This window comes from Leucobacter sp. L43, from assembly GCF_016597785.1.
Classification (GTDB): domain Bacteria; phylum Actinomycetota; class Actinomycetes; order Actinomycetales; family Microbacteriaceae; genus Leucobacter; species Leucobacter alluvii.
Genome location: NZ_JAENJG010000001.1, coordinates 1 through 114129, shown reverse-complemented (window position 1 = coordinate 114129; position 114129 = coordinate 1). Strand labels below are relative to the sequence as shown.

Sequence of the window (114129 nt, the reverse complement as noted above, 5' to 3'; positions counted from 1 at the left end):
CGCACCACGGCGGCGGCGGGAGTCGGATCCTCGCTCTCGCGCAGCAGCCCGGCCCGCCAGGCCTCCAGCCGGCGCTGCGCCACCGCGAGGTCGCTGTCGTGCCATTCCCACTCGGAGCGGTAGTGGTGGGCGAGAAGCCCCAACCGGATCGCCGAGGGGTCGGCTCCTCCGTCGAGCAGCCGCGAGACGAAGACGAGATTGCCCCTCGATTTCGACATCTTGTGCCCGTGGTACGAGACGAGCCCTGCGTGGCAGTAGGCGTGCGCCAGGGGCGTGCCCGAGAGGGCGGTCGCGTGCGCGGCGGTGAATTCGTGATGCGGGAACACCAGATCGGAGCCCCCGCCCTGCACGGTGAACGCTCCACCGAGCGCACCGCGTGCAATCACGGAGCACTCGATATGCCACCCTGGGCGCCCCGACCCCACCGGGGTCTCCCAACTCGGCTCCCCGGCGCGCTCCGCCCTCCAGAGCAGCGGGTCGAGCGGGCCCCGCTTGCCCGGACGCTCGGGGTCTCCCCCGCGCTCGGCGCTCAACCGGAGCATCGTCTCGCGGTCGTACGGCGCGACGTCGCCGAGCCGCCACTGCGAGTCCCGCTCGGCGGCGGCCGTATCGAAGTAGATGTCGTCGCCGGCAGCGTCTGCGGTGGGCACCGTGTAGGCGAATCCGCGGTCGAGCAGCTCGCGCACCGCGGCGGCGATCTCATCGATCTGCTCGGTCACCGCGATGTAGTGCTCGGGCGGCAGCATGCCCATGCGATGCATGTCGGAGCGGAAGAGTCCGATCTGCTCGTCCGCGAGCGCGCGCCAATCGGCTCCGGTGGCGTTCGCGCGCTCGAGCAGGGGGTCGTCGACGTCAGTGATGTTCTGCGCGTAGACCGTTTCGATCCCGGCGTCGCGCCACGCGCGCTGCATGATGTCGAACGCGAGGTAGGTGAACGCGTGCCCGAGGTGCGTCGCGTCGTACGGCGTGATGCCGCAGACGTAGAGGTGCGCGCGTCCCTCGGGAATGGCCGGGTACTCGAGGCGTTCGGTGGCGGTGTTGAAGAGTTTCGGCGCGACGCCGGTTCCCGGCAGCGCGGGGAGCTCGGGCGGGGTCCAGGTTCTCATCGAACACCCCCCGCCGTCACCGCGTGCACGCCTGCAGCGCCTTCGGCGACGGATGCCCCGCCATCGGCTGAGAGTACGCCGGTCGCGAGGAGCACGATGATGATCCCGCCGATCAGCACGCGGTAGACGACGAACGGCATGAAGCTGCGCTTCGAGATGTACTTCATGAAGAGACCGATGACGAAGAGCGCGATGACGAATGCGACCACCGTGGCCACCGCCGTGAGTCCCATGGGGGTTTCGCCTGCGGGAGCGCGCAGCGCTTTGAACACCTGGTAGAAGCCGGATCCCAGCACAGCTGGAATCGCGAGCAGGAAGGAGTAGCGGGCCGCGGCTTCGCGCGTGTACCCCATGAGGAGCCCAGCGGTGATCGTGCCGCCCGAGCGCGAGACGCCCGGGATCAGGGCGAGGGCCTGAGCGAATCCGTAGACGAGGCCGTGCTTCCAGGTGAGCGCTTCGATGGGGCGCACCTTCTGGCCGACGCGGTCGGCCACGCCGAGCAGCAGGCCGAAGACGATGAGGCTGATGGCGACGAACCAGAGGGAGCGGAGCGTCGTCTCGATCTGATCCTGGAACAGCAGCCCCAGCACGACGATCGGAACGGTGCCGATGATGATCCACCACCCCATGAGCGCGTCCGGATCGTTCCGAGGCACGCGCTTCCCGCCCAGCGACTGCGCCCAGCGTCCGATGATGCGCACGATGTCGCGCCAGAAGAACACGATGACGGCGGCTTCCGTCCCGATCTGAGTGATCGCGGTGAACGCCGCACCCGCGTCGCCGATGCCGAGCAGTTCGCTCGCGATGCGCAGATGTGCACTCGACGAGATGGGCAGAAACTCGGTGAGTCCCTGAATGATTCCCAGGAGGATCGCCTCGAAGATTCCCATGATTCCTTTCCTGGCTGCACCACGCGCGCGAACCGACCGCGCCGGGCTTGGACCGCCGTCCAGACTAGCTCACAGCGCACTGAGAACCCGTGAGGGCGGGCCCGGGCGCCGATGATTCAGTAGCTGCGGAGCAGGTCCACGAGCACGCCGTGGCCGAAGTCGAGCGCTTCGAGCGGAACACGTTCATCGACGCCGTGGAACATGCCGGGAAAGTCGAGATCCGCGGGAAGCCGCAGCGGAGCGAACCCGTAGCCCGTGATGCCCAACCGTGCCAGCGACTTGTTGTCGGTGCCGCCGGAGAGCAGATACGGCAGCACGCGGGCTTCTGGGTCGGCGCGCTTCAGACACGCCGTCATGGCGTCCACCAGCTCCCCGGCGAACGGCACCTCGAGACCGATATCGGAGTGCACCTGCTCCAGCTCGATGTCGTCGCCGACGATCGCACGGATCTGGTCGAGGATCGACTCCTGATCGGCCGGCAGCGCGCGCACGTCGACGAGCGCCTCCGCCGTGTCGGGAATGACGTTGTGCTTGTATCCCGCCTGCAGCACGGTCGGGTTGCTGGTGCTGCGCAGGCTGGCCTGGATGAATCCGCCGCCCTTGCCCAAGCGGAGCACGAGATCTTCCGGGGACACGACGTGCGGGTCCTCCCCCAGGATCTCGGCGATGGCGTCGACCAGGTCTCTGGTGGTGTCGGTGAGCGTCACCGGCCACTCGTGCCGTCCGAGTGCGGCGATCGCTTCGGCGAGGCGGGTCACGGCGTTGTCGTGCCAGACGCGGGAGCCGTGGGCGGCCGTGCCGCGCGCCCGCAGCCGAATCCACTCGAGCGACTTCTCACCCGTCTGCACGAGGTAGGCCCGCGTGCCCGCGATATCGATCGAATACCCGCCGACTTCGCTGATCGCCGTCTCCGCTCCCGCGAACAGCTCCGGGTGGTTCCGCACGAGATGCTGGGCGCCGTACACGCCGCCGTTCTCCTCATCGGCGAAGAAGGCGAGAATCACGTCGCGTCGCGGCCGCTCGCCGCCCCGCAGCAGTTCGGCGACGGCGGTGAGGATCATGGCGTCCATGTCCTTCATGTCGACCGCGCCGCGCCCCCACAGCATGCCGTCCTTGATCACGCCGGCGAACGGGTCGACGGACCAGTTCGCGGGATCCGCCGGCACGACGTCGAGGTGTCCGTGGAGCACCAGTGCCGGCATCGATGCGTCGGCTCCCGCAACCCGCGCGATGACGCTCGCGCGACCGGGGTCGCTCTCGAAGATCTCCGGTTCGAGACCGAGCTCGCGCAGGTACGCCGCGACGTAATCGGCCGCCGGCCGCTCGGGCTCGGCATCCCCGCCCCCGCGGTTGGACGTGTCGATGCGGATCAGATCGCGCGCAACGCGGGCCGTTTCAGACAGCGCGTGCTCGGAGGTCTCGAGGCTCATGCTTCCAGCGTAGCCCGGTGGACGCTCAGCTGCCCTGGATCACGAGGCAGAGCAGCAATCCGAGCACTCCGACGACAGCGGAGGCGATCATCGAGGCGGCCATGACCCGCAGCCGACGGGGTCCCCGCTGCACGGCGAAGCGGGCGATGAACAGGACGCAGGTGCAGGCGAGCATGAGCGCTCCCGTCGCCACCGCGACCGGGACCATCGGTCCGGGTCGGAGCGCGATGATCGCGACGACCGGAACCGCACCCGCGACGAGCAGGAGGCTCCCCATGACCACCCAGATGGTCCCGGACGCCGTGGTGAGGGCGGGTTGCTGCGTCACCCTCGTCGGATCGGCGCTCGAAGCCCCACTCCGGCTGTGTTCTCCGCGCGAATCGTTCATCGTCCACTCCTCCCCTCACGGTAACGCAAAAGAGGCCCTCCTCTCGGAGAGCCTCTTTCGTTCACGTGCGCGGAGGGGGACTTGAACCCCCACGCCCTAATACGGGCACTAGCACCTCAAGCTAGCGCGTCTGCCATTCCGCCACCCGCGCGAACGATTCGGAACCTTCATCGGCCGAACAGAAGATAACTTAGCACGGATCTCGAGGGCTGATCGAATCGGCCCGGGATCTCGCGCGCGTCGGCTCCCAGCGCCCCGCACCAGCGGGCGAACGAGCCGCTCACGGCCGGAGCCGTCGGCGCAGCAACTCGATCCGCTTCTGCAGCTGCGTGACCGATGCCTGCGCCACCGCAGGCCCACCGCAGACCCGACGGAGCTCGGTGTGGATGTCTTTGTGCGCTTCGCCAGAGACCTTCGCGTACATGCCCACGAGCGAGCTCAGCAGCTTCCGCTGCTCCCCGAGCGTACGATGCAACGCCTCCGGCGATTCGGCTCGGTCGGGGGCGTGTTCGAGAATGCCCTGCTTCCCCGCGCTCCGGCGTGCTTGCCTGGCCTGCCGCTGCTGCAGCAGCGCCTTCACCTCTTGCGGCTCGAGCAGCCCGGGGAACCCGAGGAAATCGAGTTCCTCCTCGGTCTCCACCTCGGCGTATCCGCCGAATTCAGCACCGTCGAAGACCGCGCGGTCGAAGTGGGCGTCGGAGGCGAGGGCCTGATAGACGAACGTCTCCCCCTCGACCAGCTCCGACGATGCCTGGTCGCCTCGCTCGGCCTCCGCCATCAGTGCGGCCTCGGCGTCCCACATCTCCTCGGCGCTCTTCGGGCCCTCGAGCACATGGTTCCGCTCTTTCTCGAGCTCAGCCGCGAGCTGCATGAGGGCCGGCACGTTGGGGATGAACACCGAGGCGACCTCCCCGCGGCGGCGCGAGCGCACGAAGCGTCCGATCGCCTGCGCGAAGAAGAGCGGCGTCGAGGAGCTCGTCGCGTAGACGCCCACGGAGAGCCGCGGCACGTCGACACCCTCCGAGACCATGCGCACGGCGACCATCCAGCGCTGCTCCCCGCTCGAGAAGGCATCGATCTTCTCCGACGCTCCGGCGTCGTCGGAGAGGATCAGCGCCACGTCCTCCCCCGTGATGTCCTTGAGCTGCGCGGCGTACGACCGCGCCGAGGCGTGGTCGGTCGCGATCACGAGCCCTCCGGCATCGTGCACGTGCTGCCGCACCTCGGTGAGCCGGCGATCGGCCGCGCGCAGCACCTTGCCGATCCAGTCTCCCGCTGGGTCGAGCGCAGTCCGCCACGCCTGCGAGGTCACGTCCTTCGTGTTGCCCTCGCCGAGCGCCGCCTCCATCTCCTCGCCCGCCGATGTCTGCCACCGCATCTTGCCGGCGTACACCATGAAGATGACCGGGCGCACGATGCCGTCCGCGAGCGCACGCCCGTATCCGTAGTCGTAGTCGGTCAGGGAGAGGCGCGACCCGTCCCCCTGCGGCGCGTACTGCACGAAGGGAATCGGCGCTTCATCTGACCGGAAGGGGGTTCCTGTGAGGGACAGCCGCCGTCGCGCGTTTCCGTAGGCTTCACGGATCGCGTCGCCCCAGCTCAGCGCGTCGCCGCCGTGATGCACCTCGTCCATGATCACGAGCGTGTCCTCGTGCTCGGTCAGCAGCCGGTGCTGCACCGGCTTCATCGCCACCTGCGCGTACGTCACTGCGACGCCGTGAAAGTGGCGCCCGTAGGCGAGCCCGTCGCTGTTCGAGTAATTCGGGTTCAACCGAATACCCGCGCGTGCGGCCGCGTCCGCCCACTGCGTCTTGAGATGCTCGGTGGGGGCGACGACGATGATCTGCCGAACGGTGTGATTGGAGCGCAGGATCGCCGCGAGTCTGAGCGCGAACGTCGTCTTGCCGGCTCCCGGCGTCGCAGAGGCGAGGAAGTCGCGCGGGGCCGCGTCGAGGTAGCGTTTGATCGCTTCCTCCTGCCAGGCGCGCAGCGTACCCGCCGTCCCGTGCGCTGCGCGCTCGGGATAGGCGGGAGGCAGGTGCTCGGCTGCACTCGTCCCAGGAAGGTGGAGGCCCGGATCCGAATCTGTCACGACGTTCTAGACTATCGCTGTAAGCCGACCGCTGCGTCCTCGCCGACGCCCGCGAGCGGCTCCCCCCACCGCCCCAGACACTCAGAGGTAAGCAATGGCACAGGATGACGGCGCTCCGCAGACCCGAGTCGAACTTCCGTGGTCGCGTTTCGTGGCCCTCGGTGACTCGTTCACCGAGGGCGTGGGAGATCCCGATCCTGACAGCCCGGGCGGGCTCCGCGGGTGGGCCGATCGCGTCGCGGAGGTGCTGAGCCTCTTCGATGAGGACTTCGCGTACGCGAACCTCGCCGTGCGCGGCAAGCTGATCCAGCAGATCGCCGACACGCAGGTGGACGCCGCCCTCGATCTCCGCCCCGACCTCATCAGCATCTGCGCCGGCGGCAACGATGTGATCCGTCCTGGGACGGATCCAGACGAGGTCGCAGCGAAGCTGGAGCGCATCGTCGAGCGGCTGAGCGTCGGCGGCGCGACCATCATGCTCTTCACCGGAGTGGATACCGCGTTCCAGCCCGTCTTCCGCTCGATCCGGGGCAAGGTGGCCATCTTCAACGAGAACGTGCGGAAGGTCGCGCAACGCCATGATTGCATCGTCGTCGACCAGTGGGCGCTCGACGAACTGCACGACAGCCGCTACTGGGCCGGCGATCGACTGCACCTGAACGCGCTCGGGCACCACACCATCGCCCGGGCGGCGCTCGCGGCGCTCAGCGTGCCTCACGATCTCGCTCCGCTCGAGGTGCCGGATCTCCCCGAGCGGAGCTGGCGGGCCGCACGTCGCGAGGACGTCGTCTGGGCTCGCGAGCACTTCGTCCCGTGGGTGATCAGGCGGATCAAGCACGTGTCATCGGGCGACCACATCGAAGCGAAACGGCCCATTGCAGCGGCGCTGCGCCCGTCGAGACACGGGGCTGCCGAAGACTAGCGCGAGCGAGTAGTGTGGGGCGCATGACTCACCTGACGAAGCAGATCGCAGATACCCTGGTCGAGGTCGGCGTGCACTCCGCGTACGGCGATCCCGTCGAGGTCGACGGTTCGACACTGATCCCGGTGGCGTACACGGCCTACGGCTTCGGAGCCGGGGAAGGCGCCGGTGCCGGTGAGGGCGTCGCCCAGGGAGAAGGATCAGGCGGTGGCGGCGGCGGGTTCTCCATTCCCGTCGGCTCCTACATCACCCGCGAAGGCACCACCCGATTCGAGCCGAACCTCATCGCTCTGCTCGCCGTCGGCACCCCGTTCCTCTGGGTCGCCGGCCGAGCGCTCGCTCGCATCATCAAAGCGCTCAAGAAGTAGCGGCGTTCTCCAGGCCGGGCCACACCCAGGCCGATCGCGGCAGGGCGCCGGGATCGAACCGCTCGACGAGCAGCTGCGGATGCACGCGTTCGCCAGGCGCAGCGAGATCGAGCGACTGCGCGAGCACCGCGAGCACCTCCTCGGCGCTCGCGCCGGCACTCCGCAGGTCGGCGAGCGTGACGGCGCCGTCGCGCTTGGCCAATCTGGCACCCGACGACCCGAGCACGAGCGGCACGTGCGCGAACTCGACATCGGGCGGTGACGGGAGCCCGAGCAGACGCTGCAGCACGATGTGCCTCGGCGTCGATGTCACGAGATCGTCTCCGCGCACCACCTGGTCGATGCCCATCGCGGCATCGTCCACCACCACGGCGAGGTTGTAGGCGACCGTCCCGTCGCCGCGACGCAGCACGAAGTCATCGATCTCTCCGACAACGCGGCCCCGAATCCGATCGTCGAACTCCGGGGCAGCCATACCGGTCGGCACGCGCAGCCTCAGGGCGGGCCGACGCGGCGCGATGCGCTCGCGCTCTCGAGCCCGCTCAGCCTCGCTGCGGTCCCGGCAGGTGCCGGGATACGCGCCGGGCGGGGCGTGCGGCGCACTCGGGGCCGCGAGAATGTCGGCGCGGGTGCACGTGCACTCGTACACGAGGCCCGCCTCGGCGAGCCGGTCGATCGCGGCGTCGTGCCCGCGACCCAACTCCGACTGGAGCACCGCCTCCCCGTCCCAGTCGAGGCCGATCCGGGACAGGTCGTCCAGCTGCCGTGCGGCCGCGCCGGCGTCTCTGGCGCGATCCAGATCCTCCACGCGCATGAGAAATCTCCGCCCGCTCGCTCGGGCGAAGCACCAGGCGAGCAGCGCGGTGCGCAGGTTCCCGACGTGCAGATCCCCCGAAGGACTCGGAGCGTAGCGTCCGGCCCCGTTCGCTCCCGTCATGCCGTTCATCCTCTCATGAGCCCGTTGCAGCAAGGAGCGTGGAGCGCCTGCGCCATGCGGGACTACGCTTGAGTTCGACCGCAAGGAGGCGCACGTGTCAGAATCCCACCCCGAACCGCACTTCGACCTCGACGAGCTGCACACCCTGCTGGGGCCGCGTCTCGTCCGCGACCCGGAGTTGATCGCTCCGTACGCCGTCGATACGTCGCGCGCGGTGGCCGAGGGCGCACCGCTCGCCGTAGTGCTCGCCGAATCGACAGCTGACGTGGCGGCGGCACTCGGCTGGGCGAACCGTGCAGGCGTGAAGGTGAGCGTGCGCGGCGCCGGGACCGGCCTCGCGGGGGGCGCGATGGCCTACGCCGACGGCCTCGTCGTCTCGCTCGAGCGGATGCGCACCATTATCGACATCGACGTGCCGAATCGGCTCGCAACCGTGCAGCCGGGGGTCGTGACGGCCGACCTCGACGCCGCAGCTCGTGACCACGGGCTGTTCTTCCCACCCGACCCCGCGAGCGCGCGGATCAGTACGGTGGGCGGAAATATCGCTACGAACGCCGGCGGCCTGCGCTGCGTGTCGCACGGCGTCACGAGCGATGCGGTCGCGGCGCTCGAAGTCGTGCTCGCAGACGGCCGGGTCATGCGGTCCGGCGCGCGCACCCGCAAGAACGTCGTGGGATACGACCTGACGCGGCTGTTCGTCGGGTCAGAGGGAACGCTCGGCGTCATCACCGAGGCGACCGTCAGGCTGAAGCCCGTTCCGCCCGGCTCTCCCCGCACCTTCCGCGCGAGTTTCGGGACGCTCGAGGACGCCGGGCGGGCGGTGACCGCGATCGTGAACAGCGCGGCGCGCCCCGAGGTGCTCGAGTTGATGGACGCCCTCAGCGTCGAGATCATCGAGTCGTTCCACCCCAGTGGCCTCACGGTGCCGGCGGGCGCCATGCTCGTCGGGCAGACCGTCGGGTGGGACGCCCAGGAGCAGGCGGAGGCCATCACCGCCATCTGCCGGGACGTCGGGGCCGACGATACCGAGATCTCCGAAACCGACGCGCTGCTCGAGGCCCGTCGCCTCTCGAATCCAGCGCTGAATGCGCGCGGACTCAAGATCTCCTGCGATGTCGGCGTTCCCGTCGCCGCCCTGGCGGAGGTATTCCACGGCATCGCCGAGATATCCGCGAAGCACGGCAAGCGGGTGTCGACGGTCGCGCACGCCGGCGACGGCAATCTCCACAGCACCGTCGAGTCTCCCGACACACCCGTCGGCATTCGCGAAGCCGACGCGGTCATCGACGACATCACGCGGCTCGCACTCGCGCTCGGCGGCACCATATCCGGCGAGCACGGCATCGGCTCGGTCAAACGGCACGAGCTCGGATGGCAGCTCGATACGGTCGCGCTGAGCGTGCAGGTGGCGATCAAGCGGGCACTCGATCCGCTCGGAACGCTGACACCGGAGCGAGGCATCTGACGCGCTGTCAACGGGCTTGCCGCTCGGTCCGCGGCAGCGGAAGACTGGCGCCAATCGTCTTTCGACGACCCGCACCACCGACTGGAGGCTGACATGAGCACACCGCGCGAACTGACCCCCGAGACCGTGATCGACGTGATGCGCGAGGAGCGCTTCGTCATGCTGTCGACGGCGACCCCGGACGGGAAAATCGTCTCGCACCCGATGACTCCTCAGGAGGTGACCGATGCGGGCGACGTGTGGTTCTTCATCGGCCTCCAGGGAGACCAGGCCGATGCGATCCGCGCGAACCCTCAGGTGAATCTCGCCTTCGCTGAGACGGGCAGCTGGCTCTCCGTCTCAGGACTCGCCGAATTCGTGACCGATGAGGCGAAGGCGCGGGAGCTCTGGGACGGCGAGGTGGACGCGTACTTCGACGGCGGGCTCGACGACCCGAACCTCGGGCTGCTCCGGGTGACCGGCGAGTCGGCCCAGTACTGGGGTGTACCGGGCGGAAAAGTCGCCGCAGCCGTGAAGATCGCCGCTGCCAAGATCACCGGAAGCGAAGGCCCGGGCCGGTCGGGCACGACGGAGCTCTGAGCGGGCGCGAGCCTTCGCTGCGCCCGGCTTGATCGGGCGCAGCGAACTGGTCCGCCGCGGGCCTTGCAGACTGGTCCATTGCTCGGACCACTGGCAAGATCGAAGCCATGCGCATCCTCTCGATCCAGTCCTCGGTTTCGTACGGCCATGTGGGCAACTCCGCAGCAGTGTTCCCGCTGCAGCGCATCGGCGTCGATGTCATGCCGATATACACGGTCATGTTCTCGAATCACACGGGATACGGATCTTGGCGCGGCCCGATGATGTCCGGAGACGACGTCCGCGAAATCGTCGTCGGCATCGGAGAGCGGGGCGGACTCTCCGACGTCGACGCCGTACTGTCCGGCTATCAGGGCGGCGACAGCATCGGAGACGCGATCCTCGACGCGGTAGCTCGCGTCAAGGAGGCGAATCCCGACGCGATCTACGCCTGCGATCCGGTGCTCGGCAATGCGCGATCGGGATGCCACGTCTCGCCCGAGGTGCAGAACCTCATCCGCGACCGCGTCGTTCCGCGCGCAGACCTCATCACGCCGAACCAGTTCGAGCTCGGGTTCCTCACAGGCACCTCACCCGATACGTTGGATTCGACGCTCGCCGCCGTGGATCTCGTTCGGGCCGCCGGCCCGAGCACCGTGCTGGTGACGAGCGTCGACCGCCCCGATCGGCCCGATGATGCGATCGAGATGCTCGCGGTGACCGATGCAGGCGCGTGGCTCATCGAGACGCCGCGCATCCCGTTCAAGGTCAACGGCTCGGGAGACGTCACCGCAGCGCTCTTCACCGCCCACTTCGGCCGCTCGGGCGATGGCGCCGACGCGCTCGAGCGCACGACGGCGAGTGTCTTCGCGTTGCTCGAGCGCACGTACGCTGCTGGTTCCCGCGAGCTGCAGCTCATCGAGGCCCAAGAGGCATACGCGCATCCCGACATGCGATTCAGCGCACAGCGCGTCCGCTGACCACCGCCGGGCGAGGCAGCGAGCGGGCTCCGATCCTCCTGCCCCGACCAACCCCGTGCGTCACGCGAGCGCCGCCCCGAGCAGCACACCGCAGATCGCGAGCCCCGTCGCCGCTCCGAGCGCGCCGATGCCGTTCGCGATCGCGGCGCCGTAGCGACGACGCGCGAGGAGCTGCACGGTGTCGACGCTCGCGGTACTGAATGTCGTATAGCCCCCGAGGAATCCGACCGAGACAACCATGGCCGCCGGATGCTCCAGCGCGAGACCGGTCACCACCCCGATTGCGAACGATCCAGTGAGATTCACCGTCAGGATTCCCCAGGGGAAGCTCGCGCGGCGGTCGGCAGGGACAGCGCTGTCCACCAGATAGCGGATGACGGCTCCGGCACCGCCCCCGGCTGCGATGCTCAGGGCCGACCACAGGTCGCTCACCGGGTCGCCTCCGATGCGACGGGGCGTGTATGCGCCCTCGCGATCCGTTGCCCGAGCAGTACTCCCAGCCCGCTCGCAATCGCACCGCCGGTCACCGTGGCGAAGGCGTATCCCATCGCCATTCCGAATCGCTCGTCCAGGAGCGAGGCCGCGAGGTCTGCGGCGAGCAGACTGTACGTCGTGAAGCCGCCGAGCAGACCCGTGCCGAGCAGCAGGCGCAGCCGCCGCCAACGCACCTCGTCCCGCGCCGTCGTGCCCGCGATCAGCGCGCCGAGCGCGAACGATCCGAAGACGTTCACGACGAGCGTCGCGAGCGGAAAACCGCCCGTGGCGTCGACCGGGCCGATGGCCGTCGAGACGCCGACCCGCGCGATCGAGCCGAGAGCACCGCCGAGTGCGACCAGGCCGAGATCGGGAAGTCGGGAACGAAGGGTCACCCGGATCAGTGTACGCGCCCGGATGCGCTGACGCGGGAGCGAGCGGCCGGCATCCGCGACCCCGCCGCCGCCCCCGCCGGAGCGGGAGGGAGCCTCGCGAAACACGTCGAATTCCGCTAGCATCGCAACAAAGTTCGCCATGCCGAACTTTCAGATTCGACTACACGAGAGGTGGCGGTACGTGCATCCGAGACCAAGACGACGAAGCGCTCGGGCAATCTGCTCACTGGTCGGCGTCGTGCTCCTCGCGACGGGATGCGCGACGGCGGCTGCCGACCCCTCGAGCACGGATGCCGCGGGAGAACGACCGGTCGTGCTCACGACCTTCACCGTGCTCGCCGACATCGCCCGCAACGTGGGAGGCGAACACGTGGAGGTGCGCTCCATCACCAAGGTCGGCGCCGAGATCCACGGCTATGAGCCCACCCCGCTCGACATCGCCAAGGCATCGGAGGCCGACCTCATTCTCGACAACGGACTCGGTCTCGAGGCCTGGTTCAAGCGCTTCGTCGAGCAGGCCGACGCACCGCACGTCGTGGTATCCGAGGGCATCGATCCCATCGACATCGCCGGCGACGCGTACGCAGGGAAACCGAATCCGCACGCGTGGATGAGTCCGCGCAATGCGCAGATCTACGTCGATCGCATGGTGGCCGCCTTCAGCGAGCTCGACCCCGAGCACGCCGAAGACTTCGCGGCGCAGGGCGCAGCCTACCGCTCCGAGCTCCAGGCGGTCGAAGACCGGCTCACCGAGGCCGTCGACGCGCTTCCCGAGTCGCATCGCGCGCTCGTCACCTGCGAAGGGGCGTTCTCATATCTGGCGCGCGATGCGGGACTCACCGAGCGGTACATCTGGCCGGTGAATGCCGAGCAGCAGGCGACGCCTCGACAGATCGCCGACACGATCGAGTTCGTCCGCGAGCACCAGGTTCCCGCAGTGTTCTGCGAGTCCACGGTATCGGACCGCCCGATGCGGCAGGTCGCAGCGTCCTCTGGGGCCGCCTTCGGAGGCACGCTCTACGTCGACTCGCTCTCCGCCCCCGACGGACCGGTCCCGACCTACCTCGACTTGCTCGCGCACGACACCGACGTGATCGTCTCCGCGCTCGGCGGGAAATCGGAGGAAGCGTCATGAAGACGTCCATCTCGGTAGAGCATGTGACCGTGCGCTACGGCGATGTCGTGGCGCTCGACGACGCTTCGCTGGAAGTCGCGGCGGGCCGCGTGACCGGGCTGATCGGGATGAACGGCTCTGGGAAATCCACGCTCTTCAAGTCCATCATGGGCGCGGTCCGCCCAGAGCTCGGCAGCGTCCTCATCGACGGCATGGCCCCCGCCGCCGCACGGTCCAGCGGTCGCGTCGCATACGTGCCGCAGAGCGAAGACGTCGACTGGGCATTCCCCATCTCCGTTCGCGACGTCGTGATGATGGGGCGTTACGGCAGGCTCGGGGTGACCCGTCGCCCGCGCGCCGCGGACCGCGCTGCCGTCGAGCAGGCGCTCGCGCGCGTGGAGCTGGCCGAACTCGGCGATCGCCAGATCGGGGCGCTTTCCGGAGGCCAGAAGAAGCGAGCGTTCGTCGCGAGATGCATCGCGCAGGATTCCGAATTGCTCCTCCTCGACGAACCGTTCGCCGGCGTGGATCAGCGCAGTGAGGCGATGATCGTGCGCCTCCTCCGCGAACTCGCAGCCGCAGGCCGCACCGTACTCGTCTCGACGCACGACCTCCACGCCCTGCCCGACCTCGCCGACGAGGCAGCCCTGCTGCTGCGACGCGTCCTGTTCCACGGTTCCGTCGAGGAGGCTCTGATGCCGGAGCGCTTGGCGCACGCCTTCGGGCTGGACGCTCGTGACGCGAGAGAGACGGGAGAGACGCTGTGACCCCGATCGATTTCATCCTCGAACCGCTGCAGTACGAGTTCATGGTGCGCGCCATCATGACGACCACGATCGCCGCGGTTGTCTGCGCGCTCCTCTCGTGCTGGCTCGTGCTCACCGGCTGGTCCCTCATGGGCGACGCGGTATCGCACGCCGTTCTGCCGGGCGTCGTCCTCGCCTACCTGGTCGGCGCGCCGTTCGCTCTCGGAGCCCTCATCTTCGGATTCCTCGCCGTCGCACTCATCGGAGCGATTCGCGATACGAGCCGGGTGAAAGAGGACGCCGCAATCGGCATCGTGTTCACCACCCTGTTCGCTCTCGGCCTCGTGCTCATCTCCGTGACCCCGAGTCAGACCGATCTCACTCACATCGTCTTCGGGAACATCCTCGGCGTGTCCGATGCCGACCTCCTGCAGATCGCCGCCCTCGCCGCCATCGCATTCGCCGTGCTCATGGTGAAGCGCCGCGACCTGACCCTGTACGCCTTCGATCCGACGCATGCCCACGCCATCGGGCTCAGCCCGCGCTTCCTCGGAGCGCTCCTGCTCGGACTGCTCGCGCTGACCTCCGTGGTCGCGCTCCAGGTGGTCGGCGTGATCCTCGTCGTCGCAATGCTCATCATTCCGGGAGCGACCGCGTACTTGCTGACCAACCGATTCCACCGTATGCTGATCATCGCGCCGGTGCTGTCGGCCGTCTGCTCCGTGACGGGCATCCTGCTGAGCTACTGGATGGATGCCGCCTCCGGAGGCCTGGTGATCCTCGTCCAGGGCAGCGCGTTCGCCCTCGCCTACCTGTTCAGTCCGACGCACGGCCTGCTCGTGCGCGGTGCGGGGCGACGACGCCGGCCCGCGCGGCGCTCCCCAGCCTCGGCGACCGCCTCAGGGTCGGCTGCCGGGCTATGACCGATGGGGCGTCGGAACCGGCCACGACTCGGGGACGTGCCCATCGCCCATGTCCGGTTCGGGCAGGAGCCCGTCGGGATCGTGGAGCGCAACACGGTGTCCGTCGAGACGCAGCCGACGCATGCCTTCGAGCGTCATCCGACGGCCGACGTCGAGAAACCGGTCGACCCGGCTCACATCGAACAGGACGAGCGTCGAGCCCGGTTCGATCGACTGCAGGCGATCGAGCACGGCCTCAGCCCCGGCGAATTGGATGGCTCCCTGCAGCACCACGGTGATGCGGTCATCGCTCCGTTCGATCGTGCGGATCGGGGCTGACCCGACCGGGCCGGCTGTCATGAGATGCAGGTTCATGTCCGAGGAAAGCCGGCGAAAGGCCTCAACCCCTCGCGCACTGTTCCCGTGCCCGTCCAGGCGTGGAGAGAAGAGCCCGATGCCGAGCTGTCCGGGCAACACGCCGAGCATGCCTCCCGAGACCCCGCTCTTCGCCGGAATCCCGACCTCCGAGAACCACGTGCCAGCAGCGTCGTACATTCCCGCCGCCGCCATCACCGAGAGCGTCTGGCGCGCGACATCACTGGGCACCACCCGGTTGCCGGTGTGCGGCTGCACGCCGTCATTCGCGAGACACGCGCCCATCACGGCGAGATCGCGCGCCGTCACCATGATGGAGCACTGCGCCGTGTATCCCGCCACGGCTTCATGGGCGGACGTCGAGAAGATGCCGTAGTTGCGGAGCAGGTGCGCGAGTGCCAGGTTGCGGTCGGCCGTTTCGAGCTCGGACTGCATGACCGCCTCGTCGATGCGCAATTCGCGATCGGCCAGGACGGAGAGGAACGCCCGCGCACGGTCCGTGCGCTGCGCGCTCGTGGCACCCTCGCCGACCAGAAGCTGGTGGGCGGTGATCGCACCGGCGTTGATCATGGGGTTCCGGGGCCGATGCGACCCCTGCTCGAGGGAGAGTTCGTCGAACGCCTCTCCCGAGGGCTCGACACCCACCGAGCGCAGTACCCGCGGCAGGCCGCGATCCATGATCGCTGCAGCGTAGATGAACGGCTTCGATACGGACTGGATGGAGAACTCCGCATCCGCGTCCCCGGCGGCGTGGATTCGACCGCTCGTCGTCATCAGCGCAATGCCGAAGCGATCCGGATCAGCCGCTGCGAGTTCGGGGATGTAATCGGCCACCGCCCCGTCGACATGCCAGCTCAGGCCGTCGAGTATTTCCTGCAGGTATTCGGGAACGGGCGTATGCATGCGGTCTCCTCGGTGCGCGGCTCGCCGAGCGCACAGCACCCACTGTAGTTGCCCGCACCGACAGCAGAACGGCCCCGCCGAAGCGGGGCCGTTCTCTCCTGTGGTGGATCTAAGGGGACTCGAACCCCTGACCCCCTGCATGCCATGCAGGTGCGCTACCAGCTGCGCCATAGACCCAGGGAAGTCGAGCGAATGCTCGCCCGACAACTCTTCTACTGTACATCACCCGGACACGTGAGAGCCAAATCGAGGGATCTCGGGCGCGTCATTCTCAGCTGTCGGCGTGCCCCTGCGGAACCGCAGGAATGAACTCCGTCGTATCGATCGTGGGGCAGTCCTGCCAGAGCTTTTCGAGCTGGTAGAAGTCGCGCTCCTCCTGGTGGAAGACATGCACGATCAGGTCGCCGAAGTCGAGCAGGATCCACCGGCCGCTCTCACGGCCCTCCCGGCGAACCGTGCGCACGCCTGCTCCGTTCAGCGCATCCTCGATACCGTCGGAGATGGCCTGCACGTTGCGCTCGACGGAGCCGGTCACGATGAGGAACACATCGGCGAGGCCGAACTGCTCCGTCACTTCGAGAGCGACCTGCGCCGTGGCTCCCTTCTCGTCGGCCGCCACTACGGCGAGCTTCAGGTCGGATCGCACATCTCGTGTCTCAGTTGCAGCGTTCAGTTCGTGTCCTTCGTTCAACATGTTCGAGCTTCGGTCGGTCAACCGAAGAATCCGTTGCTCGCGCCCCAGGCGCCCAGTCCGACCACCACGATGAGCAGCCCTCCGCCCGTCAGTGAGAGCACGAGCGGCAGTTTGCTCTTCTCCCGGGTCGGCTTCGCCACGACCGGAATACTGGAATCGACCCGAGCGCTCACAGCGTGACGCGCAGACACCGGGGCCGGCCCCTCGTTCGCCTCGTCGCGGGGCGGCACCTGGTCGCCGGTGATCGGGTCCATCTCGATCGAATCGTGCAGCGCCGAATGCCCACCGGTTTCGCCCAGTGACTTCGGGAGCTTCAGAGAACCGGTGACGTAGAGATCGCCAGTCGCACCGAGCGGCCCAGTCAACCCACCCGTGTCTTCCGGCATCGTCGGCAGGATCAGCGCGGACGTCCCCGTCCCGCCAGTCGACCCCTCCTGGGCGACTGCACGCGAGATCAGATCGTCGAAGTCTCCGCTCTCGGGATTCTGCTCCGACTCGTTCTGGAACTTCCGCCCTGACGGGTCATCGAACACCGAGCGCCACTCCTCCGGAGGGGCGATGTCGGGGAACGAATAGCTCTCACGCTCCTGCGGATTCGCGCCGTTACTGCGATCGGACCCGTCCGTCGCGGCAGCGCTCGCACTTGCGGCGCCGGCGAGCGGCGCCTCATCGCTCTGCTGCGCCGGAAACGCGACCGTCTGCGGCGACGCAGAAGGAAGATCTTCTGGGACTTCAGCGGGAGGCGTCGGGCGCGCGGCATCGAGAACCGTCGTCTCGGGCTCGGCCTCTGCCGCCGGCTCCTCTTCGGCGATGATCTCAGCCACAACGGGCTCGGCATCGGAGGCCGAGGCCGACGGCGCGTCCTCCGGGCGCTCACTCGTCGGCTGGTCAACGCTCTCGTCAGCCGCTGCTTCTGCTTCGCGCGCAGCGGCGGTGTCGGACTCCGTCTCCTCTGTCGCCTCGGTGGCCTTCTGATCCGGGTCCTCGGCGGGCTGACTAGCCTGCTTCGAGCGCTGCCACGGGAACCGCCGCTTCGACTTCGCGGGAGCCGCATCGGCCGAGTCCTCAGCAGCCGGTGCGTCGACCGGGGCGTCCGACGCACCAGCGACCGCTGCCGCGTCGACCACGGGCGCGCCAGCATCGAAGGACTGGCCCTCCGTCGCCGCTTCCTCGGCGTCGATCTTCTCCGCCGACTCCGCCTCGCGCAGCTCTTCGACAGTGAAGGGCTCCGTCGGTGGCGACATCAGTGTGTCGAAGTCGGGCTCTCCAACTGCCGGTTCCGCCACGACGACCTCGAGGTCGCCCGATTCGCTTGCAGCGCCGCTCTCGTCGGCAGGCTCGACCACGCTCTCGTCTTCCACCACGGAGGCGATCACAGCTGGCTCGTCCGATTCCGCTGCCTGGTCGACGATCTGAGCCTCGTCCACGACGACGGCTTGCTCGACGACGGGGGCATCATCCGCGACCGGGACTTCATCGGCGACGGGGGCATCATCCGCGACGAGAGCGTCATCAGCAACGGGTGCAGCAACAGCTGCGTCTTCTGCAGTCGGAACCTCTCCAGCAACCGGAGCCCCGCCAGCAGACGGATCGTCCTCACCAGCAGTCGGCGCTTCGGCGCCAGACGCATCCTCGCCGACGGGGTGACCGAGGGCCGCGAGCGCCTCCTCGCGCAACTGACGCATCTCGCGCCGGCTCCGTGGGGTCCCATCCGGATGGAAGGGTGAGATCTCGATGTCCGCTCCCGCGGTCGGTCGCGCAGCACTGACCGGAGGGCTCGGAGCGTCGCTGCTCCCGGCGCCGATCTCCGAGAGATCCATGGCGCCGGTCTCCTCAAGGTCGCGCATGCGCCGCTCACGCCGGGTCAGCGGTCGTTGTTCGTCCTGCTCGCTCATCACTCTGTCGCTTCCTCGGTGTATAGCCCGTGCTTCGCAATGTACTGCACCACACCGTCAGGGACGAGGTACCACACCGGATAACCTCGGGCGACTCGTGCCCGGCAGTCCGTCGACGAGATCGCCAGCGCGGGAACTTCCAACAAGCTTACGTGTTCCTCCGATAATCCCGAAAGCGAGAGGTCGTGACCGGGGCGCGAGACGGCGATGAAATGAGCGTAATCCCAGAGGTGCTCGACATCCTTCCAGCCGAGGATCTGCTCGACGGCGTCCGCGCCCGAGATGAAGAACAGTTCGGCATCGGGATGCTGCTCGTGCAGATCTCTCAGGGTATCGACCGTGTAGGTCGGTCCCGCGCGATCCACATCGACCCGGCTGACGGTGAATCGCGGATTCGACGCCGTCGCGATCACCGTCATCAAGTACCGGTGTTCGCTCGCTGAGACGTTCTGCTTCTGCCAGGGCTGGCCCGTCGGCACGAAGAGCACTTCGTCGAGGTCGAAGCTCTGAGCTACCTCACTGGCAGCCACGAGGTGACCGTGATGAATGGGATCGAACGTGCCGCCCATCACCCCGATCCGACGTGTGTGTGGCACGGTCGGTGCGCTCTTCTAGTGGTGCGTTGCCGAGCCGTGCTCGCGAGCGTACGCCTCTGCCTTCGCCGCGTGACGGTTGGCGACATCGCGGAACGAGAAGGTGACGGCCGCGATCGCGACGAACGCAGCGAAGACGATGACGCCGAAGACGACAGCCGGGAACGGCAGCTCATTGACGATGTGGTGCCCCTCTTCGGCGGCAGCTGCGATCGTGGCAAGAAGTGACATTGGTGGTCCCCTGCATTCGTTACGGTGGGTGGTACCGAACCAGTCTAGCGGGTGGCGTCAGCGGATCTGGCCAGCGCCGCGCACCAGCCATTTCGTGCTGGTGAGCTCCGGAAGGCCCATGGGTCCGCGCGCGTGCAGCTTCTGCGTCGAGATGCCCACCTCGGCGCCGAAGCCGAACTCGCCACCGTCCGTGAAACGCGTCGAAGCGTTGACCATGACGACGGCGGAATCGACCTCTGACAGGAATCGCTCGGCATTCGCGTAGTCGCGTGTGACGATCGCCTCCGTGTGGCGAGTCGAGTAGCGCTGGATGTGCAGCAGCGCCTCGTCCAGAGAATCGACCACCTTGATGCCCATCTCGAGCGCCAAGTGCTCCGTGCCCCAGGTCGAGTCGCTCGCCGGCGAGACGCCCGGCACGCGCTGCGTGACCGCCGTATCGCCGTACAGTGTCACATTCGCGGCGAGCAGTGACTCTGAGAGCCGCTCGAGCAGACGGTCGGCTGCGCCGCGGTGCACGAGGAGCGTCTCCGCCGCGTTGCAGACGCTCGGCCGGTGCGTCTTCGCGTTGAGCGCGATCTCGACCGCCATGTCGTCGTCGGCGGTCTCGTCCACGAAGACGTGCACGACGCCGGATCCGGTCTCGATCACGGGGACCGTCGATTCGTTCACCACGGTCGAGATGAGTGCTGCGCTCCCGCGCGGAATGAGCACGTCGACGTAGCCTCGCGCGCGCATCAGCTTCCCGGCGCCCTCGCGGCCGAACGGATCGATGGTCTGCACGGCTCGGCCGTCCAGCCCCGCGCTCGTCACAGCGCTCTGGATCAAGGCCACGAGCTCGGCATTCGTGTGCTCCGCGGCGCTGCCGCCGCGGAGCACGACGCCGTTTCCGCTCTTCACGGCCAGGGCGGCGATGTCGATCGTCACGTTGGGGCGGGCCTCGTAGATCGCACCGATCACGCCGAACGGCACCCGCACCTGGCTGATCGCGATTCCGTTCGCCAGCGTGCTGCCGCGCACCACCTGCCCGACGGGGTCCGGCAGTGAGATGAGTTCTCGAACCGCTGCGGCCAGCGCACGCACTCGTGCCTCGTCGAGCCGCAGACGGTCGAGCAGGCCGGCGCCGATGCCGTTCTCCTCGCCCCTGGCGAGATCCCGAGCATTCGCGGCGACGATCTCGGGAACCGCGTTCTCGAGCCCGACGGCGATCGCCTCGAGCGCAGCGTTCTTCGAATCAGTGGTCGCAGCGGCGAGCGTTCGAGCGCCGCTACGGGCGCGCTCGAGCCGTTCGACGAAGGCATCGGCAGCAGACATGGCACACAGCTTATCGCGCCGCTCAGGGCTGAGCAGCGCTGAGCAGCGCTGAGCAGCGCTGAGGCGAGCGAACTCAGGCGAGCCGGCTCAGGCGAGACGGCTCAGGGTCGAGCGGCGAAGCGAGTTCCGTGATCCGCCCCGTCGAGCACCGCGGCCAACAGCCGTGTCTCAGTGAGGAGGACGGTGGCGCCGGCGTCGGCCGCCAAACGGGCCGCCTGCACTTTCGTCGCGGCTCCCCCGGTGCCCCAACCCGACTGGCTCTCGCCGATCTCGATCCCCTCCAACGGGTCGCCGTAGGCCACCGCTGCGATGCGCTGAGCGCCGGCCATCATCGGGGGCGCCGTGTAGAGCGCATCGACGTCGGAGAGCAGCACAAGCCGGTCGGCGTCCACGAGGCGTGCGACGAGCGCGGCGAGACGATCGTTGTCGCCGAAACGGATCTCATGCGTCGCGACGGTGTCGTTCTCGTTGATGATCGGCAGAATGCCGAGCTGCAGCAACCGTTCGATGGCTCGTCGAGCGTTGTCGCGGTGCGTGGGATTCTCGATGTCCTGCGCCGTGAGCAGCACCTGCCCGGCGATGATCTCGTGCGTCGTCAGGGCCCGCTGGTAGCGGTTGACCAGAATGTTCTGCCCGACGGCCGCAGCCGCCTGCTGGGTTGCGAGGTCGTCAGGGCGCTCCTCGAGGCGCAGAAACGGCACTCCCGTCGCGATCGCGCCACTGGATACGAGGATCACCTGCGCGCCCGCTGCGTGCAGGCGTGCCAGCGAGGCGACGAGTTCGGGGATCTGAGCGGCGTTCGCCCCGCTCACCGAGGACGAGCCGACTTTCACGACGACTCTGCGGGCCGAGAGCAATTCGTCGCCGTGCGTCACGCCTGATCCTCCCAGAGCCCCGCTTTCCGCTCGCGCTCCAGCTCGGCGCGCGCTTCGGCCTTCGCATCCATGAGGCCGTGGTAGTCGACGCGACGCTCCTGGTTGGTGCGCCGTCCGTTCTGGTCGACGCGGAGGTCGGTGCCGCGAGCGCCCATCTGCACCTCTGCGGCGCTCGTCATCGTGGGCTCCCAGTCGAAGACGACTCCCGATCCGGGGCCGATCACCACAGTCGACCCAGCGACCGCCCCGGCCTTCACCAGCGCGTCTTCGATGCCGATCTTCTGCAACCGGTCAGCCAGATATCCCACGGCCTCGTCGTTCTTGAAGTCGGTCTGGGCCACCCAGCGCTCCGGCTTCGCGCCCAGAATGCGGTAGATCGTTCCGTAGCTGCCCCCCTCGGGCACGACGCGGAACCCGCCGTCGTCGACGGCCTTCGGCTGCAGGACGATGCGTTCCTGCACGGGTGCTTCGTCGATGCGCCGCTGCCGCTCGGTCTCGACGAGCTCGGCGAGCGCGAAGCCGAGCTCACGAAGCCCTTCGTGCGACACGGTGGAGATCTGGAAGACCCGGTAGCCTTGCGCCTCGAGCTCCGGTCGCACGAACTCGGCGAGCTCGCGCCCCTCTGGCACGTCGATCTTGTTGAGTGCGATGAGCTGCGGTCGATCGAGCAACGGGGTCTGTCCCTCGGGCACGGGGTATGCGGCGAGCTCGTTCTTGATGACCTCGAGATCCGAGAGCGGATCGCGCCCCGGCTCCAACGTCGCGCAGTCGAGCACGTGCAGCAGCGCACTGCACCGCTCGACGTGACGCAGGAAGTCGAGCCCGAGGCCCTTCCCCTCGCTCGCGCCCTCGATGAGACCCGGCACGTCGGCTACCGTGAAGCGGTGATCGGCGACCTGCACGACACCGAGATTCGGGTGCAGCGTCGTGAACGGGTAATCGGCGATCTTCGGCTTCGCAGCACTCATAGCGGCGATCAGGCTCGACTTGCCGGCCGACGGATAGCCGACCAGGGCGACGTCGGCGATCGTCTTGAGCTCGAGGGTGAGCGTGCCCGACCAGCCTTCGGTCCCCAACAGCGCGAACCCGGGGGCCTTGCGCTTCGTGCTGGAGAGCGCGAGGTTGCCCAGACCGCCGACACCGCCCTTCGCCGCGATGAACCGCGTGCCGGGCTCGGTGAGGTCGATGAGGGTCTCCCCCGCCTCGTCTTTCACCACGGTGCCGACCGGCACCGGGAGCACGAGGTCGGCGCCATTGGTGCCGGCTCGATAGTCGCCCGCGCCGTATCCGCCGTTCTCGGCGGTGCGGTGCGGTCGCCGATGGTAGTCGAGCAGGGTGGTCACCTGAGGATCGGCGACCAGCACGACGTCTCCGCCATGCCCGCCGGCTCCACCATCTGGACCCGCGAGCGGCTTGAACTTCTCGCGGCGGATCGACACGCAGCCGTTTCCGCCGCGACCTGACTGGACGTGCACTTGCACCTGATCGACAAAGGTGACCATTACTGTTTTCCTGCCCCTAGATACGGCAAAAGGCGAGCCGAAGCCCGCCTCGCCGTTGAATGCCTGAAGTTAGGCTGCGGCCACGATGTTGACGACCTTGCGGCCGCCCTTCGCACCGAACTCGACTGCGCCCGCCGCGAGGGCGAACAGCGTGTCGTCTCCGCCACGGCCGACGTTGGCGCCGGGGTGGAAGTGGGTTCCGCGCTGACGGACGATGATCTCGCCGGCGTTCACCTGCTGGCCGCCGAAGCGCTTGACGCCGAGGCGCTGCGCGTTCGAGTCGCGGCCGTTGCGGGTGGAGCTGGCGCCCTTCTTATGTGCCATGAGTCTCTACTCCTTGAATCGTAGTCGAAGCGATTACTTGATGCCGGTGACCTTGAGGCGCGTCAGATCCTGACGGTGCCCCTGGCGGCTCTTGTAACCGGTCTTGTTCTTGTATCGCTGAATCACGATCTTCGGGCCGCGGAGGTCGTTGAGCACCTCTGCGGTTACCGTGACCTTGGCCAGCTCGGCCGCGTCGGTCGTCACCTGGTCGCCGTCGACGAGGAGCACCGCGGGAAGCTGAAGCTTGCCCGTGGAGTCGCCCGAAACACGGTTGACGGTGATGATCGAGCCGACCTCGACCTTTTCCTGACGTCCGCTTGTGCGCACTACTGCGTAAACCACTTCATACCCTTTTCTCGAGGATCGCCTTGCGTGTCGAACCGCAGCGCCGCCGCGATCGAAGCTTGTGTTTGCCACCCCGAGGAGTGGCACCAACGGTCAATATTATCTCGAAGCACCGATTTTGGTCAAATAGGCGCCCCCGCGTGTCATGAGCGACCCGAATCCTTGCGCTTCGCCGTCGCGTCGAGCGCCTCGGCGAGGGCCATCTGGGCGGCCTGCTTCGGATCGACTGGCGCCGCCTCCGGAGTCTCCGCACCGGCATCTGAGGTTCCCTCGGTGCGACCAGCATCGACGCCGCCGCGCAGCTGCGCCGTTGACACTCGGCGATTGCGCGCTCGTCCGTTGCCGGCAGCCGGCGCCGCCGGAAGGGCTTCGAGCACCGAGTCGAGCAGTGCGTCGGCGACCGGCTCCGCTCGATCCCTGCGCGCTTCCGTCGAGCGCGGCGCCCGGTCAGAGCCCAGCTGAGCCCGACCCGTGGCCCGTGGCGTCTCCGGACCGTGCGACCGGGCCCCGTGCGGTCGATCCTCTGGCGATCGATCATCGCGGGCGGGCGCGCCGGTCTGCGCTGCACCCTGCAGGGCTCGCGCGAGATCCTCGTGCTCCGACTCCTTCGCCGCCTGCAGCGTCGAGGCGGCGACCTGAGCCAGCATGTTCTTCGCGCCATCGGTGATGGCGTGCGTGTGCGACTTCGCCTCGGCCTGCTGATGCTGCTGCTGTGGCTGCGGGTGCTGCTGCTGCCCTCGGCCGCGCTTCGATCCGCGCGCAGGCGCCTCGCTCCGGTGGTGCTTGCTCACCGGCTCGTGATGCACGATGACTCCGCGACCGGCGCAGACGTCGCAGGGCTCGCTGAACGACTCGAGCAGCCCGAGGCCGAGTTTCTTGCGGGTCATCTGCACGAGCCCGAGCGAGGTGACCTCGGCGACCTGATGCTTCGTCCGATCACGGCTGAGGCACTCCACCATGCGACGGAGCACGAGATCGCGATTCGACTCGAGCACCATGTCGATGAAGTCGACGACGATGATGCCGCCGATGTCGCGCAGTCGCAGCTGGCGCACGATCTCCTCGGCGGCCTCGAGGTTGTTCTTGGTCACGGTCTCTTCGAGGTTGCCGCCGGAGCCGACGAACTTTCCGGTGTTCACGTCGACGACCGTCATCGCCTCGGTGCGGTCGATCACGAGTGATCCGCCGGACGGAAGCCAGACCTTCCGGTCGAGCGCCTTCGCGATCTGCTCCGTGACACGGTACTCGTCGAAGATGTCGCGCTCTGCCTGGTACTGCTCGACGCGCTCGAGCAGATCCGGGGCGACCTGCGAGAGGTAGTTCTCGATCGTCGCGTACGTCTCGGCGCCCGAGATCGTCAGCCGGTGGAAGTCTTCGTTGAAGACATCGCGCACGATCTTGATGAGCATGTCCGGCTCGGAGTGCAGCAGCACCGGGCCGCCGCCCTTCTCGACGCGCTTCTGAATCGACTCCCACTGACGGGTGAGGCGCTGCACGTCATGCGTGAGCTGGTCCTCGCTCGCGCCCTCCGCGGCGGTGCGCACGATCACGCCGGCCCCGTCGGGCAGCACCGCTTTGAGAATCTTCTTGAGTCGAGCACGCTCGGTATCCGGAAGCTTCCGGGAGATTCCGTTCATGGCTCCACCGGGCACGTACACGAGGAACCGGCCTGGAAGGGAGATCTGACTCGTGAGCCTCGCGCCCTTGTGCCCCACCGGATCCTTCGTGACCTGCACGAGCACCTGATCGCCGGGCTTCAACGCGTTCTCGATTCGCCGGGCCGTATTTCCGCCCTCGAACTCTGACCAGTCGACCTCGCCCGAGTAGAGCACCGCGTTGCGGCCACGGCCGATGTCGACGAAGGCCGCTTCCATGCTCGGAAGCACGTTCTGCACCCGGCCGAGATACACGTTGCCGATGAGGGAGTTCTCGCTGGATCGCGCGACGTAGTGCTCAACGAGCACCTTGTCTTCGAGCACGCCGATCTGCACGCGATCGGAGGTCGTGCGAACGATCATCTCGCGATCGACCGATTCACGCCGCGCGAGGAACTCGGACTCGGTGATGACCACGCGGCGTCGACCGGCGTCGCGCCCGTCGCGCCGCCGCTGCTTCTTCGCTTCGAGGCGGGTCGAGCCCTTGACCTTCTGCGGCTCGGTGATGACCGGCGCCTGCCGAGGCTGGCGGCGCGGCGCGTCCTCTTCCGGCGCCGCCGGGGCATCGCTCGACGTGCGCCGACGATTGCGCCGCTGGGACGTGCCTGCTTCCCGCTCGTCCCCCGCCTCATCGCGTGAGAAGCGCTCGTCCAGCAGGTCGTCGAGCTGACGCAGTTCGGTCGGCCGGAACTCCACGCGCCTGGGGCGGGGGGCGATCGGCGGCACGTCCGGTGCGAGGAAGAGCAACCTGGTCGTCGCCCTGAACCGCTCCTCAGGCGTCATCTCTGCGAACGGCAGGATCAGGGGCGGCGACTCGGCGAGCGGCCGCTCCGCCTCCGCTGCCTCGGCGGAGCCTGCGTGCGCCTCCACGGTCGGGGGAAGCTCCTGCTCCTGCGAGGGCTCTTCGCCCGGGTTGTCGTGCTGTTCGGTTGCTGTGTTCTTCACCATTCCTGGTGTCTCCTCTGCCCCGGGAGAATGCGCATTCCCCAGAGGTTGCTCATCGTGCGGTATGACCCGCGAATCCTGTTCTCCGCGAGCGGGTTCGCTCGCGCTCGGTCGTTCATCGACCGGTGAAGGCCTTCGACCTTCAAAAGACTGTGCGTGAGATTCGCCGTGCGGCGCCTCTCACCGACACCATTATGTCACGACGGTGTCCGCAAGGGGCCTGAGGAAAGAACTCGCAGCTGGGCGCAGTAGGATCGCGCCATGAGTTCAGAGCTCCGCGCCCCGTCGCGCTCCGTCGCCTTCGCAATCTTCACGATCGTCGCCGGAGCCATCGGATGGTTCGCATCGTTCGAACTCCTCACGGAGTACATCAAGACGCTGCAGAACCCGGATTACGTTCCGAACTGCTCGGTGAGCATCCTGGTCACCTGCGGGCCGAACATGGCGTCCTGGCAAGGTGCGCTCCTCGGCTTCAGCAACACGATCATCGGTGTCGCAGCCTTCGTCGCACCGATCGCCGTCGGCGTGGCTCTCCTGGCGGGCGCTCGATTCGCGCCCTGGTTCTGGGTGACGTATCAGATCGGCTTGCTGGGCGGGTTCGCGCTCGTCAGCTGGCTCGTCGTGCAGAGCGTGTTCATGCTCGGAACGCTGTGCCCCTGGTGCATGGTCGTCTGGACCGCGACCATCCCGCTGTTCTGGATCACGCTGTTCCGCCCGTACGCGGTCGGAGACATACCGGTATCGCCGAACGCGCAGCGCGTGCTCGGGCGCTGCTACGCGTGGAGCTGGGTGGTCATCCTCGTCTGCTTCGCGACGATCGCGTTCGTCGCGCAGCTGCAGCTCGACTGGGTGTCGGAGTTCAGCCGAGGCTGAGCAGCTGGCGCCACAGCCGGTCTGCTTGCTCCAGCGTTTCGGCCTCAGTCCCAGAGGTATCGATCACCACGTCGGCCACGGCCCGGCGTTCCTCGTCGCTCGCCTGCTGCGATATGCGCTGGCGCGCCGCATCCTCGCTCATGCCGCGCAAGCTCATCATGCGCGCGATTCGGGTGTCGGCATCGGCTTCAGCGACGACGATGTGGTCCCACGGTTCGTCGCGCGCCGCCGTCTCGACGAGGAGCGGCACCTCGTACACGACGATCGCGTCGGGGTCCTCCGCGCGCGCGCGTTCGACGCGCTCGCGGAAGAGTCGCCGCACTTCGGGATGGACGATCGCATTGAGCTCGCCCAACGCCGCAGCATCGCCGAACACACGGGCTCCGAGCGCAGCGCGGTCCAGCGTTGCATCGGCACGCAGCACCCCCGAGCCGAATCGTTGCACGACGCGCGCGAGACCCGGCGACCCGGGGGCAACGGCGTCACGAGCGAGATCGTCGGCATCGATGCGAATCGCGCCGTGCTGGGCGAGCCGCCGTCCGATCGTTGATTTCCCTGCGGCGATCCCGCCCGTCAACCCGATCAATCGCATGCTGTCAGCTTATCCGCCGGCGACGTAGGCTGGCTCACGGGAGGGAACCATGCTCGAAATCATCACCGGGGTCGTGCTCGCGGCGTCGGCGGGCCTCAACGCGTACGTTCCGCTGCTGGGCTTGGGCCTGCTCTCCAGGTTCACGGAGTGGGTGAGCCTTCCGACCGGCTGGAGCTGGATCGAGAACGAATGGTCTTTGGGCATCCTCGGCGTCCTGCTCGTGATCGAGATGCTCGTCGACAAGGTTCCGGCTCTCGATTCGATCAATGACGTGCTCCACACCATCATCCGCCCGACTTCCGGAGGAATGGTCTTCGCCGCCGGGAGCGGCAGCGATACCGTCGCGGTGTCGGATCCCGCGGCATTCATCGCCTCCGCCGACGTCTGGCCCGTCGTCGTCGGGGCCTGCGTTGCGCTGATCCCCCATGCGCTCAAAGCCATCGCGCGCCCGGTCGTGAACGTGCTGACGGCTGGGGCAGGCGCTGCCGTCGCCAGCACGTTCGAAGACATCGGTGCGGTGGTGCTCACGGTGCTCGCCGTCGTCGCCCCGGTCGTCGCTCTCGTGGCACTCGGGTTCGTCATCGTCGCGCTCGTGCGCAGGCTCCAGCGCGCGCTGCGTGAGCGACGCGCGCGCGTGTGAGCGGATGCTCGCGCCTCCCCGAGCTGCGGCGCGCACGCCAGAAGGCCCGGCCCCCGAAGCGGGGACCGGGCCTTCTGGCGTGCGATGAGGGTTAGTTGCCCTCGAGCTGAGCCTTCAGTGCAGCCAGCGCAGCGTCGTCGGCGAGAGCGCCGGCCGAAGCCGCATCGCTCGAGAACGTCGACGAAGGCGCCTCGGCAGCGGGCGCAGCAGCGGCCTCCGCGAGCATGGAAGCGACCTGCTTCTTGTGCGCTTCCCAACGCTCCTGAGCGGCAGCGTACTCCTGCTCCCACTTCTCGCGCTGCGACTCGAAGCCTTCCTTCCACTCCTGGGTCTCAGGATCGAAGCCCTCGGGGTACTTGTACTCGCCGTTCTCGTCGTACTCCGTGGTCATGCCGTAGAGTGCGGGGTCGAACTCGGTGCCCTCGGGGTCGACGCCCTCGTTGGCCTGCTTGAGGCTGAGCGAGATGCGGCGACGATCGAGATCGATGTCGATGATCTTGACGAAGACCTCCTGGCCGGCCTGCACGACCTGCTCAGCGAGCTCGACGTGCTGACCCGAGAGCTCGGAGATGTGCACGAGGCCCTCGATGCCATCGGCGACGCGGACGAACGCGCCGAAGGGAACGAGCTTCGTGACGACGCCCGGGGCGATCTGACCGATCGCGTGGGTGCGTGCGAATACCTGCCACGGGTCTTCCTGCGTTGCCTTGAGCGACAGCGAGACGCGCTCGCGGTCGAGCTCGACGGAGAGCACCTCGACGGTGACTTCCTGTCCGACCTCGACGACGTCGGAGGCGTGCTCGATGTGCTTCCAGGAGAGCTCCGAGACGTGCACGAGGCCGTCCACGCCGCCGAGATCGACGAACGCGCCGAAGTTGACGATCGACGAGATGACGCCCTTGCGGACCTGGCCCGGCTTGAGTTCGGCGAGGAACGACGAGCGCGTGGCCGACTGGGTCTCTTCGAGCAGCGCACGACGCGAGAGCACGACGTTGTTGCGGTTCTTGTCGAGTTCGAGGATCTTCGCCTCGATCTCCTGGCCCAGGTAGGGGGTCAGGTCGCGTACACGGCGCAGCTCGATGAGCGAGGCCGGGAGGAAGCCGCGGAGCCCGATGTCGACGATGAGGCCGCCCTTGACGACCTCGATGACGGTGCCGGTGACGACGCCCTCGTTCTCCTTGATCTTCTCCACGTCGCCCCAAGCGCGCTCGTACTGAGCACGCTTCTTCGACAGGATGAGGCGACCTTCCTTGTCCTCCTTCTGGAGCACGAGTGCCTCGACGGAATCGCCGACCTCGACGACCTCACCGGGGTCGACGTCGTGCTTGATGGACAGCTCGCGCGAGGGGATGACGCCCTCGGTCTTGTACCCGACGTCGAGGAGCACCTCGTCGCGGTCGATCTTCACGACGGTGCCCTCGATGAGGTCGCCGTCGTTGAAGAACTTCAGGGTCGATTCGACCGCTGCAAGGAAGTCTTCGGCTGAGCCGATGTCGTTAACTGCGACCTGCTTGCGTTCGGTCGTTGCGTTCGTCATGTAATTGGTCTCCAGAATGGACAGGGTATCGAGGCGGAAGCACGCCGGTCTTGGCCGAATCTCGCAGATTCGCAAGTGCCCCCACGCGTGGACATGGTTGAGTCGCCACAGATGTGACAATTCATACTACCCCGGGGCGCGCCCGGGATCAATCGCGTGATTCACCGGCGCGTCCCAGCGGTTCAGGGGTCGTTCCGCTGGGAGCCGCGACCGCCGTTGCCGGTTCGGCGCGCACCTGCTCAGTGCGCGGCGGCGTTCCAATTCGCGCCGTGACCGACCTGCACCTCGAGCGGCACCGAGAGCTCTGCAGCTCCGGCCATCTCTTCGCGCACGATCGCTTCGAGCGTATCCCACTCCCCAGCGGCCACTTCGAACATGAGCTCGTCATGGATCTGCAGGAGCATGCGGGAAGCGAGTTGCGCCTCGCGCATCCGGAGTTCGACCCTGATCATCGCGCGCTTGATGATGTCGGCGGCCGAGCCCTGGATGGGTGCGTTGAGGGCTGCGCGCTCGGCGTTCTCGCGCAGGACGCGGTTGGGGCTCGCCAGATCGGGGAACGGCCGACGGCGGCCGTAGATCGTTTCGGTGAACATGTCGCGTTTCGCTTGATCGACCACCGACCGGAGGTAGTCGCGCACCCCGCCGAAGCGCTCGAAGTAGTCGGTCATGAGCTGTTTCGCCTCTGCCGAACTGATGTTCAGCTGCTTCGAGAGTCCGAACGCTGAGAGTCCGTAGGCCAATCCGTACGACATCGCCTTGACCTTCGAGCGCATCTCGCTGGTCACGTCTTGAGGATCGACGCCGAAGATGCGCGCGCCCACGAAGCGATGGAGGTCCTCGCCGGCGTTGAAGGCCTGAATGAGACCGGCGTCGCCCGAGAGGTGCGCCATGATGCGCATCTCGATCTGCGAGTAATCGGCCGTCATCAGGGTCTCGAACTCGCTGCTGTGGATGAACCCCTCGCGGATCCGTCGCCCCTCTTCCGAGCGCACCGGGATGTTCTGCAGGTTGGGGTCCGTCGACGCGAGACGACCCGTGCTCGATCCGGTCTGCACGAAGGTGGTGTGAATACGACCGTCCGGCTGCACCGATTTGATGAGCGTCTCGATCATCTGGCGCAGCTTGTTCGCGTCACGATGCCCGAGCAGGGCGTCCAGGAAGGGGTGCGGCTGCTTGGCCTGCAACTCAGCGAGAGCCGCCGCGTCGGTCGTGTACCCGCGCTGCGTCTTTCGCGTCTTCGGCATGTCGAGCTCGTCGAACAGCACTTCTTGCAGCTGCTTCGGCGATGACAGATTGACTTCGTGCCCGATGGCGTCGAATGCCTCCTGCTGCAGACGGGCGACGCGTTCCGTGAGCTCTGCGTGATGGGCCTCGAACAGCGGCTCGTCGACCTGCACGCCGCGGTACTCCAGGCCGTCGAGCACCGAGACGAGCGGCAGCTCGATCTCGCGGTAGATCTCCCCGGAGCGCGACTCGAAACGCTCCACCGCTGCGGCGTGCGTGCGCACCGTGTACCAGGCGAGTGTCGCGGTGTCCGCGACACTGCCTTCCTCGGGCACCAGCTGGTTCGGGTCGCCCTCCGGCACCTGCTCCCCCAGATACCGGAACACGGCGTCGGCGAGGCTCTTCTCCGCAGCCGACGGCCGAAGCACCCAGGTCGCAAGCAGCACGTCCCCGGCGATTCCGCCGATGCGCGCACCCGCTCGTCGCGCCAGGGCGAGCTGCTGCTTCGAATCGTAGAAGACCTTTGCGGCGTCGGACGCGAGCCATTGCTCGAAGAGCGCGTAATCGCGCCCCGCCGGCTGCCAGTCGAACTGCACCGATGAGTCTGCGGTAGCGATGCCGACGTCATAGCCGCCGTCGAGTTCTCGGATGAGGACCGCGGGAGACTCGTGCTTCGCGAGCCAGTCGGCGAGTTCCTCGTCGATGAGATTCTTCGGTACGGGCCGTTCGGGAGCGAGCGACGGCGACACCGTGGACGTCGCGCCGCCAGCCGGCACGGCGGCGCCGGCCAGTTTGCCGACGCGTTGCAGCAGGGTGCGGAACTCGAGCTTCGCGAAGATCTCCTGCACGGCGGCCATGTCGATCTCGCCCCGCTTCAATTCATCGAGCTCGACGTTGAGTTCGACGTCGCGCACCAGACGATTCAAGCGACGATTGCGCTCAGCCAGATGCGCATGCTCGCGAAGGCTCTCCCCCACTTTTCCGCCGACCTCGTCTTGACGCCGCAGAATCTCTTCGAGTGAGCCGAACTGATTGATCCATTTCACGGCCGTCTTCTCACCGACTCGCGGGATGCCCGGCAGATTGTCGCTCGTCTCCCCGACGAGCGCAGCGATCTCGGGGTACTGCTCGGGACGGATCCCGTAGCGTTCCATGACCTTCGCCGCGTCGTAGCGCGTCAGTTCGCTCACACCCTGCTTCGACGGGTACAGGAGCGTCACGCGGTCGTCGACCAGCTGAATCGTGTCGCGATCGCCGCTCACCACCAGCACCCGATATCCGTGCTCGGACGCCCGCGTCGCCAACGTCGCGAGAATGTCGTCGGCCTCGTAGTTCTCTTTCTCGATCGTGCGGATACCCATCGCGTGCAGCGCATCCTGCAGCAGCGGGATCTGCCCCTTGAACTCGGGCGGCGTCTCGCCGCGGGTCCCCTTGTACTCGGGATACTCCTCGGTGCGGAAGGAGTGCCGAGAGATGTCGAACGCCACCGCGAGCGCATCCGGTCGCTCGTTGCCGAGGAGGTTGATCAACATGGCGATGAAGCCGTGGATCGCGTTGGTGTGCTGCCCGGACTGGGTCTGGAAGCTATCGACCGGAAGCGCGTAGAACGCGCGGAAGGCAAGCGAGTGGCCATCGATGACCATGAGGGTAGGCTGAGTGTTCGACACGTGCCCAGCCTACAATCCGCCGCCGACATTCCGCAGGACGGACGCCGTCGCCCCCGGCTCGCGCGTGTCATCGACACGACGAAAGGCACCGATGTCCGCTCTTCCCAGCGCAGCAACTTCCTCCCCTGAAGACGCGATCGAGTACATTCGTCACCGCGGTCTCGGCGCACTCGCCGACCGCATGGGCATCGAGATGATCGAGTTCACGCCCGAACGGGCGGTCGCGACGATGCCCGTGGAGGGCAACACGCAGCCGGTGATGTTGCTGCACGGTGGTGCGTATGTGGTGCTGGGCGAGACTCTGGGCTCGATGCACGCGAACTTTCACGCCCCCGATGGCTGCGTCGCCGTGGGGCTGGACATCAACGCCACCCACACCGGCTCGGCCACGGAGGGAGTCGTGACCGGCGTGTGCAGTCCGATCAAGCTCGGACGGAGTGTTGCGGTGCATGAGATCGTAGTCTCCGATGCGCGCGGGATCCGGTGCTCGACCATTCGCATCACCAACTTCTACAAGCGGATCACCCAGGACTCCGAAGCCTGAGAACGACGAACGCCCCGGACCGCATCAGCGGGTCCGGGGCGTTCGCCTCGACAGGGGGCGTTAGTCCTTCTTCGGCCCGAGCTGGTCGATGATGGTCTTCGCGACGTCCTGCATCGTCAGTCGGCGATCCATCGATGCCTTCTGAATCCAGCGGAACGCCTCGGGCTCACTCAATCCCATCTTGTCGTTCAAGATTCCCTTGGCCCGATCGACGAGCTTGCGCGTCTCGAATCGTTCTGCGAGATCGGCGACCTCGCTCTCGAGCGCCACGATCTGCTGGAAGCGCGACAGCGCGATCTCGATGGCCGGGATCAGGTCGGCCGGAGTGAAGGGCTTCACGACGTAGGCAAGCGCCCCGGCCTCGCTCGCGCGCTCGACCAGCTCGCGCTGGCTGAACGCAGTGAGCAGCACCACGGGAGCGAGATGCGTCTTGTTGATCCGCTCGGCTGCCGAGATGCCGTCGAGCTGCGGCATCTTCACGTCCATCACCACGAGGTCAGGACGCAGTTCTTCGACGAGCTTCACCGCCGTCTCGCCGTCTCCCGCCTCACCGACCACTTCGAAACCGTTATCGCGCAGCGTCTCGACGATATCGAGGCGGATCAGGGATTCGTCTTCCGCGACGACAACGCGTCGCGGAGCGCTCGGTGCAGTGCTCTGGTCATTCACTCCACCAGCTTACGTCATTCTCGCTGTGGATTTCCGACCCTACTCGAGATTCGCGACAGGCTCCGGTTCTTCCGTGTCGTCCTCCCCGAACTCAGGCGCCTCAGGGTGCCCGTGCTGCACCAGGAGATCATCCTCTCCGCTCGGCTGCGAGATCGGTGCACGCCCCTCTTCGCCGTCGGGATGCGCGCTGGTGTTGTTCATCGACATGGTGTCCTCCTCAGGTGGTTGGGGACCCAGTCTGCGCGGAGCAGGGCTCTGCCACCAGGGGCTAGCCCTCATCCCCGGCGCACCCGTACCCTACGGCGCAGCGCACACCCGCTCCGTGCAAGGGCGGCGAGCCCGCCCCCAGGAGCAATCACCTGAATAGGTCGCTCTGCGTCCGATGAGCTGCGATGCTTGAGAGTAGCTCCAGCGACCAAAGACGGTTGCGAACGAAAGGACCACATCATGGGATCCATCCGGTACGACGGTCTGACCACGCACTTCGACGATCGACTGCTCACCCACCTCCAGATCATCATCGTCCAGAAGCTCATGCGAGAAGAGTCGTTTCTCATGTCGTGGAAAGACAGCCTGAGCACCGGCGATGGGCGCACTGCCATCTGGCTGTCTCCGGAGACGACGCTCACCTTCAAGTTCGTCGGCAGTCGAGTGCCTGAGATCAACAAGAAGTGGCTTCTGCGCCTCGGAGAATCGGCAAGCTCCACGACCGGCCTCATCGTCACCGGAGAAGATGGGGAACTCGCGGCGGCGGAGGCCACCGGCAGCAGGTATCCGGGCAACCTTCGCCCGGGAAACTGACTGCGGCGTCATCGCGATCACGCTGGCGGCTTCCGCCTGGTCGCCCCTCGATGTCCGAACGCCGGGAGCGCTCCGCGCCTCCTGAACCACGACACCCCCGGCTTCCGCGAAGTATCGCGCGAAGCCGGGGGTGTGTCGTTCGTGCCGAATGCGGGACTTGAACCCGCACGCCTTTCGGCAACGCATTTTGAGTGCGCCGTGTCTGCCAATTCCACCAATTCGGCGAACTCCCCAAGCTTATCGCATGGGGAGCCGTGTCTCACGTCGGGCGGCGACCCACGGGCGCGTCGCCGCCACAGCCCGAGGATCAGGCCTGCGGGTCCTCCGCGGTCTTCGTGAACTTACGCGGACCGGCCTCGGGCAGCAGACCGGTGGCCTCACCGATGCGATGGATCCGCAGCGTATTCGTCGTTCCCACGACTCCGGGAGGCGACCCGGCGATGATGACGACCTTCTCCCCGACCTCGATGCGCGAGTGCTCGAGCAGCACTTTGTCCACCTGCACGAACATCTCGTCCGTGCTGTCGACGCGCGGCACCTCGTAGCTGCGTGCGCCCCACGTCAGTTCCATGCGTCGACGAGTGTCGGGATCTGGAGTGAACCCGATGATCGGCATCGGCCGTCGCAGGCGCGACATCCGTCGCACGGTGTCGCCCGACTCCGTGAAGACGCAGATGTAACGCGCGCCGACGAAGTCGGCCACGTCAGAAGCTGCGAGCGTCAGCACGCCTCCCTGCGTACGGGGAGCCGCCCCGAGGGGCTCGATGCGGTCGAGCGCGTGATCCTCAGTCGCCTCGATGATCTTCGCCATCGTGGCCACCGCTTCGATCGGGTAGGCGCCCACGCTCGTCTCTCCGGAGAGCATGACGGCGTCGGCGCCATCCAGCACGGCGTTCGCGCAGTCAGAGGCCTCCGCGCGCGTGGGGCGCGGGTTCTCGATCATCGACTCCAGCACCTGGGTCGCCACGATCACCGGCTTCGCATTCCGACGCGCGATCGTCACCGCCTCTGCCTGCACCAGCGGCACGCGCTCGAGCGGCAGTTCGACGCCGAGATCACCGCGGGCGACCATGATCCCGTCGAACGCAGCGACGATGCCTTCGAGGTGCTCGACTGCCTGCGGCTTCTCGATCTTCGCGATCACCGGCAGACGCACTCCGACCTCATCCATGATCTCGTGCACGCGGGTGATGTCGGCGGCGTCGCGCACGAAGGAGAGTGCGATGTAGTCGACGCCGAGCGCGAGCGCCCATCGCAGATCTTCCTCGTCCTTGTCGGAAAGCGCGGGAACGTTCACGGCAACGCCGGGGAGGTTGATCCCCTTGTTGTTGGAGATCGAACCGGGCACCTCGACCACGGTGTGCACCGTGTCCTCGGTCACGCGCACGGCGCGAAGGGTGACCTTGCCGTCATCGATCAGCAACGGATCACCGGCGCTGACGTCACCCGGCAGTCCCTTGTGCGTGGTTCCGCCGATGGTGCGATTCCCGACCACATCGCGAGTCGTGATCGCGAATTCGTCGCCGACAGCGAGCGCATACGGGCCGTCCTCGAACACGCCAAGACGAATCTTCGGACCCTGCAGATCCGCGAGCACCGCGATCGGGCGACCGACCTCGGCCTCGGCGCGACGAATATTCCTGTAGATGCCCTCATGCACGTTGTAGGTGCCGTGGGACATGTTGAGCCGCGCGACGTTCACGCCGGCCTGGATCAGCGCGAGCGTGTGGTCGTAGCTGGAAACAGCGGGTCCCCAAGTGGCGACGATCTTGGCGTGACGCATGCAGCGTGCTCCTTCGTTAGTGGGTCTTGCTGGGCTCGACGCCGCTCGCGGGCTCGAGCGACGCATCGGGCAGCGCTTCCGTCTCGGATGCCGAGACTGACGTACCGTCGCCGCGATCGATCACGTGGTAGTACTCGTTCGTGTCGGCGGTATCGGCGAGCACGGTGTCTCCCGGATGGCGTCGGCCGGGCAGGTACACGGTGTTCTCGAGCCCGACGTGGCGATGACGGCGCAGAATGAACAGCGCGATGCCGACCACGATCGCCAGGATCGCAGCGAGCACGTTGGTGCGCACGCCGAGGAAGAGCAGGCTGGGATCGACGCGCAGCGACTCGGTGAACGCGCGGCCGACGCCGTACCAGATGAGGTAGAGGGCGAAGAAGGTGCCCCACCGCGGACGCCACTTCCGCTCGATGGCGAGCAGCACGACGATTCCGAGGATGTTCCACAGCGCCTCGTAGAGGAAGGTCGGGTGGAAGAGGGTGCCCTCGGGCAGTCCGATGGGGAATGCCGCGTTCGTCGACTCGATCTCGAGCCCCCACGGGAGCGTCGTGGGACCGCCGAAGAGCTCATGGTTGAACCAGTTGCCGAGACGACCGACCGCCTGCGCGATCAGCAGTCCGGGCACGAGCGCGTCCGCGAAGGACCAGAACCGGATGCCGGTGATCCGCGACGCGATGAGCACGCCGATCGCTCCCCCGATGAGCGCTCCGAAGATCGCGATGCCGCCGTTCCAGAATGCGAAGATCTCAAGCGGGTTCTTGCCCTCGCCGAAGTAGTCTCCCCAGTGCGTGACGACGTGGTAGAGCCGGGCTCCCAGGATCCCGAGCACGAGCGACCACACGAGGAAGTCGAAGACCGCTCCCCGCTCGCCACCGCGCTGTCCCAGCCGTCGCGCCGTCCAGATGCCGGCGATGATGATGCCGACGATGATGCAGAGCGCGTAGAAGTAGATCCGGAACGGACCGAGCTGCAGGTACTGCAGCTCGGGGCTCGGAATGCTCAACGGGAGAATCATTCACTCCTCTTTCGCCGGCGGCCTCGCGCCGCAGGACTCGGGTGGATGCCGCGCGATCGTGCCGCGCGGCGGACGGGTCAATCTTAGCGCGCGGTGCCTCGGGCGATGCCCGCGACGGTTTCGGCGAGCTGCGGCACGCCGCCGTCGCGTAGCGCACGCACGAATGCGGTGCCGACGATGGCACCGTCCGCGTATTCGAGCGCACCGGCGACCTGCTCAGCCGTCGAGATTCCGATGCCGACGCAGGCGAGCGCTGCGCCCTGCTCGCGGAGCCGCGCCGTGAGCCCCCGGGCTGCCGCGTCGAGCTCGGCGCGTTCGCCCGTGATCCCCATCGTCGAGACCGTGTAGACGAACCCGGTACTCGCGCGACTCACGAGCGCGAGCCGCGCATCCGTCGAACTCGGAGCTGCGAGGAACACGCGATCGAGTCCATGAGCCTCGCTCGCCGCTATCCAATCGTCTGCGGAGTCCGGCGTGATGTCTGGTGTGATCAGCCCGGCGCCGCCAGCAGCCGCGAGGTCGCGAGCGAACGCGTCCACCCCGTACTGCATCACGGGGTTCCAGTACGTCATCACGAGTACCGGCACGTCTACGGCATCCCGCACGCGACGCACTGCCTCGAAGACGTCGGCGAGACGGAAGCCCGCCGCGAGAGCCGTCTGCGTGGCCTCCTGGATCACCGCGCCGTCCATGACGGGGTCGGAGTACGGCACGCCGAACTCCAACACGTCGGCTCCGCTTCGTGCCATCGCGATCGCGGCTTCCACACTGGTGTCCAGGTCGGGGAAGCCCACTGGCAGGTACCCCACGAGCGCTCCCCGGCGCTCCTGGTTCGCAGCGAGGATCGCTTTCGCGACGCTGGATCCGTGCTCGGTCATCCGTCGATCTCCGATCCGTCTTCCGGGAGCAGCCCGAAGTAGCGGCCTGCGGTCGCCATGTCTTTGTCGCCGCGGCCCGACAGGCTCACGAGCACGACGCCGTCCGGCCCCAGATCGGTGCCGATCCGCTGCGCCCCCGCAAGGGCGTGCGCCGATTCGATAGCGGGAATGATGCCCTCGGTCCGGCTCAGCAGCCGAAGCGCCTGCATCGCCTCGTCGTCGGTGGCGGGGATGTACTCCGCGCGCCCGATGTCGGCGAGCCACGCGTGCTCCGGCCCGACGCCCGGATAGTCGAGGCCGGCGGAGATCGAATGAGATTCGATGGTCTGCCCGTCGTCGTCCTGCAGCACGTACGTCCTCGCTCCGTGCAGCACGCCGGGGCGCCCGCGCTCGATCGACGCCGCGTGCTGGTCGGTGTCGACGCCGTCGCCTGCGGCTTCCACGCCGTAGAGGCGCACATCGGCGTCGTCGAGGAACGCGTCGAACATGCCGATCGCATTGGAACCGCCCCCGACGCACGCGACGACGGCATCGGGAAGACGGCCGATGCGCTCGAGCAGCTGAGCACGGGCTTCTTCGGAGATGATCTTCTGGAAGTCGCGCACCATCGCCGGGAACGGATGCGGCCCAGCGGCGGTCCCGAAGATGTAGTTGGTGCGATCGACGCTCGCGACCCAATCGCGATACGCCTCGTTGATCGCATCCTTGAGCGTGCGAGAACCGGTCCTGACGGGAACGACTTCAGCGCCGAGCAGACGCATCCGCGCGACGTTCAATGCCTGACGCTCGGTATCGACTTCGCCCATGTACACGGTGCATTCGAGGCCGAAGAGCGCTGCAGCCGTCGCGGTGGCCACGCCGTGCTGGCCGGCTCCGGTCTCGGCGATCACGCGAGTCTTGCCCAACCGTCGAGTGAGCAGCGCCTGCCCGAGCACATTGTTGATCTTGTGCGAGCCGGTGTGGTTCAAGTCTTCGCGCTTCAGGAACACGCGTGCCCCACCTGCGTGCTCGGCGAAGCGCGGCACCTCGGTGATGGGTGATGGGCGCCCGGCGTACGAGAGCAGCAACTCCGCCAGTTCAGAGCGGAAGGCGGGGTCGGCCTGCGCCTCTGCGTACGCGTCGGTCAGCTCGTCGATCGCCGCGATCAGCGATTCCGGCATGAACCTCCCGCCGAACTCTCCGAAGAACGGACCATGCTGGTCGCGCAGGCTGGTGACGCCGGTCGTCGATTCGGTCACTGGTGTCCTTTTCAGCTTGAGACGCTTCAGACGCTCACGTAGGTCTGCAGCGTCGCGATGGGGTCGTTCGTCACGAGCGCCTCGCCGACGAGCACCGCGTCGGCTCCCGCTTCGCGGTAGTGCTCCACATCCGCGACGTTGAGCACGGCCGATTCCGCCACGCGGATCACGCCGGCCGGAATCTGGTCCGCGACTCGTCCGAACAGGTCGCGATCGAGTTCGAAGGTGCGCAGATCGCGCGCGTTGACTCCGACGAGCTGAGCGCCGAGGTCCACGGCTCGCGCGACCTCCTCAGCGCTGTGCGCCTCGACGAGCGGCGTCATTCCGAGCTCGCGGATCACATCGTGGAGGCGGACGAGGCGGTCCTGCGGGAGCGCGGCGACGATGAGGAGCACGAGATCGGCTCCGGAAGCACGGGCCTCGAGCACCTGGTACTCATCTCCGATGAAGTCCTTGCGCAGCACGGGAATGCTGATCGCTTTGCGCACGGCTTCCAGGTCGGCGAGGGATCCCTTGAACTTCCGCTCTTCGGTGAGCACGCTCACCGCGCTCGCACCGCCGGCCTCGTACTGAGCCGCGAGGTCCTGTGGAAGCGGGATCTCGGCGAGATCGCCGCGCGATGGGCTGGCACGCTTCACCTCGGCGATCACCTTCATGTGCTCGGCGGGCGCGAGCGCAGCGAGTGCGTCGAGCGCCGGGCGAGCGGCGAGGGCATCGGATTCGACTACCGAGTACGACCGGAGCTCGCGGCGCGAGGCCGCGTCCTCGAGCGAGCCGGCGAGCAGATCTTCGAGCACGTCAGTCGTGTGCTGGAGGGGTGAACTTCGGGCCGTTCACGCCGTATCCGGCCTTCGAGAGGATCCACCCGAGCAGCGCACCGACGACGACGACTCCGACACACGCCCATACGAGTACGGGCATATGAAGGAAGAAGAAGACGGTTCCGGCGGCGATGCCGATCAGCATCACCACGACCGCTGTCCATGCGGCCGGCGAATCACCGTGGCCGGGGTCTCCGTGCTGGGTACTCATGAATCTCCTCTGAACAGATTTCGACGTTCCCAGACTAGCGGAAATCCGGGATGGGTTCTGGCACCGCCGCAAGCGCCCGGCGAGCCGGCCGCCCACGACGTCACCGTTTCCGACCCGCGTCGTCGGCCTCGCCGTCGCTGGGATCGTCTCCGCCCGAGAGCGCGTCCCAGTCCGAGATGCGGTCCGGCGTGTTCGTGGAGACATCGGCCGGCCGCGGGGCGGCGTCGTACTTCCGCCCGCCTGCCGCCCAGGTGCCGCTGAAGACGGCGACGACCAGGCCGAGGATCGCGGCGAGCACGCCAGCGACGACGCACACCCAGATCCAGGCCGAGAGGCGGCTCCAGACGACGAGATCCGTGGTCGCTTCACCCGAGATCCCGGTGAGCGACGTGATCGTTCCCGTGATCGCCGTGAGCGGCGCAGCCAGCACGCTGATCGTGAGCGCCGTCAGCCCGGCGCCGAGCAGCGCGACCAGGACGCCGAGGGCGCGGCGGAAGACGGGGCCGGCGATCGTCAGCGCGAGGGCCGCGGCGACGATGGCGATCGAGATCGGGGACACCGCTGCGTTGACCTCGTGGCCGGCGACCGTTTCGACGCTGTGCGTCCCGTCGACCATGAACGAGACCCAGGTCTGAGATCCGGCGAGCAGTCCGAGCGCTCCCACGAGGGCGATCGCGGAGATGGTGAGGAGCTTAGGACGCATCAGCGGCCTCCCCGAGTGCGTGGAGCGTGTTCGCGATGGCGACGGCGCGCAACGGCGCAGCCGCCTTGCTTCGGCACTCCGCGTCCTCGGTCTCCGGCACCGAGTCCGCGACGACGCCGGCACCTGCCTGCACCATCGCGATCCCGTTCTTGATCGTCGCCGTGCGGATCGCGATGGCGAGATCGGCAGCCCCACCGAGGCCGAAGTATCCGACGACGCCGCCGTAGACGCCGCGCTGCACCGGCTCGAGTTCGTCGATGATCTGCAGCGCGCGCGGTTTGGGAGCCCCCGACAGCGTGCCAGCGGGGAAGGTCGCGCGGAAGACGTCCACCGGATTCGCCTCTGGCCGCTTCTGCCCCTCGACGCTCGAGACGATGTGCATGATGTGGCTGAAGCGCTCGATCCGCATGAATTCCGTGACCTCGACCGACCCCGGTTCGCACACCCGCAGCAGATCGTTGCGCGCCAGGTCCACGAGCATGAGGTGCTCGGCGCGCTCCTTCTCATCGGCGAGGAGGTCGCGCTCGTACTGCTGGTCTTCCTCAATGCTGACGCCGCGCGGGCGCGAGCCCGCGATCGGATGAGTGAGCACATGGCCGCCCTCCTGGACCGTGACCAACGCCTCCGGGCTCGACCCGACGACCGAGAACGGCTCGCCAGCTGCGTCTTCGAGCTGCAGCAGGTACAGGTACGGGCTCGGGTTGAGATGGCGGAGCACTCGGTACACATCGAGAGGGTCCGCAGTGCATGTCTGGTCGAAGCGCTGCGACGGCACCACCTGGAAGATGTCGCCGTCGACGATGTAGCGCTTCGCCGCCTCGACCGAAGCGACGTACTCTGGCGTGCTCGTCAATCGTGTCGGCTCAGCGGTCGCTTCGCGATCCACGGTGTTCAGCGGTGAGCGCTCGGGGGCCGCGAGCGCCGCCTGCAGGGCGTCGAGTCGGGCCTGCGCGTCGGCCCACTGGGCATCGGCCGACCCGGCGGCGCCGTGGGGTGCTGGATCGCCGAGCGCCTCATCGTTGAGCACATTCGCGAGCAGCACGACACTGCCCTCGCGGTGGTCGATGACGACGAGTTCGGAGACGAAGCTGAGGCCCTGCGTCGGCAAGCCGGAACCCGTGGAGGGCCCGTGCTCGAGCTTCTCGAACTGTCGCACGGTCTCCCAACCGAGGTATCCGACGAACCCGCTCGCGAGTGGAGGAAGGCCAGCGACCTGCGGCGACCGCCAGCGCTCATAGAGCGCGCTGAGCGCCTCGACCGGCGCCAGCGCGTCGACTCCCCCGGGAAGCAGCCGCTCGGCAGAGACGTCGAACGCCCGGTCCTGCGCCCAGTGCGCTCTTCCCTCGCGCTCCCCGAGCACGCCGAAGCTTCCGGCTCCAACGAAACTGAAGCGCGTCCAGACCCCTCCCTGCTCCGCCGATTCCAGCAGGAAGGTGCCGGGGCGGGAGGCAGCGACCTTGCGATAGATGCCGACCGGCGTGTCGGCATCGGCGAAGATCTCGCGGCAGACGGGAATGACGGCATGGGAGTCGCGCGCGGCGTCGAACGCGGCGCGCGTGGTGGTCAGGCTCACCGCTTCAGCCTACCGCGGACGCCCGGGGCGCCCGTGCGTCAGGCATCTCCTGAGGGATCGCCGACGAGCGCGGTCACGTCGCGATCGGTGAAGCAGGTGCGCGTCCCCGTATGGCACGCGGCGCCGATCTGAACGACACGCACGAGCAGCGTGTCTCCGTCGCAGTCCATGGCCACCCCGCGCACGTACTGGCGATGCCCGGAGGTGTCGCCCTTCCTCCAGTACTCGCGACGCGAACGGGACCAGAACGTCACGCGCCCGGTCGTCAGCGTGCGACGCACCGCTTCGTGATCCATCCACGCCAGCATGAGCACATCGCCCGACTCGTCGTCCTGGATGATCGCGGGCAGCAGGCCGTCGTGAGCGAAGACGAGATCGTTGGGTACGGGATCGATGTCGCTCATCATTCAGCCCCTGAGATCGCGGTGCGTACGGTGTGGCCCTCAGCCGCCAGCGCTGCCTTCACCTGACCGATGGTGAAGGTCCCGTCGTGGAAGACCGAAGCGGCGAGCACCGCGTCGGCGCCCGCGTCGACCGCGGGTGCGAAGTGCTCGAGCCGCCCCGCGCCGCCCGACGCGACGATCGGCACCTCGGAGATCTCGCGCACGAGCGCCGTGAGCTCGAGGTCGAAGCCGGCGAGGGTGCCGTCGGCGTCCATCGAGTTCACGAGCAGCTCGCCAGCGCCCCGATCCACTGCTTCGCGGCACCACTCGAGCGCGTCGAGGTCGGTCTCGCGCTTTCCGCCATGCGTGGTCACGACGAAGCCCGACGACGTGCGCGGACTGCGCTTCACATCGAGCGAGAGCACCAGCACCTGAGCGCCGAAGCGGTCGGCGATCTCGCCGATCACGTCGGGACGGGCGATCGCGCCGCTGTTGATCCCGATCTTGTCGGCGCCGACGCCCAGGAGCCTCGCGACGTCCTCGGGGCCCCGCACTCCCCCGCCGACGGTCAACGGGATGAACACTTGCTCCGCGGTGCGACGCACGACGTCGTAGGTGGTCGACCGATCGTCCACTGTTGCCGTGACATCGAGGAACGTGAGTTCGTCCGCGCCCTGCGCGGCGTACCTGGCGGCGAGCTCGACGGGATCACCCGCATCGCGCAGGTTGAGGAAGTTGACGCCTTTGACGACGCGCCCGCCGGAGACGTCGAGGCAGGGAATGACGCGTGTCGCGATCGACATTTCGCAGCCTCTCAGAGGCGCGCCGCGTGAATCGCGGTCACGAGAATGGCACGGGCGCCGAGATCGTACAGCCGATCCATGATCTGGTTGGCATCATCGGAGGGGACCATCACCCTGACGGCGACCCAGCGGTCGTCTTGCAGCGGCGAGACGGTCGGGGACTCCATGCCGCCTGCAACCCGAGACGCTTCATCGAGCTGCTCGACGGGCAAGTCGTAGTCCATGAGCACGTACTTGCGCGCCACGAGCACGCCCTGCAGTCGACGCAGGAGTCGATCGATGTCGGGGTGGGCGTTCGGCCCCCCGATGAGCACCGCGGTCGATTCGAGAATGACCGGCCCGAAGATCTCCAGACCAGCTGCGCGCAGGGTCGCTCCCGTCGAGACGACGTCGGCGACGGCGTCGGCGACGCCGAGCTGCACGGCGGATTCGACAGCTCCGTCGAGCTTCACGTGCTCGGCCTCCACGCCCCGCGCGCGCAGAAAGTCATCGACGAGCTTCGGGTAGCTGGTCGCGATGCGCTTGCCGGCGAGGTCGGAGAGATCAGAGATCTCGCTCGTCGCCGGTGCAGCGAAGCGGAAGGTCGAATCGCCGAACTCGAGTGCGGCGATCTCGCGCGATTCCGATCCGGAGTCGAGCAGCAGGTCGCGGCCGGTGATGCCGACATCCAAGGCTCCTGAGCCGACGTAGGTCGCGATGTCCTTCGGGCGCAGGTAGAAGAACTCCACCTGGTTGCGGGCATCGGTGTGCACGAGCTTGCGGCTGTCGCGGCGACCCGAGTAGCCGGCTTCGGCCAGCATCTCGGCTGCGGTTTCAGAGAGGGACCCCTTATTGGGGACGGCGATGCGGAGCATGATGCGTGAAAGTCCTTCCGTGCGGCCGAGGAGCCGGCCAGTGAGTGCGGTCAGCGGCGAGCATCGACGTGCGGAGCGACCCGCTCGTCGATGCTACAGATGCGCGTAGACGTCTTCGAGACGCATGCCCTTCGAGAGCATGAGCACCTGCAGGTGGTAGAGCAGCTGACTGATCTCCTCCGCGCACGCCTCGTCGGATTCGTACTCCGCGGCCATCCAGACCTCAGCGGCTTCCTCGACGATCTTCTTCCCGATCGCATGCACCCCGGCGTCCAGGCGGGCGACAGTGTCGCTCCCCTCAGGGCGGGCGGCCGCCTTTTCGCTGAGTTCGGCGAAGAGCGCCTCGAACGATTTCACGTGAACAGCCTAGCGGGTTTCGCGTCGACGGCGGATCGCGCCGACCGTCGCCCGGTCAGTGCGCGTGCGCCGCTGCTGCCGTGCGCAGTTCGGCGATCCGCTCCTCCGGCACCCCCGAATACACGGCCGAACCGGCCACGAAGGTGTCGGCACCCGCTTCGGCCGCGATCCCGATCGTATCGACTGTGATCCCCCCGTCGACCTGCAACCAGAGGTCGAGACCGAAGCGCGCCCTCGCCTCGGCGACGCGACGGAGCTTCGGCATCATGTCGTGCATGAACGACTGCCCGCCGAAGCCGGGCTCCACGGTCATCACGAGCACCTGATCGAACTCGGGCAGCAGTTCGAGGTAGGGCTCGGGATCGGTGCCCGGCTTCAGCGCGATGCCGGCGCGCGCTCCCCGTGCCCGGAGCGCCCGCGCGAGTGCCACGGGATCCTCCGCGGCCTCCGCGTGGAACGTCACCGAGTAGGCGCCGAGGTCCGCGTATCCGGGCGCCCAGCGATCCGCGTCGGAGATCATCAGGTGCACGTCGAGCGGTACCGGAGAGACTCCCTGGATGCGCTCGACGATGGGCGGTCCCATCGTGAGATTCGGCACGAAGTGATTGTCCATCACGTCGACGTGCACGAGGTCGGCGGTGCTGATCGCCTCCAGTTCGCTCTGCAGGTTCACGAAGTCGGCGGACAGAATACTCGGGTTGATGCGCTGCGCGGTCACGACCCCAGCCTAGGGCGTCTTGCGCACGGGCTCGTCCCCGTCGCCCGTAACAGTCGGCCCCGCCGGGGCGGGTGGGGGCGCGGCAGCAGCGGATGGCGCGGGGGCAGCGGCAGCAGGAGCGACGGGAGCGGCAGCGTAGCTCTGCGAAAGCACGCGATAGGCGCGAGTGAAGCACGCACCGACTGCGACGAGCACCATGGCGGCGCCGGTCCACACGAAGATGAGCGCGATACCCCGGCTCTCGCCCGATCCGAGCAGCCAGCCCCAGCTGGCGGCTCCCGCGGGCTCCTCCATGTACGGCACGATCCAGAACTCCGCGATCGGGGCGATGAGCAGTGACGTGATCGGTGCTGCCGCGGCTTCGAATGTCATAGCGAGACCGAATACGCGGCCCTGCTTCTCGTAGGGGACCACGCGTTGGATGACCGTCTGCTCTGCAGCTTCGACCGCCGGCATCAGCGCCATGAACAGCCAAATCCCCGAGATGAAGAGCCAGGGCCAGTCGCGCAGGGTGAACACCATGCCGAGCACGCCCAGCAGCCCGGCGAGCATCAGAATCGTGCGGATCGGGTTCTTCCCCAGCCCCCATTTCGCGACGACGGCGCCGCCGACGATGAATCCCGTCGAGGCGACTCCGAACACGATGCCCCACACTTCGACGGGGAAGAGTTCGAGCCCGTACGGGTCGAGCAGCGCCATGAACACGCCGCCGGAGAGATTGTTGAGCGTCGAGAAGAACACGAGTGCGATCAGGCCGGGAACGGCGAGCATGGCCGCCAGGCCGCCGCGGAAATCGACAGCGCTGCGCGTCGGGTCCTGCACGATCTCAGGCTCGGGAATGCGGAGCGCGAGCAGATGGACGATGGGCGCGCCGACGAGCACCGTCGCGATGAGGATCGTGCCGCCCATGCCGAGGAACCCGACCGACAATCCGCTGAAGACGCTCGTCGCGATGAACGCGAGCCCCTGCACCGTGCCGACCAGGCCGTTCGCATTCGCGTGCCGCTCCGTCGGCACCAGGAGCGTCACGGTCGTGGACAGGGCGAGGTTGCGCAGCAACTCGACGACGCAGCCGGCGAGCACGATGAGCGTGAACAGCCAGAACCAGGGGCGGTCGAGACGCAGGAGCTCGGTCTCGGGAACGACGAAGAAGATCACGCACCCCGTGACGAACGCGACGAGCGACGACACCGCAGAGACGAGCATCACCCGCTGCTTGCGCATCCGGTCGACGAGAGAGCCGAACCACATCGAGCACAGCGCGATCAGAATCATGTAGACCGCCCCGAGCACCCCGGTCGCGAGAATGCTGCGCGTCTCGAGGTAGACCCAGAAGACCACGGCGAACCAGAGGAAGTTGGTCGTGAGATTGGCGACCGCGGTGTTCACGAGCACGTGCAGGAACGTGCGCATGCCTCCCTCGGGAGGCGTCGGCGCGGTCGAAGGCGGCGGTGCCTCCGGCTCCGGATGCGGGGTCATGCTCACAGGGTAAGCCCGACCTCCGACATCCACCAGATCAGGAGTCGATCGCGCGGCGCTCGATGAGCGAGATGAACATCGCGTCCGTACCGTGTCGATGCGGCCAGAGTTGGACGCTCAACCCGTCTCCCGGCAGATCGAGGGGCTCCCGGGCCACCTCCCCGACCACCGCGCGCGCATCGATCTCCACCAGATCCGCTCGACTGCGCAGCAGACGATCCACAGTGACCCGCGTCTCCGCGAGGTGAGGCGAGCACGTCACGTAGGCGAGGATTCCTCCTGGAGCGAGGTGGGCGCACGCCTCCTGCAGCAACTCCGCCTGCAACCGCGTGAGCCCTGGGAGGTCGGATGGCTGCTTCCGCCAGCGGGCTTCGGGCCGGCGCCGCAATGCGCCGAGCCCTGAGCATGGCGCATCGACCAGGATGCGGTCGAACCGTTCGCCGCCGTACGCCTCGTCATCCCGGCCGTCGAACGAGACCACGTCGACCGCGCCCGCGACTCCCGCGACCGAGTTCCGCACGAGCTGCGCGCGATGCGCTGCAACCTCGTTCGCACGCACGCTCGCGCCCCCGATGAGCGCCTCCGCTCCCAGAACGGCCGTCTTTCCGCCGGGCCCGGCGCACAGATCGAGCCAACGCTCCCCGGGCCGCACCGGCCGCGCGCGGGTGAGCGCGAGCGCGGCGAGTTGCGAACCCTGATCCTGCACACGCGCGAATCCACGCCGCGCTCCACTGGCCGCGATGGCGCGTGCGGGGTCACCGCCCCCGATCTCGACGCCGAGCGGCGATGGTCCCGAAACGACGACCTCGGCCTCCGCAGCGCGCTCGGCAGCTTCGATCGGAGTGACCCCGGCGCCCGGCAGGATCGCGACGTTGACGCGCGGAGCCGCGTTGTCGGCGACCAGCAGTGCGTCGAGCTCGTCTTCACGCCCTTCGATCCGCAACGCGTCCTGCATGGCGCGAATCACCCACGCCGGGTGCGAGGCGAGCGCGGCGCGGGCATCGTCGACCCCGGCGGCGGACTCCGCGATCCGCGCATCCCATTCCTCATTCGATGCACGCCCGATACTCCTGAGCACGCCGTTCACGAAGCCGGCCGCTGCGCGGTTGCCCACGCGCCGCTGCAGCTCGACGCTCTCGTTCACCGCTGCGTGCGGCGCGGTACGCATGCCGAGCAGCTGATGAACGCCCAACCGCAGGACGTTGCGCGTTCTGGCATCGATGCGCTCGATCTCGCGATCTGCCGCGAGCTCGATGATCCGGTCGTACCTGCCGCGCCACCGCAATGCGCCGGAGGCGAGCTCCGTTGCGAGGCCAGCGTCGCGCGTATCGAGCCCCGCCTCTCGGATACGCCCCGGGAGGGCGAGATTCGCATAGGCCTCGCGATCCTCGACATCGCGCAGCACATCGTAAGCGACGAGCCGAGCGGGCGAGATGGCCGCTCCGCTCCGCTCGGCGCTCTCGCGCCGGTCCGGCCTTCCGCCCCGTGCGCCGCCGCTGCGGCCCCGGCCGCGCGCGCCGTGCTGCGTTCCGCTCATGCGAGTTCCGCCCGTCCATCGCGTCCGCGCAACCACGCGGCGCCGTCCATCGCCGGTTTTCCCGCCGGCTGCACCCGCACCAGCTCGAGCATCCCGTCGTGGAGGGCGAGCATCGCCCTTCCCTCCAGCAGGCCGACCGCGCCGGCCTGCATCGCATCGACGCCCGGTGGTGAGTCGGAGCCCGACGGGGCGCGCAGTTCCCTGACCTTCAACGGCACCCCGTCATGCATCGCGTAGGCCCCGGGCTCCGGCGTCATCGCGGCCCACTGCGCGAGAACGTCACGGGCCCCGCGCCCGAGATCGAGGCGACCGTCTTCGCGCGTGAGCTTCTCGGCGTAGCTCGCCTCTCCGACCTGAGGCGCGCCCGCCGCGGGGTCCGCCCCGAGCAGTTCCACGGCTTCGACGAGCGCGCCGGTGCCGAACGAAGCGAGATCTGAGAGCGCAGCGCCCGCAGACGTTCCTTCCGGATACTGCCGCGAATCCGTCGTCAGAATGTCGCCGGCGTCGAGCGCTGCGACCAGGCGGAACACGGTCACGCCGAGGCGCTGCTCCCCCGCCTCCAATGCGCGCTGGACGGGAGCCGCACCGCGCCACTTCGGCAGCGCGGAGAAATGCAGGTTGATCCACCCGAGCTCCGGCGTGCTGAGCAGCGGCTCTCGAACGAGGCCGCCGTACGCGACGATCACCCCGAGCTCGGGAGCGAGCTGACGCACCCAGGCAGTGGCCTCGTCATCGAGACGGTTCGTCCGGTGCACCGGAATTCCCAGAGCTTCGGACGCCACCGCGACCGGCGACGGGGTGAGCACGCGCTTCCGCCCGAGCGGAGCATCCTCGCGGGTGACCACTCCCACGACTTCGTGCCCGGCGGCGCGAAGCGCGTGGAGACTGGGTACGGCGAACTCAGGGGTTCCGGCAAAGACGATCCGCATCCGGCCATTCTCCCACGCCCGCACCGCTCCCGCCGCGCGCACCAGATCCACCCGTCATCCGTCGAAGACTCCGCGATCGTCGAACCGGAGCCTGAGCGCCTCTGGCCGCGCTCGACCGGGGGCGCGGCCCCGCGTGCGGGACGCGGACCCGGCCGCGTCTGAGACCAGCGCACCGCGCAATCGCCTCGCGACCTCCGCACCGTGGCCGTAATCGAAGCGGACGATCGCGCGGACGAGTCCCTGCGGGGTCTTCGCGATGCCGCCGGGGGGAAGCGGAGTCGGGCCGAGATGATCGACGCCCGGCAACGACTCGAGCTGCTGCAGCGCGCGCTGGACCTCCTCGGGCCCGCCGCTCACGCTGGCCACGCGCACGGCAGGGGGGTAGCGGAGGGCATGCCGATCGCGCAGCTCCCCGTGCAACCATTCATCCGCGCGTCCGGTGACGAATGCGCGCACCACCGGCCCGCCGCCCGAGGCCATCAGGCAGACGCCGTCTGGGGCGGTGAGCGCAGCCGCGTTCTCCCACCAGCGCAGGCAGTCCTCACCCGCACGCAGCGTCTCGATGCTGAGCAGGCGCTCGGCGTCGAGCAGCACGACGGCGCGATATCCCCCCGCCGCCAGCGGCTCGGCCCCGCGGGTGGCGACCACGATAGCCGGGCGAGCGTCCACGCGCTCGCGGGGATGCTCGCCGTCGCTGAGCAGGACTCTGGCGCCCTCGAACTGGCGCTCGAACTGCTCGACGGTGCGCCCCGACCCCATGCCCCGCTCCACGAGTCGTCTGCCGTCGCAGGTGCGGCAGTGCCAGTCGCTCGCGTACTCGCCGCACCACCGGCATGAGGCGCGCCCGATCACCCGGAAGCCGATCGGCCCGTTGCAGACACCGCAGCGCGCGAGGTCGCCGCAGTCTTCACACACCGCAACCGGGGCGTAGCCGGGCGTCGCGACCTGCACGAGTACGGGGCCGGTGCGCAGTCCCTCGCGAATCGTCCTCGCCGCGAACTCGGGAACGCGCCCCGCGAAGGCGTCGGGCGCGAGCGATGCGTCCGCGTGCACCACGCGGGCGCGCTTCGGCGGGTTGCGCTGCGCGTGCACGTACCCAAGGTCGACGAGCCGCTGCACCTCGGCACTGCGGGCGTGCGCGGCGAAGAACAGGCCGGCCGATTCCTGCTCGGCTCTGACGAGCGCGGCGTCGCGGGCATGCACGTACGGAGCGAGCGGCTCGGCGAGCACGGGGTCGCCGTCGTCCCACATGATGATGGCCCCGAGCGCGTGGGCCGGGGCGTAGACGGCGGACCGATTGCCGAGGATGACGCGGGGCTCCGGGTCGCGAGCGCGCAGGAAGCCGGCGTAGCGCTCCGCGTTCGACTGCCGGGAATCGACGCGAACGACGTCCTCGTGCCCGAGCGCTGCGAGGGCGTCGCGCAATTGGTCCAGGTCGCGGTAATCGGGCGCGATGAGGATCGCGCTGCGTCCGAGCGCGTGCACGGCGAGCGCCGTGCGGGCGAGTTGCACCGCCCAGCCGCCGACCCATTCGCCGGTGTGCAGCCGATCGGGCCCGTGCGAAGCGGTGAGTGCCAGGCGGGAGCCGCCGACCAGTTGCTCGGCGATGCCCTGCTCCGGCGTTCCCGGCTCTTCGACCTCCGGCTCTTCGACCTCAGGCTCGGCGGCGTCGGGAGTGGCCGCGTCAGCTTCCGCGGCCGCCCGCGCAGCGAGATGCTGCTTCTCGACGCGCACCTGGCGGGTAGGGATCGCGAGCCGCAGGATGTCGCCCGCTGACCCGCCGGCCCGATCGGCGACCGCTCGGGCGAGCCTCCACACCTCGGCGGAGAGCACGGGCACGAGGGTCACGATGTCGGCGATCGGCGAGAGCTCCCCACCGAAGTCGCTGCGGTCGGCGAAGCCGATCACGTACCCGAAGGTCTTCCGCTCCTTCGAGCGAAAGGGCACGCGCACGCGCTGGCCGACGCGGATGTCGTCGGCGAGCTCAGGCGGTACGGCGTAGTCGAAGAGATGGTCGAGCTGCGGGAGCGCCGAATCGAGCAGGATCTGGGCGATGGGTCGCCCCTGCGCTGATTCAGCCGTCGTGAACGCTGTCGCGGCCGGCATGCGGCTCGCCTACAGGCCCGCGGCGGCCCGCAACTCGGCGACGCGAGGAGTGGACTCCCAGGTGAACTCGGGCAGTTCGCGCCCGAAGTGGCCGTACGCGCTCGTCTGCGCATAGATCGGGCGCAGCAGCTCGAGGTCGCGGATGATCGCGAGTGGGCGCAGGTCGAAGACGTCGCGAACGGCTCGTTCGATCCGGTCGAGCGGCACCGTCTCCGTGCCGAACGTCTCGACGTACAACCCGACGGGATGCGCACGTCCGATCGCGTAGGCGACCTGCAGCTCCGCGCGCGCAGCGAGACCGGCGCGCACCACGTGCTTCGCGACCCAGCGCATCGCGTAGGCCGCGGAGCGGTCGACCTTGGACGGATCCTTGCCGCTGAAGGCACCGCCGCCGTGACGGCTGGCGCCGCCGTAGGTGTCGATGATGATCTTGCGTCCGGTGAGTCCGGCGTCGCCCATCGGACCGCCGACGACGAAGGGCCCGGCCGGGTTGATGAACAGCTCGGCCTGAGCGCTCGCGAGTTCGACGCGCTCGAGCACCGGGCGGATCACCAAACGCTCGACCGCATCTCTCAATGCCGGTTGCGTCATGTCGACGTGGTGCTGGGTCGACACGACGATCGCCTCGACACTCGCTGCCCGATCGCCGTCGTAGCCGATCGTCACCTGCGTCTTGCCGTCCGGGCGCAGCTCGGGAAGCTCCCCGCTCTTTCGCACTTCGGTGAGGCGCTCGGCCAGCCGGTGCGCGATCCAGCTCGGCAACGGATGGAGTTCCGGCGTCTCATCGGTCGCGAACCCGAACATGATTCCCTGGTCGCCGGCTCCCTGCCGGTTGAGCTCGTCGTCGGCATCATCGGAGCCGCTGCGCACCTCGAGCGAGGTGTCGACGCCACCCGCGATGTCGGGCGACTGCTGACCGATCGAAACGGAGACGCCGCACGACGACGCGTCGAACCCCATCTCGGAGCTCGTATAGCCGATCTCTCGAACCGCGTCGCGCACCAGCTGCGGGATCTCGACGTATCCGCTCGTCGACACCTCACCAGCGACGTGCACGAGCCCGGTCGTCACGAGCGTCTCCACCGCTACGCGAGCGCCGGGATCCTGCGCGAGCATCGCGTCGAGAATCGTGTCGGAGATGCGATCGCAGATCTTGTCGGGGTGCCCCTCGGTGACTGATTCTGACGTGAACTGGCGCAACGACACGGTACTCCTCAAGATGACGGGCGGATGCGGGGAGGAAACCCCGGCCGGAAACGCCAGTGGCGCCGGACCCTGTTCAGGGTATCCGACGCCACCGACACTGCTGCGAATGCAGCTGAAGATTACGCTTCTTCGAGCTCGTCGGACGCAGCGGCCTCTTCGGCGCGACGCGTCATCGTGAGCTTGCCCTCGACGATCTCGTGCAGCGCGATCGAAAGCGGCTTGTCGTCCACCGACGAGTCGACCAGCGGGCCGACGTTGTCGAACAGATTGCCGTCGTGCAGATCCGTGTAGTAATCGTTGATCTGCCGCGCACGCTGCGAGGCGAAGACCACCAAGGCGTACTTCGAATCGACCTTCTCGAGCAGATCGTCGATGGGCGGGTCGATGATGCCGTTGGGATTGGCCATGTACACACTCCTCTAGTTGACCGTCCTATCCTACCTGAGGAATGCCGACTCCGCTGGTCGGACGACTGGATCGCCCCGACTCCACGGGTCGACTACCCGATGAGCGAGCGGACGAGGACATGGCCGCGCGGCGTGGACACGCGAATCCACGTCAGTGATCGGGAGACATCCGCGGTGTCAGCACCCGTCAAGAAACCCATCGCCTCGGCAGCGAAGGCCGCGGCCGCCGGGATGCCGGGGGCGACCTCCAGCCCCCAGACCGAAGCGCGCACACGGTGAACGACGGCCTCGCCCGGGTCTGCCGGGAGCGAGGCCGCCACGCGGCCGATCCCCTCCTCCGCGACCGCACTCAGCGACGCAGCATCCAGCACGCCGGCGGCGGTCCACCCGGCGGCGGGCGGCAGCACACCGGCCCATGCCGCCATCGGACTCGACACGGGGATCTCCAGCTCGCGTCCCGCGAATCCCATCCGGGCGATCCGGTCGAGCAGAGCCCGGCCGGGCACGGTGACGTCGACCGGCGTCCCCGGCGCGTCGCTCAGCGCGAACGCGCGCATGACGAGCACGACGGGCACGGTATCGGTGATGCCGCGCGGCGCTTGCGTGCATCCGTAGACCGCCAGCGCCGCACCGCGGGAGGTCATGCGCACATCGGGCTGCCCCGCGCGCAGCAGGCGTTCCAGGAATATCCGCAGGTCGTCGCGTGTGGCGGCGTCGGAAAGCTGCATCGTCTCGGGCATACGGCCAGAGTCTAGTGGGCTGCCACGGGACGCGGAGCGGGCCGGGGCCCCGCCGCGCATAGACTGGTTTCAACGTTTCCCGCGTGCTGACAACGGAGGATCAATGACCGCGACGCAAGGGCTCATGGACATGCTGACCGTGCTCGACTCCGGAGCGCGCACGCGAGAGGACATCCTCACGGGCCCTCCGCTCCCCACGCCGCACGGCCGTTCGTTCGGCGGCCAGGTGCTCGGCCAGGCGATCGCGGCCGCTGGCCGAACAGTGCCGAACGACCGCGAGATCCACTCCATGCACGGGTACTTCCTCAGGCCCGGCGACGCCGACGCGCGCATGACGTTCGAGGTGGATCGCCTCCACGACGGACGCTCGTTCTCGACGCGTCGGGTGCAGGCGTACCAGCACGGTGAGGCTCGGATGTCGATGATCGCGTCCTTCCAAACCGAAGACCCCGGGCTGGAGCATCAGGAGCAGATCGATCTCAGCGGGCTCCCCGACCCGGAATCGCTCCCGACCGTGTGGGAGAAGTACGGCCACCTCTCCGGCAACGGCCGCGCATCCTGGGTGCTCGATCGCCCCTTCGACTTCCGATACGTGGAGTCCGACATCATCCTCGAGGTCGCTGAACGCACCTCCAGGCAACGCGTGTGGATGCGCAGCCGTGAGCCGTTCGAGGCGTCTCCGCTCCTCAACGCCGCCGCACTCGCATTCGGCAGCGACTACCTGCTGCTCGAACCGGTGGCGCGACGGCACGGTCTCCCCTGGGCCACTCCCGGGATGCGCGCCGCGAGTCTCGATCACGCGATGTGGTTCCACCGGCCGTTCCGGGTCGACGAATGGTTGCTCTACGAGCTCGACGCCCCCACCTCCCAGGGCGGCCGAGGCCTGGCCAACGGCCGCTTCTTCGATCGCGACGGCGTGCACGTCGCCTCGGTCGCGCAGGAGAGCATGATGCGCCTCCCGAGCCAGCGCTGACCGGCGGGGAACGGAGCCGCATTCAGGGGCGGCGCAGCTCCAGCGGCGCGTCCATCCACGCCGCCACCGAAGCGCGCCCGGCGTCCGAGAGCCGGATCGGCCGCAGCGTCTCGCCGTCGACGATCACAATGTGAGAGACCGCCCGGGCGACGACCGAACGCCCGCTCGCCGCGCCGTCGACGATCTCGTAGTGCACCTCGAGGCTCGAGCCGCCGAGCTTTCCGATCCAGAGCTCCACGAGGATCGGCCGATCCGAGTATTCGAGCACGCGAAGATACTCGATCTGCTGACTCGCGACCAGCATCTTCGGTCCGGACGGGTCGTCACTGCGGAAGTGCCGCTCCATGCCGGTCCGTTCGCGGCCGGAGCCGAGCCAGAACGTGCGCACGCGTGCTTCCTCGAGAAAGCGCGCGAAGGCCACATTGTTCACGTGCCCGTACGCATCCTGATCGCCCCAGCGCAGCTCCATGTCGATGTGGGCGCGTGCCATTGCGAATCCTCTCGTCTCGCCAGAACCGCGTGATCGGCACGGGGCGCGCCTCAGTGCGCGAGGCGCGCCCCGTCCCCGACTAGTCGCGCGTGAGTTTGCGGTAGGTGACGCGAGAGGGCTTCGCAGCATCCGCTCCCAGGCGCTCGACCTTGTTGGCCTCGTACGCTTCGAAGTTCCCCTCGTACCAGTACCAGTTCGCCGGCTGATCCTCAGTGCCCTCGTACGCGAGGATATGCGTCGCGATGCGATCCAAGAACCAGCGGTCGTGCGTGATGACCACGGCGCAGCCGGGGAATTCGAGCAGAGCGTTCTCGAGACTCGAGAGCGTCTCGACGTCCAAGTCGTTGGTCGGCTCGTCGAGCAGCAGCAGGTTGCCGCCCTGTTTCAGCGTGAGTGCGAGGTTGAGGCGGTTGCGTTCGCCGCCCGACAGCACGCCGGCCGGCTTCTGCTGATCCGGCCCTTTGAAGCCGAAGGTCGAGACGTAGGCTCGCGAGGGGATCTCGACGTTGCCCACCTTCATGTAGTCGAGCCCGTCGGAGACGACCTCCCAGACGGTCTTCTTCGGGTCGATGCCGCCGCGCGACTGGTCGACGTAGCTCAACTTGACCGTGTCGCCGATCTTCAGCTCCCCGCCGTCGAGCGGTTCGATGCCCACGATGGTCTTGAAGAGCGTGGTCTTGCCGACGCCGTTGGGGCCGATGATGCCGACGATGCCGTTGCGCGGAAGCGAGAACGAGAGACCATCGATCAGCGTGCGGCCGTCGAACCCCTTGTTCAGATCCTTGGCCTCCAGCACGATGCTGCCGAGACGCGGGCCCGCCGGGATCTGGATCTCCTCGAAATCGAGCTTGCGCGTGCGCTCCGCCTCAGTCGCCATCTCCTCGTAGCGCGCCAGACGCGCCTTCGACTTCGCCTGCCGACCCTTGGCGTTCGTGCGCACCCACTCGAGCTCCTCTTTGAGGCGCTTCTGCAGCTTCTGATCCTTCTTGCCCTGGACCTCGAGGCGAGTGGCCTTCTGCTCGAGGTACATCGAGTAGTTGCCCTCGTAGGCGTAGAGGCGGCCGCGGTCGACCTCGCAGATCCACGTCGCGACATGATCGAGGAAGTAGCGATCGTGGGTCACGGCCATGACCGCACCGGGGTACTTCGCAAGGTGCTGCTCGAGCCAGAGCACGCTCTCCGCGTCGAGGTGGTTCGTCGGCTCGTCGAGGAGCAGCAGATCGGGCTTCTCGAGCAGGAGCTTGCAGAGCGCGACACGGCGCTTCTCGCCGCCCGAGAGGTGCGAGACGATGGCGTCCTGCGGCGGGCAGCGCAAGGCGTCCATCGCCTGTTCGAGCTGGTTGTCGAGGTCCCAGCCGTCGACGGCGTCGATGGCCTCCTGCAGTTCGCCCATCTCGGGGAGCAGCTTGTCGTAGTCCGCGTCGGGATCGGCCATCTCGAGCGAGATCTCGTTGAAGCGGTCGAGCTTTCCCTTGATCTCGGAGACGCCCTGCTGCACGTTCGCGAGCACCGTCGCGTTCTCATCGAGCTCCGGCTCCTGCATCAGGATGCCCACGGAATACCCCGGGGTCAGCAGCGCCTCGCCGTTCGACGGGGTGTCGAGACCGGCCATGATCTTCAGGATCGTCGACTTGCCGGCGCCATTCGGCCCGACCACACCGATCTTCGCGCCCGGAAGGAACGCCATCGTGACGTCGTCGAGAATCACCTTGTCGCCGTGCGCCTTGCGCGCGCGAACCATTTGGTAAATGTACTCAGCCATATACACACTCGGGCGCAGAGGCGCCCCGAACTCCCTTATTGGAATGATGGGTTGCGGATCGCCACCACTCTACCGCCAGGAGCGCCGCTTAGCCGATCGGCGCCGTTTGCCCGATCAAGCAGATGTCGCCGGCGGGGCCGACCGCCGGTTCGTTCTTCGCGACGAAGCTGCGATCCGCAGCGATGACCTGCCCGATGAGGCAATCCGACCCGATGCGCACCGAGACGAAGATATTGTCCGCCGGAAGGCTGGTCTTGCTCTGATCGAAGCTCACCTGCATCGCGGTGCGATCGAACCCGGCGTCTGCGACGGCCTGCACGATCGGAGCGCCCTGCACCGGCTCCTCCCCCGAGCTGAAGGTACGCAGCACCTCCGTGAAGTACGGCAGGTTGTCTTCCGCGCTGCCTTCCGGGAAGAACTCGGGCGGCGTCTCGGGAGCAGCCGTTTCGGTGCGCTCGGGCGTTTCCGGTTGCGGACCTTCGAGCAGCGCGCAACCGGACAGCAATGCAGCGCTGAGACCGAGCGCGATGGATGCGAGAACAGCGGAACGGCGACGGGGCGTCAGAGCAGCAGGCACCCGCCCAGTGTACGCAACGACATCGCGCCGATACTGGCGATTCCCCGGAAGCGGCGGGCAGCGCGGGTGCCCCAGTGGCCACCGACCTTCGCTCACAACTCGCGCTTCGACGCGAAACGAAGAAGCGTTCCACAGAAGCTCATGGGCGTCCCGGTCCGTGTGCTCTCAGGTCCCAGGCTGGAGGCGAACGGGCGGATCGGACTCCGCACGGCACGGTCCGCCCGTTCACTCGTCTGCATCGCCGTTCAGGCCTCACCGAAGGAGCGCACCATGTCCACCACTGTCACCGTCGTCGGGACGATCGCCACCGACCCTCGCACCACCACCTCGCCGGGTCGAGCATCGTTCTGCTCGTTCCGTCTCGCCAGCACCGACCGCAGATTCGACCGCGAGCGGAACAGCTGGGTCGACGGCGAGACCAACTGGTTCTCCGTCAACGCGTTCCGCAGTCTCGCCGAGCACGCCGGGGCGTCGTTCGCGAAAGGGGAACGGGTGATCGTGCACGGGCGGCTGCGCATCCGGAGTTGGGAGTCGGACGAGAAGTCCGGCACGTCGGTGGAGATCGAAGCGGAAGCGATCGGACACGACCTGCGCTGGGGTGTGACGGCGTTCACCAGGCAGACGGTTTCGGAATCCGACTCGGCGATGAGCCAGCACTCGTTCGCGGAGTCGACGGATGATGCGCCTCCGCCCCAGGGGTGGCCCGAGGAGACGGCAGATGCCCAGACGAGAGAAAGCCTCGACACCCACGACGGTGCCGAGACTCCCTCAGCGGATGGCGGCCTGCTGCCCGCCGCCGCCTAACGCAAGTACTGCGAGAACGAGGCTCGCACCTTGTTCACCTTGGGCACCGCTACGGCCAGGCAGTACCCCTGGGTCGGGTTCTTCGCGAAGAAGTCCTGATGGTACTCCTCCGCGGGGAAGACCTCGCCGAGCGGCTCGATCGTCGTCACGACGTCTCCTGGCCAGAGGTCGCCCGCGCGCGCTCGGGCGACCTCGAACGCCTCGCGCTGCTCGTCATCGGCTGGGAACATCGCCGAGCGGTACTGGGTTCCCACATCGTTGCCCTGCCGGTTGAGCTGCGTCGGGTCGTGCATCGTGAAGAACGCATCGAGGATGACTTCCGACGGAATCGTCTCCGGATCGAAGGTCACCGCCACCGCCTCGGCATGGCCTGTGGTCCCCGTGCAGACCTGCTCGTAATTCGGCTGCGCTGTATCGCCTCCGGTGTAGCAGGAGACGACCTCCGTCACTCCGTTGAGTGCGCGGTAGGCCGCGTCCAGGCACCAGAAGCATCCCCCTGCGAGCACGTATGTCGTCGTCATGATTCTCCTCCTGCCGATACCCACCAGTCGTCGCCGGGGGCGACGGGAAGCCGTCGCTTATGCTCGGTCGACCGGTATCGGCGCTCGAGATTCTCAACAGCCGCAGGAGCCACACTGTTCCCGGTCAGGTAGTCATCGATCTCCCGGTAGGTCACCCCGAGACTCGATTCGTCTGACTGGCCCGGCTCATCATCGAGAAGGTCTGCTGTCGGAGTCTTCTTCCACAGCCGCTCGGGCGCGCCGAGTTCGCGCAGCATCGCGGCACCCTGGCTCTTCGTGAGGCCCCCGAGAGGCACCACGTCGGCCGCGCCGTCTCCGAATTTCGTGTAGAAACCGGTCACCGCCTCCGCAGCGTGGTCCGTTCCGATGACGAGCAAGCCCCGATCCCCCGCGATGGCGTACTGGGCCGTCATGCGCATCCGCGCTTTCACGTTCCCGCGGTTGAAGTCGGTGATCGACAGCCCGGCCGCCGCGACCGCATCGGCCAGCGCGGTGGTCGCCGGGGCGATATCCACCGTCAGCGATTCGTCGGGCTCGATGAACGACAGTGCGAGCTGCGCATCGTCCTCGTCGTGCTGCACCCCGTGCGGCAAGCGGACGGCCACGAAGGTCGCGTCCCTCCCCTCGGCGCGGAGCCGCTCCACCGCGAGCTGGGCCAGCCGGCCGGCGAGCGAGGAGTCCTGCCCGCCGGAGATTCCGAGCACATACCCGCGAACGCCCGGCACCGAGCGCGCGTACGCCACGAGAAATTCGATTCGACGCTCGACTTCCTCGGCAGGAACGACATCGGCACTGACATCGAGGGCACGGATGATCTGCTGCTGCGTCTCACTCATACGCCCACCCTACTCCGCGACCGTTGCAGAAGGGTTACAAGAGTCGCCTCCGAATCAGACGAGATCCTCGACCGGCAAGAGACACCGCGGCCCGAGCAATCCCTTCAGTTCGCCGAAGAGATCAGCGGTGATGCGCACCTGTTGCGGCAGCTCGAACACCCGGATCGCGGTGGACGTCATCAGGTTGATGCGCACCTCGCTCTCCCCGCGATGACGCAGCAGCGTGTCCTTCAGCTCGTCCATGAGTTTCTCCGTCGCGCGAGCGTCGGAGAAGGTCAGCGTCAGCGTCGAGGCATCCTCCTGCGCTGAGACGTCGATGGGCTTCACGCCGTACGCGTGCATCGACATCCCGTCGTCGCGCGCATTCAACTTGCCTCGAAGCGCCACAACGCTGTCGGGCTGCAGCATGCTGCCGAACTCCTGGTACGACTTGCCCATGAAGAGCGCCTGCACTTCACCGGTGAAATCCTCGATCGTGACCATCCCGTAGAGGTTGCCCGATTTCGCCGTGCGATGCTGCACGCTCGTGAGGAGACCCGCGACCGTGACGATCTCGCCGTCGAAGCTGGGGCTGGCGTCCGGGTTGGTGATCTGCTGCACAGTCGCGCTGGCCTCCTTCGCCAGCGCCGCATCGAGTCCGCGCAGCGGATGATCGGACACGTAGAGTCCCAGCATCTCGCGCTCGAACGAGAGCTTGTCCTTCTTCGTCCACTCGGGTCGGTCGGGGACCTGCGACACGGTCTCGGAGGAATCACCCTGCGCCTCCGCCGCTTCGGCGAAGAGACTGTCGAAGTCGAACCCGACGTTCCCGTTCTCCGCGTCGCGCTTCTCCTTCACCGCGCTTTCGATCGCCGGCTCGTGAATCTCGACGAGAGCCCGCCGAGTTCCTCCCAGCCCGTCGAACGCCCCCGCCTTGATCAGCGACTCCGTGGTGCGCTTGTTGAGCGCCGTGAGCGACACCTTCTTGAGGTAATCGTGGAAGGACTCGAAGCGCCCCTTCGACTCCCGAGCCTCGCGCACCGCGTCGACCACGTGCGTGCCGACGTTGCGGATGGCCCCGAGACCGAACCTGATGTCGGATCCCACCGCGGAGAAGTTCGCGAACGACTCGTTGACCGCCGGGGGCAGCACCTTGATGCCCATGCGCCGACACTCGTTCAGGTAGATCGCGAGCTTGTCCTTGGAATCCCCCACGCTCGTCAGCAGCGCCGCCATGTACTCAGCCGGGTAGTGCGCTTTCAGGTACGCGGTCCAGTAGCTCACGACCCCGTACGCGGCGGAGTGCGCCTTATTGAACGCGTAGTCCGAGAACGGGAGCAGGATGTCCCAGAGCGATTTGATCGCCGCATCGGAGTAGCCGCGGTCTTTCATCCCGCCGGAGAAGCCGGCGTACTGCTTGTCGAGCTCGGACTTCTTCTTCTTGCCCATGGCGCGGCGCAGAATGTCGGCCTGGCCGAGCGAGAACCCTGCGACGCGCTGGGCGATCGACATCACCTGCTCCTGGTAGATGATGAGCCCGTAGGTGGTGGAGAGGATCTCCTGGAGCGGCTCTTCCAGCTCCGGGTGAATGGGGGTGATCGGCTGCAAGCCGTTCTTGCGCAGCGCGTAGTTGGTGTGCGAATCCGCGCCCATCGGGCCGGGGCGGTACAGCGCGAGCACTGCCGAGATGTCTTCGAAGTTGTCGGGCTTCATGAGCCGCAGAAGTCCGCGCATGGGGCCGCCGTCGAGCTGGAAGACGCCGAGCGTGTCGCCGCGCGCGAGCAACTCGTAAGAGTCGGAGTCGTCGAGTTCGAGCCGCTCGAGGTCGAGCTCTTCGCCCCGGTTCAACCGAATGTTCTCGAGCGCGTCGGAGATGATCGTCAGGTTGCGCAGGCCCAGGAAGTCCATCTTGATGAGGCCGAGGCCCTCGCACGTCGGATAGTCGAACTGCGTGACGATCTGACCGTCCTGCTCGCGCTTCTGCAGCGGGATGATATCGATGAGCGGATCGCTCGACATGATGACGCCCGCGGCGTGCACACCCCACTGGCGCTTCAAGCCCTCGAGACCGAGTGCCGTGTCGTACACGGTCTTCGCGTCGGGATCCTCCTGCAGCACGGCACGGAATTCCGCGGCCTCCTTGTACCGGGGATGCTTGTCATCGGTGATGCCCGACAGCGGAATGTCCTTCGCCATCACCGCAGGCGGCATCGCCTTCGTGAGCTTCTCCCCCATGCCGAACGGGAAACCGAGAACGCGCGACGCGTCTTTCAGCGCCTGCTTCGACTTGATGGTGCCGTAGGTGACGATCTGCGCGACGCGCTCATCGCCGTACTTCTCCGTCACGTACCTGATCACCTCACCGCGACGGCGATCATCGAAGTCGACGTCGAAGTCGGGCATGGAGACGCGGTCTGGGTTGAGGAACCGCTCGAAGATGAGGCCGTGCTGGAGCGGGTCGAGGTCGGTGATGCGCATCGCGTAGGCGACCATCGATCCGGCGCCGGAGCCTCGTCCCGGCCCGACGCGAATGCCATTGTCCTTGGACCAGTTGATGAAGTCTGCGACGACGAGGAAGTAGCCGGGAAAGCCCATCTGCGTGATGACGCCGATCTCGTACTCGGCCTGCTTGCGCACCGCGTCGGGGATGCCCGATGGGTACCGGTACTGGAGCCCGGCCTCCACCTCTTTCACGAACCAGCTGTCCTCGGTTTCACCCTCGGGCACCGGGTACCGCGGCATGTAGTTGGCCGACGTGTTGAACTCGACGTTGCACCGCTCAGCGATCAGCAGGGTGTTGTCGCACGCTTCGGGGAAATCCCGGAAGATGTGGCGCATCTCTGCGGCGGTCTTCAGGTAGTAGCCGGACCCGTTGAACTGGAAGCGATTGGGGTCGTCCAAGCGGGACCCGGACTGCACGCACAGCAGCGCGGAATGCGCCTCCGCATCCGCTTCGTGCACGTAGTGCAGATCGTTCGTCGCGACCAGCGGAATCGACAGGTCGCGAGCGATCTTCACGAGGTCGGTCTGCACCCGGCGCTCGATCTCGAGACCATGATCCATCAGCTCGCAGAAGAAGTTCTCCTTGCCGAAGATGTCCTGGAACTCCGCCGCTGCCTGCCGGGCCTCCTGGTACTGCCCGAGCCGCAGGCGCGTCTGGATCTCCCCCGACGGGCAGCCCGTCGTCGTGATCAGCCCCGCGCCGTAGGTCTGCAGCAGTTCGCGGTCCATCCGGGGCTTGAAGTAGTACCCCTCGAGCGAGGCGTAGCTCGACAGGCGGAACAGATTGTGCATGCCCTGCGTCGTCTCGGAGAGCATGGTCATGTGCGTGTACGCACCCGACCCCGAGACGTCGTCGCCACCGCCGTCGCCCCAGCGCACGCGGGTCTTGTCCGAACGATGCGTGCCCGGGGTCAGGTACGCCTCGATGCCGATGATCGGGTTGAGGCCGTGGTCCTTCGCCTGCTTCCAGAAATCGAAGGCGCCGAAGGTGTTGCCGTGGTCGGTGACCGCGATCGCGGGCATGTTCTGAGCGGCTGCCGCTTCCATGAGCGGGCCGACGCGCGCTGCACCGTCGAGCATCGAATACTCGCTGTGCACATGCAGATGAACGAAACCGTCGGAATCAGACACGGATAGAGCCCCTTTCGCCGCTCATCAAGCGTACCCCTCGCACGCCGATGATTCCCCGCCGCCGGGCGCGGCACCGGCCTCCGCCAGCTCCGTCCCGTGTCGAACGCGCGGCGACGGCTTCAGGCGAGCACCCCGCGCAGACGCGGAACGGTGCGCAGGAGCATCGACGCACCGAGACTCAGCACGAAGGCGAGCACGGTGACCGCGACGACTCCGACCAGCGGGGGCGCGATCTCGGTGGTGACGCCGAACCTGCGCAGCAGCCACAAGAAGAACGGATGCACGAGGTAGATGCCGAATGACGCACCGGCGACGAGCGAGACGACCCGATCCCAGCGAGCGGAGATCCGATGCGAATCGCCCCAGGCCTTCGCAGCGGCGAACACGGCGACCGAGACGACCGCGACATTGAGCGTCGTGAAGTCGAAGAACCGCTCGTCCGTCTCGCCGGCGGCGCGGGAGACGCCGCTCGTACCGACGATGGTGACGGCGATGCCCGCGACCGCGAGACACCCCCACACCGCGAGCGCTCGACCGCGGAGCGTCGTCGTGTGCAGCAGGTACCCGAGGACGAAGTACCCCGCGTAGCCGAGCACGAGATCGAATCGCATGGAGCCGAGCACGTCGGCGAGCATCTCTCCGGCGACCGGGATTCCCGTGAGCAGCGGAAGCACGCCGGCGAAGGGGATGGCGAGCGCGACGAAGTACCAGGCGACACGGCGGTCCTCGACGACGGTGCGCAGAATCGGCGTTCCGAGGTTCAACCCGAGCAGGGCCAGCAGGAACCAGAGATGGAAGTGCCCGGTGACTGCGGCGCGCAGGAAGTCGGTCGCGTCGCCGTCGCCGCCGGGACCGTATACGCCGAGGGCGGCGTACGCTGTCGACCACACCGCATAGGCGATGAGCAGTCGGGGAATGCGTCGCCTGAAGAGCGAACGGCGCGATACCCGTTTCTCCGGATCGAGGAACAGCGCCCCCGAGATCATGAAGAAGATCGGCACGGAGAAGCGCAGTGCGCTGTTGATCCAGGTCAACTGCTCCCAGCGGGCCGAATCGGGCGGAATGGCGTGCCACTCCGTGATCGCGGCGTGGATCATGACGACCGCGATGATCGCGACGCAGCGGAGCACGTCGAAGTACTCGATGCGGTTCGAGGCCGAGCGCGTCGAAGGCGCACCGTTCCCCGTTTGCCGTCTCATGCCCACCCACGATAACAAAGCCGGCTCGGCCGGGGTCGCAGGAATCGATCGGGGGAATGCTGCGCCGCGCACGGAGCGCCCGGCCGACAGGTTCCTCGACGGCGAGCGGGAGTAGGGTGAACCAGAGACGCGGCGCGATCGTCCCGCGTATCCCGGCCCGTCCTGCGCACCCGAATTCGAGGAGAGAATGTGACCGAGACCGCGCCCACCGCGAGCGTCGTGATCCCCGTGTACAACTCGATGCCGTACCTCACCGGAACGCTCGACTCCCTCCTGGCGCAGGAACTCGAGTCGTTCGAGATCATCGCCATCGATGACGGGTCGACGGACGGCTCTGAAACCGAGCTCGACCGGTACGCTGCGGCTGACTCGCGCATCACGGTCGTGCATCAGCCCAACAGCGGGTGGCCGGGAATGCCGCGCAACCGCGGCCTCGAGCGAGCACGCGGCAGGTACGTCCTGTTCATGGACGCCGATGACACCATGTCGCCCGATGCGCTCGCGCGAATGGTCGCCCAGGCCGATGCGCACGACGCCGACATCGTCATTCCACGATTCGAGGGCACCGGCGGGCGCCACGTCCAGGCGCTGTTCGAGCGGCATCCCGAAGGGCCGATCGAGCTCGCCAGAGCCATGGAGACGCTTTCGCCCCAGAAGCTGTTCCGTCGCGAGATGCTCGAGCGGCTCGAATTGCGCTTCCCCGAGGGCCGCGTTCGCCTCGAAGACGGGATCTTCGTCACTCGCGCCTATGTCGAGGCTCGGCGCATCATGTTCTGCGGGGACTCGCCCCTGTACTTCATCGCCCTGCGCGACGACGGGCGGAACATCTCGAGCCAGAGCATCGATCCTGACAATTACGTCTCGTCGTGCCGCAGGATCGCAGAAACCCTCATCGAAGGAGTCGCCGACCCCGATGATGCGCGTGCGCTGGTGCGTCAGTTCTTCGGCAGGAAAGGTCTCCGCTTCTACGCGCCGAAACGCTGGCTCGCGATGGACGAGGGTCGGCGCGCTCACTGGGTGGCGCTGCATCGCGAGTTCTTGCGCGACCTCTTGCCGCCCTCCACGGATGCGCAGGTGACGCACCCGACGGATCGCCGCAAAGTGGAGCTGATCCGAGACGGTGACGTCGAAGGACTCGACCGACTGATCCGGGCTGCCGCGATGCTCGAGCACACCGCGCTCGTATCGGGCGTCCGTGCCTTGCCTGGTGGGATCGAGGTCACGGTCACGGTTCGGCTGGACCATGACGAGGCACCTGCAGGAGCGGCAGGATCAGGCCTCCGCGTGCGCGTCGCGGATCGCCTCTACCGCCTGGTGCGCCCGCTCGTCACCCGCCGCCTCGTGCGGGGAACGAGCCGGCTCGCCGCGCGATTCCTGCTGTGGAATCGGCCGCACGCCATGCTGCTCCTCTCCGGGCGCAAGCGTGGCCGCGCCACGGCCGTGCCCGGAAGACTGACGCCTCCCGAGCCGCGAACCGCCGAGGGGACGTACCGCGCGCGCGAGCCGCGGTACCGATTCGTGCTTCCGCATGACCTCCTGCGGCGATACCGAGGAGAACGCGTCGACGCGTGGACGGTGCTCTCCGGCCCGCATCGAGTGAGCGGCGACCGCTGCCGAGTGACCGCGCCGCCCGCGCTGGACCGTCGGGTCGACGGTATTCGCGCGTACGCGACGAATCGAGGCAACTTCAGTCTGCAGGTGCCCGGTCGGGGGTGACCCGACCTGGCTCAGCCCTCCAGCGCGTCGAGTGCGCGCTGGAGATCGGCGGGGTAAGCGCTTTCGAACTGCACGGGCTCGCCGGTTCCCGGATGCCTGAAACCGAGTCGCTTGGCGTGGAGCCACTGCCGGCTCAGCTGCAGACGGGCTGAGAGCGTCGGGTCGGCACCGTACATGCTGTCGCCGACGCACGGGTGCCGCTGCGCCGACATATGCACTCGGATCTGATGGGTGCGTCCTGTCTCGAGCCGAATCTCGAGCAGGCTCGCGTAGGGGAACGCTTCGATCGTCTCGTAGTGCGTGACCGACGGCTTCCCGTCGCGCGTCACGGCGAACTTCCACTCGTGGCCAGGATGCCGGCCGATGGGCCCCTCGATCGTGCCCGCGAACGGATCGGGGTGCCCTTGCACCACGGCGTGGTAGATCTTCTCCACTTCGCGCTCTTTGAAGGCGCGTTTCAGCTCGCTGTAGGCGCGCTCGCTCTTCGCCACCACCATCAGACCACTCGTTCCGGCGTCGAGGCGGTGCACGACACCCTGGCGCTCCGCCGGACCGGAGGTGGCGATGCGATAGCCGGCCCCCGCGAGTGCGCCGACCACCGTTGGCCCTTGCCAGCCGAGCGAGGGATGAGCCGCGACTCCCGCTGGTTTGTCGACCACCACGATGTCGTCGTCATCGTGCACGATGCCGAGGTCGGGAAGCACGACGGGAACCACTTCTGGCCCTCGCTTCTCCTCCCAGCTGACCTCGAGCCAGCCGCCGGCCGTCAGACGATCGGATTTGCCGAGTTCGCGCCCGTCGAGCTGGACGCCTCCCCCGTTTGCGATCTCCGCGGCGAAACTGCGGGAGAAGCCGAGGAGTTTCGCGAGCGCCGCATCGACGCGATCACCCGCCAGACCATCCGGAACCGGAAGGCTACGCTGCTCCATCGGTCTCCTCCGACGTCTGATCGGCCGCGGCCCGCCCGCGAAGGCGGGGACTTCCGTCGATGTTCACTCCGAGGAGCGAAATGATCACGAAGAGCACCATTCCCGACACGATCGCGATATCGGCGATGTTGTAGATCGCCTCGTTGAACCCCAGCCACATCCAGGGGGTCGATATGAAATCGATGACGTGCCCCTGCGGGAAGCCGGGCTCACGAGTCAGCCGGTCCGTGAGGTTTCCCAGTACGCCGCCGAGAAGCAGGCCGAGGAAGAGCCCCCAGGGGATCGACCGGAGTCGTCGGATCTGCCAGAGAATCACAACGACGACGATTGCCGCGAGAATCGTGAAGATCCACGTCGAGCCTGTTGCGAAGGAGAAGGCCGCGCCGGGATTTCTCACGAAGTGCCAGCGCAGGAACTCGCCGAGCACGGGCACGGTCTGCCCTTCGACGAGATGGGCAACCACCCAGTTCTTGACGAGCTGGTCGGCCGCGAACACTGCTGCCGCCACTCCGATGAGGAGCAGCGGCACCAGCGCTCGACGCCGTGACCGCGACGCGATACTCGCGATCGGCTCAGTAGCGTCGCTCACGCTCCCGGTTACTGGAGACCGTCGGGTGCGCCGGCGGGCTCGGGCGAGCCGTCGAGGCCGCGCAGCTGCGACTGGATGTACGAGCGCAGCGTCGAGCGGTACTCGCTCTCGAACTGACGAAGATCCTTGATCTTGAACTGGAGGTCGCTGCGCTCTTCACCGAGCTGGCGGAGTTCCTCGGAGCGCTGCTTCTGCGCCTCGTCGACGAGCTGCTTCGCGGTGCGCTCGGCGTCCTGGATCATCTGGTCGCGCTTGGCCTCAGCCTCGGAGATGAGCTTGTCTCGAGTGGCTTCGCCCTCGTGCACGTGCTTGTCGTGGAGCTCGAGTGCGAGCTGCAGCATCGCGCTCGACTTCACGGCATCCGGCTGCGGGACGGCGGTGTTGTCGGCGACGGCCTGGCTCGCAGCCGGCGCGGCCTGCTGCGGCGCGGGGGCCGGAGCCTCCACGACGATCGTCTGCTCTGACGCTGCACCCTCTGAGTCGGAGTCGGAGTCCTCCGTGGCGCGGGTGCCCGACTCTGCGGCTGCGAGCTTGGCGGTGAGCTCTTCGATCTGCGAGCGCAGCTCCGCCTTCTCCTGCTCGTGCTGACGGAGCTCCTCGACGATCGTGTCCAGGAAATCATCGACTTGATCGAGATCGTATCCGTCGCGGAACTTGGTGATCGTGAACTTCTGATTCACGACATCTTCGGGAGTCAAGGCCATCGTTACGTCTCTTTCGCTTCGGGACCACTGCCGTGGTCTAGAACAACGCTAGCAAATAAAGTCGGGTTCGCGCAGGTGCACCGGTCGCGGCTACCAGGCGGAGAGGATCGCGATCAGGATCAGGCAGGAGATCATCGTGAGCAACCAACCCAGATCGAGGGCGACCCGGCCGAGCCGAATCGGAGGGAATACCTTGCGGAACATACGGATCGGCGGGTCTGTCACCGTGTACACCAGCTCCACGAGCACGGCCCAGAACCCTCGCGGCCGGAATTGCCGGTTGAGCACCATGACCCAGTCGAGGATGAAGCGCGCCCAGAGCACGAATGTGAAGATCCTGAGTGCCAGCCGGAGAATAAAGGCGATCGCTGCGACGATCTCCACGCTCAGGCCGAGGGAGCTACGAAGAACGATCCGCTGTCGTTCTTCTGCGAGTGGTCGCTGCCGGTCTCGATGTGCTCGGGCGACAGCAGGAACACCTTGCTCGTCACGCGCTCGATGCGTCCGTTGAGCCCCATGGTCAGTCCGCTCGCGAAGTCGATCAGCCGCTTCGCGTCGCCGTCGGTCATGCGGGACACGTTGACGATGACGGGGATGCCGTCGCGGAAGCTCTCGGCGATCACCTGGGCGTCGGCGTAGGCCGTGGGGTGCACGGTCAGGATCTCGTTCATCGGCTGGCTCGACGGCTGACGGGTCGGTGTGACGCGGCGCAGCGGTGTGACCGCAGCGCGCTGCGCGGGGGGCCGCGCTGCCTCCGGCTTCGGTGCCGGTGCGGTCTGCGCAGCACGCGGGGCCGCCGGCTGCGCCGACTCGGTGTTCTGGGCGTCGAGGTCTTCCTCGGCGAGGCCCAGGAACACCATGGTCTTCTTCAGCGGGTTGCTCATGTTTTCTCCCAACGGTGCGGTGGTTCGAGACTATCGGGGCTCCGGGCGTTTCCCGGTGATTGCGCTTCCGATTCTGAGGTGTGTCGCGCCCGCCGCAATGGCTTCGCGATAGTCGTGCGTCATTCCTGCGGAGATGGCGGTGGCGCCCGGCGCGACCGCGCGCACGCGCTCCGAATAGCCGGCCAGTCGTTCGAACGCGGCCGGTGCCGGCTCCTCGAGCGGTGCCACCGCCATCACTCCGCGCAGGTGCAGCGCGGGTGCGCGGAGCACGTGCTCAGCGAGCCGTTCGAGCTCGGCAGGAGCGGCGCCGCCGCGAGCGGGGTCTTCCGTGAGGTTCACCTGGATGAAGACTTCGATCTCGCGCTCCATGTCGGCGATCGCATCGACGAGGCGCTCCCGGTCGATCGAGTGGATCGCATGCGCATACCTCGCTGCTTGACGGGCCTTCTTCGTCTGGAGCTGTCCGACGAAGTGCCAGCGCAGATCGAGTTCCCCGAGCTGCTCGACCTTCGCCTGAGCCTCCTGGTGTCGATTCTCGCCGACGTCCCGCACGCCCAGGTCGGCGAGTGCCGCGACCAGCTCGACCGGATGGAACTTGGTCACCACGATGAGATCGATCTCGTCCGAGCTGCGCCCGGCGTCGCGGCACGCGTCCGCAATTCCTGATTGCACCTGGTGCAGACGATCGCCCAGGCCGGGGAAGCCTCGGTCGCTGGCTTCACTCATGCGGGTTACCTCAGGAACTCGGGAATGTCGAGGTCGTCGTCGTCATCGCCGTCGAAGGCGGGATCGGAGATCTGCGCCTCCACGGGCGGATTCGAGAGCACCTCTCCGAACTGCCCCGTCGGCGGGTTCTTCGACCCGGCATCCCCTGACGCGGAGAATCCGGCGTACCCCGCGCCGGCGCCTGCAGCCGCGCCGCCGCCTGCTGCTGCGGTTGCTGGCGCTGCGACCTCATCGAGGCTTTCGACGTGACTGCCGCGACGACCCCGCTCCGAGTTGGCGACGGGAGCCGGCGTCTCATCGTCGAAGCCGGCAGCGATCACGGTCACGCGCACCTCGTCTCCGAGGGTGTCGTCGATCACCGTTCCGAAGATGATGTTCGCCTCGGGGTGCACCACATCCTGCACCAGCGTCGACGCCTCGTAGATCTCGCTCAGGGCGAGGTTCGACGAGCCTTGGATCGACAGCAGCACGCCGTGCGCGCCTTCGACGGAGGCTTCGAGCAGCGGCGAGGCCACGGCGAGCTCCGCCGCTTTGATGGCGCGATCCGCTCCGCGGGCGGAGCCGATGCCCATGAGCGCGGCACCGGCGCCCTGCATGACCGATTTCACATCGGCGAAGTCGAGGTTGATGAGACCCGGAGTCGTGATGAGGTCGGTGATGCCCGACACGCCGGCGAGGAGCACCTGGTCGGCCGCGGCGAACGCCTCGATCATGCTGATGCCGGGCTCGCTGATGTCGAGCAGACGATCGTTGGGAACCACGATGAGCGTGTCGACGGCCTCGCGCAGCGTGTGCACGCCCGAGTCGGCCTGAGCAGCTCGGCGCTTGCCCTCGAAGCTGAACGGCCGCGTGACCACGCCGATGGTGAGTGCGCCGATGGACTTCGCGATGCGAGCCACGACCGGGGCGGCCCCCGTACCCGTGCCGCCGCCCTCGCCTGCGGTGACGAAGACCATGTCGGCACCGGCGAGCGCCTCTTCGATCTCCTCGGCGTGATCCTCGGCCGCACGGCGCCCCACCTCGGGATCGGCGCCGGCGCCGAGACCGCGCGTGAGCTCTCGGCCGACGTCGAGCTTGACGTCGGCATCGCTGAGGAGCAGCGCCTGCGCATCGGTGTTGACGGCGATGAACTCGACGCCCCGCAGTCCGAGCTCGATCATCCGGTTGACTGCGTTCACGCCGCCGCCGCCGACGCCGACGACCTTGATCACCGCAAGGTAGTTCTGGTTCGCTGACACGTGGTTCCTCCGCCCCTAACCTTCAACCTTTACTCGAGGTTAAGAGTTAGTATTGCCGTATACATTTCCTGCGCACCACCGTATGGGCCAGGAGCATGCGGCAACGCCTGACACGCCGCGAGCCCCTCGAAAGAAACCGCTCGCGCTACTCGAAGACGGGCGCTTCGGTCGCTGAGACATCGATTCGCGTCACCGGCTGCCCGGCGAGAGAGGCGAGCATCGCCTGCAGCACCACCGCCTTGCGTCGGCTCTCGTCGGCATCCCCCCAGAGCACCGTGATGCCGCTCGCGAGCGTGAACGTCACATCCTGAGCGCTCGAGGCGCTGGCGCTCGTGATCTGCGCACGCAGATCCGCAGGCATGTCGCGGAGCGCGCGCGACGCCGACCGGAAGGCCGCGGAGCCCCGGTCCGTGAGCGCTCCTGCGCCTACCGGCACGCCCGCGGGTGCAGCATCCGCAGCCCCGAGCAGCACCCCGGCGGCGTCGTAGAGCTCGACGCCATCGGCCCCTGCGACCGAGATCACGGGCACTCGCTCTTCGATCCGCACGACCAGCGTGTGCGGCGGCACCCGCTCCACTGCGTAGCGCTGGATCAGGGGGAAGGGTTCGAGGGCGCGATGCACCTCGGCATCGTCGATCAGCGCGAGAGGCCGCCCCTCGAACCGCTCGAGTGCGCTGTGCACATCCGCGGCGTTCACGCTCTCCGCGCCGGTCACCTCGACGGTCTTCACCGCCATCAGAGGCGTGAAGACTCCGGCACCGACGAACAGGGCGAGCGCGCCGACGGCTGCGAACGCGATGATCCAGTGGCGCCTCCGACCGCGGGCCTCCGCCGAGAAGCGTCGCCGCTCGCGTCGAGCCTGCCGCTTCCGCAGGCGCGCCGCAGCTGCCACCCGGCGCTCCGCCTCGCGCACCGGGTCCGGTTCGCTTCCGCGAAACCGATCGAGACCGGAGCGAGCACGGGTGTCCAGTGATCCGAGATCGACCGTCGGGTGCTCGTCGGAGAGACGAACGGCTCGCGCACCGTCGATCGCCCCGGAAGCACGCCCCTGGAGATCTTCCTCCGCCCGGGTGGCGGAGTCCGGAGCCTCCTGCTCAGGAGGCGCGTGTCTCGAAGCGCGCACATCGCTCAGATCGATGGTCGGCGAGACTCCGGTTTCAGGGACGTGAGCGCGCGCGGGCACCCGGCTCAGCCGAGGCCCGAGTCGCCCCGCAGCTTCTGAGACCTCGGCCGGAGGCCGCCCGGCGGGCGGCTCCGGCTCCGGACGCGGTTGATCGGGCGTCCGATCGAAACCGCCGGGGCGCTTCACCGGGCCTCGAGCTCGAACCGGTCGCGCAGCGCCTCAACCACTTGAGGAATGATGCGGTACACCGTGCCGCAGCTCATCGTCACCATGACGTCGCCCGGACGGGCGATGCGCGCGAGGTAGTCCGCGGCATCCTGCCACTCCGGCAGGTACGCCACGCGATCCGCGTCCGCGAAGTCATCGGAGACGAGTGCGCCCGTGACCTCCGGGACCGGGTCCTCGCGCGCTCCGTCGACGGCGAGCACCACCGTGTGGTCGGCCCCGCGCTCGAGCACCTCGGCGAACTCCCGATGGAACATGCGCGTGCGGCTGAAGAGGTGGGGCTGGTGGATCGCGATGAGGCGACCCTCGCCGACGACCGCGCGGGCGGAGTCGAGCAGCGCCGCGACCTCCGTGGGGTGGTGGGCGTAGTCGTCGTACACGCGCACGCCCTGCACCTCGGCATGGAACTCGAAGCGGCGCTTCGTGCCGCCGAACGCGGCGATCGCCTCGAGCGCGGCGCCCGGCTCGAACCCCAGGCCGGTGAGCACGGCGAGCGCGCCAACCGCGTTGACGGCGTTGTGCTTGCCGTACACGGCGAGCTGCGCCTCGTAGCGGTGCGCATCGATTTCCACCGCGAACCGAACGGGGCCCGAATCATCGATCTCGACGATGCGAACGTCGGCGCCGGGGGTCTCGCCGAACGTGCGGACCGGCGCGTGCCCGCCCTGGTGCTGCAGCGTGGCGAGCACTTCGCGCGCCCCCGGGTCGTCGGCGGAGATGACGATCTGCTCGCGCGCGCCGCGCATGAAATTGACGAAGGCCTGCATGAAGGCCTCCCGCGATCCGTAGAAGTCGAGATGCTCCGGATCGACGTTGGTGACGAGCGCGACGGCGGTGTCGTAGAGCAGGAAGGACTTATCGGATTCATCCGCCTCGATCACGAAGAGATCATCGCCGCCAGTGCCGGAACTCACGCCGAGCGCTTCGATCACGCCGCCGTTCACGAACGACGGATCCGCACCCGCGCCGAGCAGGCCGGTCACGATCATGCCGGTCGACGTCGTCTTGCCGTGCGCACCGGCGACCGCGACGACGCGTGCGCTCCTCGCGAGCCAGGCCAGCGCCTGGGACCGGTGCAGCACCGGGAGCCCCTGGGCGAGGGCGCGCTGGTACTCCGGATTGTCCGTCCAGAGCGCCCCGGTGACCACGAGCGTGTCGGCATCGCCGACGTTGTCCGCATCATGACCGATGGAGACCGGGATGCCGAGCTCGACCAGAGCCTCCGTCGAGTAGTTGGCGCTTCGATCAGAGCCGGTGACCGTGACACCGGCTTGGTGCATCATGCGAGCGATACCGCTCATGCCCGAACCGCCGATACCGACGAAATGGACCTGCCCGAGGTCTTCGGGGATCTCCAGTTCGAGATCGGGATAGATCATGGCGCCTCCTCAGCACGAATCGACAGTCAAGCGTACCGCGATGCGAGGCGCCCGTCGCCGAGGACCCGCTGAGCGATCGAAGTCGCTCAGGTTCCAGCGGCGCCCACGGCCTCCCGCACGAGTTCGAGCAAGCGCTCAGTGCCGTCCAGCGCGCCGGCTGAGCGAGCGCGCCGCGACATCGCTTCGAGTCGGGGGTCGTCGAGCAGGAGCGGCACGAGCACGTCGTGCACCCACTGCGGCGTGAGTTCCCCGTCTTCCACGAGCAGCGCTCCCCCGGCCTCGACCATGCCGGCAGCGTTGAATCGTTGCTCACCGTTGCCGACGGCGTAGGGCACGAGTACCGCGGGAATCCCGAGGCCCGCGAGTTCGCTGACCGTCGTCGAGCCCGCTCGCGATACCGCGAGGTCGCAGGCCGCGAATGCGAGGTCCATGCGGTCGCAATAGGGAATCACGACGTACCCGGGCACGCCGGGGTCTTCGAGCTCGGTGAGACCGCCCCAGACGTGGAGCACCTGGATGCCGGCGTCGACGAGCATCTGCGCCGAGCCCGCGATCCCTCTGTTGAGCGCACGCGCACCGAGCGAACCTCCCGTGACGAGCAGGGTGCTGCGAGCCGGATCGAGTCCGAAGTGCGCGCGCGCCTCGTCGCGGAGCGCTGCACGGTCGAGTCCCGTGATCTCTGGCCGCAACGGCATTCCGGTGACCCGCGCCCCTGCGATCGGCGTGCCCGCGAACGTCACCGCCACGTGCGGCGTGCTCCTGGCGCCCCAGCGGTTCGCCAGGCCCGGTTTCGCGTTCGCCTCGTGGATGACGGTGGGAACGCCTTCGCGAGCCGCAGCACGATACGCCGGCGCCGACGCATACCCGCCGAATCCCACCACCACGTCGACGCCGCGGCTGCGGATCAACTCGCGGACCTGCGAGACCGCACGCGCGAAGCGCACCGGAAACCGCAGCGCCGCGGCGTTCGGGCGACGTGGGAATGGGAGGCGCTCGATATGCACCAGTTCGTAACCCCGCTCCGGCACGAGCCGCGCCTCGAGACCTTCGCGGGTGCCGAGCACGATGATGCCGGCCCCCGGTTCTTCCCGTCGAATGAGGTCGGCGAGCGCCAGAAGCGGGTTCACGTGCCCGGCGGTTCCGCCGCCGGCCAGCAGATACGTGGTCATGCGTGTCCAATCTCTTCCTGATGTCGTGCGGCATCGCGGGCGATCGAGATGACGACGCCGATGGCGATGAGGCACGCGATGAGGGCGGTACCGCCCGAGCTGATGAGCGGGAGCGGCACGCCGAGCACCGGCAGCACGCCGACGACGACCGCGATGTTCACGAACGCCTGGCCGACGATCCAGACCAGTACGCCGCCGACCACGGCTCGGCCGAACCGGTCGCGCGCCCGCACGATGAGGCGGAGCATCACCACGGTCAGCGCGATGAACAGCACGACGACGAGCAGTGCGCCGATGAGCCCCAGCTCCTCGCCGATGATCGCGAAGATGTAGTCGTTGTCGGCCGCGGGAAGCCACGACCATTTCGCCTTCGAATTGCCGAGCCCGACGCCGAAGAGCCCGCCGCCGGCGAGGGCCCACAACCCGTGCGTCGCCTGCCAGTCGATGCCGCTGTAGTCGTCGGTCCCTCCGGCGTGGCTGAGCAGCCGCGCCATGCGGTTCGGGCTCGACAGCACGAAGAAGGCGACCGCGAGCGCCGCGCCGATGGCCGTCACCCCGAGCGTCTTCCAGCTCATGCCCCCGAAGAACATCGCGCCGAACACGAGGGCGGCCATGATCATCACCGTACCCAGGTCCTTGCCGAGCAGCACGACTCCCAGGGCGATCAGAGCCCCGGGGATGACGACCGGGATCAGCTCGTGCCGCATCTGGCCGAACAGCGGCTCCTTCCGCTGCATCACGGCCCCGACCCAGACCACCAGCGCGAGCTTCAACGCCTCGGACGGCTGCGCAGTCACGCCGCCGAGCTGAATCCAGTTCCGGTTCCCGGCCACTTCGAATCCGAGCGGTGTGAACACCAGCAGCTGCAGCAGGATGCCGAGCCCGAAGAGCGCCCAGGCGTAGCGCTTCCAGAAGCTCACGGGCATTGCGGCGGCGACGAGCATCAGGGGGATGCCGATGACGGCGAAGATCACCTGACGCCAGAACCCTCCGAAGAAGCCCTGATCGGCGAGATACGAGGTGATGGATGATGACGAGAGCACCATGATGAGGCCGAAGCCCACCAGCAGCAGCGTGATGGTGTAGAGCGCGATGACCGTGCGATCGGAACCGATGCGCAGCATGCCGCCCAGCCGGATCAGGGCTTGGGCGGGAGCCCGGCCCGGTTCGCGCTCGCTCGTGCGCGCAGACATCATTCCAGCTCTCGGACCGCAGCTTGGAAGCGTCGGCCGCGGTCGGCGTAGCCGGCGAACTGATCCATGGACGCCGCAGCGGGTGAGAGCAGCACCGTGTCGCCCGGGTGCCCGATCGCACGGGCCTGCGCCACCGCGGACCGCATGATGCCGTCGGGGTCGAGCCCGGCGTCGTCGATCTCGACGACGGGCCGCTCCCCCAGGTGCCGTCTCAGTGCGGCGAGCACCGGCTCACGATCGACTCCGATCACCACGGCGCCGCGCAACCGGATCGCGTGCGTGCGCACGAGCTCGTCGATGTCGACGCCTTTCAGGAGACCGCCCAGCACCCACACGACATCGTGCAGCGCACGCAGCGACGCATCGGCAGCGTGGGCGTTCGTCGCCTTCGAATCATCGATCCAGCGCAGCCCCTGGATCTCGCCGAGCTGTTGCGCACGGTGCGGATCGGGCACGAAGGTGAGCACGGCTCGCGCGATCTCGCCCGGTTCCACGCCGCGGGACCGGGCGAGGGCGCTCGCGGCGAGCACGTTCTGCACCATGTGCGGGGCCGCGAGGCCTCGTTCTGCGAGTTCCTCGATCGTGACGAGCTCGAACGCCTCGCTGCGGCGTTCCGCGTGATAGCCGCGATCGACGAGGATCCCCTCGACCACACCGAAGCCGCTGGTCGGAGGGGTGTCGAGCCCGAAGCTCACGGCCCGGGCGCCCTTCACCACATCCGCGGCCTCCACCATGCGCTCCGTCGCCGCGTCTGCACGGTTGTACACGCAGGCGACCTGCGTGTGCTGATACACCTTCGCCTTCGCCGCCCAATAGGCGTCGTGGCTGCCGTGCCAGTCGAGATGATCGTCCGCGAAGTTCAGGCATGCGCTCGCGTAGGGCGAGATCTCACCCAGGCGCTCGAGCTGGAAGCTCGACAGCTCGACGACGATCGCGTCGTATCCCTGGGGGTCGCGCAGTGCATCGAGGATGGGAGTGCCGATGTTCCCAGCCGGCGTGACCCGCAGCCCGCCGGCCGAGAGCATGTGGGCCGTCAACTGGGTCGTCGTCGTCTTGCCGTTCGTGCCCGTGATGCAGATCCAGTCGGCGATCCTGCCCGTCTTATCGCGGAGGCGCCAGCCGAGTTCGATGTCTCCCCACACCGTCACATCGCGAGTGACCGCCCAGGTCGTGAGCGGATGGTCCGGCCGGTACCCGGGAGACACGATCACGAGCTCGGGGTCGAAGGCGGCGAGGTCGGCGAGCTGGGCCTCGTCCTCAGCAGACTGGAAGTACTCCGCCCCGATGACCTCGAGCAGTCGTTCGCGCTCCGAATCCGGCGCACCCGCGATCACCCGCACGCGCGCTCCCAGTTCGATGAGCGTGTCGGCGACCGAGAACCCGGTCACGCCGAGGCCGAGGACCGCGACGCGGAGTCCGGTCCAGTCGTGGTGCCAACTCGTCAGCGCATCGACACGGTCAGCGACCAGCTTCGCGTAGATCGCTGCGTCTCCGCCAGTGCTGTTCATGTCTGCTCCCATCACGACTGCTGCAGCAGCCATTCGCCGTAGAACGCGCCCACCCCGGCGATGACGAAGAGGGCGGCGATGATCCAGAATCGCACGACCACGGTCACCTCGGCCCACCCTTTGAGCTCGAAGTGATGATGGATCGGACTCATCAGGAAGATGCGCCTGCCGCGCGTGACCTTGAAGTACAGGCGCTGCAGGATCACCGAACCGGTCTCGATGATGAACAGTCCGCCGATCAGGATCAGCAGGACCTCGGTGCGGCTCAGGATCGCGAGCGCCGCGATGGCGCCGCCGATGCCCATCGATCCCGTATCACCCATGAACACATGCGCTGGGTTCGTGTTCCACCAGAGGAACCCGCCGACGCCGCCGAGGAAAGCCGCCGCGATGACCGCGAGATCCATCGGATCGCGCACCTCGTAGCACCCGGGCTCCGCAGCGTTGCTCACGCAGCTCTGCGCGGACTGCCAGAACCCGATCACGAGGTAGGCGCCGAACGCGAAGATGGCGGATCCCGCTGCGAGACCGTCGAGACCGTCTGTCACGTTCACGGCGTTCGTCGTCGCCGTGACGATGACCATGACCCAGATGATCACGAGCCCGATGCCGATGATGGGGCCAAACGTCATGAAGTCGAAGGGCAGGTCGCGGAAGACCGAGACATGGGTCGACACCGGGGTGATGCCCGCGCCGTTCGCGAACTGGATGCCGAGCACCGCGAACGATACCGCGATGATGACCTGACCTGCGATCTTCGCCCAGCCTCCGAGCCCCGCAGATGCCTGCTGCCGCGTCTTCATGAAGTCGTCGATGAAGCCGACGAGCCCCGCTCCGACGGCCATCAGGATGACGAGCAGCGCAGATGGAGAGGGCTGCTCGCCCATGACGAGCTTGCCGACGAAGTAGGCGATCACCGACCCGGAGAGGAAGATGATTCCGCCCATCGTGGGCGTGCCGCGCTTGATCTCGTGCTCTTTCGGCCCGTCGACGCGAATCGGCTGGCCCCAGCGCAGCCGGTTGAAACCGCGCACGAACAACGGCGTCAGGAGCAGCGAGTAGAGGAGGGAGAACCCGCCGGCGATGAGCAGCGCGATCATGCGTACGCCTCCCCGAGACGATCTCCGAGTCGCTGGAGGCCCGCGGCGTTCGAGGACTTCACGAGCACCGTGTCATCGGCGCGCAGTGTCTCGGTGAGGTAGGCGAAGGCTTCGTCCTGGGTGGGGAAGAAGGTGCTCTCCCCGTCCCAGGCGCCCTCATTGATCGCGCTGATGTGCAGCTGGCGCGCCTCGGCGCCCACGACCACCAGTTCGGAGATCCGCAACCGCACCGCCTGGAGCCCCACGCGTCGGTGCTCGTCGATGGAGTACTCGCCGAGCTCGCTCATCGCTCCGAGGACGGCGACCGAGCGCCCGGCCGGTCTGCGGATCTGTGCAAGCGTGCGCAGCGCGGCGCTCATGGAGTCCGGGCTCGCGTTGTAGGCATCGTTGATGATCGTCACCCCGTCGCGTCCGCCGAGCACCTCCATGCGCCCCGGGGCGGCGAGGGTCGCCGATTCGAGCGTCTCGACGATCTCGGCGAGCGGGATCCCGAGCGCCCGCCCCACCGCCGCGGCCGCAAGCGCGTTCATGACGTGGTGCTCCCCGAGTACCCGGAAGTGCACGGGGAGGGACGCTCCGTCGGCGTGGATCACGAATCGTGTGCCGTCCGCCGATGCATCCACATCGGTCGCACGGACGTCGGCCTCCGAGCCGAGACCGAACCAGTGGACCTGGGCGCGCGTGAGTTCGGCCATCTGCGCGACGCGGGGATCGTCGCGGTTCAGCACGGCGATCGCAGACGCGGGCAGGTCGCGCACCATCTCGCTCTTCGTGCGGAAGGTGGTCTCGATCCCGCCGAATTCTCCCGCATGGGCGAGTCCGACCGTCAGCACGACCCCGATGTGCGGCGGCGCCATCGCGGTGAGACGTGCGATCTCGCCTTCTGCGCTCGCTCCCATCTCGGCGATGAGCGTGCGCGTATCCGGTGCGACGCGGAGCATCGTCACGGGCCCGCCGACCTCGTTGTTGAACGATTTCGCTGAAGCGACGGTCGGGCCGGTGCGTTCTGCCATTGCGGCGACCAGGTTCTTCGTGGTCGTCTTGCCGTTCGAGCCGGTGATTCCGACGATCGTGAGGTCGCCCGCTTCGCGAACGCGTCGCACGACCTCGGTCGCGAGGGCGCCGAGCGCATCGGTGCTGTCGGCGACGACGATCTGCGGAACGCGGCTGTCCACCTCGTGCTCCACCACGAGCAGAGCGGCACCGGCGTCGACCGCTCGAGCGGCGTATCGGTGTCCGTCGGTCTCCTCACCGCGTCGGGCGAAGAAGATGTGCCCCGGTCCGACCTCGCGGGAGTCGGTCTGCGACTCGCCGTCGATGAGCGTCTCCGGCCCCGCTCCGCCGTCTCCGGGGACCAGGCGGCCGTTCACGGCGGTCGCGATCTCGGCCAGTGTCAGTGCAATCACGGGAGCAGTCCTGCCTCGCGGAGCGCACCGCGAACTTCGTCACGCGCCGAGTACGGGATGAACCGCCCGGCGACTTCTTGATGGTCCTCGTGTCCGGGACCGGCATACAGGATAACGTCACCGGGTTCGGCCAGCGAAATGGCGAGGCGCACGGCAGCCCGAGGATCGCCCTCCTCGATGACCTCGGCGTGCTGGGCCGAGCGGGCTCCGGCGAGCAGCTGAGCGCGGATCGCCTCCGGCGGCTCGGAGCGCGGGTGGTAGTCGCAGATGATGACGGTGTCGGCGCCCGCAGCCGCGATCCTTCCCATCTCCTCCCGCTTCGTCGTGTCGCGGTCGCCATCGGCTCCGAACAGGAAGATGATCTTCCCCGGCGCGACCTCTCCGAGGGCGTCGAGCATCGCCTCGAATGCCCCGGGCGTGTGCCCGTAGTCGACGTAGAAGCGCGGGCCCGTGCTGCCGCTCTCCGTGATCTGCTCGAGACGACCGGGGATGTACACCGGGATGCGACCCTGCTCGAGTCCCGCCTCGACCTGCGCGAGCGGAATCCCCGCCTCGTGCAGCATGATCAGCGCGAGCGCGGCGTTCTCCGCCATGAAGCGACCGAACACCGGAACGCTTCCGCGGAAGTGGGCGCCCTCCGGCCCCTGCAGCACGAACGACACGCCGTCGAGCGTCTGGCGTGTGACCGCGAGGTGCCAGTCGGCGTCCCGCCCGTACTCGGTGGCGAGGCGCGTCACCGGGATCTGCGATTCGCGTGCGATGCGCTGCCCCCAGGCCGAATCGACGACGACGACGCCGCGTTCCGCGTGCTCCGGCGCGAACAGCGCGAGCTTGGCTGCGAAGTAGGTCTCCAGATCGCCGAATTCGTCGAGGTGGTCCTGGGAGAAGTTGTTGAACGCGACGACATCGAAACGCAGGCCGTCGAGACGGTGGCGAACGACCGCCTGGGCCGACACCTCGATAGCCACGCCCTCGACGCCGACCTCGACCATGCGGGCCAGCAGTCCGTGCAGCTCGGAGGCCTCGGGGCTGGTGAGGTTGCTCACCACCACCTCGTCGCCGATCCGGCGCTCCGCCGTGGAGCTGAGCCCCGCGGTGATGCCTGCCGCGCGCAGCAGCTCGGCGATGAGGTACACGACGCTCGTCTTGCCGTTCGTCCCGGTGACGCCGAAGGTGCGCGCGGAGAAGCCGTCGGTGCGGTAGACGACCGCGGCGACGTCGCCGAGAATCAGGCGCGGGTGCGCGTCGGAGACGAGCACGGGCAGCGACGTCCCCGCGGCCGCGGCGAGCTCGGCGCCGGCCGCGTCGGTCAGCATCGCACTCGCACCGGATGCGGCGGCCTGAGCGGCGAACTCCGCACCGTGGCGCTGGGCGCCCGGCATGCCGACGTAGAGGTCGCCGGGTCGCACATCGCGCGAGTCGAGCGAGACGCCGGTGACGAACAGCCCCGTCGACCGGCCCGCGGCGCGCACGTCGAATCGCTCGACGATCTCGTCGAGCGGGACGGGGACGGGCTGCTGCGGGCGAATGCTCAAAGCATCTCCGGTACTCACGGGTGCTGGCCTCCTGGGCGTGATCAATACTCGGTGGGGAGCGGTTGGAACTCCCCCGTGGATGGCGGGATGTGGAACGTGCGGATCGTCGCCTCTGCGGCCTGCCGGAAGGCGGTGAGTGCAGCGACGCCACCGTCCCCTCCCGACGTCGGGAACGCAATCGATGCTACCGCGACGTACTGCGGGTCGTCGGCCGGGAAGATCCCTGCGAACGAGTGCACGTAGTCCGTGCGATAGAGCCCAGTAGCCGGGTCGACCTGCTCCGCGGTGCCGGTCTTGCCTGCGATCCGGTACCCCGGGATCGCGATGAGGTCCTTGAACCAGCCCTCGGTGGTGACGGTCTCGAGCATGCCCATCATTTCGGCTGCGGTGCTCTCCGAGATCGCCGTGACCGGCTCGCCGTGCTCGGGCGCGGTCGTCGTGCCGTCGGCCTCCACGCACTCCTGCACCACGCTGGGCGGCACGCGCACGCCCTTGTTCGCGATCGCCTGGTAGACGCCGGCAGTCTGCACGACGGTCGAGGAGAGGCCCTGACCGAACATGGTGTTGTACGAGGTCTGGCGGTCCCAGTCCCCCGGCTCGTACAGCAGACCGGAATCCTCGACCGGCATTCCCGCCTGGGTGGCGGTGCCGACGCCGAATCGCTTGAGGTAGTCGTATCGCGTCTCGGCGTCGAGCTGCGCGCCGAGCATCGAGGTGCCGACGTTGGACGACTGCGTGAGGATGCCGGTCAACGTCCACGGCATCTCGGGATGGTTGAACGCGTCGCCGAAGCGCACGCCTGGCTCCGGCTCGAGGTAGTCGGGCGTGAGGTTCTGCGACGCGGGCGTCGCGACGCCCTGGTCGATGAGCGCCGCCGCGGTGATCGCCTTGAACGTCGAGCCCGGCTCGTACGGCGAGGTGAAGGATCGCGCTTCGCGCTTCGCCGGGTCTGAGGCATCGACGTCGTTCGGGTCGACCGAGCCGTCCTCCGCAACGGCGACGAGCTCGCCGGTCTGGACGTCCATCACAGTGAGCAGTCCGTACGCCGCGCCGACGGACTGCACCTGCTGGTTGATCGCCTGCTGGGCCTCCCACTGCAGGTCGCGGTCGATCGTGAGCTGCACCGTCCCGCCGTCCTGCACCTTCCTGGTGACGACGACGCTCCCGGGGAGCGCCACTCCGTCCTCGCTCCGCTCGTAGGTCTCAGTGCCGTCCACCCCGGTGAGGCAGGCGTCCTGCGACAGCTCGACGCCGGCCTGCGGCACGTCGTCGGCTCCGGAGAACCCCACGATGTTGCCGCCGACCGCGCCGTTGGGGTAGGTGCGCGTGTGCTGGCTCTCGAAGGTGAGCCACGGGATCTCGAGCGCCTTGAGCGCGTTCAGCTGGGTCAGATCGATGGATCGCTGCACGTAGGCGAAGTCTGACTTCGGGTTGTCGCTCAGCGCGTCATCCACGATCTTCTGGATCTCCTCGCCGCTCTGCCCGGTCACCGCTCCGATCTCCTCGAAGGCCTGCGCTGCGGTGACCTTGACCGTGCCCACGCCGCGTTCGGTGTCGAAGCGGTAGAACACGCCGTCGTTCAGACGCGTGTTCTTCGGCGAGAGCTGCACGTCGTAGCGTTCGTCCGTCGTCGCGAGCACTTCCCCGTCGCGATCGACGATGTCGCCGCGCACGCTCGGAATCGCGACGGGCACCGCGCGCTTGTCTTTCGCATCCTCGTTCAGGGCGGCGGCGGAAACCACCTGCACGTCCACGAGTCGCACGAGAAACACGATCGCAGCGACGACGATGATGGCGAGCGCGATGGCCCGGCGAAGCGAAGATCCGCGCAGTCTCAGCATCCGATTCCTCCCGGAGTTCTGCTACTGCCTAGTGCGTATCGGGAGCAGGCAGCTTGCCCGTCCACCGTACCGGCGGATCGATGTCTTCGGCCTGAGCGCCCGCGGCCTGTCCGGAGTTCCGCGGCACGAGGAGGCCTGCGGCGTCCACCACCGGCATGCTCTCGAGGGTCGCATTCGGGATGAGGTTGCCAGAGGCTTCCGTCGTCTCCGAGTCGAGCGCCCCGAGCACTGCGCCGTCGCTCAGGCGGAGCGTCGCGGGCCGCGAGTTCTGAACCATGCCGAGCGCGGCCGCATTCTCCGCGAGGTTCTGCGGGGACGCGAGCTTGTCGACGTTCTGCGACAGCACTCGTTCCACGCGCCCGAGGTCGCGCTGCTCCACCTCGAGTGCGCGCGACTCGTATGCGCCCTGAGAGATCGCGATGCTCAGACCGAGCTGCGTTGCGAAGATGGCCAGGACGACGCCGACCGCGATGAGCGCTCCCGCGAGCGGGCTGCGCTGCGAGCGCTTCGCCGGCCGGGCCGCGGGGTGCGGCACCGGGCGCAGGTGCCGCTCGGGCTGGGTGGGCGCCGGCGTGCCAGAGGGTGAGCCGAGGCGGAGCGCCGCCGCGTCGAACTCCATCGGAAGCGTCGTACTCATCGTGCGTCCCTCATTCGTTCGGCTGCGCGCAGGCGCACGGGGATGGCGCGCGGGTTGCGCGCGCGCTCGGCGTCGTCGGCGAGCTCGGCTCCGCGTGTGAGGAGGCGGAACTCGGGACGATGCTCCGGGAGCTCGACGGGCAGGCCGGCGGGCGCGGTCGACGCCGTGCGACGCGCGAATTCGCGCTTCACGAAACGATCTTCGAGCGACTGGTACGACATGACGACCGCACGGCCGTCGACCTTCAGGAGATCGAGCGCAGCGGGGATCGCGCGCTCGAGTACTGAGAGTTCGGAATTGACCTCGATGCGCAGCGCCTGGAATACGCGCTTCGCGGGGTGGCGCTGGTCTCGCACCGCGGCCGGGGTCGCCGCCTGCAGCACCTCGACGAGCTGTCCGCTTCGCAGAATCGGAGCGTCCGCCCTGGCCGCGATGATCGCGCGAGCGTAGCGGCCCGCGAGGGGTTCCTCGCCGTATCGTTCGAAGATCGCGCGCAGGCGGCCCTCGGGCGCCGCAGCCAGCACGTCGGCCGCGGTCTCCCCGCTGCTCTGGTCCATGCGCATGTCGAGCGGAGCGTCCTGGGCGTATGCGAAGCCGCGGTCCGCCTCGTCGAGCTGCAGCGATGAGACGCCGAGATCGAAGAGCACGCCGTCGATCCGTGAGAAGCCGCTGTCGGATACGGCCTCGGCGATTTCGTCGTACACCGCGTGCACGCGGATCGCGCGGTCCCCGAATCGCCGGAGACGAGCGCCCGCGAGTTCGAGTGCCTCGGTGTCGCGGTCGAGACCGATCACGGTGAGCCGGGGGAAGCGGTCGAGGAGCGCTTCACTGTGTCCGCCCATGCCGAGTGTCGCGTCGACGATCACGGGCGTGTCGCCCTCGGCGATGCCCTGCGCCACCGGAGCGAGCAGTTCGAGGCAGCGCTCGAGCAGCACGGGGGTGTGCAGACCGCTCGGATCGCGTGTGTTGTCGTGTGCCATAGAGATTCCGGGCTAGAACATGCCCGGGATCACCTCCTCCTCGATCTCGGAGAACGCTGCTTCCTGCGCCGCCAGGTAGGTCTGCCAAGCCTCCGCATCCCAGATCTCCGCGCGCGAACCGGCGCCGATGACGGCGAGCTCGCGATCGAGCCCGGCGTACTCACGGAGGTTCTGCGGAATGGTGATGCGACTCTGCTTGTCGGGTGTTTCGGGGTGCGCCCCTGAGAGGAACACGCGGAGGTAGTCGCGCGCCTGCTTCGAGGCGAGCGGTGCGCTCCGCAGTCGCTGATGCATCTCGGCGAACTCGGTTTCGCTGAACACGTAGAGGCAGCGCTCCTGCCCGCGGGTGATCACGAGGCCGTCGGCGAGTTCGTTCCGAAACTTCGAGGGAAGAATCAGTCGGCCCTTTTCGTCCAGGCGCGGCGTGAAGGTTCCCAGGAACATGGGACCTCCTTTCGCCGACTCGTCCTCGAGCGCCAGTTTACTCCACTTTCCTCCACTTGTTCCTAAACACACTCCACTTTGCGGGCGGAATCGAGAGAATTCGCGAGAATACGCGGCGACGACACGGGGAGGCCCGCACGGTGACGGGCAGCACGCCGACGGATTCGAGCCTTCAAGCTCCCGAGAAAGCCCGTCTTCACGCGATTCGGACCCCGGCGGAAGGTTCGAATGGAGCAAAGTGGAGTGCATCGCGGGGCGCGCGCGCCGAATACCGGCAGGACCCGCAGTCGAGCGCCGCGTCAGATCGCGAGCATCGCCGAGCGGGCGCAAAAAAAGCGCCAGGTCATTGACCTGACGCGATCGATCCGGTTCGCCCCCGCAGCGGGGGCTTCACATCGGGAGCGGGCTCGCACTCAACTGGTGCCGTAGCGCACGCGATGCGCGCGCAGCAGCGGTGCGCGCAGCATTGGTCGAGCTACCGCTCGCCCTCCATGCGCTGATCCCACCGGCGCTCCATGCGCTCGCTCAACGACTCTCGCGAGCGGGGTGCCTTCGGACCCGAACCGGCGGAGGTGATGTCTTCGACGGTGAGCGGCCCGGAAGAGCGACGAGACAGCATGAGGATCACGCCGCCGAGCATCACGGCGAACCCGATGAGCCCGAGCCACAGCAGCTGCACCGCCACTCCGGCGACGAGGACTCCGATTCCGAGGATCACGACGATGATGCCGAGCACGAGCGACCGATAGTTCAGTCGACGGGGTTCCGACGAGCCAGCCTGGAGAACGTCGGCCTCGCTCTGATAGAAGCCGCGCTCCATCTCGTCGAGCAACCGCTGTTCGTGCTCTGACAGCGCCATGACGGCCCTCCTGCGCTTCGGGAAAACTTGGTACCGATCAGTCTACGACCCGCAGCCGTGAGTAGGCTAGGCGCGTGCAAGAAACGACGCGACTCGCAGGCCTCATTCAGGAGCGCATCGGCGACATCCTCGAACAGCATCGCAACGAGCTCGCGGCGCTCGGGGCGGACGCCGCGCCGCTGCTGGATGAGGCGAAGCGCTTCCTGACGGGCGGGAAGCGGTTCCGTGCGCAGTTCGCGATCCTGGGCTACCGGTCCGTGCGCGAGCTCGACATCATCGACGACGTCCACGGCCCGGCCGCCCCGGTGCTCGATGCCGCGTGTGCGCTGGAGTTCTTCCACGCCGCAGCACTCATCCACGACGACATCATCGACCGATCGGACACCCGTCGCGGCCGCCCTTCCGTGCACCGCGTGTTCGCCGAGCTGCACGGCGGCCATCGCTGGGCCGGCGACCCCGAGCACTTCGGAATCGCCGGCGCGATTCTGCTCGGAGATCTCCTGCAGTCGTGGGCCGACGAACTCATGCAGCGTGCGTGCGCCGCCGCGATCAGCCCGGGCGCGGCGCAGGCCGCGCGAGCGCATTTCAACCGCATGCGGAGCGAGGTCGCCGTCGGTCAGTACCTCGACGTGCTCGAGGAGCAGCAGAGCGAGTTCGCCGCGCACGACGAGCAGTTGGAACGCTCGACCCGGGTGCTCGTCTACAAATCGGCGAAGTACAGCGTCGAGGCGCCGCTCCTGATCGGCGCGGCGCTCGCCGGCGCCGATGAGGAGCAGGAGCAGGCCCTGCGGGACTACGGCCTCCCCATCGGCGTCGCGTTCCAGCTCCGCGACGACCTCCTCGGCGTATTCGGAGACGCATCGATCACGGGCAAGCCCGCGGGCGACGACCTGGTCGAGGGCAAGCGAACTGTCCTGGTCACGCTCGCGCGCGAGAACCTGCCCGGAACCCAGCGGCGCATCTTCGACGACCTGCTCGGCAACGATCTCGAGCCGGAACAGGTCGCGATCCTCCAGCGCACCATTCGCGAGAGCGGGGCAGTCGATCGAGTCGAGCAGATGATCGCGCGCAATGTCGAACGAGCGATCTCCTCGCTCGAGCATTCCCCGACCCGCCGTGACGCGAGCGAGGCGCTGACGCGGCTCGCCGACCGGGCGGCGCGACGCGAGTTCTGAGATCGCCCGAGGCGCGACCCGGAGTTCTCAACGAACCACGCGCACGAGAGGTCAGAAGGCGAGCGACTGCGTCGCGCGACGCACCGCGCTCTTCCGGCCGGCCTGAAGCGAATCGATCGGCCGCTCCCCCAGCTCGTCGTTCACCGAGAGCATCCAGAGCACCGCTTCCTCCTCGGAGAAGCCTGCGTCGTCGAGCACGAGCAGCGTGCCGCGAAGCGATGGCAGCGGCTCGTCGCCCTGCAAGAACTCTGCAGGAACCCGCAGGACGCCGTCGATGCGCACCGACGCGAGTACGCGATCCTCGATGAGGCGATGGAGCCGGCCGGGAGTGATGCCGAGGCGGTCCACGAGTTCGGGGACGCCGAGCATGGGAGCGGTCGTCAACGGGCTACGGTCTGAAGCGGTGTTCTCTGCCACGGGTCCACTCTGCCAGCGGCAACGGGTGAACGCAATCCGCGCGAGCCCGGCGCGCATCATGAAACGGCCATCGAAACTTCCGTAGACTCTCCGGGTGACCACCGTGCCCTCCGACCCGCTGATCGGGCAGACGCTCGACGGCCGTTACGCGATCAGGTCGCGCATCGCGCGCGGCGGCATGGCGATGGTGTACCTCGCAACGGATCTGAGGCTTGAGCGCCGCGTCGCCGTCAAGGTGATGCACGAGCATCTGGCGGAGGATGCGAACTTCACGCGCCGCTTCGAGCAGGAGGCCAGAAGTGCGGCCCGCCTCTCCCATCCCAATCTGGTCAACGTGTTCGACCAGGGGCACGATCTCGGGCGCACCTACCTGGTCATGGAGTATCTGCCGAGCATCACGCTGCGGGAGCTCCTGAAGCAGCAACGGCATCTGACCGCCGAGCAGTCGTTCGAGATCGGGGATGCGGTGCTCTCGGGCCTGGCCGCAGCCCACGGGGCGGGGATCGTCCATCGCGACCTCAAACCCGAGAACGTGATGCTCGCAGACGACGGGCGGATCAAGCTCGGCGACTTCGGGCTTGCCCGCGCAGTCAGCGCGAACACGACCACGGGTCAGGCGCTGCTCGGCACCATCGCGTACCTCTCGCCCGAGCTCGTCACGCGGGGAATCGCCGATGCGCGGAGCGACCTCTACGCATTCGGCATCATGCTCTACGAGATGCTCACCGGCGTGCAGCCGTTCGTCGGCGAGCAGCCGATGCAGATCGCCTACCAGCACGCCCACTCGGACGTGCCCGCTCCATCGCTCCAGAGCGCTGAGGCGAGCCCGGCGCTCGACGCGCTCGTGCTCTGGATGACCCGTCGCGAGCCCGACGAGCGACCGCGCGATGCGAGCGAAGCGCTCGAGTCGCTGCGGGCGATCACCCGGGGGGAAGCCCCCGCCGGTTCGACGCGCGTCCTCCCCCGCATCTCCGATGAGGGAACCCCGACGCCCTCGACGTCCGTGCTCGATCCGTCCGAGCGGTGGGCGGTCGGCAGCGCCCCCGACGCTTCAGAGACCGCAGTCGCCCCCGAGCTCAACGCCAGTGCCGCTGCATCGTCGACGGCCGCTCCCATCGATCGCGCGGCGGAAGCCGGCCGAGTCCGTCAGCGACGCGGCCGGCTCTCGGCTCTGCTCGCCGTGCTCCTGATCGCCGCCGCCGGCGGCTTGGGCTGGTGGTTCGGTCAAGGACCGGGATCTCAGGTGACCATCCCCGACGTCTCCGGCGCGGAGATCGCGGCCGCGCAGGCGACGCTCGAGGAGCGCGACCTCGTCGTGACGCTCGCCGAGTGCTCGAGTCTGGAGGTGCCAGAAGGACACGCCTCGTCGACGGAGCCAGCGTCTGGTGCGCGCGTCGATCGCGGCACGCCGATCCAGCTCTGCCAGTCGACGGGCCCGCAGCTGCTTCCCGTTCCCACCCTGGTCGGCTTGTCGCTCGAGGAGGCCGAATCCCTGATCGAAGAGCAGCGGTTCACGGTCGGCCAGGTCTTGGAACAACGCTTCTCCGACGATGAGCCCGGTACCGTGCTCGCGGCGCTCGGGTCGAACGGCGACGCCCTCGGCGACACGTATCCCGAGCGTGCAACCATCGACCTGATCACCTCGGCGGGCAGCGTTCCCGATGTGGCGGGACTCACGGCGGATGCCGCGACGGCCCGCCTCGCCGAGAGCTCGCTGACCGTTGATCCCGCAGCTGGGAGCGAGTCCTACAGCAGCGACGTGGAGCAGGGCTCCGTCATCGCCCTGCTCCCCCAGACCGACCCGATGCGCCCCGGCGATGCCGTGGGCCTCGAGATCTCGCTGGGCCCCGAACTCTTCCCCGTGCCCGACGTGTCCGGTCTCGACCTGCAGGAGGCCATGGACACCTTGAGCGCGGCCGGCTTCACCCCGACCACGCTCGTACCCGACGCGCTGCGCAGTTTCGCGAAGGCCACGGGAACCGACCCGGCCTCCGGCGAGAAGGTACCAGCGGGCACCGAGATCCGCATCAGAAGCACGATCTCGCTCTAACGCGCGGTGCCCGCGCTCCGGAGACGATCCGAAACGCGGGCACCTGAACGCGAGCGGGCTAAGAGATCTTCTTCAGCTCTTCTGCCACCTGGAACGCCAGCTCCAGCGACTGCATGTGATTCAGACGGGGATCGCAGACCGACTCGTACCGGGTGGCCAATGTCGCCTCGTCGATGTTCTCCGACCCACCCAGGCACTCCGTCACGTCGTCGCCCGTGAGCTCGATGTGGATCCCGCCGGGGTAGGTGCCGACTTCACGGTGCGCCTCGAAGAAGCCTCGCAGCTCGTCCATGACGTCGTCGAAGCGGCGGGTCTTGTACCCGGTCGCCGTCGTCATGCCGTTGCCGTGCATCGGATCGGTCACCCAGAGCGGTGTCGCTCCCGCGTCGCGCACTCCGGCGAGCAGGCCAGGAAGGACGTCGCGGATCTTTCCGGCGCCCATTCGGGTGATGAAGGTCAAGCGGCCCGGCTCGCGCTCGGGATCGAGCTTGTCGATGAGGCGGAGAGCGTCGTCGACGGTGGCCGTCGGTCCCAGCTTCACGCCGATCGGATTGCGCACGTGCGAGAGGAACTCGACATGGGCGCCGTCCAGATCGCGGGTGCGCTCTCCGATCCAGAGCATGTGCCCGGAGGTGTCGTACAGATCTCCCGTGCGCGAATCGACACGCGTCAGCGGGCGCTCGTAGTCGAGGAGCAGGGCCTCGTGGCTGACGTAGAACTCGGTCTGAGTGAGCGCCGTGTTGTCGACGCCGCATGCCGCCATGAACCGGAGTGCGCGGTCGATCTCGCCGGCGAGCGATTCGTACCGCTGGTTCGCCGGATTCGAGATGAAGCCCTGGTTCCAGGCGTGCACCTGCCGCAGGTCAGCGAAGCCGCCCTGCGTGAACGCGCGGATCAGGTTGAGCGTCGAAGCGGAGACGTGGTAGCCCTGCACCAGGCGTGCGGGATCGGCCGTACGGGATTCGGTGGTGAAATCGTAGCCGTTCACCAGATCGCCGCGGTAGGCCGGCAGGGTGACGCCCTCGCGAGTCTCGTCGTTGCTCGACCGCGGCTTCGCGAACTGCCCCGCCATGCGCCCGACTTTGATCACGGGCATCGAAGCGCCGTACGTGAGGACGACCGCCATCTGCAGCAGCGTCTTCACGCGATCGCGGATGCGGTCGGCCGTCGCCGCGGAGAACGTCTCAGCGCAATCGCCGCCCTGCAGCAGGAACGCCTCGCCGCGCGCCGCGGCCGCGAGGCGGTCGCGCAGCTGGTCCGCTTCCCCTGCGAACACGAGCGGCGGCTGCGACGAGAGCTCGCGAGCCGAATAGGCAACGGCGTCAGGATCGGGCCAGACGGGCTGCTGCTTGGCCTCGAGCGCCTGATAGGCGTCGAGCTCCGCGAACGCTCGTTCGGCAGCAGTCTCGTGAATCTGGCTCGTCATGTCGATCCCTTACGTGAGTGGGTACAGAAATATCGCGGCGATCGGCCGCGACCGTATCAGCCTACTGCCTCACGGGGCGCAGGCACGAAGTGCGACCGATGCCCGCAGCGAACGGCGCTAGCGGTTGCGGACGCTCGACGCGTAGACGTCGACGTAGGTCTGCCCGCTGAGCTTCTGGATCTCGAGCATGATCTCGTCCGTGACACTGCGCAGCACGAACCGATCGGCGCTCATCCCCGAGAAGCGACTGAAGTCGAGGGGCTTGCCGACGACGGTGCCGATGCGACGGATCTTCGGGACCTTCGCGCCGATCGGCATGGCCTTCTCCGTGTCGATCATCACCACCGGAACCACCACCGCCCCCGATTCGAGCACGAGACGAGCGACACCGGTCCGACCGCGATAGAGCCGCGCGTCGGGGCTGCGGGTGCCCTCGGGGTAGATGCCGAGCACGTCCCCGCGATCCAGCACGCTGAGCCCGGTGTTCAGCGACGCCTCCGACGCCTTGCCACCCGACCGGTCGATCGGAAGCTGGCCGACCGCGGTCATGAAGGACTTCACCAGCCAGCCCTTCAGCCCCTTCCCGGTGAAGTAGTCGCTCTTCGCGAGGAAGTACACGCGTCGGTCGATCATCGTCGGCATGAAGAAGGAATCGATCACCGAGAGGTGGTTTCCTACAATGATCACCGGTCCGGTCGCCGGAATGTTCTCGGCACCCTCCAGCCACGGGCGGAAGATCGTTTTCAAGATCGGCCCGATGATCAGGTGTTTAAAAATCCAGTAGAGCACAGCCCACGATTCCTCTCGACTGAGAACACCCTACCGGAGCCGGAGGTGCGACGGAGGTATGCATATAGGGTGGCAGAGCAAGGTGCGACGCGAGACGCCGCGTCGCGTATGACGGATACATGAGTATCGAAGGAGCTGCCGTGAATCAGTCCGAGACCCCGATCCTCGTCCCACCGGTGCCAGAGGACAACATAACGGACCTCCTGGAGCAGCGGGTGCAGGCGACCCCCGATCGGGCCCTGTTCGCCGTTCCGGCCGGCGATGGCTGGCGCGACATCAGCGCGACCGCTTTCCGCGCGGACGTGGTGGCCCTCGCGAAGGGATTCGTCGCTGCCGGCATCGAGCCCGGCGATCGCATGGCGTTCATGTGCAAGACGAGCTACGAGTGGACGCTCGTCGATTTCGCGATCCACTATGCCGGCGCGGTCATGGTGCCGATCTACGAGACCTCTTCGCCGCTGCAGGTGCACTGGGTGCTCGAGGATTCCGGTGCCCGTGCCGTCATCACCGAGACGGACGATCACGCTGCGCGATTCGAGGAGATCCGTGACGATCTCCCTGCGGTCGGGCTGACGTGGCGCCTCGACCAGGGCGCGCTCGCCGAGCTTCGCGCGGCCGGCGCGGGCGTCGACGACGCGGAGATCGATCGCCGTCGCGCGCTCGCCCAGGGCGCGGACATCGCGACCGTGATCTACACGTCGGGATCGACGGGGCGGCCGAAGGGGTGCGTGCTGACGCACGCGAACTTCGTCGATCTCTCGCGGAACGCGGCCGCGGCGCTCTCCGACGTCGTGCAGCAGCCCGGTGCCGCGACGCTGCTGTTCGTCACCCTGGCTCACGTGTTCGCCCGTTTCATCTCCGTCATGTCGGTGCACGCCGGCGTGCGCGTCGGGCACCAGGCCGACACCAGCCAGTTGCTCCCGGCGCTCAGCTCGTTCCAGCCGACGTTCCTGCTCGCCGTGCCGCGGGTGTTCGAGAAGGTCTACAACTCGGCGGAGCAGAAGACCGAGGCCGAGGGCAAGGGCAAGATCTTCCGGGCCGCGGCCAAGGTGGCCGTCGCCCACTCCGAGGCGCTCGATGCCGGCAAGGTGCCGTTCATGCTCGGCGTGAAGTTCCGCGTCTTCGACAAGCTGGTCTACGGCAAGCTTCGCGAGAAGCTCGGCGGCAAGGTGCGCTTCGCCGTCTCGGGCTCCGCTCCCCTCAGCCACTACCTCGGCCACTTCTACCGCAGCCTCGGCGTCAAGATCCTCGAGGGCTACGGTTTGACCGAGACCACGGCGCCCGCCACCGTCAATCTCCCGAACAAGTTCAAGATCGGCACGGTCGGCCCGCCGCTTCCCGGACACACGGTCCGAATCGCGGAGGATGGTGAGATCGAGGTCAAGGGCATCGATGTCTTCAAGGAGTACTGGAACAACCCGGAGGCCACCCGCGAGGCGTTCACCGACGACGGGTTCTTCCGCACCGGGGACATCGGCTCGCTCGACGACGACGGGTACCTCTCCATCACCGGACGCAAGAAAGAGATCATCGTCACGGCAGGCGGCAAGAACGTCGCCCCAGCCGCACTCGAAGATCCCATCCGCTCGCACACGATCATCGGTCAGGTCGTCGTCGTCGGAGATCAGCGTCCGTTCATCTCAGCGCTCATCACCCTCGATCCCGAGATGCTCGCACCGTGGCTGAACAATCACGGCGAGGACGCGACGATGACTCTCGAGGAGGCTGCAGTGCACCCGAAGGTGCTCGCTGAGGTGCAGCAGGCCGTCGACCAGGGCAATGCGTACGTCTCCCGCGCCGAGTCCATCCGGAAGTTCGTGATCCTGCCGACAGAGTTCATCGAGGCCAACGGTCACCTCACTCCGAAGATGAGCATCCGACGGGACAACATCCTCCGCGACTTCGCGGGAGAGATCGCCGACATCTACGGAGAGCATCCGCAGACGGAGAACGTCTCCGTCGTCAGGTAGTCGGCGCCGCATCTCGGGCGGAGGTCCACCGGGCCGCGCCCAGGACGATCAGAACCAGCTCGAGGTGCGGATCTGACGCATGGCCTCGCCGCGCGTATCGCGATCGAGACGCGAGAGGTAGAGCTTTCCGTCGAGGTGATCGCATTCGTGCTGCAGCGCCTGCGCGAGCAGGCCATCACCGGCGATCTCGACCGGGTGCCCGTCGAGGTCGATGCCGCGCACGGTCGCCCGAGGGTACCTCGCCACGTCGAACCAGAGGTCCGGCACCGAGAGGCATCCTTCGCCGGTCAGCACCGGCTCCCCCTCGAGCGCGACGATCTCCGGATTGATCACGTAACTGAGTTCGCCGTCGATGTGCAGGCTGAACACCCGGAGCGTGTGTCCGATCTGCGTGGACGCGAGCCCGGCTCGACCCTCCATATCGACGGTGTCGAGCAGATCCTGCACGAGGGCCCTGACACCCTCGTCGATCTCGACGACCGGATCGCACACGGTGCGAAGCACGGGATCTCCGAAGACCCTGATTTCACGAATTGCCATGGCACCCGAGCCTAGTGCCTCGTTGCAGCGCGAGTCTGCACCGAGGCGCTCGTGCTGCTACTCCGCCCGGGAGACGACCGCGATGAGGTCGCCGGATTCGAGTCCGCGCGTACCCGTGAACACGATCCGCTCGATGCGACCGGAGATCGGCGCCGTAATCGCGGCCTCCATCTTCATCGCCTCGATGGACGCGACCGGCTGACCGGCCTCGACGACGTCGCCCTCCGCGACCTTCACGGTCACTGTGCCCGAGAACGGTGCAGCGACGTGCCCCGGCGCCGAACGATCGGCTTTCTCCGCGAGCACCGCCTCGACCTTCACGGATTCATCCTTGACGAAGACTTGACGCAATTGGCCGTTCACGCGCACCATCACGGTTCGCAGGCCCTTGTCGTCGGCTTCGCCGATGGCCTCCAGTCCCACGTACAGCCGCACGCCCTTCGCGAGATCGATCGCGCGCTCCTCGCCCGATTGCAGGCCGTAGAGGTAGTCCGCTGTATCGAGCACCGAGACGTCGCCGTACTGCTCGCGGACGTCCGAGTACTGCTGGGTCGGCTGCGGGAAGAGGAGGCGATTGAGCGTCTCGCGCCGCTCAGCGCTCGACCCGTTCAGCAGCGCAGCGTCCGCATCGGAAACGGGCGCGACATCGATGTTCACGGTGCGACCCTTGAGCACCTTGCTGCGGAAGGGTTCCGGCCACCCGCCTGGGATCTCGCCCAGCTCTCCGGCGAGGAACCCGACCACTGAGTCGGGGATGTCGTACTTCTCCGGGTGGGCTTCGAAGTCCGCCGGATCGGCGTCCACCGCCGAGAGGTGCAGGGCGAGATCGCCGACGACCTTCGACGACGGTGTCACCTTCGGAATGCGGCCGAGGATGCGGTCGGCGGCGGCGTACAGATCCTCGATCTTCTCGAAATTGTCGGCCAGTCCCAGCGCGATCGCCTGCTGCCGCAGGTTGGAGAGCTGCCCGCCAGGGATCTCGTGCGTGTACACGCGCCCGGTCGGGCTCGGGAGCCCGGATTCAAACGGGCGGTACACGGAGCGCACGGCGTCCCAGTACGGTTCGAGCGCGAAGACGGCGTCTTGCGAGAGGCCCGTATCGCGATCCGTGTCGGCGAGCGACGCCACCAGTGCGGACAACGACGGCTGACTGGTCGTGCCTGACATCGGCGCCGATGCGGCGTCGACCGCATCCACCCCGGCAGCACTCGCCGCGAGCAGCGTTGCGAGCTGCCCGCCCGGAGTGTCGTGCGTATGCAGATGCACCGGGAGATCGAACCGCTCGCGGAGCGCGGTGACGAGCTTCGCCGCGGCAGCCGGGCGCAGCAGCCCCGCCATGTCCTTGATCGCGAGAACATGCGCGCCGGCATCGACGATCTGCTCGGCGAGACGCAGATAGTAGTCCAGGGTGTACTTGTCCTCCGCCGGGCTCAGCAGATTGCCGGTGAACGACATCGCGACCTCGGCGACCGCTGTGCCGGTCTCTCGCACCGCGTCGATCGCGACACGCATCTGGTTCACGTCGTTGAGCGCGTCGAAGATGCGGAAGACGTCCACTCCGGTCGACGCCGCTTCCCGCACGAAGGCCTGTGCGACCTGCTCGGGGTACGGGGTGTACCCGACCGTGTTCTGGCCGCGCAGCAGCATCTGAATCGGTACGTTCGGGAGCGCCTCGCGCAGCTTCGCAAGTCGCTCCCAGGGGTCCTCCCCCAGGAACCTCAGGGCGACGTCGTACGTGGCACCGCCCCACGCCTCGACCGACCACAGCTCGGGCGTCATGCGCGCCACATACGGAGCCACGCGCGCGAGATCCTTCGTGCGCACGCGCGTCGCGAGCAGCGACTGATGGGCGTCGCGGAACGTGGTCTCGGTCACCGCGAGCGCGGTCTGCTCGCGCAGCTGACGCGCGTAGGCTTCCGGCCCGATCTCCAGGAGGAGCTGCCGCTTCCCCGCAGACGCTGGCCGTGACAGATCGAGACGGGGCAGCTTGGCCTCGGGATCGATGAGTTCGGGACGGGGGCCGTGCGGCTGGTTCACGGTGACGTTCGCCACGTGCTGCAGCAACCGTGTCGCGCGATCCTTGGACGCGTTCATCTTGAGCAGTTCCGGGCGTTCGCCGATGAACTGGGTCGAGATGTCGCCGGACTGGAAATCGGTGTCGGCGAGAACGGCCTGGAGGAACGGGATGTTCGTCGCGACGCCGCGAATGCGGAACTCGGCGAGCGCCCGCTGCGCGCGGCGCACCGCGTCCTCGAACGAACGCCCGCGGCAGGTGAGCTTCGCCAGCATCGAGTCGAAGTGCGGGCTGATCTGCGCACCGACCTCGATCGTGCCGCCGTCGAGGCGCACCCCGCCGCCGCCCGGCGAACGGTACGCGGTGATGCGGCCCAGGTCGGGCCGGAACCCGTTGACCGGATCCTCCGTGGTGATCCTGCACTGCAGCGCTGCGCCTCGCAGCTGAATGCGATCCTGGGTCAATTCGAGTTCAGCCAGAGTCGCCCCCGCCGCGATCCGCATCTGCGCACGCACCAGATCGACATCGGTGACCTCTTCGGTCACCGTGTGCTCGACCTGGATGCGCGGATTCATCTCGATGAAGACGTGCTCCCCGGCGCGCTCGCCCGCGGTGTCGAGGAGGAACTCCACGGTCCCGGCGTTCTCGTACCCGATCGATTCCGCGAACGCGATCGCGTCGCGTGTGAGTTCTGCCCGCTTCTCCTCCGTCAGGTTCGGAGCCGGCGCGATCTCGACGACCTTCTGATGGCGGCGCTGCACGGAGCAGTCCCGCTCGAACAGGTGCACCGTCGCCCCGGTCGAGTCCGCGAGCACCTGCACTTCGATGTGCCGCGGGCGCAGCACGGCCTGCTCGATGAACATCGTCGCGTCGCCGAACGCGGACTCCGCCTCGCGCATGGCCGCAGCCAGCGCGTCACGCAGATCCTCGACCCGCTCCACTCGCCGCATCCCTCGTCCGCCGCCGCCGGCGACCGCCTTCGCGAACACGGGGAACCCGATCTCCTCGGCGCCGGCGACCAGCGCTTCGATGTCGGTCGACGGCGGAGTGGATCGCAGGACGGGAACCCCCGCCGCGATCGCATGCTCCTTCGCGGCGACCTTGTTGCCCGCCATCTCGAGCGCGGTCTTGCCCGGCCCGATGAACCGGATGCCGGCGGCATCGGCGGCCGCCGCGAGATCCGGATTCTCCGACAGGAAGCCGTACCCCGGGTAGATCGCATCCGCGCCCGACTCGACGGCGACCCGCACGATCTCGGCGACGTCCAGGTATGCGCGGACCGGATGCCCCACCGAGCCGATCAGGTACGCCTCGTCGGCCTTCAGCCGATGCAGGGAATTGCGGTCCTCGTACGGGAACACTGCGACCGTCTGCGCACCCAACTCGTGCGCCGCTCGAAACGCCCGAATCGCGATCTCACCACGATTCGCCACCAAGATCTTCTGGAACACTCCGCCTCCTTGCTACTGTTCTCGCCGCCGGGTGCTCGCACCGTCGAACTGGTTCGATATCAAGATACATGGTCGGTCACGCGCGAGTGGTCATATGGCGAACTGCGGCGGGAGCCGCCGGCCCGGGGTCGACGATTCCGTTCGCCCACGACGAAGTCAGGCGACGCACGGGGCGAATCCACTAAACTTGCCACGTGCATGTATTGAGTGTGAGTTCCCTCAAGGGCGGCGTCGGCAAGACGACCGTGACGCTCGGCCTCGCTTCAGCCGCGTTTTCCCGCGGCCTGCGGACACTGGTCGTCGACTTCGATCCGCAGTCCGACGTGTCGACGGGTCTGGCCGTGAACCCCGAGGGGTTCGCCAACGTCGCGAACGTGCTCGAGAGCCCGAAGGAGAAGACGGTTCGGAGCGCCATCGCGCACAGCGGCTGGAACGACTACCACGAGGGCGGCAAGATCGACCTCCTCGTCGGCAGCCCCTCGGCGATCAACTTCGACGGCCCCCACCCCTCCACACGCGACATCTGGAAGCTCGAAGAGGCCCTCGCGGTCGTCGAGTCCGAGTACGACCTCGTCCTCGTGGACTGCGCACCTTCGTTGAACGCCCTGACCCGAACTGCATGGGCGGCGAGCGATCGCGTGCTCGTCGTCGCTGAACCGAGTCTGTTCGCCGTCGCGGCCACCGACCGCGCGCTTCGCGCGATCGAAGAGATTCGGCGCGGCGTCAGCCCTCGTCTGCAGCCGCTCGGAATCCTCATCAATCGCACGCAGCCCCAGTCGCTGGAGCACCAGTTCCGCATTCGGGAGCTCCGCGAGATGTTCGGCCCCTTGGTGCTCAGCCCGCAGCTCCCTGAGCGCCTTTCGCTGCAGCAGGCGCAGGGCGCCGCGAAGCCGGTGCACATGTGGCCGGGCGAAGCCTCTCAGGAGATGGCCGCGAACTTCGACCTGGTGCTCGATCGGATTCTTCGATCTGCCGGTATGGACGCCGGGCGCGCCGGAGCTTCGAACGCTCCCACTGCTACCGTCGTGGAGAACTGAGCGCGAGCTCTCGCACTGCGTCGAGTGCCCTGCCTCGACGCGCTCGATACTGGGCATCGCGGAGCTGAGCTCTCGCGAATCTGAGTCGTCGCGGAGCTGACCCCGTTCGAGTTCGCAGGACGCGCGCCACTCCGACGCGCGCCACTCCTCCGAGTCAGGAGATCTTGCGGGTCTCCCGCCGAGCTGCCAGCTCGTCGACCGCGGTCCCCGTCGTCTCCGACGCGGTCTCCTCACGGTGCTCGTCCATGTCGACCAGAGACGTCTCCACTTCGCGGAGCACCTTGCCGACGGCGATGCCGAAGACCCCTTGCCCGCGGCTCACGAGGTCGATGACCTCGTCGTTCGAGGTGCAGAGATAGACGCTCGCTCCGTCGCTCATGAGCGTCGTCTGCGACAGGTCGTGGACGCCGGCTTCGTGCAGCTGCGCCACGGCGGTGCGGATCTGCTGCAGTGAGATTCCGGTGTCGAGCAGACGCTTCACGAGCTTGAGTACGAGGATGTCTCGGAAGCCGTAGAGGCGCTGCGAGCCGGATCCCTTGGCGCTGCGCACGGTCGGTTCGACGAGGCCGGTGCGAGCCCAGTAGTCGAGCTGGCGGTAGGTGATGCCGGCCGCGCGGGCTGCCGTGGCGCCTTTGAATCCGCCGTCCTGATTCGGGCGCGGAAGGCCGTCGTCGAACAGCACATCAGCGTCGATGGAGAACGAGGTGAACGACTCGGCCATTGCTGCCCCGTCCGACTCCGTGCCGACGTGCGCCGGCGGAATCGCCGCGTCGCCGCCGGGCCGCTGAGTGTGCTCCATCGTGTTCCTTTCACATCGGCGCACGCAAGGATGGGCGCCGAACTTCACCAACGCTATCGAGCACCTCGCCCTGGTGCAACGACCGTTGAGGGTTAATTATCGCGTGTCGACCTCAAGTGGAACTTGAGGGTTGAAAACGCGCCGAAGTTCGCGTCGTCAGGCGTTGCCGATCCTCCGTCGCAACACGCCGGCGCGCACCGTGTCGAGGTGATCCGCGATCTCGAGCGCCCCTTCCATCGCAGCAGGCGACGCCGCCTTCACGCCCCGCGTCGAGACGGCATGACCGATGAGTTCGGCCTCGCGCTCGGCCGCGACGCGCAGCGGCCGGAGGTGACGCGGAGTGATGCCCTGCTCGGAGAGCTTCAACAGCGCGGTCACCTGCGCGACCGCGTCGTGCGGAAACACCTCGGCTGCTGGCAGCAGGCCAGCCGCGATCGCCTCGCCGATGAACCGCGGGCTCGCCCCGGTCAATCGCCGCAGCTCTTCACTGCTCAGGACGCGCTTCGGCGCCAGAATGCTCGAGGCGCTGCGCGGCGCAGCTCCGGGGATGATCGGGTCACGGCCGGCGTCGAGTTCCTCGAGCACCTCCGCGATGACTTTCAACGGCAGGTAGTGATCGCGCTGCAGCGTGAGAATCAACCGCAGGCGTTCGATGTGCGCCTGCGAGAATTTTCGATAGCCCGACTTCGTTCGCTCAGGCGTGACGAGCCCCTGCTCCTCGAGGAAGCGCAGCTTCGAGGGGGTCAGGTCGGCGAAGTCGTCCTGCAGCCGGGCCAGCACGTGACCGATGCTGAGGAGACCTGAAGGGTTTTGGCGGGCCTGGGAGGCCGCCACGCTAGTTCTCCTCGGCGAGATCGAATCGGGAGGCGAAGAAGGTGAAGCGGAACTTGCCGACCTGCACCTCTGCGCCGTCCTGCAGCACGACCGAACCGTCGATCCGGGTCCCGTCGCAGAAGGTGCCGTTGAGCGAACCGAGGTCGGCGACCGAGAACGTCGTACCGCTGCGGCGGAACTCCGCATGTCGTCGGGATACGGTCACGTCGTCGAGGAAGATGTCCACCGCCGGATGACGACCGGCGACCGTGACATCCTGGTCGAGGAGGAAGCGCGCGCCCTGATCGGGGCCGCGCCTCACGACGAGAAGCGCCGCACCGGAGGGAAGGGCTTCCACCGCTTCCCGCTCGTCGATCGTCAGATCGGTCGCCCGCGTGCGAATGAGTGCGCCCAGATCTTCTCGGAACTGCTGGGTCGATCGCACTTCCGTGCTCTCTGCGCGACGGGCATGATTGTCGCTGCTCATGTCCTCACCCACTTCTTCACTCGGGGCCTCAGCAAGCCGTTCGGCTCGACACTTCTACGCTATCGCAGGCGAGGCTCCCGGCGCACGTCGGCGGCGACTTTTGTCGACGCTCACGGCGTGGCGTCCAGCAACTTCCCCGCTATTCGTGAGATTCGAGAAACGCGTAGACCTCGTGGGCGTCGACGCCGGGAAACGTTCCCGTCGGCAGCGCCGCGAGCAGGCTCGTCGGCGTCGCCGCCTCGGGCCACGCAGCCGCCTCCCACTTCCGGGTCAATTCGGCCGAGGCCTGCCGGCAGCACTGATCGTCCGGGCAGAAGGACTGAGAACGATGGGCCGTCTCCCGCCCACGGAACCACTTCACGTCGGAGAAGCGCACCCCGACGCTCACGGAGTACTGCCCTTCTTTCGCCTTCTCGACCCGCGAAGTGCACCAGTAGGTGCCCCCCGCCGCCATGTCGGTGTACTGGTACCACGGGTTGAACCGGTCGGGCTGCCCGAAGACCGTCCGCGCGGTCCAGTTCCGGCACACGGTTGCTCCCTCGAAGTTCCCGAGCGCGTCCGACGGGAATCGCACTCCGTCGTTCTCATACGCCTTGATCAGCGTCCCCGATTCGTGCGCCTTCATGAAGTGCACCTCGAGCCCGAGTCGCTCACTCGCCAGATTGGTGAACCGGTGGGCCGCCATCTCGTAAGAGACGCCGAAGGCATCGCGCAGATCCTCCATCGAGATCTGTCGCTGCTGCTTCGCTTCGGCGAGCAGCGGAACGGCCGCCGCCTCCGGGAGCAGCACGGCGCCCGCGAGATAGTTGGCCTCAACGCGCTGCCGCAAGAACTCGCCATAGCTGCTCGGCTCCTCGTGCCCGCAGACCACACTCGCGAGCGCGCGCAGGATCGGGGCGCGCGCATCTCGCGATGGGACCGCGCCGCTCAGATACACCCTGCCGTTGCGGCGATCGATCACGGAGCGCGTCGAGTGCGGCATGTCGGAGACGTAATGCAGACTGAACCCCAGGCGCTCCGCGATGTTCGCGATCGTCTGCTGCGACACCGGGCCGCCCGCGTACCCGACGCTGTCGAGGAGACCGGTGGCCGCGCCCTCGAGTTCGGCGAAGTAGTTGCCGACGCTGCGCATCTGCGCCCGGAGTTCGGTGTTCGCACGCCGAGCCTCCTCCGGTGTCGCAGCGCGCTCCCGATGGAGCCGTTCGACTTCCTGATGCAGCCCGAGGATCGCCTGGAGCGTCTCGTCGCTCGTCGCCTTGGAGACGCGGATCGGCTGCAGACCGAGTGACTGGAACACGGTTCCTCGCTGCGCGCGCTCCACCGCGATCTCGAGGGCGGCGCGCTCCGAGGGCGCCTCCGTGTCGAGCAGGGTGTCCACCGTCACGCCGAGCGCCACCGCCAACGACCTGAGCATCGGGAGCCGGGGTTCCCGTTTCCCGTTCTCGATCGCGGAGAGCTGGGACGGTGCGCGGTCGACGGCACGCGCCAATTGCTCCAGAGTCAGGCCCCGCGAGGTGCGCAGCGCGCGGACGCGGCGCCCGAGGAGCAGCGCATCGCCCGCGGCTTCGCCGCTCGTCGTCTGCGCCGGATCGATATCGAGAAGAGTCATGCGGCTCATCCTCGCAGACGCACTTTCTTCCGGCAAGTGAAAATACTCCAATTCTTCACCCCCCGAAGTGCCCAATGCGACTGGTGAGCACCCCCCAGGATGGAACTACACGGAAAACACGCCTTCGGGCCGAACACAGGAGTCATCGTGACCAACGACGCATCGCAGACCCCCTCATCCGCCGAGCAGCTCGCCTGGGACTGGGAGAACGACCCGCGCTGGGACGGAATCACCCGCGATTACACCGCCGCCGACGTCGTCAAGCTCAGGGGAACCGTGCAGGAGGAGCACACGCTGGCGCGCCGCGGCGCCGAGAAGCTGTGGAGCCAGCTCACCAGCGAGACCCCGACCGGCGGCTACACGAACGCCCTCGGAGCACTCACCGGCAACCAGGCCGTGCAGCAGGTGAAGGCCGGCCTGCGCGCGATCTACCTCTCGGGCTGGCAGGTGGCCGCCGACGCCAACATCTCGGGCCACACCTACCCCGATCAGTCGCTCTACCCCGCGAACTCGGTGCCGCAGGTCGTGCGCCGCATCAACAACGCACTCCTCCGCGCTGACCAGATCGAGCACTCCGAAGGCATCAGCACCGTCGAGGACTGGCTGGTTCCGATCGTCGCCGATGCCGAGGCCGGCTTCGGCGGACCCCTCAACGCGTACGAGCTCATGAAGTCGATGATCGCGTCCGGTGCCGCCGGCGTGCACTGGGAGGATCAGCTCGCGAGCGAGAAGAAGTGCGGTCACCTCGGCGGCAAGGTGCTGATCCCCACGCAGCAGCACGTGCGCACGCTGAACTCCGCGCGCCTCGCGGCCGACGTCGCCGGCGTGCCCAGCGTCATCATCGCCCGTACCGACGCCGAGGCCGCGACGCTCATCACCTCGGACGTCGACGAGCGCGATCGTCCGTTCGTCACCGGAGAGCGCACGGCGGAGGGCTTCTACAAGGTCACGAACGGCCTCGCACCGTGCATCGCGAGGGCGAAGGCCTACGCACCGTACTCCGATCTCATCTGGATGGAGACCGGCACCCCCGACCTGGAGCTGGCGCGCCAGTTCGCCGAAAGCGTCAAGGCCGAGTTCCCGGATCAGATGCTCGCCTACAACTGCTCTCCCTCGTTCAACTGGAAGAAGCACCTGGACGACGAGACGATCGCGAAGTTCCAGCGCGAGCTCGGAGCGATGGGCTTCTCCTTCCAGTTCATCACCCTCGCGGGATTCCACGCACTGAACTCGTCGATGTTCGACCTGGCGCACGGCTACGCCCGCGATGGGATGTCGGCGTACGTCGAACTGCAGGAGCGCGAGTTCGCAGACGAGGCGCGCGGCTACACGGCGACGAAGCACCAGCGCGAGGTCGGCACCGGATACTTCGACGCGATCTCCACCGCACTCAACCCGGACGCCTCGACCCTCGCACTCGTCGGCTCCACCGAAGAGGGCCAGTTCCACTGAGCGACGGTCCCCACCGAATTCACCCGACACCACTCATATCGAGGAGCAGATCATGACGACGACCCAGGCGGGACTGCAGCTGCAGACCGCCACCACCGAACGCACCAGCACATCCGAGAGCACGACATCGCCGTCGCGGTTCGAGGTGCTCGGACGTCCATTCCCCCGCAGCGAAGAGATCCTCACGCCCGATGCCCTCGAGTTCCTGACTCGCCTGCACGACCGCTTCGCCAGCACTCGGCACGAGCGTCTCGCCGACCGACAGCGACGCCGCTACGAGATCGGCAACGGACGCGATCCGAAGTTCCGCGAGGAGACTCGGGCGATCAGAGAGGATCCGAACTGGCGCGTCGCCGGCGCGGGCCCGGGTCTCGAGGATCGGCGCGTGGAGATCACCGGCCCCACCGACCCGAAGATGACGATCAACGCGATGAACTCCGGCGCTCGCGTCTGGCTCGCAGATCAGGAAGACGCGACGAGCCCGACGTGGCGCAACGTCATCGGCGGCCAGATCTCGCTCTTCGACGCGATTCGCGAGCAGCTCGCCTTCACCAGCGAGGCCGGCAAGGAGTACCGGGTCACCGCCGAGCGCACCCCGACGATCGTCATGAGGCCCCGCGGGTGGCACCTCGTCGAGAAGCACCTCCGCTTCACGGACACGCATGGACGTGCCGGTGCAGCGTCGGGCAGCCTCGTCGACTTCGGACTGTACGCGTTCCACAACGCGCGCGAGCTCGTATCGCGAGGACGGGGACCGTACTTCTACATCGCCAAGCTCGAGTCGAGCGAAGAGGCGAAGCTGTGGGACGACGTCTTCACCTTCACCGAGGAGGCGCTCGGTCTCCCCCACGGCACCATTCGCGCGACCGTGCTCATCGAGACGCTTCCAGCGGCTTTCGAGATGGAAGAGATCCTGTATGTGATGCGGGACCACATCGCCGGACTGAACGCCGGGCGATGGGACTACATCTTCTCGATCATCAAGAACTACCGCGGTCGCGGAGCTCGCTTCGTGCTCCCGGACCGCAGTGAAGTGACCATGACCGTGCCGTTCATGCGCGCCTACACCGAGCTGCTCGTGCAGACCTGCCACAAGCGCGGCGCCCACGCGATCGGCGGGATGAGTGCCTTCATTCCCAACCGTCGGGACCCGCAGGTGACAGCGCGTGCGGAGGAGAAGGTCCGCGCGGACAAGCACCGTGAGGCCGGCGACGGGTTCGACGGCACGTGGGTGGCGCACCCAGACCTCATCCCCGTCGCACAAGCCGAGTTCGATGCGGTGCTCGGTGAGCGCCCGAACCAGGTCGATCGGCAGCGCGATGACGTGCATGTGACCGCGGCTCAGCTGCTCGACGTGCGGATCGGTCGGGATATCACTGAGGCCGGCGTGCGCGAGAACGTCTCGATCGGCATCCGGTACATCGAGGCCTGGCTCCGCGGACTGGGCGCGGTCGCCATCGACAATCTGATGGAGGACGCGGCGACCGCCGAGATCAGCCGTTCCCAGATCTGGCAGTGGATCCATCAGGATCAGTCGACTGCCGAGGGCACGCGGATCACTCGGGAATGGGTCGCCGAGCTCGTCGCTGAGGCCGTCGCCGGTTTCGAACGCGCGGACGGCGATCGCTACGACGACGCTGCTGAGCTCTTCACCGACGTGGCGCTCGGCGACGACTTCCCGACGTTCCTGACCGTTCCGGCCTACAGCCGATACCTGGTCGACGCGTAGCGAGGCAGTTCCACCACGACGCGCACGAGGAGTCGTCGACAGCGAGCCGGGTCCCGTCGGGCCCGGCTCGCTGCACGTCAGCCGGATTTCGAAGGCCCCGATCCAGCGTCGTTCTCCCGTTCAGGGCGACGCGCGAAAGACTCCTCGCTGCGCTCGATGGCCGGCGCCAACTCGTCGACCACGAGCGTGGTCGTGTCGAGTTGCCCCGTGCGATACGCAGCGCGACCCACCATGTGCGCGGCCACGGGAGCGGTGAGGGATTGAAACACGAAGACCGGCACCAGGGCGAGCAGCGTCGCGACGGACCGTTCCTCGAGCGCGATCGCCGTGATCGTCAGCAGAAGCCCGAAGATCTGGGGCTTCGTTGCCGCGTGCAGACGGCTGAGCGCGTCGGGGAACCTGATGATGCCGACTCCCGCCGCGACTGAGAGCACGGCGGCGAGGAAGATGCAGACGGCCGCGATCAGATCGAGTACGGCATCAAACATGTCCCGTCTCCTTCGGCTGCTGGTGGGGAGGCTGCTCCGCGCGCCGCTTCACGAAGCGGGCGACGACGATCGTCGCGAGCGTCGCCGTGGCGGCGATCACCGTCATCAGCGGGATGGTGTCCGTGTGACCGCGCGCCACCATGTCAGCGCCGACGGCGAGCATCAGCGTCGTGAGGAGCACATCGGAGGCGATCATGCGATCCAGAATCGTCGGCCCGCGCACGATGCGCACGATGGCGGCGAGGGCGGTCACGGTGAGACCGATGCCAGCCGCGATGAGCAGGAGCTGCGTGATGTTGCTCATGTCAGGGCCTGCACTTCCTGCTTGGACCCGGCTGCCATCACCAGCAGGCGCTCGATGGTGTACACGCTACGTCGCATCTGCGTCAGCTCGCGCTGCGTCGGCGTATTCAGCACGTGCAGGTACAGCGTCGAGTTGAATCGATCGATCTCGGTCACGAGAGATCCTGGGATCAAGGAGTTCGTGAGCGCGACCATCGTCATGATGAAGTCGGACCGCGTGGTGAGCTTCACCGCGATGATCGACGTCGTCGGCACCGGTCCGGGGCGCACGGCCAGCCATGCGACTCCCCATGAGGCGCGCGCCAGGTGCCAGATGAAGTACCCCAGGTACCGCAGTGCATGCCAGACATTGAATCGACCGGCGAGCTCCACGGGCGGGAGGTAGAACAGTCGCATGACGAACACGGCGATGACCAGACCGCTGAGCACCGAAAGCAGTGACACCTCGTGCCAGAGCATCATCCAGAGAACGACGAGACCGATCACGAGGGGCAGTTCGTGCAGCCGCACGCCAAATTCGCGTCGACGGGCTTCGCGGGGTGATTCCCCCGCGAGCTCCGTGGGTGCATCACTCATGCGATTCCCCCTCTTCGAGCGTGGTCTGGCCGCTCCCACCGCCGGGTCCGCCCGAGCCGGCTCCAGAGCCGTCGCCGAGCACCTGTTCCACGACGATACCCGGCTCGGCGAGGGTTTCTCCTGCCCGGGTCGCGTACGCGTAGAGCGGACCCGCGAAGATGGTCAGTGTGACGCTGATGGCGACCATGCCGGTGGTCGCCACGAACATCAGCTTCGGGATCTCCTTCTGCTCGGCCTGCGGCTGCGCATCTGGCGCGTCCTGCAAGCGCTCGAAGAGCGCCTGCTCGCGCTCGCGCAGCATGACGGCTTCCGTGGTGGTGGGCTTCGCGGATTTCGGATCGCTTCCCTGCTGCGCCGGTGCTCGCCAGAACGCGAGCACCCACGCGCGCGCCAACGCATAGAGGGTGAGGAGGGAGACGAGCGCCCCGATGCCGATGAGCCAGTACGCTTCTGGGCTCGCGACATCGGCGGCGACCGTGAAGAGCCCGAGCTTCCCGATGAACCCTGAGAACGGGGGGATGCCGCCGAGGTTCAGCATCGGGATGAAGAAGAGGATGGCGATGAACGGCGCAGTGCGCATCAAGCCGCCGAGACCGGAGATCGAGGTGGTCCCGCCTTGTCGTTCGACCAGACCGACGGCGAGGAAGAGGGTCGTCTGCACGATGATGTGATGCGCGATGTAGTAGATCGTCGCGGCGAAGCCGGCTGCATTGGCCATGCCGATTCCGAAGATCATGTACCCGATGTGGCTGATGAGCGTGAACGACAGCAGCCGTTTGATGTCGAGTTGCGAGACGGCGCCGAGAATGCCGACCAGGAGCGTCAGTCCCGCGATGATGAGGAGCAATCGGTCGACGCTCGAATCCGGGAACAGTTTCGTCTGCGTCCGAATGATGGCGTACACGCCCACCTTCGTCAGCAATCCGGCGAACACCGCCGTGACCGGAGCCGGGGCCGTCGGGTACGAGTCCGGCAGCCAGAAGGCGAGTGGGAAGACGGCGGCCTTGATGCCGAACGCGATGAGCAGTGCCAGATTGAGCAGGAGTTGCACCTCGCTCGGCAGCTCCGCGATCCGCACCGTGAGCTGCGCCATGTTCACCGTGCCCGTGGCGCCGTAGATCAACCCGATCGCTGCGAGGAAGAGCACGGACGACACGAGCGACACGATGACGTACGTCACGCCGGCGCGAATGCGCTGCGCAGTCCCTCCGAGCGTGATGAGCACGTAGCTCGCCACGAGCAGGATCTCGAAGCCGACGTAGAGGTTGAAGAGGTCGCCCGCGATGAACGCGTTGAACACGCCGGCACCGAGCACGAGGTACGTCGGGTAGTAGATCGACACCGGCGTGTCTTCGTCTCCGTCGGCGAGGCCCTGACCGAGCGAGAAGAGGAAGACGCCGAGGAGCACGATCGATGACACCGTGAGCATGAGCGCCGACACCCGGTCCACGACCAGTGCGATGCCGAACGGAGCCGCCCAGCCGCCGACCTCCATGACGAGCGTGCCGTGCGCATCCACCAGGAACATCAACGCGCCGCTGAGCAGCACGACGGCGCTCAGGGCGAACAGCGTGATTCCCTGCTGCAAGCGGCGGTGCCCGGGCACGGCAAGTGCGAAGGCGGCCCCCGCGAGCGGGATGAGCACGGCGAGCGGAACGAGCTGAATCATGTCTTCGGCTCCCCCGCGGTCTCGGATGCATCGGAGGCTGGCTTGCCGCTCGGTGCGATGTCTGCGCCGGATTCGGCGTAGTCCTCGTCGTCGTACTCCTGCGTCTCCGCGAGGTCTTCGTCGGTGACCTCGGTCGCTGCCAGTGCGCGCGTCGTGGCGAGCTCCAGATCGGAATCGTCGTCCTGCACGCGGTCGTCATGGTCGTGCGCGAGGCGCCACGACCGGTAGATGAGCGCGAGCAGGAAGGCGCTGACGCCGAATGTGATGACGATGGCCGTGAGAATGAACGCCTGCGGGAGCGGATCGCTCATCTCCTCGGCCGACGCCTCTCCGTAGATCGGCGCAGCTCCGAAGCTTCCCGACATCAAGAAGATGAGCAGGTTCGTCGCATTGCCCACGAGGAGGAAGCCGAGCAGCAGGCGCGTCAACGACCGATCGAGCATGAGGTAGACACCGCAGGCGTACATCACCACCATCACGGCGACCAGAACGAGTGGCATCGTCATCGCGAGCTCACCTCCTCTTCCTCGAACGAGGCGATATCCGCCTCTTCGTGCTCATCGATTTCGGCGCCGAGACTCCGGAGCACGTCGAGAATCAACCCGAAGACGACCAGGTACACGCCGATGTCGAAGAGCGTCGAGGTCACCAGCGGAATGGAGCCGAAGATGCCGAGATCGATATCGACCCACGCCGACGCCAGTGCCGATTGCCCGAAGAGCATGGGGATGAACGCCATCGACACCGCGATGGCGAGCCCAGCGCCGAGAATGCGGCCGGCATCGAGCGGAACCGTAGCCCCCAGTTCGTGGCGGCCGCCTGCGAGGTACCGCGCGACGAGCGCGAGCCCGGCGACGAGCCCGCCCGCGAATCCGCCTCCCGGCGAGTTGTGCCCGGTCAGGAGCAGGTAGATCGACAGAATGATCAGCGCGTGGAAGATGAGACGCACCACGACTTCGAGCAGGATCGAGCGGCGCGCCGGATCGAGGTGCCGTCCCGCCAGAAGCCAGGTCATGCGGCGCGCGGGATCGTTGGGGTCTGCGACGCGGAGCAGGTGTTCCTGCGCGGCCCTCCGCGCGTCCCGCCGGCTCAGCTTCGGGCGGTTGTCGACACGGGTGCTGAGGAAGACGAGCGACGCCACGCCGGTCGCGGCAGCCAGAATCACGGAGAGCTCGCCCATCGTGTCCCAACCGCGGATGTCGACGAGCATCACATTGACGACGTTGCTCCCGTGGCCGCCGGCGTACGCGAGCTCGGGTAGCTGCAGGGAGATCGGCTCCGCGATGCGCGATCCGAGTGCGATGACCGCCAGCATGCCGAAGACGAGCCCGACGCCGATGCCGATGCCCGCACGGAGCCACCTCTTGGGGCGGCTCGCGCGATGACCGATCCGCTGGGGCAGGCGCCGGATGACGAGCACGAATGCGATGAGCGTGACGGTCTCGACGAGCGCCTGGGTCAACGCGAGATCTGGGGCCCCGTGCATTGCGAAGATCGCGGCCATGCCGTATCCGGTCAGGCCGACGAGCACCACCGATTGGAATCGCGTGCGTGCGCGCAGGGAGAACAGGGCGGCGATGATCATCACCAGTGCGATCGGGATCTGCACCGGAGAACTGATCAGCACGAATTCGCCGGGCCATTCGGCGGTCGCGAGTGCGGTGCCGCCCAGCGTTCCGACGAGCACGATCAGGATCACCGCGAGATAGAACGGAAGCGAGCCGCGCTGCGTGATGGACGTGAGCTTCACGGCGATCGAATCGACGAAGTGCGTCACTATCCAGTAGGCGTGCGATGCCGAGAACCGCTCGACGGGAGGCTGCATGCGCCGGGTCGTACGACTGAGCACCCAGGCCAGCAACGACCCGCCGATGAGCACCCCCGCCGAGGCGAACAGGGCCGGCGTCACACCGTGCCACAGTGCGAGGTGCTCGATCTTCACACCTGCGGCTTCCGCGTTGACCAGTGGAAGCAGCACCGCGTCGGCTGCAGGCGCGACCAGCCCGATCAGGAGTGTCGCACCAGCGAACACGCCGGGAGCGATCAGGATCGAACGCTCGGGCGCGTGAGCGACTCGGCAGGTCTCGACGTGCGGCTTCGATGCGAATGCGCCCCAGACGAACCGACCCATGTATGCCACCGTGAGCACGCTGCCGACGACTGCGACCACGAATGCCGCCATCGCCAGAGGCCGCTCCTGGCCGACCTCGAGCAACTCCGTGAACGCAGACTCTTTCGCGATGAAACCGAAGAACGGCGGGAACCCCGCCATGGACGCCGACGCCAGCACCGTGATCGCGAAGAGCACCGGCATCTTCTTCCCGAGCCCGCTGAGCTTTCGCAGATCGCGGGTGCCGGTCGAATGGTCGATGACGCCGACGGAGAGGAAGAGTGGCGCTTTCGCGAGTGCGTGCGCGAAGAGCAGCGCGAAGCCGGCGAAGGTCGCCCGCGGGTCGCCCACCCCGAACACCATGACCAGCAGCCCCAACTGGCTGACGGTACCGTGAGCCACGATGAGCTTGAGGTCGAACTGGCGAAGCGCACGAATGCCGCCGTTGATCATGGTGATGGCGCCGAGAACGACCAGCGTCTCCCGATAGCCGGGCACGTCGCCGAACGCCGGGGTGACGCGGGCGATCAGGTAGATGCCTGCTTTGACCATGGCCGCCGCGTGCAGGTACGCGCTGACCGGCGTCGGCGCCGCCATGGCGCCCGGCAGCCAGAAGTGGAACGGGAAGATCGCCGATTTCGAGAGTGCTCCGGCGAGGATCAAGAACACCGCCGTGATGCCGACGCCACCCTGGGGAGGCGTGGCGACGATATCCGAGAGCAGCGAGCTGCCGACCTGATTCGCGAGAAGCACCAGGCCCACGAGCATGGCGAGTCCGCCGAGCGTCGTCACCATGAGCGCTTGGAGAGCGGCGGCCGTGGACGTGCGCAGACGGGTGAGGTGTCCGATGAGCAGGAACGAGAAGATCGTCGTCCCTTCCCAGAAGATGAAGAGCAGATAGACATCGTCCGCGAGCACGAGGCCGAGCATCGACGTCGCGAACCCCATGAACACCGCGGCGAAGCGCTCGAGCCCCGGCTCGTGCGCGTCGAAATAGCGACTGCAGTAAAGCAGGACCAGCGCACCGGCCCCCGAGACGAGCAATGCGAAGAGCACGGAGATCGTGTCGAGCCGGAACGTCAGCGTGAGGTCGAGCTGCGGCACCCAGGCGAAGGACTCCACGACCGGCGCACCGCTGTACACCTGGACCGCGAGCACGGCGAAGAGGCCGGCAACGGCTGCGAGGAGCGCCGCCCCTACGAAGAAGACGTTGCGGCCGAGTACTCGAGCCAGCGGGTGAGTCGCGATGGATACGACAGCGAGGATGAGCAGGACACTCATCATCGCTCCCATAGGCGGCCCACTTCCGGTTCCGTCGGCGTTCAGTTCTGGAACCAGTCTACTGGAAGTGAAACACTCATTCCCCTGAGAACGAACACTCGAAGCCCCGATCACGACCGGGAAACCTGTTCATCGTCGACGACGAGAGCCCTGAAATAGCGAAAGGGTCGTACAGTGTGTGCCGTCTCTGGCTTACACTGTACGACCCTTTCTGTAAAAGGTGTCCGGCGGTGTCCTACTCTCCCACAAGGTCCCCCTTGCAGTACCATCGGCGCAATC

Annotated in this window: 107 protein-coding genes and 3 tRNA genes (1 of these 110 only partly in view); 21 read left to right on the top strand and 89 right to left on the bottom strand. The window is 67.6% G+C overall.

Annotation, left to right across the window (positions count from 1 at the left end):
- From mshC to JE033_RS00525, 6 genes are all read right to left on the bottom strand, one after another.
- Positions 1-1106 carry the 5' portion of a cysteine--1-D-myo-inosityl 2-amino-2-deoxy-alpha-D-glucopyranoside ligase gene (mshC, locus tag JE033_RS00550; RefSeq protein WP_200328755.1) on the bottom strand. Its footprint begins 139 nt before the window's first position, so 1106 of the gene's 1245 nt are visible here — the first part of the coding sequence; its start codon is at positions 1104-1106; the stop codon falls past the left edge of the window.
- A complete protein-coding gene (locus JE033_RS00545) occupies positions 1103-1996 on the bottom strand; it encodes an undecaprenyl-diphosphate phosphatase (protein WP_090149125.1) in 894 nt (297 codons plus the stop codon). The genes mshC and JE033_RS00545 overlap by 4 nt, the downstream gene beginning before the upstream one ends.
- Before the next feature lie 116 nt (positions 1997-2112).
- Complete coding sequence (locus tag JE033_RS00540; protein WP_200328753.1) at positions 2113-3426, bottom strand: M20/M25/M40 family metallo-hydrolase; 1314 nt, start codon at positions 3424-3426, stop codon at positions 2113-2115.
- A gap of 25 nt (positions 3427-3451) precedes the next feature.
- Positions 3452-3814: a hypothetical protein gene (locus tag JE033_RS00535; protein WP_200328751.1), complete on the bottom strand. Its 363-nt coding sequence runs from the start codon at positions 3812-3814 to the stop codon at positions 3452-3454.
- Between the two features lie 66 nt (positions 3815-3880).
- Positions 3881-3965: transfer RNA gene (locus JE033_RS00530), tRNA-Leu, on the bottom strand.
- Between the two features lie 129 nt (positions 3966-4094).
- Positions 4095-5906, bottom strand: coding sequence for a DEAD/DEAH box helicase (locus JE033_RS00525; RefSeq protein WP_090149134.1), 1812 nt, complete (start codon positions 5904-5906; stop codon positions 4095-4097).
- 94 nt (positions 5907-6000) lie between these two features.
- Here JE033_RS00525 and JE033_RS00520 point away from each other — a divergent pair, with 94 nt between their 5' ends.
- Entirely contained in the window at positions 6001-6828 is an 828-nt protein-coding gene (locus JE033_RS00520; RefSeq protein WP_090149137.1) for an SGNH/GDSL hydrolase family protein, read from the top strand.
- A 23-nt stretch (positions 6829-6851) separates the two neighbouring features.
- Positions 6852-7196: a spore germination protein GerW family protein gene (locus JE033_RS00515; protein ID WP_200328749.1), complete on the top strand. Its 345-nt coding sequence runs from the start codon at positions 6852-6854 to the stop codon at positions 7194-7196.
- Here the strand turns inward: JE033_RS00515 and gluQRS are convergent.
- On the bottom strand, positions 7186-8133 hold the full coding sequence (gene gluQRS, locus JE033_RS00510) for a tRNA glutamyl-Q(34) synthetase GluQRS (RefSeq protein WP_200328747.1): 948 nt from the start codon (positions 8131-8133) through the stop codon (positions 7186-7188). The two genes, JE033_RS00515 and gluQRS, sit on opposite strands and share 11 nt — an antisense overlap.
- A 94-nt stretch (positions 8134-8227) precedes the next feature.
- Between gluQRS and JE033_RS00505 the strand changes: the two genes are divergently transcribed.
- The 3 genes from JE033_RS00505 (at position 8228) to pdxY (ending at position 11136) form a co-directional block, all read left to right on the top strand.
- Positions 8228-9598: an FAD-linked oxidase C-terminal domain-containing protein gene (locus tag JE033_RS00505; protein ID WP_200328745.1), complete on the top strand. Its 1371-nt coding sequence runs from the start codon at positions 8228-8230 to the stop codon at positions 9596-9598.
- A gap of 93 nt (positions 9599-9691) precedes the next feature.
- Positions 9692-10177 (top strand): pyridoxamine 5'-phosphate oxidase family protein, encoded by a 486-nt coding sequence (locus tag JE033_RS00500; RefSeq protein WP_090149146.1) that lies wholly within the window; start codon positions 9692-9694, stop codon positions 10175-10177.
- A 107-nt stretch (positions 10178-10284) separates the two neighbouring features.
- On the top strand, positions 10285-11136 hold the full coding sequence (pdxY, locus tag JE033_RS00495) for a pyridoxal kinase PdxY (protein WP_200328743.1): 852 nt from the start codon (positions 10285-10287) through the stop codon (positions 11134-11136).
- Positions 11137-11196: 60 nt separating this feature from the next.
- Here pdxY and crcB read toward each other — a convergent pair whose 3' ends face one another.
- Both crcB and JE033_RS00485 read right to left on the bottom strand, forming a co-directional pair.
- The gene (gene crcB, locus JE033_RS00490; protein WP_200328741.1) at positions 11197-11568 is read right to left on the bottom strand and encodes a fluoride efflux transporter CrcB; all 372 of its coding nucleotides are present in this window, start codon (positions 11566-11568) and stop codon (positions 11197-11199) included.
- On the bottom strand, positions 11565-12005 hold the full coding sequence (locus tag JE033_RS00485; protein WP_336662083.1) for a CrcB family protein: 441 nt from the start codon (positions 12003-12005) through the stop codon (positions 11565-11567). The genes crcB and JE033_RS00485 overlap by 4 nt, the downstream gene beginning before the upstream one ends.
- 139 nt (positions 12006-12144) lie before the next feature.
- Between JE033_RS00485 and JE033_RS00480 the strand changes: the two genes are divergently transcribed.
- The 3 genes from JE033_RS00480 to JE033_RS00470 are packed head-to-tail and all read left to right on the top strand — an operon-like array spanning position 12145 to position 14788.
- Positions 12145-13140, top strand: a complete 996-nt coding sequence (locus tag JE033_RS00480; RefSeq protein WP_200328737.1) for a metal ABC transporter substrate-binding protein — start codon at positions 12145-12147, stop codon at positions 13138-13140.
- A complete protein-coding gene (locus JE033_RS00475) occupies positions 13137-13886 on the top strand; it encodes a metal ABC transporter ATP-binding protein (RefSeq protein WP_090149158.1) in 750 nt (249 codons plus the stop codon). Before JE033_RS00480 ends, JE033_RS00475 begins: the two co-directional genes overlap by 4 nt.
- Positions 13887-13927: 41 nt before the next feature.
- Positions 13928-14788 (top strand): metal ABC transporter permease, encoded by an 861-nt coding sequence (locus tag JE033_RS00470; RefSeq protein ID WP_200330932.1) that lies wholly within the window; start codon positions 13928-13930, stop codon positions 14786-14788.
- Here JE033_RS00470 and JE033_RS00465 read toward each other — a convergent pair.
- The 12 genes from JE033_RS00465 to JE033_RS00410 all read right to left on the bottom strand — a co-directional run bounded on the left by JE033_RS00465 (position 14783) and on the right by JE033_RS00410 (position 26418).
- Positions 14783-16045, bottom strand: a complete 1263-nt coding sequence (locus JE033_RS00465; protein WP_200328735.1) for a glutaminase — start codon at positions 16043-16045, stop codon at positions 14783-14785. The two genes, JE033_RS00470 and JE033_RS00465, sit on opposite strands and share 6 nt — an antisense overlap.
- 101 nt (positions 16046-16146) lie before the next feature.
- Positions 16147-16222: transfer RNA gene (locus JE033_RS00460), tRNA-Ala, on the bottom strand.
- Between the two features lie 94 nt (positions 16223-16316).
- Positions 16317-16691, bottom strand: coding sequence for a ribosome silencing factor (rsfS, locus tag JE033_RS00455; RefSeq protein WP_370567872.1), 375 nt, complete (start codon positions 16689-16691; stop codon positions 16317-16319).
- A gap of 65 nt (positions 16692-16756) precedes the next feature.
- Positions 16757-18634, bottom strand: a complete 1878-nt coding sequence (locus JE033_RS00450; protein WP_200328725.1) for a hypothetical protein — start codon at positions 18632-18634, stop codon at positions 16757-16759.
- Complete coding sequence (gene nadD / locus JE033_RS00445; protein ID WP_336662089.1) at positions 18634-19230, bottom strand: nicotinate-nucleotide adenylyltransferase; 597 nt, start codon at positions 19228-19230, stop codon at positions 18634-18636. Before nadD ends, JE033_RS00450 begins: the two co-directional genes overlap by 1 nt.
- Positions 19231-19245: 15 nt before the next feature.
- Positions 19246-19458 carry a hypothetical protein gene (locus JE033_RS00440; RefSeq protein WP_090149188.1) on the bottom strand — a complete coding sequence of 71 codons (213 nt, stop codon included), beginning with the start codon at positions 19456-19458 and terminating at the stop codon, positions 19246-19248.
- A 57-nt stretch (positions 19459-19515) separates the two neighbouring features.
- On the bottom strand, positions 19516-20769 hold the full coding sequence (locus JE033_RS00435) for a glutamate-5-semialdehyde dehydrogenase (RefSeq protein WP_200328723.1): 1254 nt from the start codon (positions 20767-20769) through the stop codon (positions 19516-19518).
- A gap of 101 nt (positions 20770-20870) precedes the next feature.
- Entirely contained in the window at positions 20871-21644 is a 774-nt protein-coding gene (gene proB, locus JE033_RS00430; RefSeq protein ID WP_090149197.1) for a glutamate 5-kinase, read from the bottom strand.
- Positions 21641-23146, bottom strand: a complete 1506-nt coding sequence (gene obgE, locus JE033_RS00425) for a GTPase ObgE (protein ID WP_200328721.1) — start codon at positions 23144-23146, stop codon at positions 21641-21643. The genes proB and obgE overlap by 4 nt, the downstream gene beginning before the upstream one ends.
- A 69-nt stretch (positions 23147-23215) precedes the next feature.
- Positions 23216-23470, bottom strand: coding sequence for a 50S ribosomal protein L27 (gene rpmA, locus JE033_RS00420; RefSeq protein ID WP_010157307.1), 255 nt, complete (start codon positions 23468-23470; stop codon positions 23216-23218).
- Between the two features lie 33 nt (positions 23471-23503).
- Positions 23504-23812 carry a 50S ribosomal protein L21 gene (gene rplU, locus JE033_RS00415; RefSeq protein ID WP_090149206.1) on the bottom strand — a complete coding sequence of 103 codons (309 nt, stop codon included), beginning with the start codon at positions 23810-23812 and terminating at the stop codon, positions 23504-23506.
- Positions 23813-23958: 146 nt separating this feature from the next.
- The gene (locus JE033_RS00410; RefSeq protein ID WP_200328719.1) at positions 23959-26418 is read right to left on the bottom strand and encodes an Rne/Rng family ribonuclease; all 2460 of its coding nucleotides are present in this window, start codon (positions 26416-26418) and stop codon (positions 23959-23961) included.
- A gap of 258 nt (positions 26419-26676) precedes the next feature.
- Here JE033_RS00410 and JE033_RS00405 point away from each other — a divergent pair, with 258 nt between their 5' ends.
- Positions 26677-27288: a vitamin K epoxide reductase family protein gene (locus JE033_RS00405; protein WP_200328717.1), complete on the top strand. Its 612-nt coding sequence runs from the start codon at positions 26677-26679 to the stop codon at positions 27286-27288.
- Here the strand turns inward: JE033_RS00405 and coaE are convergent.
- Positions 27275-27880, bottom strand: coding sequence for a dephospho-CoA kinase (coaE, locus tag JE033_RS00400; protein WP_200328715.1), 606 nt, complete (start codon positions 27878-27880; stop codon positions 27275-27277). The two genes, JE033_RS00405 and coaE, sit on opposite strands and share 14 nt — an antisense overlap.
- 49 nt (positions 27881-27929) lie before the next feature.
- Here coaE and JE033_RS00395 point away from each other — a divergent pair, with 49 nt between their 5' ends.
- Positions 27930-28520 (top strand): DUF4126 domain-containing protein, encoded by a 591-nt coding sequence (locus tag JE033_RS00395; RefSeq protein ID WP_200328713.1) that lies wholly within the window; start codon positions 27930-27932, stop codon positions 28518-28520.
- A gap of 91 nt (positions 28521-28611) precedes the next feature.
- On the opposite strand, the gene rpsA is transcribed toward JE033_RS00395, so the two are convergent.
- On the bottom strand, positions 28612-30057 hold the full coding sequence (gene rpsA / locus JE033_RS00390; protein ID WP_090149227.1) for a 30S ribosomal protein S1: 1446 nt from the start codon (positions 30055-30057) through the stop codon (positions 28612-28614).
- Between the two features lie 239 nt (positions 30058-30296).
- Entirely contained in the window at positions 30297-32924 is a 2628-nt protein-coding gene (gene polA / locus JE033_RS00385) for a DNA polymerase I (protein WP_200330930.1), read from the bottom strand.
- 115 nt (positions 32925-33039) lie between these two features.
- On the opposite strand from polA, the gene JE033_RS00380 reads away from it, so the two are divergent.
- Entirely contained in the window at positions 33040-33492 is a 453-nt protein-coding gene (locus JE033_RS00380) for a hotdog fold thioesterase (protein WP_200330928.1), read from the top strand.
- Between the two features lie 60 nt (positions 33493-33552).
- Here the strand turns inward: JE033_RS00380 and JE033_RS00375 are convergent, their stop codons facing one another.
- Entirely contained in the window at positions 33553-34161 is a 609-nt protein-coding gene (locus JE033_RS00375) for an ANTAR domain-containing response regulator (RefSeq protein WP_029608346.1), read from the bottom strand.
- 39 nt (positions 34162-34200) lie between these two features.
- Positions 34201-34368 carry a hypothetical protein gene (locus JE033_RS00370; RefSeq protein ID WP_176698328.1) on the bottom strand — a complete coding sequence of 56 codons (168 nt, stop codon included), beginning with the start codon at positions 34366-34368 and terminating at the stop codon, positions 34201-34203.
- A 240-nt stretch (positions 34369-34608) separates the two neighbouring features.
- Here JE033_RS00370 and JE033_RS00365 point away from each other — a divergent pair, with 240 nt between their 5' ends.
- Positions 34609-34962 carry an ATP-dependent DNA ligase gene (locus JE033_RS00365; RefSeq protein WP_200328711.1) on the top strand — a complete coding sequence of 118 codons (354 nt, stop codon included), beginning with the start codon at positions 34609-34611 and terminating at the stop codon, positions 34960-34962.
- Positions 34963-35104: 142 nt separating this feature from the next.
- Here the strand turns inward: JE033_RS00365 and JE033_RS00360 are convergent.
- The 21 genes from JE033_RS00360 to JE033_RS00260 form a co-directional block, all read right to left on the bottom strand.
- Positions 35105-35186: transfer RNA gene (locus tag JE033_RS00360), tRNA-Leu, on the bottom strand.
- A gap of 83 nt (positions 35187-35269) precedes the next feature.
- A complete protein-coding gene (pyk, locus tag JE033_RS00355) occupies positions 35270-36745 on the bottom strand; it encodes a pyruvate kinase (protein ID WP_200328709.1) in 1476 nt (491 codons plus the stop codon).
- Between the two features lie 16 nt (positions 36746-36761).
- Positions 36762-37763 carry a prolipoprotein diacylglyceryl transferase gene (gene lgt, locus JE033_RS00350; RefSeq protein WP_090149245.1) on the bottom strand — a complete coding sequence of 334 codons (1002 nt, stop codon included), beginning with the start codon at positions 37761-37763 and terminating at the stop codon, positions 36762-36764.
- Between the two features lie 83 nt (positions 37764-37846).
- A complete protein-coding gene (trpA, locus tag JE033_RS00345) occupies positions 37847-38641 on the bottom strand; it encodes a tryptophan synthase subunit alpha (protein WP_200328707.1) in 795 nt (264 codons plus the stop codon).
- A complete protein-coding gene (gene trpB / locus JE033_RS00340) occupies positions 38638-39801 on the bottom strand; it encodes a tryptophan synthase subunit beta (RefSeq protein ID WP_176698341.1) in 1164 nt (387 codons plus the stop codon). The genes trpA and trpB overlap by 4 nt, the downstream gene beginning before the upstream one ends.
- A 104-nt stretch (positions 39802-39905) precedes the next feature.
- Positions 39906-40676 carry an indole-3-glycerol phosphate synthase TrpC gene (gene trpC, locus JE033_RS00335; RefSeq protein WP_200328705.1) on the bottom strand — a complete coding sequence of 257 codons (771 nt, stop codon included), beginning with the start codon at positions 40674-40676 and terminating at the stop codon, positions 39906-39908.
- Position 40677: 1 nt separating this feature from the next.
- On the bottom strand, positions 40678-40911 hold the full coding sequence (locus tag JE033_RS00330; protein ID WP_090149265.1) for an HGxxPAAW family protein: 234 nt from the start codon (positions 40909-40911) through the stop codon (positions 40678-40680).
- A 100-nt stretch (positions 40912-41011) separates the two neighbouring features.
- Positions 41012-41614: a Trp biosynthesis-associated membrane protein gene (locus tag JE033_RS00325; RefSeq protein WP_200328703.1), complete on the bottom strand. Its 603-nt coding sequence runs from the start codon at positions 41612-41614 to the stop codon at positions 41012-41014.
- Positions 41604-43187: an anthranilate synthase component I gene (locus JE033_RS00320; RefSeq protein WP_200328701.1), complete on the bottom strand. Its 1584-nt coding sequence runs from the start codon at positions 43185-43187 to the stop codon at positions 41604-41606. Before JE033_RS00320 ends, JE033_RS00325 begins: the two co-directional genes overlap by 11 nt.
- 38 nt (positions 43188-43225) lie before the next feature.
- Positions 43226-43594: a phosphoribosyl-AMP cyclohydrolase gene (gene hisI / locus JE033_RS00315; protein ID WP_370567871.1), complete on the bottom strand. Its 369-nt coding sequence runs from the start codon at positions 43592-43594 to the stop codon at positions 43226-43228.
- Positions 43591-44373: an imidazole glycerol phosphate synthase subunit HisF gene (gene hisF, locus JE033_RS00310; protein WP_200328699.1), complete on the bottom strand. Its 783-nt coding sequence runs from the start codon at positions 44371-44373 to the stop codon at positions 43591-43593. The genes hisI and hisF overlap by 4 nt, the downstream gene beginning before the upstream one ends.
- An 11-nt stretch (positions 44374-44384) precedes the next feature.
- Complete coding sequence (gene hisG / locus JE033_RS00305) at positions 44385-45227, bottom strand: ATP phosphoribosyltransferase (RefSeq protein ID WP_090149288.1); 843 nt, start codon at positions 45225-45227, stop codon at positions 44385-44387.
- A gap of 93 nt (positions 45228-45320) precedes the next feature.
- Positions 45321-45584, bottom strand: coding sequence for a phosphoribosyl-ATP diphosphatase (locus JE033_RS00300; protein WP_090149295.1), 264 nt, complete (start codon positions 45582-45584; stop codon positions 45321-45323).
- Between the two features lie 55 nt (positions 45585-45639).
- Positions 45640-46302: a ribulose-phosphate 3-epimerase gene (gene rpe / locus JE033_RS00295; RefSeq protein WP_090149299.1), complete on the bottom strand. Its 663-nt coding sequence runs from the start codon at positions 46300-46302 to the stop codon at positions 45640-45642.
- Between the two features lie 9 nt (positions 46303-46311).
- Entirely contained in the window at positions 46312-47715 is a 1404-nt protein-coding gene (locus JE033_RS00290; RefSeq protein ID WP_234037147.1) for an MFS transporter, read from the bottom strand.
- Between the two features lie 103 nt (positions 47716-47818).
- On the bottom strand, positions 47819-49318 hold the full coding sequence (locus JE033_RS00285) for an RsmB/NOP family class I SAM-dependent RNA methyltransferase (protein WP_200328697.1): 1500 nt from the start codon (positions 49316-49318) through the stop codon (positions 47819-47821).
- The gene (locus tag JE033_RS00280; RefSeq protein ID WP_200328695.1) at positions 49315-50247 is read right to left on the bottom strand and encodes a methionyl-tRNA formyltransferase; all 933 of its coding nucleotides are present in this window, start codon (positions 50245-50247) and stop codon (positions 49315-49317) included. The genes JE033_RS00285 and JE033_RS00280 overlap by 4 nt, the downstream gene beginning before the upstream one ends.
- A 54-nt stretch (positions 50248-50301) precedes the next feature.
- A complete protein-coding gene (locus JE033_RS00275; protein WP_200328693.1) occupies positions 50302-52353 on the bottom strand; it encodes a hypothetical protein in 2052 nt (683 codons plus the stop codon).
- Between the two features lie 9 nt (positions 52354-52362).
- Positions 52363-53559, bottom strand: coding sequence for a methionine adenosyltransferase (gene metK / locus JE033_RS00270; RefSeq protein ID WP_200328691.1), 1197 nt, complete (start codon positions 53557-53559; stop codon positions 52363-52365).
- A 119-nt stretch (positions 53560-53678) separates the two neighbouring features.
- On the bottom strand, positions 53679-53966 hold the full coding sequence (gene rpoZ / locus JE033_RS00265) for a DNA-directed RNA polymerase subunit omega (protein WP_090149311.1): 288 nt from the start codon (positions 53964-53966) through the stop codon (positions 53679-53681).
- Positions 53967-54058: 92 nt separating this feature from the next.
- Positions 54059-54706, bottom strand: a complete 648-nt coding sequence (locus JE033_RS00260) for a hypothetical protein (RefSeq protein ID WP_090149315.1) — start codon at positions 54704-54706, stop codon at positions 54059-54061.
- A gap of 103 nt (positions 54707-54809) precedes the next feature.
- Between JE033_RS00260 and JE033_RS00255 the strand changes: the two genes are divergently transcribed.
- Positions 54810-55679, top strand: coding sequence for an acyl-CoA thioesterase II (locus JE033_RS00255; protein ID WP_090149318.1), 870 nt, complete (start codon positions 54810-54812; stop codon positions 55677-55679).
- 22 nt (positions 55680-55701) lie between these two features.
- Here JE033_RS00255 and JE033_RS00250 read toward each other — a convergent pair whose 3' ends face one another.
- The 3 genes from JE033_RS00250 to JE033_RS00240 all read right to left on the bottom strand — a co-directional run bounded on the left by JE033_RS00250 (position 55702) and on the right by JE033_RS00240 (position 58508).
- Positions 55702-56169, bottom strand: a complete 468-nt coding sequence (locus tag JE033_RS00250) for a thioesterase family protein (protein ID WP_200328689.1) — start codon at positions 56167-56169, stop codon at positions 55702-55704.
- A 79-nt stretch (positions 56170-56248) separates the two neighbouring features.
- Positions 56249-57931, bottom strand: coding sequence for an energy-dependent translational throttle protein EttA (gene ettA / locus JE033_RS00245; RefSeq protein WP_090149327.1), 1683 nt, complete (start codon positions 57929-57931; stop codon positions 56249-56251).
- Between the two features lie 88 nt (positions 57932-58019).
- Positions 58020-58508 (bottom strand): hypothetical protein, encoded by a 489-nt coding sequence (locus JE033_RS00240; RefSeq protein WP_336662108.1) that lies wholly within the window; start codon positions 58506-58508, stop codon positions 58020-58022.
- A 270-nt stretch (positions 58509-58778) separates the two neighbouring features.
- Between JE033_RS00240 and ssb the strand changes: the two genes are divergently transcribed.
- Positions 58779-59312 (top strand): single-stranded DNA-binding protein, encoded by a 534-nt coding sequence (gene ssb / locus JE033_RS00235; RefSeq protein ID WP_200328687.1) that lies wholly within the window; start codon positions 58779-58781, stop codon positions 59310-59312.
- Here ssb and msrA read toward each other — a convergent pair.
- The 4 genes from msrA to JE033_RS00215 form a co-directional block, all read right to left on the bottom strand.
- Positions 59309-59833, bottom strand: coding sequence for a peptide-methionine (S)-S-oxide reductase MsrA (msrA, locus tag JE033_RS00230; protein ID WP_200328685.1), 525 nt, complete (start codon positions 59831-59833; stop codon positions 59309-59311). The two genes, ssb and msrA, sit on opposite strands and share 4 nt — an antisense overlap.
- On the bottom strand, positions 59830-60669 hold the full coding sequence (gene nadE / locus JE033_RS00225; RefSeq protein WP_090149333.1) for an ammonia-dependent NAD(+) synthetase: 840 nt from the start codon (positions 60667-60669) through the stop codon (positions 59830-59832). The genes msrA and nadE overlap by 4 nt, the downstream gene beginning before the upstream one ends.
- A 54-nt stretch (positions 60670-60723) precedes the next feature.
- Positions 60724-64230, bottom strand: a complete 3507-nt coding sequence (gene dnaE, locus JE033_RS00220; RefSeq protein WP_234037145.1) for a DNA polymerase III subunit alpha — start codon at positions 64228-64230, stop codon at positions 60724-60726.
- 170 nt (positions 64231-64400) lie between these two features.
- Positions 64401-65480: an acyltransferase gene (locus JE033_RS00215; protein WP_200328683.1), complete on the bottom strand. Its 1080-nt coding sequence runs from the start codon at positions 65478-65480 to the stop codon at positions 64401-64403.
- 189 nt (positions 65481-65669) lie between these two features.
- On the opposite strand from JE033_RS00215, the gene JE033_RS00210 reads away from it, so the two are divergent.
- The gene (locus JE033_RS00210) at positions 65670-67196 is read left to right on the top strand and encodes a glycosyltransferase family 2 protein (RefSeq protein WP_200328681.1); all 1527 of its coding nucleotides are present in this window, start codon (positions 65670-65672) and stop codon (positions 67194-67196) included.
- A gap of 11 nt (positions 67197-67207) precedes the next feature.
- Here the strand turns inward: JE033_RS00210 and JE033_RS00205 are convergent, their stop codons facing one another.
- From JE033_RS00205 to JE033_RS00110, 20 genes are all read right to left on the bottom strand, one after another.
- Positions 67208-68125 (bottom strand): RluA family pseudouridine synthase, encoded by a 918-nt coding sequence (locus tag JE033_RS00205; protein WP_090149345.1) that lies wholly within the window; start codon positions 68123-68125, stop codon positions 67208-67210.
- Positions 68112-68714, bottom strand: coding sequence for a signal peptidase II (gene lspA / locus JE033_RS00200; RefSeq protein WP_336662115.1), 603 nt, complete (start codon positions 68712-68714; stop codon positions 68112-68114). Before lspA ends, JE033_RS00205 begins: the two co-directional genes overlap by 14 nt.
- Before the next feature lie 8 nt (positions 68715-68722).
- Positions 68723-69418 carry a DivIVA domain-containing protein gene (locus JE033_RS00195; RefSeq protein WP_090149351.1) on the bottom strand — a complete coding sequence of 232 codons (696 nt, stop codon included), beginning with the start codon at positions 69416-69418 and terminating at the stop codon, positions 68723-68725.
- A gap of 90 nt (positions 69419-69508) precedes the next feature.
- A complete protein-coding gene (locus JE033_RS00190; RefSeq protein ID WP_200328679.1) occupies positions 69509-69802 on the bottom strand; it encodes a YggT family protein in 294 nt (97 codons plus the stop codon).
- A gap of 2 nt (positions 69803-69804) precedes the next feature.
- Entirely contained in the window at positions 69805-70302 is a 498-nt protein-coding gene (locus JE033_RS00185; RefSeq protein WP_090149362.1) for a cell division protein SepF, read from the bottom strand.
- A gap of 30 nt (positions 70303-70332) precedes the next feature.
- Positions 70333-71028, bottom strand: a complete 696-nt coding sequence (locus JE033_RS00180; RefSeq protein ID WP_200328677.1) for a YggS family pyridoxal phosphate-dependent enzyme — start codon at positions 71026-71028, stop codon at positions 70333-70335.
- Between the two features lie 5 nt (positions 71029-71033).
- Positions 71034-72266 carry a cell division protein FtsZ gene (gene ftsZ / locus JE033_RS00175; protein WP_200328675.1) on the bottom strand — a complete coding sequence of 411 codons (1233 nt, stop codon included), beginning with the start codon at positions 72264-72266 and terminating at the stop codon, positions 71034-71036.
- Between the two features lie 145 nt (positions 72267-72411).
- Positions 72412-73449, bottom strand: coding sequence for an FtsQ-type POTRA domain-containing protein (locus tag JE033_RS14850; protein ID WP_200328673.1), 1038 nt, complete (start codon positions 73447-73449; stop codon positions 72412-72414).
- Positions 73450-73571: 122 nt separating this feature from the next.
- Complete coding sequence (gene murC / locus JE033_RS00165; RefSeq protein WP_200328670.1) at positions 73572-74993, bottom strand: UDP-N-acetylmuramate--L-alanine ligase; 1422 nt, start codon at positions 74991-74993, stop codon at positions 73572-73574.
- A gap of 86 nt (positions 74994-75079) precedes the next feature.
- Positions 75080-76162 carry a glycosyltransferase gene (locus JE033_RS00160; protein ID WP_200328668.1) on the bottom strand — a complete coding sequence of 361 codons (1083 nt, stop codon included), beginning with the start codon at positions 76160-76162 and terminating at the stop codon, positions 75080-75082.
- The gene (ftsW, locus tag JE033_RS00155; protein WP_090149383.1) at positions 76159-77355 is read right to left on the bottom strand and encodes a putative lipid II flippase FtsW; all 1197 of its coding nucleotides are present in this window, start codon (positions 77353-77355) and stop codon (positions 76159-76161) included. Before ftsW ends, JE033_RS00160 begins: the two co-directional genes overlap by 4 nt.
- Positions 77355-78863, bottom strand: coding sequence for a UDP-N-acetylmuramoyl-L-alanine--D-glutamate ligase (gene murD, locus JE033_RS00150; protein WP_234037032.1), 1509 nt, complete (start codon positions 78861-78863; stop codon positions 77355-77357). The genes ftsW and murD overlap by 1 nt, the downstream gene beginning before the upstream one ends.
- 11 nt (positions 78864-78874) lie before the next feature.
- On the bottom strand, positions 78875-79963 hold the full coding sequence (gene mraY / locus JE033_RS00145) for a phospho-N-acetylmuramoyl-pentapeptide-transferase (RefSeq protein WP_090149390.1): 1089 nt from the start codon (positions 79961-79963) through the stop codon (positions 78875-78877).
- Positions 79960-81369 (bottom strand): UDP-N-acetylmuramoyl-tripeptide--D-alanyl-D-alanine ligase, encoded by a 1410-nt coding sequence (gene murF / locus JE033_RS00140; protein ID WP_200328664.1) that lies wholly within the window; start codon positions 81367-81369, stop codon positions 79960-79962. The genes mraY and murF overlap by 4 nt, the downstream gene beginning before the upstream one ends.
- Positions 81366-82904 (bottom strand): Mur ligase family protein, encoded by a 1539-nt coding sequence (locus tag JE033_RS00135; protein WP_200328662.1) that lies wholly within the window; start codon positions 82902-82904, stop codon positions 81366-81368. The genes murF and JE033_RS00135 overlap by 4 nt, the downstream gene beginning before the upstream one ends.
- Before the next feature lie 41 nt (positions 82905-82945).
- On the bottom strand, positions 82946-84745 hold the full coding sequence (locus tag JE033_RS00130) for a penicillin-binding protein 2 (RefSeq protein ID WP_200328660.1): 1800 nt from the start codon (positions 84743-84745) through the stop codon (positions 82946-82948).
- A 28-nt stretch (positions 84746-84773) separates the two neighbouring features.
- Complete coding sequence (locus JE033_RS00125) at positions 84774-85382, bottom strand: hypothetical protein (protein WP_090149400.1); 609 nt, start codon at positions 85380-85382, stop codon at positions 84774-84776.
- The gene (gene rsmH / locus JE033_RS00120; RefSeq protein WP_200328658.1) at positions 85379-86362 is read right to left on the bottom strand and encodes a 16S rRNA (cytosine(1402)-N(4))-methyltransferase RsmH; all 984 of its coding nucleotides are present in this window, start codon (positions 86360-86362) and stop codon (positions 85379-85381) included. The genes JE033_RS00125 and rsmH overlap by 4 nt, the downstream gene beginning before the upstream one ends.
- 12 nt (positions 86363-86374) lie before the next feature.
- Entirely contained in the window at positions 86375-86806 is a 432-nt protein-coding gene (gene mraZ / locus JE033_RS00115) for a division/cell wall cluster transcriptional repressor MraZ (RefSeq protein WP_090149408.1), read from the bottom strand.
- Positions 86807-87281: 475 nt separating this feature from the next.
- The gene (locus JE033_RS00110; RefSeq protein ID WP_200328656.1) at positions 87282-87665 is read right to left on the bottom strand and encodes a DUF3040 domain-containing protein; all 384 of its coding nucleotides are present in this window, start codon (positions 87663-87665) and stop codon (positions 87282-87284) included.
- 74 nt (positions 87666-87739) lie between these two features.
- On the opposite strand from JE033_RS00110, the gene JE033_RS00105 reads away from it, so the two are divergent.
- Complete coding sequence (locus JE033_RS00105; RefSeq protein WP_200328654.1) at positions 87740-88840, top strand: polyprenyl synthetase family protein; 1101 nt, start codon at positions 87740-87742, stop codon at positions 88838-88840.
- 51 nt (positions 88841-88891) lie between these two features.
- Here JE033_RS00105 and JE033_RS00100 read toward each other — a convergent pair whose 3' ends face one another.
- Entirely contained in the window at positions 88892-89257 is a 366-nt protein-coding gene (locus JE033_RS00100; RefSeq protein WP_370567870.1) for an Rv2175c family DNA-binding protein, read from the bottom strand.
- A gap of 94 nt (positions 89258-89351) precedes the next feature.
- Here JE033_RS00100 and pknB point away from each other — a divergent pair, with 94 nt between their 5' ends.
- Positions 89352-91307 (top strand): Stk1 family PASTA domain-containing Ser/Thr kinase, encoded by a 1956-nt coding sequence (pknB, locus tag JE033_RS00095; RefSeq protein WP_200328650.1) that lies wholly within the window; start codon positions 89352-89354, stop codon positions 91305-91307.
- Positions 91308-91365: 58 nt separating this feature from the next.
- Here the strand turns inward: pknB and JE033_RS00090 are convergent, their stop codons facing one another.
- Positions 91366-92733, bottom strand: a complete 1368-nt coding sequence (locus tag JE033_RS00090) for a class II 3-deoxy-7-phosphoheptulonate synthase (RefSeq protein ID WP_090149426.1) — start codon at positions 92731-92733, stop codon at positions 91366-91368.
- A 117-nt stretch (positions 92734-92850) separates the two neighbouring features.
- The gene (locus JE033_RS00085; protein WP_200328648.1) at positions 92851-93522 is read right to left on the bottom strand and encodes a lysophospholipid acyltransferase family protein; all 672 of its coding nucleotides are present in this window, start codon (positions 93520-93522) and stop codon (positions 92851-92853) included.
- 119 nt (positions 93523-93641) lie between these two features.
- Between JE033_RS00085 and JE033_RS00080 the strand changes: the two genes are divergently transcribed.
- Positions 93642-95492 (top strand): long-chain fatty acid--CoA ligase, encoded by a 1851-nt coding sequence (locus JE033_RS00080; protein WP_234037031.1) that lies wholly within the window; start codon positions 93642-93644, stop codon positions 95490-95492.
- A gap of 48 nt (positions 95493-95540) precedes the next feature.
- Here JE033_RS00080 and def read toward each other — a convergent pair whose 3' ends face one another.
- Together def and JE033_RS00070 are read right to left on the bottom strand one after the other, a co-directional pair.
- Positions 95541-96032, bottom strand: coding sequence for a peptide deformylase (gene def / locus JE033_RS00075; RefSeq protein WP_090149436.1), 492 nt, complete (start codon positions 96030-96032; stop codon positions 95541-95543).
- Positions 96033-96089: 57 nt separating this feature from the next.
- Entirely contained in the window at positions 96090-99497 is a 3408-nt protein-coding gene (locus tag JE033_RS00070; RefSeq protein WP_200328644.1) for a pyruvate carboxylase, read from the bottom strand.
- Positions 99498-99706: 209 nt separating this feature from the next.
- On the opposite strand from JE033_RS00070, the gene JE033_RS00065 reads away from it, so the two are divergent.
- Complete coding sequence (locus JE033_RS00065; RefSeq protein ID WP_200328642.1) at positions 99707-100534, top strand: ParA family protein; 828 nt, start codon at positions 99707-99709, stop codon at positions 100532-100534.
- Between the two features lie 154 nt (positions 100535-100688).
- Here JE033_RS00065 and JE033_RS00060 read toward each other — a convergent pair whose 3' ends face one another.
- The 4 genes from JE033_RS00060 to JE033_RS00045 form a co-directional block, all read right to left on the bottom strand.
- Positions 100689-101255 (bottom strand): MerR family transcriptional regulator, encoded by a 567-nt coding sequence (locus tag JE033_RS00060; protein WP_090149858.1) that lies wholly within the window; start codon positions 101253-101255, stop codon positions 100689-100691.
- A gap of 234 nt (positions 101256-101489) precedes the next feature.
- On the bottom strand, positions 101490-102167 hold the full coding sequence (locus tag JE033_RS00055; RefSeq protein WP_200328640.1) for a MerR family transcriptional regulator: 678 nt from the start codon (positions 102165-102167) through the stop codon (positions 101490-101492).
- Position 102168: 1 nt separating this feature from the next.
- Positions 102169-102633, bottom strand: a complete 465-nt coding sequence (locus JE033_RS00050; RefSeq protein ID WP_090149863.1) for an FHA domain-containing protein — start codon at positions 102631-102633, stop codon at positions 102169-102171.
- 139 nt (positions 102634-102772) lie between these two features.
- A complete protein-coding gene (locus JE033_RS00045; RefSeq protein WP_200328638.1) occupies positions 102773-104251 on the bottom strand; it encodes an XRE family transcriptional regulator in 1479 nt (492 codons plus the stop codon).
- A 138-nt stretch (positions 104252-104389) separates the two neighbouring features.
- Between JE033_RS00045 and aceA the strand changes: the two genes are divergently transcribed.
- On the top strand, positions 104390-105694 hold the full coding sequence (gene aceA, locus JE033_RS00040; RefSeq protein WP_090149453.1) for an isocitrate lyase: 1305 nt from the start codon (positions 104390-104392) through the stop codon (positions 105692-105694).
- Between the two features lie 52 nt (positions 105695-105746).
- On the top strand, positions 105747-107423 hold the full coding sequence (gene aceB / locus JE033_RS00035) for a malate synthase A (protein WP_200328636.1): 1677 nt from the start codon (positions 105747-105749) through the stop codon (positions 107421-107423).
- 77 nt (positions 107424-107500) lie between these two features.
- On the opposite strand, the gene mnhG is transcribed toward aceB, so the two are convergent.
- From mnhG to JE033_RS00005, 6 genes are read right to left on the bottom strand one after another with little or no spacing between them, the layout of a single operon-like run.
- Entirely contained in the window at positions 107501-107911 is a 411-nt protein-coding gene (mnhG, locus tag JE033_RS00030) for a monovalent cation/H(+) antiporter subunit G (RefSeq protein ID WP_200328633.1), read from the bottom strand.
- Positions 107904-108215, bottom strand: coding sequence for a monovalent cation/H+ antiporter complex subunit F (locus JE033_RS00025; protein WP_090149466.1), 312 nt, complete (start codon positions 108213-108215; stop codon positions 107904-107906). Before JE033_RS00025 ends, mnhG begins: the two co-directional genes overlap by 8 nt.
- Positions 108212-108790, bottom strand: coding sequence for a Na+/H+ antiporter subunit E (locus JE033_RS00020; RefSeq protein ID WP_090149470.1), 579 nt, complete (start codon positions 108788-108790; stop codon positions 108212-108214). The genes JE033_RS00025 and JE033_RS00020 overlap by 4 nt, the downstream gene beginning before the upstream one ends.
- Positions 108783-110459, bottom strand: coding sequence for a Na+/H+ antiporter subunit D (locus JE033_RS00015; protein WP_090149475.1), 1677 nt, complete (start codon positions 110457-110459; stop codon positions 108783-108785). The genes JE033_RS00020 and JE033_RS00015 overlap by 8 nt, the downstream gene beginning before the upstream one ends.
- The gene (locus JE033_RS00010) at positions 110456-110965 is read right to left on the bottom strand and encodes a Na(+)/H(+) antiporter subunit C (protein ID WP_090149479.1); all 510 of its coding nucleotides are present in this window, start codon (positions 110963-110965) and stop codon (positions 110456-110458) included. Before JE033_RS00010 ends, JE033_RS00015 begins: the two co-directional genes overlap by 4 nt.
- Complete coding sequence (locus JE033_RS00005; RefSeq protein WP_234037030.1) at positions 110962-113853, bottom strand: Na+/H+ antiporter subunit A; 2892 nt, start codon at positions 113851-113853, stop codon at positions 110962-110964. The genes JE033_RS00010 and JE033_RS00005 overlap by 4 nt, the downstream gene beginning before the upstream one ends.
- Positions 113854-114129: the final 276 nt, after the last annotated feature.

Excerpts from the sequence above, each read along its gene's own strand:
- JE033_RS00380 (WP_200330928.1), top strand. The coding sequence starts at position 33,040 with ATGTCCGCTCTTCCCAGCGCAGCAACTTCCTCCCCTGAAGACGCGATC.
- trpA (WP_200328707.1), bottom strand. The coding sequence starts at position 38,641 with ATGACCGAGCACGGATCCAGCGTCGCGAAAGCGATCCTCGCTGCGAAC.
- JE033_RS00080 (WP_234037031.1), top strand. The coding sequence starts at position 93,642 with ATGAGTATCGAAGGAGCTGCCGTGAATCAGTCCGAGACCCCGATCCTC.
- JE033_RS00215 (WP_200328683.1), bottom strand. The coding sequence starts at position 65,480 with ATGAGACGGCAAACGGGGAACGGTGCGCCTTCGACGCGCTCGGCCTCG.
- JE033_RS00185 (WP_090149362.1), bottom strand. The coding sequence starts at position 70,302 with ATGAGCAACCCGCTGAAGAAGACCATGGTGTTCCTGGGCCTCGCCGAG.
- JE033_RS00465 (WP_200328735.1), bottom strand. The coding sequence starts at position 16,045 with ATGCATACGCCCGTTCCCGAATACCTGCAGGAAATACTCGACGGCCTG.
- gluQRS (WP_200328747.1), bottom strand. The coding sequence starts at position 8,133 with ATGACGGGAGCGAACGGGGCCGGACGCTACGCTCCGAGTCCTTCGGGG.
- trpB (WP_176698341.1), bottom strand. The coding sequence starts at position 39,801 with ATGCCGGAATCGCTGATCGCGGCGATCGACGAGCTGACCGACGCGTAC.
- JE033_RS00395 (WP_200328713.1), top strand. The coding sequence starts at position 27,930 with ATGCTCGAAATCATCACCGGGGTCGTGCTCGCGGCGTCGGCGGGCCTC.
- ettA (WP_090149327.1), bottom strand. The coding sequence starts at position 57,931 with ATGGCTGAGTACATTTACCAAATGGTTCGCGCGCGCAAGGCGCACGGC.
- JE033_RS00540 (WP_200328753.1), bottom strand. The coding sequence starts at position 3,426 with ATGAGCCTCGAGACCTCCGAGCACGCGCTGTCTGAAACGGCCCGCGTT.
- JE033_RS00250 (WP_200328689.1), bottom strand. The coding sequence starts at position 56,169 with ATGGCACGCGCCCACATCGACATGGAGCTGCGCTGGGGCGATCAGGAT.
- JE033_RS00515 (WP_200328749.1), top strand. The coding sequence starts at position 6,852 with ATGACTCACCTGACGAAGCAGATCGCAGATACCCTGGTCGAGGTCGGC.
- JE033_RS00535 (WP_200328751.1), bottom strand. The coding sequence starts at position 3,814 with ATGAACGATTCGCGCGGAGAACACAGCCGGAGTGGGGCTTCGAGCGCC.
- JE033_RS00205 (WP_090149345.1), bottom strand. The coding sequence starts at position 68,125 with ATGGAGCAGCGTAGCCTTCCGGTTCCGGATGGTCTGGCGGGTGATCGC.
- JE033_RS00005 (WP_234037030.1), bottom strand. The coding sequence starts at position 113,853 with ATGATGAGTGTCCTGCTCATCCTCGCTGTCGTATCCATCGCGACTCAC.
- obgE (WP_200328721.1), bottom strand. The coding sequence starts at position 23,146 with ATGGTCACCTTTGTCGATCAGGTGCAAGTGCACGTCCAGTCAGGTCGC.
- JE033_RS00110 (WP_200328656.1), bottom strand. The coding sequence starts at position 87,665 with ATGGCGCTGTCAGAGCACGAACAGCGGTTGCTCGACGAGATGGAGCGC.
- JE033_RS00255 (WP_090149318.1), top strand. The coding sequence starts at position 54,810 with ATGACCGCGACGCAAGGGCTCATGGACATGCTGACCGTGCTCGACTCC.
- pdxY (WP_200328743.1), top strand. The coding sequence starts at position 10,285 with ATGCGCATCCTCTCGATCCAGTCCTCGGTTTCGTACGGCCATGTGGGC.
- JE033_RS00500 (WP_090149146.1), top strand. The coding sequence starts at position 9,692 with ATGAGCACACCGCGCGAACTGACCCCCGAGACCGTGATCGACGTGATG.
- coaE (WP_200328715.1), bottom strand. The coding sequence starts at position 27,880 with ATGCGATTGATCGGGTTGACGGGCGGGATCGCCGCAGGGAAATCAACG.
- pyk (WP_200328709.1), bottom strand. The coding sequence starts at position 36,745 with ATGCGTCACGCCAAGATCGTCGCCACTTGGGGACCCGCTGTTTCCAGC.
- JE033_RS00520 (WP_090149137.1), top strand. The coding sequence starts at position 6,001 with ATGGCACAGGATGACGGCGCTCCGCAGACCCGAGTCGAACTTCCGTGG.
- JE033_RS00050 (WP_090149863.1), bottom strand. The coding sequence starts at position 102,633 with ATGAGCAGCGACAATCATGCCCGTCGCGCAGAGAGCACGGAAGTGCGA.
- hisI (WP_370567871.1), bottom strand. The coding sequence starts at position 43,594 with ATGATGAGCGACATCGATCCCGTACCCAACGATCTCGTCTTCGCTCAC.
- JE033_RS00160 (WP_200328668.1), bottom strand. The coding sequence starts at position 76,162 with ATGACCACGTATCTGCTGGCCGGCGGCGGAACCGCCGGGCACGTGAAC.
- mraZ (WP_090149408.1), bottom strand. The coding sequence starts at position 86,806 with ATGTTCCTGGGAACCTTCACGCCGCGCCTGGACGAAAAGGGCCGACTG.
- msrA (WP_200328685.1), bottom strand. The coding sequence starts at position 59,833 with ATGACGACGACATACGTGCTCGCAGGGGGATGCTTCTGGTGCCTGGAC.
- murD (WP_234037032.1), bottom strand. The coding sequence starts at position 78,863 with ATGAACAGCACTGGCGGAGACGCAGCGATCTACGCGAAGCTGGTCGCT.
- JE033_RS00545 (WP_090149125.1), bottom strand. The coding sequence starts at position 1,996 with ATGGGAATCTTCGAGGCGATCCTCCTGGGAATCATTCAGGGACTCACC.
- hisG (WP_090149288.1), bottom strand. The coding sequence starts at position 45,227 with ATGCTCCGCATCGCCGTCCCCAATAAGGGGTCCCTCTCTGAAACCGCA.
- rpoZ (WP_090149311.1), bottom strand. The coding sequence starts at position 53,966 with ATGGCCAATCCCAACGGCATCATCGACCCGCCCATCGACGATCTGCTC.
- JE033_RS00275 (WP_200328693.1), bottom strand. The coding sequence starts at position 52,353 with ATGCCGGCCGCGACAGCGTTCACGACGGCTGAATCAGCGCAGGGGCGA.
- JE033_RS00370 (WP_176698328.1), bottom strand. The coding sequence starts at position 34,368 with ATGTCGATGAACAACACCAGCGCGCATCCCGACGGCGAAGAGGGGCGT.
- rpmA (WP_010157307.1), bottom strand. The coding sequence starts at position 23,470 with ATGGCACATAAGAAGGGCGCCAGCTCCACCCGCAACGGCCGCGACTCG.
- JE033_RS00285 (WP_200328697.1), bottom strand. The coding sequence starts at position 49,318 with ATGAGCGGAACGCAGCACGGCGCGCGCGGCCGGGGCCGCAGCGGCGGC.
- JE033_RS00290 (WP_234037147.1), bottom strand. The coding sequence starts at position 47,715 with ATGCGCACGTTCCTGCACGTGCTCGTGAACACCGCGGTCGCCAATCTC.
- mnhG (WP_200328633.1), bottom strand. The coding sequence starts at position 107,911 with ATGTTTGATGCCGTACTCGATCTGATCGCGGCCGTCTGCATCTTCCTC.
- JE033_RS00130 (WP_200328660.1), bottom strand. The coding sequence starts at position 84,745 with ATGCTGAGACTGCGCGGATCTTCGCTTCGCCGGGCCATCGCGCTCGCC.
- JE033_RS00195 (WP_090149351.1), bottom strand. The coding sequence starts at position 69,418 with ATGGCCTTGACTCCCGAAGATGTCGTGAATCAGAAGTTCACGATCACC.
- JE033_RS00365 (WP_200328711.1), top strand. The coding sequence starts at position 34,609 with ATGGGATCCATCCGGTACGACGGTCTGACCACGCACTTCGACGATCGA.
- aceB (WP_200328636.1), top strand. The coding sequence starts at position 105,747 with ATGACGACGACCCAGGCGGGACTGCAGCTGCAGACCGCCACCACCGAA.
- JE033_RS00450 (WP_200328725.1), bottom strand. The coding sequence starts at position 18,634 with ATGAGCGAGCAGGACGAACAACGACCGCTGACCCGGCGTGAGCGGCGC.
- rsmH (WP_200328658.1), bottom strand. The coding sequence starts at position 86,362 with ATGGCACACGACAACACACGCGATCCGAGCGGTCTGCACACCCCCGTG.
- dnaE (WP_234037145.1), bottom strand. The coding sequence starts at position 64,230 with ATGCTCGACGGTGCAGCGCGCGTCGGCCCGCTCATGGAAGCGGCAGCC.
- hisF (WP_200328699.1), bottom strand. The coding sequence starts at position 44,373 with ATGTCGATCGCGACACGCGTCATTCCCTGCCTCGACGTCTCCGGCGGG.
- JE033_RS00330 (WP_090149265.1), bottom strand. The coding sequence starts at position 40,911 with ATGAGTACCCAGCACGGAGACCCCGGCCACGGTGATTCGCCGGCCGCA.
- ftsW (WP_090149383.1), bottom strand. The coding sequence starts at position 77,355 with ATGTCTGCGCGCACGAGCGAGCGCGAACCGGGCCGGGCTCCCGCCCAA.
- JE033_RS00440 (WP_090149188.1), bottom strand. The coding sequence starts at position 19,458 with ATGTCACTTCTTGCCACGATCGCAGCTGCCGCCGAAGAGGGGCACCAC.
- JE033_RS00020 (WP_090149470.1), bottom strand. The coding sequence starts at position 108,790 with ATGAGTGATGCACCCACGGAGCTCGCGGGGGAATCACCCCGCGAAGCC.
- JE033_RS00090 (WP_090149426.1), bottom strand. The coding sequence starts at position 92,733 with ATGACGAGCCAGATTCACGAGACTGCTGCCGAACGAGCGTTCGCGGAG.
- ssb (WP_200328687.1), top strand. The coding sequence starts at position 58,779 with ATGTCCACCACTGTCACCGTCGTCGGGACGATCGCCACCGACCCTCGC.
- def (WP_090149436.1), bottom strand. The coding sequence starts at position 96,032 with ATGGCAATTCGTGAAATCAGGGTCTTCGGAGATCCCGTGCTTCGCACC.
- mraY (WP_090149390.1), bottom strand. The coding sequence starts at position 79,963 with ATGATCGCGCTGCTCATCGCCGGCGGGTTCTCCCTCCTCTACTCGCTG.
- JE033_RS00325 (WP_200328703.1), bottom strand. The coding sequence starts at position 41,614 with ATGCGTCCTAAGCTCCTCACCATCTCCGCGATCGCCCTCGTGGGAGCG.
- rpsA (WP_090149227.1), bottom strand. The coding sequence starts at position 30,057 with ATGACGAACGCAACGACCGAACGCAAGCAGGTCGCAGTTAACGACATC.
- polA (WP_200330930.1), bottom strand. The coding sequence starts at position 32,924 with ATGGTCATCGATGGCCACTCGCTTGCCTTCCGCGCGTTCTACGCGCTT.
- JE033_RS00125 (WP_090149400.1), bottom strand. The coding sequence starts at position 85,382 with ATGAGTACGACGCTTCCGATGGAGTTCGACGCGGCGGCGCTCCGCCTC.
- JE033_RS00410 (WP_200328719.1), bottom strand. The coding sequence starts at position 26,418 with ATGGTGAAGAACACAGCAACCGAACAGCACGACAACCCGGGCGAAGAG.
- JE033_RS00470 (WP_200330932.1), top strand. The coding sequence starts at position 13,928 with ATGGTGCGCGCCATCATGACGACCACGATCGCCGCGGTTGTCTGCGCG.
- murC (WP_200328670.1), bottom strand. The coding sequence starts at position 74,993 with ATGATCTATCCCGATCTCGAACTGGAGATCCCCGAAGACCTCGGGCAG.
- JE033_RS00480 (WP_200328737.1), top strand. The coding sequence starts at position 12,145 with ATGCCGAACTTTCAGATTCGACTACACGAGAGGTGGCGGTACGTGCAT.
- JE033_RS00475 (WP_090149158.1), top strand. The coding sequence starts at position 13,137 with ATGAAGACGTCCATCTCGGTAGAGCATGTGACCGTGCGCTACGGCGAT.
- lgt (WP_090149245.1), bottom strand. The coding sequence starts at position 37,763 with ATGATTCTCCCGTTGAGCATTCCGAGCCCCGAGCTGCAGTACCTGCAG.
- JE033_RS00435 (WP_200328723.1), bottom strand. The coding sequence starts at position 20,769 with ATGTCTGCTGCCGATGCCTTCGTCGAACGGCTCGAGCGCGCCCGTAGC.
- nadE (WP_090149333.1), bottom strand. The coding sequence starts at position 60,669 with ATGAGTGAGACGCAGCAGCAGATCATCCGTGCCCTCGATGTCAGTGCC.
- JE033_RS00260 (WP_090149315.1), bottom strand. The coding sequence starts at position 54,706 with ATGCCCGAGACGATGCAGCTTTCCGACGCCGCCACACGCGACGACCTG.
- JE033_RS00405 (WP_200328717.1), top strand. The coding sequence starts at position 26,677 with ATGAGTTCAGAGCTCCGCGCCCCGTCGCGCTCCGTCGCCTTCGCAATC.
- JE033_RS00025 (WP_090149466.1), bottom strand. The coding sequence starts at position 108,215 with ATGAGCAACATCACGCAGCTCCTGCTCATCGCGGCTGGCATCGGTCTC.
- JE033_RS00015 (WP_090149475.1), bottom strand. The coding sequence starts at position 110,459 with ATGATTCAGCTCGTTCCGCTCGCCGTGCTCATCCCGCTCGCGGGGGCC.
- JE033_RS00045 (WP_200328638.1), bottom strand. The coding sequence starts at position 104,251 with ATGAGCCGCATGACTCTTCTCGATATCGATCCGGCGCAGACGACGAGC.
- JE033_RS00180 (WP_200328677.1), bottom strand. The coding sequence starts at position 71,028 with ATGAGTGAAGCCAGCGACCGAGGCTTCCCCGGCCTGGGCGATCGTCTG.
- JE033_RS00280 (WP_200328695.1), bottom strand. The coding sequence starts at position 50,247 with ATGCGGATCGTCTTTGCCGGAACCCCTGAGTTCGCCGTACCCAGTCTC.
- JE033_RS00060 (WP_090149858.1), bottom strand. The coding sequence starts at position 101,255 with ATGGCCGAGTCGTTCACCTCGTTCTCCATCGACGCTGATGTGCTGTTC.
- JE033_RS00010 (WP_090149479.1), bottom strand. The coding sequence starts at position 110,965 with ATGACGATGCCACTCGTTCTGGTCGCCGTGATGGTGGTGATGTACGCC.